Origin of the sequence: Streptomyces sp. NPDC005483 (genome assembly GCF_040606035.1) — a bacterium.
Classification (GTDB): Bacteria; Actinomycetota; Actinomycetes; order Streptomycetales; family Streptomycetaceae; genus Streptomyces.
The window spans coordinates 1-115343 of the sequence record NZ_JBEXEA010000002.1 but is presented as its reverse complement, the minus strand read 5'-3'; the positions used below and the strand labels follow the sequence as shown (position 1 = coordinate 115343).

General features: G+C 70.3%; 90 protein-coding genes, 1 tRNA gene, 1 rRNA gene and 1 pseudogene (1 of these 93 running past the window's edge). 33 read left to right on the top strand and 60 right to left on the bottom strand.

The features are described from left to right. Together ABZT06_RS03860 and ABZT06_RS03855 are read left to right on the top strand one after the other, a co-directional pair. Positions 1 to 203, top strand: the 3' end of a protein-coding gene (locus ABZT06_RS03860; RefSeq protein WP_355734341.1) for a sensor histidine kinase. The gene continues 1465 nt to the left of window position 1, outside the view; the window shows 203 of its 1668 coding nt (coding positions 1466–1668); the start codon falls outside the window, past its left edge; the stop codon is at positions 201 to 203. Next, positions 203 to 883 carry a response regulator gene (locus ABZT06_RS03855; protein WP_355735509.1) on the top strand — a complete coding sequence of 227 codons (681 nt, stop codon included), beginning with the start codon at positions 203 to 205 and terminating at the stop codon, positions 881 to 883. The genes ABZT06_RS03860 and ABZT06_RS03855 overlap by 1 nt, the downstream gene beginning before the upstream one ends. 6 nt (positions 884 to 889) lie before the next feature. Here ABZT06_RS03855 and ABZT06_RS03850 read toward each other — a convergent pair whose 3' ends face one another. From ABZT06_RS03850 to ABZT06_RS03840, 3 genes are all read right to left on the bottom strand, one after another. Then, a complete protein-coding gene (locus ABZT06_RS03850) occupies positions 890 to 1960 on the bottom strand; it encodes an ABC transporter substrate-binding protein (RefSeq protein ID WP_355734338.1) in 1071 nt (356 codons plus the stop codon). Between the two features lie 114 nt (positions 1961 to 2074). Continuing rightward, a complete protein-coding gene (locus ABZT06_RS03845) occupies positions 2075 to 2953 on the bottom strand; it encodes an ABC transporter permease (protein WP_355734335.1) in 879 nt (292 codons plus the stop codon). Next, the gene (locus ABZT06_RS03840; RefSeq protein WP_355734331.1) at positions 2943 to 3758 is read right to left on the bottom strand and encodes an ABC transporter ATP-binding protein; all 816 of its coding nucleotides are present in this window, start codon (positions 3756 to 3758) and stop codon (positions 2943 to 2945) included. Before ABZT06_RS03840 ends, ABZT06_RS03845 begins: the two co-directional genes overlap by 11 nt. 161 nt (positions 3759 to 3919) lie before the next feature. On the opposite strand from ABZT06_RS03840, the gene ABZT06_RS03835 reads away from it, so the two are divergent. Further along, positions 3920 to 4612: a response regulator gene (locus tag ABZT06_RS03835; protein WP_355734329.1), complete on the top strand. Its 693-nt coding sequence runs from the start codon at positions 3920 to 3922 to the stop codon at positions 4610 to 4612. Between the two features lie 116 nt (positions 4613 to 4728). Here the strand turns inward: ABZT06_RS03835 and ABZT06_RS03830 are convergent, their stop codons facing one another. From ABZT06_RS03830 to ABZT06_RS03805, 6 genes are all read right to left on the bottom strand, one after another. Next, a complete protein-coding gene (locus ABZT06_RS03830; RefSeq protein ID WP_355734326.1) occupies positions 4729 to 6321 on the bottom strand; it encodes a cation acetate symporter in 1593 nt (530 codons plus the stop codon). Continuing rightward, the gene (locus ABZT06_RS03825) at positions 6318 to 6881 is read right to left on the bottom strand and encodes a DUF485 domain-containing protein (protein ID WP_355734323.1); all 564 of its coding nucleotides are present in this window, start codon (positions 6879 to 6881) and stop codon (positions 6318 to 6320) included. The genes ABZT06_RS03830 and ABZT06_RS03825 overlap by 4 nt, the downstream gene beginning before the upstream one ends. A 60-nt stretch (positions 6882 to 6941) precedes the next feature. Then, complete coding sequence (locus ABZT06_RS03820) at positions 6942 to 7634, bottom strand: response regulator transcription factor (protein ID WP_355734320.1); 693 nt, start codon at positions 7632 to 7634, stop codon at positions 6942 to 6944. After that, positions 7631 to 8782: a histidine kinase gene (locus ABZT06_RS03815; protein WP_355734317.1), complete on the bottom strand. Its 1152-nt coding sequence runs from the start codon at positions 8780 to 8782 to the stop codon at positions 7631 to 7633. The genes ABZT06_RS03820 and ABZT06_RS03815 overlap by 4 nt, the downstream gene beginning before the upstream one ends. Beyond that, positions 8779 to 9303, bottom strand: a complete 525-nt coding sequence (locus tag ABZT06_RS03810) for a DUF1453 domain-containing protein (protein ID WP_355734315.1) — start codon at positions 9301 to 9303, stop codon at positions 8779 to 8781. Before ABZT06_RS03810 ends, ABZT06_RS03815 begins: the two co-directional genes overlap by 4 nt. A gap of 350 nt (positions 9304 to 9653) precedes the next feature. Next, positions 9654 to 11777: a DNA topoisomerase IV subunit B gene (locus tag ABZT06_RS03805; protein WP_355734312.1), complete on the bottom strand. Its 2124-nt coding sequence runs from the start codon at positions 11775 to 11777 to the stop codon at positions 9654 to 9656. Positions 11778 to 12219: 442 nt separating this feature from the next. Here ABZT06_RS03805 and ABZT06_RS03800 point away from each other — a divergent pair, with 442 nt between their 5' ends. Then, complete coding sequence (locus ABZT06_RS03800) at positions 12220 to 12444, top strand: hypothetical protein (protein WP_355734309.1); 225 nt, start codon at positions 12220 to 12222, stop codon at positions 12442 to 12444. Between the two features lie 123 nt (positions 12445 to 12567). On the opposite strand, the gene ABZT06_RS03795 is transcribed toward ABZT06_RS03800, so the two are convergent. The 8 genes and pseudogenes from ABZT06_RS03795 to ABZT06_RS03760 all read right to left on the bottom strand — a co-directional run bounded on the left by ABZT06_RS03795 (position 12568) and on the right by ABZT06_RS03760 (position 23793). Then, positions 12568 to 13431 carry a serine protease gene (locus tag ABZT06_RS03795; protein WP_355734306.1) on the bottom strand — a complete coding sequence of 288 codons (864 nt, stop codon included), beginning with the start codon at positions 13429 to 13431 and terminating at the stop codon, positions 12568 to 12570. A gap of 121 nt (positions 13432 to 13552) precedes the next feature. Further along, positions 13553 to 15091, bottom strand: coding sequence for an RNA polymerase sigma factor (locus ABZT06_RS03790; protein ID WP_355734303.1), 1539 nt, complete (start codon positions 15089 to 15091; stop codon positions 13553 to 13555). Positions 15092 to 15516: 425 nt separating this feature from the next. Next, on the bottom strand, positions 15517 to 16401 hold the full coding sequence (locus ABZT06_RS03785) for an FCD domain-containing protein (protein ID WP_355734301.1): 885 nt from the start codon (positions 16399 to 16401) through the stop codon (positions 15517 to 15519). A gap of 162 nt (positions 16402 to 16563) precedes the next feature. Beyond that, positions 16564 to 18564 carry an ABC transporter ATP-binding protein gene (locus ABZT06_RS03780; protein ID WP_355734298.1) on the bottom strand — a complete coding sequence of 667 codons (2001 nt, stop codon included), beginning with the start codon at positions 18562 to 18564 and terminating at the stop codon, positions 16564 to 16566. Positions 18565 to 18604: 40 nt separating this feature from the next. Further along, on the bottom strand, positions 18605 to 19363 hold the full coding sequence (locus tag ABZT06_RS03775) for an NUDIX hydrolase (RefSeq protein ID WP_355734295.1): 759 nt from the start codon (positions 19361 to 19363) through the stop codon (positions 18605 to 18607). Between the two features lie 130 nt (positions 19364 to 19493). Further along, positions 19494 to 21407: pseudogene (locus ABZT06_RS03770) on the bottom strand (glycogen debranching N-terminal domain-containing protein). A gap of 26 nt (positions 21408 to 21433) precedes the next feature. After that, positions 21434 to 21823 (bottom strand): hypothetical protein, encoded by a 390-nt coding sequence (locus ABZT06_RS03765; RefSeq protein ID WP_355734292.1) that lies wholly within the window; start codon positions 21821 to 21823, stop codon positions 21434 to 21436. 242 nt (positions 21824 to 22065) lie between these two features. Then, on the bottom strand, positions 22066 to 23793 hold the full coding sequence (locus tag ABZT06_RS03760; protein ID WP_355734289.1) for a DUF4192 domain-containing protein: 1728 nt from the start codon (positions 23791 to 23793) through the stop codon (positions 22066 to 22068). 141 nt (positions 23794 to 23934) lie between these two features. Here ABZT06_RS03760 and ABZT06_RS03755 point away from each other — a divergent pair, with 141 nt between their 5' ends. Next, entirely contained in the window at positions 23935 to 26106 is a 2172-nt protein-coding gene (locus ABZT06_RS03755) for a RecQ family ATP-dependent DNA helicase (RefSeq protein WP_355734287.1), read from the top strand. Between the two features lie 292 nt (positions 26107 to 26398). Then, positions 26399 to 27031: a hypothetical protein gene (locus tag ABZT06_RS03750; RefSeq protein ID WP_355734284.1), complete on the top strand. Its 633-nt coding sequence runs from the start codon at positions 26399 to 26401 to the stop codon at positions 27029 to 27031. A 214-nt stretch (positions 27032 to 27245) separates the two neighbouring features. Here the strand turns inward: ABZT06_RS03750 and ABZT06_RS03745 are convergent, their stop codons facing one another. The 3 genes from ABZT06_RS03745 to ABZT06_RS03735 form a co-directional block, all read right to left on the bottom strand. Beyond that, positions 27246 to 27905: a hypothetical protein gene (locus tag ABZT06_RS03745; RefSeq protein WP_355734281.1), complete on the bottom strand. Its 660-nt coding sequence runs from the start codon at positions 27903 to 27905 to the stop codon at positions 27246 to 27248. A 68-nt stretch (positions 27906 to 27973) separates the two neighbouring features. Continuing rightward, complete coding sequence (locus ABZT06_RS03740) at positions 27974 to 28675, bottom strand: ribonuclease HII (RefSeq protein WP_355734278.1); 702 nt, start codon at positions 28673 to 28675, stop codon at positions 27974 to 27976. 81 nt (positions 28676 to 28756) lie between these two features. Next, positions 28757 to 29380 carry a TetR/AcrR family transcriptional regulator gene (locus ABZT06_RS03735; protein WP_355734276.1) on the bottom strand — a complete coding sequence of 208 codons (624 nt, stop codon included), beginning with the start codon at positions 29378 to 29380 and terminating at the stop codon, positions 28757 to 28759. A 187-nt stretch (positions 29381 to 29567) separates the two neighbouring features. On the opposite strand from ABZT06_RS03735, the gene ABZT06_RS03730 reads away from it, so the two are divergent. After that, the gene (locus ABZT06_RS03730) at positions 29568 to 31115 is read left to right on the top strand and encodes an MFS transporter (RefSeq protein ID WP_355734273.1); all 1548 of its coding nucleotides are present in this window, start codon (positions 29568 to 29570) and stop codon (positions 31113 to 31115) included. A 277-nt stretch (positions 31116 to 31392) separates the two neighbouring features. On the opposite strand, the gene ABZT06_RS03725 is transcribed toward ABZT06_RS03730, so the two are convergent. The 3 genes from ABZT06_RS03725 to ABZT06_RS03715 all read right to left on the bottom strand — a co-directional run bounded on the left by ABZT06_RS03725 (position 31393) and on the right by ABZT06_RS03715 (position 33695). Then, positions 31393 to 32298 (bottom strand): ADP-ribosylglycohydrolase family protein, encoded by a 906-nt coding sequence (locus ABZT06_RS03725; protein ID WP_355734270.1) that lies wholly within the window; start codon positions 32296 to 32298, stop codon positions 31393 to 31395. Between the two features lie 12 nt (positions 32299 to 32310). Next, complete coding sequence (locus ABZT06_RS03720) at positions 32311 to 32970, bottom strand: histidine phosphatase family protein (protein WP_355734268.1); 660 nt, start codon at positions 32968 to 32970, stop codon at positions 32311 to 32313. A gap of 119 nt (positions 32971 to 33089) precedes the next feature. Continuing rightward, positions 33090 to 33695 carry a YdbC family protein gene (locus tag ABZT06_RS03715; RefSeq protein ID WP_355735506.1) on the bottom strand — a complete coding sequence of 202 codons (606 nt, stop codon included), beginning with the start codon at positions 33693 to 33695 and terminating at the stop codon, positions 33090 to 33092. 148 nt (positions 33696 to 33843) lie between these two features. Here ABZT06_RS03715 and ABZT06_RS03710 point away from each other — a divergent pair, with 148 nt between their 5' ends. Beyond that, positions 33844 to 34368 (top strand): TerD family protein, encoded by a 525-nt coding sequence (locus tag ABZT06_RS03710; protein WP_355734266.1) that lies wholly within the window; start codon positions 33844 to 33846, stop codon positions 34366 to 34368. A gap of 4 nt (positions 34369 to 34372) precedes the next feature. On the opposite strand, the gene ABZT06_RS03705 is transcribed toward ABZT06_RS03710, so the two are convergent. The 3 genes from ABZT06_RS03705 to nrdR all read right to left on the bottom strand — a co-directional run bounded on the left by ABZT06_RS03705 (position 34373) and on the right by nrdR (position 38865). After that, positions 34373 to 35080: a DUF6215 domain-containing protein gene (locus tag ABZT06_RS03705; RefSeq protein WP_355734263.1), complete on the bottom strand. Its 708-nt coding sequence runs from the start codon at positions 35078 to 35080 to the stop codon at positions 34373 to 34375. 144 nt (positions 35081 to 35224) lie between these two features. After that, positions 35225 to 38125, bottom strand: coding sequence for a vitamin B12-dependent ribonucleotide reductase (locus ABZT06_RS03700; RefSeq protein WP_355734261.1), 2901 nt, complete (start codon positions 38123 to 38125; stop codon positions 35225 to 35227). 161 nt (positions 38126 to 38286) lie between these two features. Further along, positions 38287 to 38865: a transcriptional regulator NrdR gene (nrdR, locus tag ABZT06_RS03695; RefSeq protein ID WP_355734258.1), complete on the bottom strand. Its 579-nt coding sequence runs from the start codon at positions 38863 to 38865 to the stop codon at positions 38287 to 38289. 562 nt (positions 38866 to 39427) lie between these two features. Between nrdR and lexA the strand changes: the two genes are divergently transcribed. After that, positions 39428 to 40207 carry a transcriptional repressor LexA gene (gene lexA, locus ABZT06_RS03690; RefSeq protein ID WP_355734255.1) on the top strand — a complete coding sequence of 260 codons (780 nt, stop codon included), beginning with the start codon at positions 39428 to 39430 and terminating at the stop codon, positions 40205 to 40207. A 141-nt stretch (positions 40208 to 40348) separates the two neighbouring features. On the opposite strand, the gene ABZT06_RS03685 is transcribed toward lexA, so the two are convergent. The 4 genes from ABZT06_RS03685 to ABZT06_RS03670 all read right to left on the bottom strand — a co-directional run bounded on the left by ABZT06_RS03685 (position 40349) and on the right by ABZT06_RS03670 (position 47716). Continuing rightward, positions 40349 to 42367: an ATP-dependent DNA helicase gene (locus ABZT06_RS03685; protein ID WP_355734252.1), complete on the bottom strand. Its 2019-nt coding sequence runs from the start codon at positions 42365 to 42367 to the stop codon at positions 40349 to 40351. Between the two features lie 312 nt (positions 42368 to 42679). Continuing rightward, on the bottom strand, positions 42680 to 43525 hold the full coding sequence (locus ABZT06_RS03680; RefSeq protein ID WP_355734249.1) for a GNAT family N-acetyltransferase: 846 nt from the start codon (positions 43523 to 43525) through the stop codon (positions 42680 to 42682). 39 nt (positions 43526 to 43564) lie between these two features. Next, positions 43565 to 45403 carry an IucA/IucC family protein gene (locus ABZT06_RS03675; RefSeq protein ID WP_355735503.1) on the bottom strand — a complete coding sequence of 613 codons (1839 nt, stop codon included), beginning with the start codon at positions 45401 to 45403 and terminating at the stop codon, positions 43565 to 43567. A gap of 768 nt (positions 45404 to 46171) precedes the next feature. Further along, the gene (locus ABZT06_RS03670) at positions 46172 to 47716 is read right to left on the bottom strand and encodes a diaminobutyrate--2-oxoglutarate transaminase family protein (protein WP_355735500.1); all 1545 of its coding nucleotides are present in this window, start codon (positions 47714 to 47716) and stop codon (positions 46172 to 46174) included. 424 nt (positions 47717 to 48140) lie between these two features. Between ABZT06_RS03670 and ABZT06_RS03665 the strand changes: the two genes are divergently transcribed. Beyond that, complete coding sequence (locus tag ABZT06_RS03665; RefSeq protein WP_355734246.1) at positions 48141 to 49370, top strand: hypothetical protein; 1230 nt, start codon at positions 48141 to 48143, stop codon at positions 49368 to 49370. Between the two features lie 171 nt (positions 49371 to 49541). Here the strand turns inward: ABZT06_RS03665 and hflX are convergent, their stop codons facing one another. From hflX to miaA, 6 genes are all read right to left on the bottom strand, one after another. Continuing rightward, positions 49542 to 51035, bottom strand: a complete 1494-nt coding sequence (hflX, locus tag ABZT06_RS03660) for a GTPase HflX (protein WP_355734243.1) — start codon at positions 51033 to 51035, stop codon at positions 49542 to 49544. Positions 51036 to 51169: 134 nt separating this feature from the next. Next, positions 51170 to 52723 (bottom strand): M1 family metallopeptidase, encoded by a 1554-nt coding sequence (locus tag ABZT06_RS03655; RefSeq protein WP_355734240.1) that lies wholly within the window; start codon positions 52721 to 52723, stop codon positions 51170 to 51172. A gap of 572 nt (positions 52724 to 53295) precedes the next feature. Next, on the bottom strand, positions 53296 to 55545 hold the full coding sequence (locus tag ABZT06_RS03650; RefSeq protein ID WP_355734238.1) for an HD domain-containing protein: 2250 nt from the start codon (positions 55543 to 55545) through the stop codon (positions 53296 to 53298). Between the two features lie 287 nt (positions 55546 to 55832). After that, complete coding sequence (gene dapF, locus ABZT06_RS03645) at positions 55833 to 56702, bottom strand: diaminopimelate epimerase (RefSeq protein ID WP_355734236.1); 870 nt, start codon at positions 56700 to 56702, stop codon at positions 55833 to 55835. 87 nt (positions 56703 to 56789) lie between these two features. Next, positions 56790 to 57293 carry a hypothetical protein gene (locus ABZT06_RS03640; RefSeq protein ID WP_355735497.1) on the bottom strand — a complete coding sequence of 168 codons (504 nt, stop codon included), beginning with the start codon at positions 57291 to 57293 and terminating at the stop codon, positions 56790 to 56792. 108 nt (positions 57294 to 57401) lie between these two features. After that, a complete protein-coding gene (miaA, locus tag ABZT06_RS03635) occupies positions 57402 to 58340 on the bottom strand; it encodes a tRNA (adenosine(37)-N6)-dimethylallyltransferase MiaA (protein WP_355734234.1) in 939 nt (312 codons plus the stop codon). A gap of 183 nt (positions 58341 to 58523) precedes the next feature. Here miaA and ABZT06_RS03630 point away from each other — a divergent pair, with 183 nt between their 5' ends. Together ABZT06_RS03630 and ABZT06_RS03625 are read left to right on the top strand one after the other, a co-directional pair. Further along, positions 58524 to 58889: a hypothetical protein gene (locus ABZT06_RS03630; protein WP_355734231.1), complete on the top strand. Its 366-nt coding sequence runs from the start codon at positions 58524 to 58526 to the stop codon at positions 58887 to 58889. Positions 58890 to 58913: 24 nt separating this feature from the next. Next, on the top strand, positions 58914 to 59183 hold the full coding sequence (locus tag ABZT06_RS03625; RefSeq protein ID WP_355734228.1) for an antitoxin: 270 nt from the start codon (positions 58914 to 58916) through the stop codon (positions 59181 to 59183). A gap of 163 nt (positions 59184 to 59346) precedes the next feature. On the opposite strand, the gene ABZT06_RS03620 is transcribed toward ABZT06_RS03625, so the two are convergent. The 3 genes from ABZT06_RS03620 to miaB are packed head-to-tail and all read right to left on the bottom strand — an operon-like array spanning position 59347 to position 61916. Then, entirely contained in the window at positions 59347 to 60054 is a 708-nt protein-coding gene (locus tag ABZT06_RS03620) for a class III extradiol dioxygenase subunit B-like domain-containing protein (protein WP_355734227.1), read from the bottom strand. A 10-nt stretch (positions 60055 to 60064) separates the two neighbouring features. Then, entirely contained in the window at positions 60065 to 60361 is a 297-nt protein-coding gene (locus ABZT06_RS03615) for a hypothetical protein (RefSeq protein WP_355734224.1), read from the bottom strand. 28 nt (positions 60362 to 60389) lie between these two features. Then, positions 60390 to 61916: a tRNA (N6-isopentenyl adenosine(37)-C2)-methylthiotransferase MiaB gene (gene miaB, locus ABZT06_RS03610; RefSeq protein ID WP_355734221.1), complete on the bottom strand. Its 1527-nt coding sequence runs from the start codon at positions 61914 to 61916 to the stop codon at positions 60390 to 60392. A gap of 557 nt (positions 61917 to 62473) precedes the next feature. On the opposite strand from miaB, the gene argG reads away from it, so the two are divergent. Further along, positions 62474 to 63928, top strand: coding sequence for an argininosuccinate synthase (argG, locus tag ABZT06_RS03605; RefSeq protein WP_355734217.1), 1455 nt, complete (start codon positions 62474 to 62476; stop codon positions 63926 to 63928). A 101-nt stretch (positions 63929 to 64029) separates the two neighbouring features. Here the strand turns inward: argG and rutA are convergent, their stop codons facing one another. Further along, positions 64030 to 65103, bottom strand: coding sequence for a pyrimidine utilization protein A (gene rutA, locus ABZT06_RS03600; protein WP_355735494.1), 1074 nt, complete (start codon positions 65101 to 65103; stop codon positions 64030 to 64032). Positions 65104 to 65272: 169 nt separating this feature from the next. Between rutA and ABZT06_RS03595 the strand changes: the two genes are divergently transcribed. Continuing rightward, a complete protein-coding gene (locus ABZT06_RS03595) occupies positions 65273 to 68161 on the top strand; it encodes a SpoIIE family protein phosphatase (protein ID WP_355734214.1) in 2889 nt (962 codons plus the stop codon). A gap of 100 nt (positions 68162 to 68261) precedes the next feature. After that, positions 68262 to 68729 carry a hypothetical protein gene (locus ABZT06_RS03590; RefSeq protein WP_355734211.1) on the top strand — a complete coding sequence of 156 codons (468 nt, stop codon included), beginning with the start codon at positions 68262 to 68264 and terminating at the stop codon, positions 68727 to 68729. Here the strand turns inward: ABZT06_RS03590 and ABZT06_RS03585 are convergent. Together ABZT06_RS03585 and ABZT06_RS03580 are read right to left on the bottom strand one after the other, a co-directional pair. Continuing rightward, complete coding sequence (locus tag ABZT06_RS03585; RefSeq protein WP_355734208.1) at positions 68716 to 69369, bottom strand: response regulator transcription factor; 654 nt, start codon at positions 69367 to 69369, stop codon at positions 68716 to 68718. The genes ABZT06_RS03590 and ABZT06_RS03585 overlap by 14 nt on opposite strands. Next, positions 69369 to 70403, bottom strand: a complete 1035-nt coding sequence (locus ABZT06_RS03580; protein WP_355734206.1) for a HAMP domain-containing sensor histidine kinase — start codon at positions 70401 to 70403, stop codon at positions 69369 to 69371. The genes ABZT06_RS03585 and ABZT06_RS03580 overlap by 1 nt, the downstream gene beginning before the upstream one ends. A 74-nt stretch (positions 70404 to 70477) precedes the next feature. Between ABZT06_RS03580 and ABZT06_RS03575 the strand changes: the two genes are divergently transcribed. The 3 genes from ABZT06_RS03575 to ABZT06_RS03565 all read left to right on the top strand — a co-directional run bounded on the left by ABZT06_RS03575 (position 70478) and on the right by ABZT06_RS03565 (position 73637). Next, positions 70478 to 70963, top strand: a complete 486-nt coding sequence (locus tag ABZT06_RS03575; protein WP_355734203.1) for a TrkA C-terminal domain-containing protein — start codon at positions 70478 to 70480, stop codon at positions 70961 to 70963. 4 nt (positions 70964 to 70967) lie between these two features. Further along, on the top strand, positions 70968 to 72182 hold the full coding sequence (locus ABZT06_RS03570; protein ID WP_355734201.1) for a cation:proton antiporter: 1215 nt from the start codon (positions 70968 to 70970) through the stop codon (positions 72180 to 72182). 459 nt (positions 72183 to 72641) lie between these two features. Then, a complete protein-coding gene (locus ABZT06_RS03565) occupies positions 72642 to 73637 on the top strand; it encodes a TAXI family TRAP transporter solute-binding subunit (RefSeq protein ID WP_355734198.1) in 996 nt (331 codons plus the stop codon). On the opposite strand, the gene ABZT06_RS03560 is transcribed toward ABZT06_RS03565, so the two are convergent. Beyond that, positions 73627 to 75009, bottom strand: a complete 1383-nt coding sequence (locus ABZT06_RS03560) for a HAMP domain-containing sensor histidine kinase (RefSeq protein WP_355734196.1) — start codon at positions 75007 to 75009, stop codon at positions 73627 to 73629. The genes ABZT06_RS03565 and ABZT06_RS03560 overlap by 11 nt on opposite strands. A gap of 858 nt (positions 75010 to 75867) precedes the next feature. Then, positions 75868 to 76554, bottom strand: coding sequence for a response regulator transcription factor (locus ABZT06_RS03555; RefSeq protein WP_355734194.1), 687 nt, complete (start codon positions 76552 to 76554; stop codon positions 75868 to 75870). Between the two features lie 302 nt (positions 76555 to 76856). On the opposite strand from ABZT06_RS03555, the gene ABZT06_RS03550 reads away from it, so the two are divergent. From ABZT06_RS03550 to ABZT06_RS03515, 8 genes are all read left to right on the top strand, one after another. Then, complete coding sequence (locus ABZT06_RS03550) at positions 76857 to 77633, top strand: amino acid ABC transporter ATP-binding protein (protein ID WP_355734191.1); 777 nt, start codon at positions 76857 to 76859, stop codon at positions 77631 to 77633. Between the two features lie 61 nt (positions 77634 to 77694). Beyond that, on the top strand, positions 77695 to 78537 hold the full coding sequence (locus ABZT06_RS03545; RefSeq protein WP_355734188.1) for a glutamate ABC transporter substrate-binding protein: 843 nt from the start codon (positions 77695 to 77697) through the stop codon (positions 78535 to 78537). A 184-nt stretch (positions 78538 to 78721) separates the two neighbouring features. Then, positions 78722 to 79390: an amino acid ABC transporter permease gene (locus ABZT06_RS03540; RefSeq protein ID WP_355734186.1), complete on the top strand. Its 669-nt coding sequence runs from the start codon at positions 78722 to 78724 to the stop codon at positions 79388 to 79390. Beyond that, positions 79387 to 80325: an amino acid ABC transporter permease gene (locus ABZT06_RS03535; RefSeq protein WP_355734184.1), complete on the top strand. Its 939-nt coding sequence runs from the start codon at positions 79387 to 79389 to the stop codon at positions 80323 to 80325. The genes ABZT06_RS03540 and ABZT06_RS03535 overlap by 4 nt, the downstream gene beginning before the upstream one ends. Before the next feature lie 182 nt (positions 80326 to 80507). Then, positions 80508 to 82112, top strand: a complete 1605-nt coding sequence (locus ABZT06_RS03530; RefSeq protein WP_355734181.1) for an FAD-dependent monooxygenase — start codon at positions 80508 to 80510, stop codon at positions 82110 to 82112. Positions 82113 to 82228: 116 nt separating this feature from the next. After that, the gene (locus tag ABZT06_RS03525) at positions 82229 to 82276 is read left to right on the top strand and encodes a hypothetical protein (protein ID WP_309506048.1); all 48 of its coding nucleotides are present in this window, start codon (positions 82229 to 82231) and stop codon (positions 82274 to 82276) included. A gap of 77 nt (positions 82277 to 82353) precedes the next feature. Beyond that, entirely contained in the window at positions 82354 to 82890 is a 537-nt protein-coding gene (locus ABZT06_RS03520) for a cysteine dioxygenase (protein WP_355734178.1), read from the top strand. After that, positions 82887 to 83327 (top strand): rhodanese-like domain-containing protein, encoded by a 441-nt coding sequence (locus ABZT06_RS03515; protein WP_355734175.1) that lies wholly within the window; start codon positions 82887 to 82889, stop codon positions 83325 to 83327. The genes ABZT06_RS03520 and ABZT06_RS03515 overlap by 4 nt, the downstream gene beginning before the upstream one ends. A 337-nt stretch (positions 83328 to 83664) precedes the next feature. Here ABZT06_RS03515 and recX read toward each other — a convergent pair whose 3' ends face one another. Both recX and recA read right to left on the bottom strand, forming a co-directional pair. Continuing rightward, entirely contained in the window at positions 83665 to 84597 is a 933-nt protein-coding gene (gene recX, locus ABZT06_RS03510; protein ID WP_355734172.1) for a recombination regulator RecX, read from the bottom strand. Between the two features lie 4 nt (positions 84598 to 84601). Further along, positions 84602 to 85726 carry a recombinase RecA gene (gene recA / locus ABZT06_RS03505; protein ID WP_355734169.1) on the bottom strand — a complete coding sequence of 375 codons (1125 nt, stop codon included), beginning with the start codon at positions 85724 to 85726 and terminating at the stop codon, positions 84602 to 84604. Positions 85727 to 86035: 309 nt separating this feature from the next. Between recA and ABZT06_RS03500 the strand changes: the two genes are divergently transcribed. Both ABZT06_RS03500 and ABZT06_RS03495 read left to right on the top strand, forming a co-directional pair. Next, the gene (locus ABZT06_RS03500) at positions 86036 to 86209 is read left to right on the top strand and encodes a hypothetical protein (protein WP_355734167.1); all 174 of its coding nucleotides are present in this window, start codon (positions 86036 to 86038) and stop codon (positions 86207 to 86209) included. After that, complete coding sequence (locus tag ABZT06_RS03495; RefSeq protein WP_355734164.1) at positions 86206 to 87009, top strand: hypothetical protein; 804 nt, start codon at positions 86206 to 86208, stop codon at positions 87007 to 87009. The genes ABZT06_RS03500 and ABZT06_RS03495 overlap by 4 nt, the downstream gene beginning before the upstream one ends. An 11-nt stretch (positions 87010 to 87020) precedes the next feature. Here the strand turns inward: ABZT06_RS03495 and ABZT06_RS03490 are convergent, their stop codons facing one another. Together ABZT06_RS03490 and ABZT06_RS03485 are read right to left on the bottom strand one after the other, a co-directional pair. Then, positions 87021 to 88280 carry an AI-2E family transporter gene (locus ABZT06_RS03490; protein WP_355734161.1) on the bottom strand — a complete coding sequence of 420 codons (1260 nt, stop codon included), beginning with the start codon at positions 88278 to 88280 and terminating at the stop codon, positions 87021 to 87023. A 125-nt stretch (positions 88281 to 88405) separates the two neighbouring features. Next, the gene (locus tag ABZT06_RS03485; RefSeq protein WP_355734159.1) at positions 88406 to 88600 is read right to left on the bottom strand and encodes a DUF3046 domain-containing protein; all 195 of its coding nucleotides are present in this window, start codon (positions 88598 to 88600) and stop codon (positions 88406 to 88408) included. Between the two features lie 80 nt (positions 88601 to 88680). Here ABZT06_RS03485 and ABZT06_RS03480 point away from each other — a divergent pair, with 80 nt between their 5' ends. The 4 genes from ABZT06_RS03480 (at position 88681) to ABZT06_RS03465 (ending at position 96657) form a co-directional block, all read left to right on the top strand. Next, complete coding sequence (locus tag ABZT06_RS03480) at positions 88681 to 89625, top strand: hypothetical protein (RefSeq protein ID WP_355734156.1); 945 nt, start codon at positions 88681 to 88683, stop codon at positions 89623 to 89625. Positions 89626 to 89802: 177 nt separating this feature from the next. Then, entirely contained in the window at positions 89803 to 94713 is a 4911-nt protein-coding gene (locus ABZT06_RS03475) for an ATP-dependent helicase (protein WP_355734154.1), read from the top strand. A 292-nt stretch (positions 94714 to 95005) separates the two neighbouring features. Beyond that, a complete protein-coding gene (locus ABZT06_RS03470) occupies positions 95006 to 95860 on the top strand; it encodes a DNA-formamidopyrimidine glycosylase family protein (protein WP_355734152.1) in 855 nt (284 codons plus the stop codon). A 32-nt stretch (positions 95861 to 95892) separates the two neighbouring features. Continuing rightward, a complete protein-coding gene (locus ABZT06_RS03465; protein WP_355734150.1) occupies positions 95893 to 96657 on the top strand; it encodes an SDR family NAD(P)-dependent oxidoreductase in 765 nt (254 codons plus the stop codon). On the opposite strand, the gene ABZT06_RS03460 is transcribed toward ABZT06_RS03465, so the two are convergent. The 9 genes from ABZT06_RS03460 to ABZT06_RS03420 all read right to left on the bottom strand — a co-directional run bounded on the left by ABZT06_RS03460 (position 96605) and on the right by ABZT06_RS03420 (position 110971). Next, a complete protein-coding gene (locus ABZT06_RS03460; RefSeq protein ID WP_355734148.1) occupies positions 96605 to 96928 on the bottom strand; it encodes a hypothetical protein in 324 nt (107 codons plus the stop codon). The two genes, ABZT06_RS03465 and ABZT06_RS03460, sit on opposite strands and share 53 nt — an antisense overlap. A 208-nt stretch (positions 96929 to 97136) precedes the next feature. Beyond that, entirely contained in the window at positions 97137 to 97517 is a 381-nt protein-coding gene (locus ABZT06_RS03455; RefSeq protein ID WP_007385114.1) for a helix-turn-helix transcriptional regulator, read from the bottom strand. Between the two features lie 109 nt (positions 97518 to 97626). Beyond that, positions 97627 to 98172 carry a CinA family protein gene (locus ABZT06_RS03450; protein ID WP_355734145.1) on the bottom strand — a complete coding sequence of 182 codons (546 nt, stop codon included), beginning with the start codon at positions 98170 to 98172 and terminating at the stop codon, positions 97627 to 97629. Then, positions 98169 to 99044, bottom strand: a complete 876-nt coding sequence (pgsA, locus tag ABZT06_RS03445; RefSeq protein ID WP_355734143.1) for a CDP-diacylglycerol--glycerol-3-phosphate 3-phosphatidyltransferase — start codon at positions 99042 to 99044, stop codon at positions 98169 to 98171. The genes ABZT06_RS03450 and pgsA overlap by 4 nt, the downstream gene beginning before the upstream one ends. After that, positions 99041 to 100534 (bottom strand): 30S ribosomal protein S12 methylthiotransferase RimO, encoded by a 1494-nt coding sequence (gene rimO / locus ABZT06_RS03440; RefSeq protein WP_355734140.1) that lies wholly within the window; start codon positions 100532 to 100534, stop codon positions 99041 to 99043. The genes pgsA and rimO overlap by 4 nt, the downstream gene beginning before the upstream one ends. A 93-nt stretch (positions 100535 to 100627) precedes the next feature. Further along, positions 100628 to 101464, bottom strand: a complete 837-nt coding sequence (locus tag ABZT06_RS03435; protein ID WP_355734137.1) for a helix-turn-helix domain-containing protein — start codon at positions 101462 to 101464, stop codon at positions 100628 to 100630. 244 nt (positions 101465 to 101708) lie between these two features. After that, the gene (locus ABZT06_RS03430) at positions 101709 to 104432 is read right to left on the bottom strand and encodes a DNA translocase FtsK (protein WP_355734134.1); all 2724 of its coding nucleotides are present in this window, start codon (positions 104430 to 104432) and stop codon (positions 101709 to 101711) included. A gap of 143 nt (positions 104433 to 104575) precedes the next feature. Continuing rightward, the gene (locus tag ABZT06_RS03425) at positions 104576 to 105256 is read right to left on the bottom strand and encodes a response regulator (protein WP_355734131.1); all 681 of its coding nucleotides are present in this window, start codon (positions 105254 to 105256) and stop codon (positions 104576 to 104578) included. Positions 105257 to 105499: 243 nt separating this feature from the next. Next, on the bottom strand, positions 105500 to 110971 hold the full coding sequence (locus ABZT06_RS03420) for a HAMP domain-containing protein (RefSeq protein ID WP_355734128.1): 5472 nt from the start codon (positions 110969 to 110971) through the stop codon (positions 105500 to 105502). A 396-nt stretch (positions 110972 to 111367) separates the two neighbouring features. Between ABZT06_RS03420 and ABZT06_RS03415 the strand changes: the two genes are divergently transcribed. After that, positions 111368 to 114121 carry a SpoIIE family protein phosphatase gene (locus ABZT06_RS03415; RefSeq protein ID WP_355734125.1) on the top strand — a complete coding sequence of 918 codons (2754 nt, stop codon included), beginning with the start codon at positions 111368 to 111370 and terminating at the stop codon, positions 114119 to 114121. A gap of 43 nt (positions 114122 to 114164) precedes the next feature. Here the strand turns inward: ABZT06_RS03415 and ABZT06_RS03410 are convergent. From ABZT06_RS03410 to rrf, 3 genes are all read right to left on the bottom strand, one after another. After that, positions 114165 to 114240 (bottom strand) — tRNA-Thr (locus ABZT06_RS03410). A 74-nt stretch (positions 114241 to 114314) separates the two neighbouring features. Further along, positions 114315 to 114977, bottom strand: a complete 663-nt coding sequence (locus ABZT06_RS03405) for a DegT/DnrJ/EryC1/StrS family aminotransferase (RefSeq protein WP_355735490.1) — start codon at positions 114975 to 114977, stop codon at positions 114315 to 114317. A 114-nt stretch (positions 114978 to 115091) separates the two neighbouring features. Further along, positions 115092 to 115208: ribosomal RNA gene (rrf, locus tag ABZT06_RS03400) — 5S ribosomal RNA — on the bottom strand. Positions 115209 to 115343 lie beyond the last annotated feature (135 nt).

The following is a 115343-nucleotide window of genomic DNA, read 5'->3' as shown; positions in this document are numbered from 1 at the left end:
AGCCCCCCGCGCACCGGGGACGCGGCCTCGGGCTCTCCCTCGTGCGCAAGCTGGCCGAACGTCAAGGGGGCAGCGCGACCGTCGGCGAGGCCGCTGGTGGAGGCGCGGAGTTCACCGTCGTACTGCCCGACGCACTGGCCGAACCGCAACCCGCTCTCACCGCGTCGGCCACCCAGCAGACGGCCACCGAGGAGGAGTCGTGATGATCGAGGTCCTGGTCGTGGACGACGACACCCGCGTGGCGCGCGTCAACGCCGCCTACGTCGAGAAGGTGCCCGGCTTCCACGTGGCCGGCGAGGCGCACAGCGCCGCGGACGCGCTGCGTCAGCTGGAGAGCCTCCCCCACGTCGACCTGGTCCTCATGGACCACTACCTGCCCGACGAGACGGGTCTGGCGGTCGTCCAGGAGATGCGCCGACGCGGCCACCAGACCGACGTGATCATGGTGACGGCGGCGCGCGACGTGACGACCGTGCAGGCGGCGATGCGTCATGGCGCGCTGCAGTACCTGGTCAAGCCGTTCGCCTTCGCGGGGCTCAGGGCAAGGCTGGAGGCGTACGCCCAACTGCGGCGCACCCTGGACGGCGGCGGCGAGGCGGAACAGGCGGAGGTCGACCGCATCTTCGGTGCCCTCTCCTCGCCCGCGGAGCCCGACCTGCCCAAGGGGCACTCCCCCACCACGGTGGAACTGGTCCGCAGGTCCCTGATGACCGCCGAGGGGCCTCTGTCGGCCCAGGAGATCGCCGACCGGACAGGGGTGAGCCGGCAGACCGCCCAGCGCTATCTGAAGCTCCTGGAGCGCACAGGGCGGGCCAGACTCACCCTCAAGTACGGCGACGCGGGCCGCCCGGAACACCGTTACGTGTGGGCGACCCGCGCGTGAGGTGGCTCAGCCGGCGTTCTGCGCGGCCTTCTCGACGAACTCCTTCGTGTACGTCTTGTCGAGGTCGACGTCCGCGTTCTGGATGTTGGGGTTGAACGCCTTCAGGACCTTCTCGACGGTCTCGGGGCCGTTCTCGGGCATCACGCCGTCCTTGGTGAACATCGGCAGCGTGTTCTTGATGGCCACCGCGTACAGCAGCTTGTTGCCCTGCGAGTAGTCGGCCGGCATCTTGTCGGCGATCTGGGTCGCGCTGTGGGTGGACATCCACTTGAGCGTCTTGACGAATGCATTGGCCAACTTCTGGACGGTGTCCTTGTGGCTGTTGACCCAATCCGTCTGCATGTACAGGCTTGACGACGGATACGGTCCGCCGAGTGCTTCGTCCGAGCCCTGCGGCGTGCGCATGTCCAGGAGGATCTTGCCGGCCTTCTTGTCCAGGATCGTCGCGACGGTCGGGTCGGTCGTCATGCCGCCGTCGATGGAGCCCTGCTGGAGCGCCGAGATGAAGGTCGGTCCGGCGCCGACGGCCACCGGGGTGAAATCGCTGACCTTCACGCCGTTCTTGACCGCGAGGTACTTGGTGAGGAAGTCGGTCGAGGAGCCGAGGCCCGTGACGCCGAGCTTCTTGCCCTTGAAGTCCTTGGCCGAGGTGATGTCACCCGCCGCCTTGTTGGAGACGATCTCCACCTCGCCGGGCGCGTGCGAGAACTGCACCACCGACTCCACGTCCTTGCCCTTGACCTGCAGGTCGAGCGTGTGGTCGTAGAAGCCGACGGCCCCCTGGACCTGGCCGGAGACGAGCGCGGTCTCGGCCTGGACGCCGGCGGGCTCGCTCAGCAGCTCCACGTCGAGCCCCTCGGAGTCGAAGTAGCCCAGCCGCTGGGTGAGCATCGCCGGCAGGTAGATGACCTTGTCGAGACCACCGACCATGATCTTGACCTTGGTCCCCTTGCCGTCCCCCTTGCTGCCGGCGTCGGCCGAGGTGGTGCTTGCGGCGTCGTTCGCGCAGGCGGTGAGCGAGGTGAGGGCGAGCAGGCCGGCGGCGGCCAGGGCGGTGTATCTGGCGGTCTTGCGCATGGGGTTCACGTCCTTGTGAGGGGGCGGTGCGGGAAGGGCTGGAGGCGGCGCGGGGCGACGGCCGTGGAAGTGCTGGAGGCGACGGGGCGGCCGCCGTGGAGACCTCAGCTGTCCTCAGCTGTCGGAACTCGTGGGCTTCCAGCGGAAGATGCGGCGCTCGGCGAAGGTGAGCAGCCCTTCGGCGAGGAGTGCGACGACGGCGAGGATGACCATCGCGGCGTACACACCTGCCGCGTTGAAGGTGCCCTGCGACTGCGCGACGAGCAGGCCGATGCCCTTGGTCGCGCCGATGTACTCACCGACGATCGCGCCGATGAGCGCGAAGCCGAAGCTGACGTGCAGGCTGGTGAAGATCCACGAGGTCGCGGAAGGGATGACGACCTGAAGCGTCACCCTGCGGTCGCTCGCGCCGAGGATGCGGGCGTTGGCGACGAGGTTGCGGTCCACCTCGCGGGCGCCCTGGAAGGCGTTGAAGAAGACCGGGAAGAAGACCAGGACGACGGCCGAGGCCACCTTGGAAGCCGGTCCGAGTCCGAACCAGATCACGAAGATGGGCGCAAGGACGATCCTCGGTATCGAGTTGAGCACCTTGATGTATGGACCAAGGACGTCGGCGAGCAAGGTGATCCGCCCGAGCGCGATACCGAAGACCACACCGGCCACCACGCCGACGACCCAGCCCAGCAGCGCCTCGTAGAGCGTGTACCAGATCTGTTCGCCCAACGACCCGAGTGCGGTCCCGTGCGTCACCCAGGTCCAGATCTGGTCCCAGATCTTCGACGGCATGGAGAAGTTGAAGGGGTCGATGACCTCGGCCCGGGAGAGCACTTCCCACAGACCGAGTACGGCCACCAGGAGCAGCACACGGGACGCCGCGACGACGATCCGGCGTCTGCGGGCGGCACGCGCGCGGGAGTGCGCGCGGTCCGTCTTGTTGCCGGGCTCGCTCATGACAGGCGCGATCCGGGCCTCGGGCAGGACGTCAGGCGACATGGGCGGCGCCCCTCTCGCGGGTGATGCGGACCTCTTCGCCGAGGGACTGCCAGATCTCGCGGTAGATGTCGATGAACCGCGGCTCCAGGCGTACCGACTCGACCTTGCGCGGCCGGGGCAGGTCGATCTCGAAGACCTGCTTGACGGTGGCGGGCCCGGCGGTCATCACGACGACCTTGTCCGCCAACGCGATGGACTCCTCCAGGTCGTGGGTGACGAAGACGACGGAGGCGCCCGTGCCCTCCCACAGTTCGAGGAGCTCGTCGGACATCAGGGCCCGGGTCTGCACGTCGAGCGCCGAGAACGGCTCGTCCATGAGCAGGATCTCCGGGTCGTTGACGAAGGTCGCGGCGAGCGCGACCCGCTTGCGCTGGCCTCCGGAGAGCTGGTGGGGGTAGCGGTCCTCGAAGGCCGTGAGCCCGACCCGGGCCAGCCACTCCCGCGCTTTCAGCCTGGCCTCCGCCTTGGGCACACCGCGGAAGCGGGGACCGGCCATCACATTGGACAGGACCGTGCGCCAGGGGAAGGTGGCGTCCTGCTGGAAGACGAAACCGACCTTGTCCCCGACACCGCGGACCGGCTCCCCGACGACCAGAACCTCGCCCTCGGATGGCTCTTCCAACCCGCTGACCAGCGTCAACGTCGTCGACTTGCCACACCCCGTGGGACCGACGACCGCCACGAACTCGCCACGCCCCACCGTGAGATCAAGTTCTCTGACGGCCGTGTGCAGACCCCCCGACGGGGTCCGGAATGTCTTGCTCGCGCCCCGCAGCTCGATGGCGGGGCTGGTGTCTGCGCTCATGCCCGGGGACGGTAGATGTGGCCCACGCCACGGCATCAGTCTTCTGGGCACATGCCGTTCTTTTGCTTGCAACGGCCTGTTGTGCTCGTTTTGCGCGCGCTACAACAGCGAAGCCGAAACACGGGCGTGACGCCCGCCAGGCCTTGAGGGAAAGAGGCCCGATGATTGACGTCCTGGTCGTGGACGACGACTTCCGTGTCGCCGAGATCAACGCCAAGTACGTGGGGAAGGTTCCCGGTTTCCGGGTGGCCGCCCGCGCCCACAGCGCCGCCCAGGCGCTGGCCAGCGTGCAGCGCGGGACCATCGACCTGGTCCTGCTCGACCACTACCTGCCCGACCAGACGGGCCTCGAACTCGTGCACCGCATGCGGGAACAGGGCCATGGCACCGACGTCATCATGATCACGGCAGCCCACGACGTGACGACCGTCCAGACCGCGATGCGCCTGGGCGCCCTCCACTACCTGGTCAAACCCTTCACCTTCGCGGCCTTGCGCACCCGCCTGGACTCCTACGCGGCCCTGCGCCGCACCGTCGACCGGGTGGGCGGGCGTGGCATCGCCGGTCAGGAACAGGTCGACAGGATCTTCAGCGCCCTGCGCACCACCCCGGCGCCGGCCTCCCCCGGCCTGCCCAGCGGCCACTCGGAGCCGACGACGGACCTCATCTGCCGCGTCCTGCACCACGCCGACCACCCCCTGTCGGCCCACGAGGTCGCCGCCGAGACCGGCCTGAGCCGCTCCACCGCCCAGCGCTACCTACGCCACCTCGAACAGGCCGGCCGCCTCCGCCTGTCCCTCAGATACGGCGACACAGGCCGACCGGAGCACCGGTACGCATGGGTGGCGCCGTAGCCGTACGCGGCGAGATGCCGAAGCCGTACGCGGCAGATGCCTGGGGGACTGATGTCGTACGACCATGACGGATGCCCTACGACGACGAGGGCACCGTCCGGTCGCGAGCGCCGCCCCTACACGGCCCCCGCCCCCGTGAGCGACCGCACTTCGGTCTCCGCGTGCTTGGCCTCGTCGGCGACCTCCGGCGAGGTGACCGTGCCGAGCCAGCCCGCGACGAAGCCCAGCGGGATGGAGACCAGACCGGGGTTCTGCAGCGGGAAGTACTGGAAGTCGACACCCGGGAAGAGGGACTCGGGGCTGCCGGACACCACGGGAGACAGCAGCACCAGGGCCATGGCCGGGATCAGTCCGCCGTAGACGGACCAGACGGCGCCCCGGGTGGTGAACCCTCGCCAGAACAGCGAGTAGAGCAGCACCGGGAGATTCGCGGACGCGGCGACGGCGAAGGCGAGGCCCACCAGGAAGGCGACGTTGAGGTCGCGGGCGAGCAGGCCGAGGGCGATCGCGATCACGCCGATCCCGACAGCGGCTGTCCTGGCCACCGCCACCTCACTGCGCGGCTTGGCCCGTCGGCGCCGCAGTGAGGCGTACAGGTCGTGGGCGACGGAGGCGGAGGAGGCGAGGGTGATGCCGGCGACCACGGCGAGGATCGTGGCGAAGGCGACGGCGGCGACGATCGCGAACAGAACTGTTCCTCCCGTGGACCCCGCGCCGCCGCCCAGGTCGAGGGCCAGGAGTGGAACCGCGGTGTTCCCCGCGGCGTTCGATCCCCGGACCGTCTCGGGCCCCACGATCGCCGCGGCACCGAACCCGAGGACGATCGTCATGAGGTAGAAGCCGCCGATGAGCCCGATCGACCAGACCACCGAACGCCGTGCGGCGCGGGCCGTGGGCACGGTGTAGAAGCGCGACAGGATGTGCGGCAGCCCTGCCGTGCCGAGCACGAGAGCGAGTCCCAGGCTGATGAAGTCGAGGCGGGCGGTCCAGTCCCCGCCGTACTTGAGACCGGGTGCCAGGAACGACCTGCCGTGGCCGCTGCGCTCCGCCGCCGTGAGCAGCAACTGGTCGATGTCGCCGTGGAACCGCATCAGCACGAGCACGGTCAGCACGACGGTCCCACCGAGCAGCAGAACCGCCTTCACGATCTGGATCCAGGTGGTCGCCCGCATCCCGCCCAGGGACACATAGATCACCATGAGCGCCCCGACAGCGATGACGGTCCAGGACTGGGCCGCCTCGCTGGTGCCTCCGAGGAGCAGCGCGACCAGGCTGCCCGCGCCCACCATCTGGGCCACCAGATACAGAACGGACACGGTGACCGAGGAAGTTCCCGCAGCGATCCGCACGGGCCGCTCACTCATCCGCGCGGCGACCACGTCGGCGAGCGTGAACCGCCCGCAGTTGCGCACCAGTTCGGCGACGAGGAACAGCACCACCAGCCAGGCCACGAGGAAGCCCACCGAATACAGCATCCCGTCGTACCCAAAGAGCGCGATGAGCCCGGAGATACCGAGGAAGGACGCGGCCGACATGTAGTCGCCCGCGATGGCAAAACCATTCTCCATCGGCGAGAACAGCCGCCCGCCCGCGTAGAACTCCTCCGCCGAACCGTGCCGGTGGCGGCTCACCCACGTCGTGATCCCCAGCGTGACCGCGACGAACGCGCTGAACAGCAGCAGCGCCAGAGTCTGGTGGTCCCCCGTCACGATGATGCACCGCCCCGGGCCGTGCGCGTCAGTTCCTGGGTGTCCCACCGCAGTTCGAGTGCGGCCCGGTCCCGGCGCAGCCTCGCGTGCCGGGCGTAGGCCCAGGTCAGCAGGAAGGTGGTGAGGAACTGCCCGAGTCCCGCGAGCATCGCCACGTTCACCGCGCCGGCCACCGGCCGTGCCATCAGTCCCGGCGCGGTCGTCGCCGTCACGACGTAGGCCACGTACCAGGCGAAGAACCCGATGCCCGCCGGCACCACGAACCTCCGGTACCTGCTGCGCACTTCCTGGAAGGCGGCGCTGCGCTGCACCTCCAGGTAGACGTCGGCCGCCGCGGCGGCCCGGTCCTCGCGCTCCGCGCGTGCCGTCGCGAGCGGGGCGACGGATGTGGCGTCACCGGCCGTCTCGCCCCAGCCGGAGGCGAGCTCGTCGTACCAGGGATCGTCGTACCGCACCCCGGCGGACGCTTCGGCGCGGGCCACATCATGGCCGTCGTGGTTCTCGGCCGAACTCTCGGCATCACCCCCGCTTCCGCGGGGACGAGCGTTGCTTGACTGCATGCCCAAGGATGGACAGAACGGGAAGATCCCTGACTCTTCTTCCCCACGCACTTCACCCCATCAGGTGACTCCTCCCATCGGTGGCCGTGCAAGCCCCTTCGCATAGGCGTAACGCACTGCCTGTGCTCGGTCCTTGATGCCCGTCTTGGCGAAGAGGTTGTTGATGTGGGTCTTCACCGTGGCCGTGGAGACATGCAGTTCGCGGGCGATCTCCTGGTTGGTCAGCCCTTCGGCGATCAGCGCCAGCACTTCGACCTCCCGCGCGGTGAGCCCGTCGGGCGCCTCCACGGGAACCGGCTGCGGCGGCTCAGGGTCCGACAGGCGCTCCAGCAGCCGCCGTTGGATGCTCGGCGACAGTCCGGCGTCCCCGGAGAGCACGCTGTGCACGGCCCGCACGATCTCGTCACCTCCCGCGTCCTTGGTGAGGTAACCGCGCGCCCCCGCCTTGAGCGCGGGAAACAGCGACTCGTCGTCCGCGAACGTCGTCAGCACCACGACCTGCGTCCCCGGGTACCCGGCCCGGATCCGCCGGGTCGCCTCCACCCCGTCGCAGCGGGGCATGCGCAGATCCATCAGCACCACGTCCGGGGCGAGTTCGGCGACGAGCCGCACCGCCTCCTCCCCGTCCCCGGCCGCGCCCACGACCTCGATACCAGGCAGCAGACCGAGCAGCATCACGATGCCCTCGCGCACCACGGTCTGGTCGTCCGCGACCACCACCCGCGCGGGCTTCGTCTCCGCCCCCTCCGTCATACCGGCACCTTCAACGTCACCACGAACCCTTCGTCGTCCGGCCCGGCGTCCAGCGAACCGCCCAGCAGCTCGGCGCGCTCCCGCATCCCCAGCAGACCGTACCCGCCTCCAGTGGTGGTGAGTTCACCCGGCGAACCGCCCGAGTCCCGCACGACCAGCGTCACCTGCCCCGCCCCGTACTCCAGCCGCATACGGATCCTGGCCCCCGGTGCGTGCTTGCGGACATTGGTCAGGGCCTCCTGCGCGACCCTGCGCACAGCCTGCGACGCCTCGGCCGGCAGTGGTCGGCGCTCACCCGAAATGATGGTCTCGGCTCCGTCGGCCGTCCCTACGAGCTGGCTCAGGAACTCCTCCAGCGGAGTCATCTCCCCACGCAGCGCCGACAACGCCTGCCGGGTCTCGGCGAGACCGTCGCGGGCCATGCCCCGGGCCGCCACCACCCTTTCGAGGATCTGGTCCCGGTCCGCACCCCCCTCGATCAGCAACCGGGCCGCCTCCAGGTGCACGAGCTGGGCCGAGAGGCTGTGGGCCAGCACGTCGTGGATCTCCCGAGCGATACGGGCCCGCTCCGCGAGCGCCGCCGACTCGGCTTCGGCCGCCCGCGCGGCCCGCTCCTGGTTGAGCAGGCGTTGCGCGTTGCCGCGGGCCTCGGCGTCCAGCCGCAGGACGTAACCGGCCAGAGCGAGCCCCGCCGTCGTGGCCAGGGTGGTCAGCCACACGTCGTCGTTGGCGGTGGCGTAGAGGGCGAGGGCTACCGCGGTCACGGGCAGGGCAGCGGCGATCGGCAGCCGTTCCAGGGCGATGATGGCGCAGCCGCACCACAGGACGAGGGCGACGACCCCGAAGCCGGCCGCCTGGGCGGCGACCGCGATCGCCAGGAGGACGCCGAACAGCGCCAGGGAGGGCCAGAGCCGGTGCGCCAGGGTGGTCCGGAAGAGTGCCCAGGCGACGACGGCGGACAGGAGGATTCCCGCCACTGCTCCGAACACGCCCCAGCCCTGTACACGGCTGCTGTTGAAGGCGCCCCAGAGGAGCATGCCCAGCACCAGCGACCGCGCGACCCGGCCGAGCAGTCGCCGAGGACGCGTGGTCGCTTCACGCCCCAGCGCCTCCCGGGAGGGCCAGCGGGTCCAGGCGTTGTCCGTCACACGCGTTCCTTCCCCGCTGACCGGACCACGGGCTCACCGTACGCCGGGGCGGGTGCGGCGGCGGGGCGCAGGAAGTGCGCTCGCCGGACGAGGAACCCGGAGCGCACGAACAGGGTGGCCGCCAGCCCGAGCAGCAGCGCGGAGGAGCTCTGGTGGACACCGATCGCAGCGCCGAGTGCGAAGAGGCCGAGGCGCAGTGCGATGCCGACGGCCCAGACAGCCCCGCTCGCCTTGGTGCTCCTGCTCCACACCGCCCCGTCCGGCTCCGTCCATATCCGGCTCGTCCAGGCCCAGCCGGCCCCGATGACGAGGCCGGTGAGCAGTTCGGCGGTGAGCAGGGTGACCGATGCCGTGCGGTGATGAGCGTCCACCAGCCCCGGTTCGCGAAGTGCGACGACAGCCAGGACGGCGGGCAGCAGCCACCAGCGCCGGTCGGGGTCGATCCGGCTCGCCCGGAACTGCCGGGCGAGCACCACGACCACCGCGACCACGATCAGCAACGCGTCGACGAGCCCGGACATCACAGCCTCCGTGAGCAAGAAAGGGTCTGTGGGCAGCGGACACTGCCGACGCCTTCGAAACTACGGAAATTCGCAGGTCGGGAGATCGGCGCCAAGGTGGATCACGGGTGGATTCTCGGGCGGGCGGATCCTCCACCCACGGGTGGAGGCCCCCCCCGGGCCTCTCGTACCCACAAGCTGCGGGCTCGGGTGCGGCAAGACCTCGAGGGCATCCTCGGCCGGCCGCGAAAGCCGCAGGGCTGTGTGGATGGGAAACCAGCCCGCCCGAAACGTGATGCCGGGGCCGGTCGCAGACCCGGCCCCGGCACAGCGCCAGGCGTCGATAGGAGCGTGCCAGCCCCGGCTCAGCGCTACGCGTCGATGCGCGACCGGTCCAGCGTCGCCGCCGAGCCCGAGATGAACTCCTTCCGCGGCGCCACGTCGTTGCCCATCAGCAGATCGAAGACCTGCTCGGCGGCCTCCAGATCGGCGAGTTTGATCCGCCGCAGGGTCCGGTGCCGCGGGTCCATCGTCGTCTCGGCCAGCTGGTCGGCGTCCATCTCGCCGAGACCCTTGTACCGCTGGATGGAGTCCTTGTACCGGACCCCCTTGCTCTGGAACTCCAGCAGCTTCTCGCGCAGCTCACGGTCCGAGTACGTGTAGACGTACTTGTCCTGCCCCTTCTTCGGCTGGACGAGCTCGATGCGGTGCAGCGGCGGTACCGCGGCGAAGACCCGGCCCGCCTCCACCATGGGCCGCATGTAGCGCTGGAACAGCGTCAGCAGCAGACACCGGATGTGAGAGCCGTCGACATCGGCGTCGGTCATCATGATGATCTTGCCGTAGCGGGCGGCGTCGATGTCGAAGGTCCGGCCGGACCCCGCCCCTATGACCTGGATGATCGCACCGCACTCGACGTTCTTGAGCATGTCGGTGACGGACGACTTCTGGACGTTGAGGATCTTGCCGCGGATGGGCAGCAACGCCTGGAACTCGGAGTTCCGGGCGAGCTTGGCGGTGCCGAGCGCGGAGTCTCCCTCGACGATGAACAGCTCACTGCGGTCGACGTCGTCGCTGCGGCAGTCGGCGAGCTTGGCGGGCAGCGAGGAGGACTCCAGTGCCGTCTTGCGGCGCTGTGCGTCCTTGTGCTGGCGGGCCGCGATGCGCGTGCGTGCGGCGGCGACCGCCTTCTCCATCACGACCCGGGCCTGGGCCGCGGCGTCCCGCTTGGTGGACGTCAGGAACGCCTTGAGTTCCTTGGAGATCACCGTGTTCACGATGCGGCGGGCCGCCGAGGTGCCGAGGACCTCCTTGGTCTGGCCCTCGAACTGCGGCTCGGCGAGGCGCACGGTGACGACCGCGGTCAGGCCCTCGAGAGCGTCGTCCTTGACGATGTCGTCCTCGGCGACGCGCAGCAGCTTCTTGGCACGCAGCACCTCGTTCATCGTCTTGGCGACGGCCTGCTCGAAGCCGGCGACGTGGGTGCCGCCCTTGGGCGTGGCGATGATGTTGACGAACGACCTCAGGGTCGTGTCGTAGCCGGTCCCCCAGCGCATCGCGACGTCCACGCCCAGTTCACGGGTGACCTCGGTGGGCGTCATCTGCCCGTGCTCGTCGAGGACCGGGACCGTCTCCTTGAAGGAGCCCTGACCGGAGAAGCGGAGGACGTCGTTGACGGGCTTGTCGGCCGCCAGGTACTCGCAGAACTCACTGATGCCGCCGTCGAAGCGGAACGACTCCTCACCCTTGCTGCCACCTTCGCCCAGGCCGTACTCGTCACGGACGACGATGGTCAGGCCGGGCACCAGGAACGCGGTCTGGCGAGCGCGCTGGTGGAGGTGCTCCAGGGAGAGCTTGGCGTCCTTGAGGAAGATCTGCCGGTCGGCCCAGTACCGCACGCGCGTGCCGGTGCGGGTCTTGGGGATCCTCTTGGTCTTGCGCAGGCCGCTCGCGGCCTCGAACTCGGCGTCGGGGCCGTTCGCCGCGAAAGCACCCGGCACGCCGCGCCGGAAGCTGATCGCGTGGGTGTTGCCGGCACGGTCCACCTCGACGTCCAGCCGCGCGGACAGGGCGTTCACCACGGAGGCGCCCACGCCGTGCAGGCCACCGGAGGCGGCGTACGAGCCACCGCCGAACTTGCCGCCGGCGTGCAGCTTGGTCATGACGACCTCGATGCCGGACAGTCCCGTCTTGGGCTCGACGTCGACCGGGATGCCCCGCCCGTTGTCCCGGACCTCCACCGAGGCGTCGTCGTGGAGGATCACCTCGATGTGGTCGCAGTACCCGCCCAGGGCCTCGTCGACCGAGTTGTCGATGATCTCCCACAGACAGTGCATCAAGCCACGGCTGTCGGTCGATCCGATGTACATACCCGGGCGCTTGCGTACGGCCTCGAGCCCCTCGAGGACGAGCAGGTGCCGCGCGGTGTAGTTGGAACCGTCCCGGTCTGCTCCTGCCAGCAGAGCTGTGGACGGCACGGACGTTTCGGCGGTCACGCGGTTCGCTCCTCGCTGAATTTCAAGTGGGGCCCTTGTGGGTAAGGGCGCGGCTTCGGTCACCGCCAAGAGGGTACCGAGGCCTGGTAGAGCCGTTGTAACGCCACCCTCGTGCGGAAACACAGAGTAGTCCAGGGTCGCATGCCTGTTCGATCCCTCGATGGGGTGAAGTACATATCACGTTCCCTTACAGGCATGAACCATTTAGGCTCCGGGCACGTCCTCATGAACAACCGGCAACCCAGCCGGCGGGACCGACCCTGACCGACAGCGCGAACCCGTAAGACACACAGACACGCAATACGGCACATTCGCCGCCAAACCGGCAGCAGCCAGCCGCTCGGAAAATTTCACTCTGGGTGAAGCCCCGAGCGGGAACGTTTTGGGGCTGGTTGGATGTTGACCCTGGTACGACAGCTCGTCGAGCTAGAGAAGAGGCGACGTGACTACTGTTCTGACCCCCGCGAGCCCGCTGACGGCCGCTGACCGCTGCGACCGCTGCGGCGCCCAGGCGTACGTACGCGTCGTCCTGCTCAGCGGCGGAGAGCTGCTCTTCTGCGCCCACCACGGTCGCAAGTTCGAGCCGGAACTCAAGAAGATCGCCGCTGAGATACAGGACGAGACGGAGCGGCTCACGGCCGTTCCCGCCGCAGAAGAAGAGCGCTGACACTTCGCGTCCACGACGAGCCAGCTCCGGCACAGGCCGGCATGAGGGCGGCTGCCCCTGCTCCCAGGGGCAGCCGCCCTTGCTCATGCTCCGCGAGAGGCCCTCAGTGCCCCAGCGGCTCTGTCACGCGGTCCCGTGGCGCCCGTCGGCCGCGTTGCGACCGCCCCAGTTCAGCGTGCGCATGACGTCGGACACACGGGCATAGACACCAGGTCGGCCCGGTCGCCCACAGCCGCTCCCCCAGGACACCAGCCCGATCAGCTTCCCCTTGGCGACCAGCGGCCCACCGCTGTCCCCCTGGCAGGCGTCCCGACCGCCCACGTCCTCACCGGCGCACAGCATGCTGTCGGCACGGTAGGTGCCGTCAGCGCCGCCCGGATACGCCTGCCCGCAGCCCGCGTCGGCCAGTACGTGCACGCGTGCCGCCCGCAGGTTGAGCGTGTAGTCGCCGCCGCCCGTGACGTCACCCCAGCCGTACACCGTGGCGCTGGTTCCCGGCGCGTACGCCGCGTCGCCGCCCGCCGCCATGGCGATGACCGCGCTCTGCGGCAGCGGCTCGGCGAGGGTGAGGACGGCGAAGTCCCCGGCGTTGGTCTGCGGGTCGTAGCCGGGATTCACCCAGGCTTCACGTAGGGCGATCTCCTCCCCCTGATCCGAGAGCAGATCCGTACGGCCCGCGATGACACGGAAGTCACTCACCTGCTCGGGCGGTGCCCCGAGGACGTCTTCGCCCATGCAGTGGGCCGCGGTGAGCACCAGGGTCCGGCTGACGGCGACACCGCCGCAGAACTGCCCGGCGCGCGTACCTCCGAACCGGTCACGGCTGGACAGGGCCACCGTCCAGGGAGCCGTGGACACATCGACCGGGAATCCCCCGACGACGACGCTGTCGGCGGCCACGGGGGCGGCCGACGCCAGCGGTATGGCCGCCGCCACGGCCGCCAGAATCAGCGGCCGGGCCAGCGCCCGGGCAATGGGGTGACGCATGCATGCTCCTCACTCCGGGGTGGTGATCGGAAACCCAGAGTCATGCAGGGCGCCTGTGCGCGCAGCACGAAGGCCCGGTCCCCGAAAAGGAACCGGGCCTTCGGTGTCGTACGACTACGGCCTAGTCGAGGTAGTCGCGCAGCACCTGCGAACGCGACGGGTGACGCAGCTTCGACATGGTCTTCGACTCGATCTGGCGGATGCGCTCGCGCGTGACGCCATAGACCTTGCCGATCTCGTCGAGGGTCTTCGGCTGACCGTCGGTGAGACCGAAGCGCATCGAGACGACACCCGCCTCGCGCTCGGACAAGGTGTCGAGAACCGAGTGCAGCTGCTCCTGCAGGAGGGTGAAGCTGACGGCGTCGGCCGGGACAACGGCCTCGGAGTCCTCGATGAGGTCTCCGAACTCGCTGTCGCCGTCCTCACCCAGCGGGGTGTGCAGCGAGATCGGCTCGCGGCCGTACTTCTGGACCTCGATGACCTTCTCCGGGGTCATGTCGAGTTCCTTGGCCAGCTCCTCGGGGGTGGGCTCGCGGCCCAGGTCCTGGAGCATCTGGCGCTGCACGCGCGCGAGCTTGTTGATGACCTCGACCATGTGCACCGGGATACGGATGGTGCGGGCCTGGTCGGCCATCGCGCGGGTGATCGCCTGACGGATCCACCAGGTGGCATACGTGGAGAACTTGTAGCCCTTGGTGTAGTCGAACTTCTCGACCGCGCGGATCAGACCGAGGTTGCCCTCCTGGATGAGGTCCAGGAAGAGCATGCCGCGGCCGGTGTAGCGCTTGGCCAGAGAGACCACCAGGCGGAGGTTGGCCTCCAGGAGGTGGTTCTTGGCACGGCGGCCGTCCTCGGCGATGATCTCCAGCTCGCGCTTGAGCTTGGGGGCGAGCTTGTCGGCGTTGGCCAGCTTGTCCTCGGCGAACAGACCGGCCTCGATGCGCTTGGCGAGCTCGACCTCCTGCTCGGCGTTGAGCAGGGGGACCTTGCCGATCTGCTTGAGGTAGTCCTTGACCGGGTCAGCAGTGGCACCGGCCACGGCGACCTGCTGGGCAGGCGCGTCGTCCTCGTCGTCGTCGGAGAGGACGAAACCCTTGTTCTCGGTCCCCTCCTCTTCCTCCTCGCCGGGCTTGATCTCCTCGAGGACCTCGTCCTCGACGGCCTCGGCGTCGTCCTTCTTCGCGGTGGTCTTCTTGGCCGCCGCCGTCTTCTTAGTGGCGACGGTCTTCTTCGCGGCCGCCTTCTTGGTGGCGACCGCCTTCTTCGCGGCGGGCTTCGCGGGCGCATCGCCCTCGACTACGGGCTCAGCGGCGGGAGCCGCCGGGGTGGCGGTGGCGGTGGCCTTCTTCGTGGTCACCGTCTTCGCCGCGACCGTCTTGGTGGCGGTGCGCTTGGCCGGACTCTTCGCTGCGACGCTCTTTCGGGTGCGCTTGGGCTCCGCGGCACTGACCATCAGCGTCACACCCTCTTCCTCGAGGATCTGGTTGAGGCTGCGCAGTACGTTCTTCCACTGAGTGGCCGGAATCTGGTCAGCTTCGAAGGCCCGACGCACGTCATCGCCGGCGATCTGCCCCTCAGCCTTTCCCCGCTCAATGAGAGCCATGACAGAGACGGACTCGGCGATCTCCGGCGGGAGCGTACGGGATGTGCTGGCCGACACGAACAACCTCTCGGAACGTTGGAAAACGGCTTCCGGCCCCGTCCACAGCGGACAGGAGCCGACCACCGGCCTGGGAGTGGCCGACGGCGCGGGCGGGGGCCGGGAAGATGCACAGCGCCTGAAACGGCGTCCGTATTCCTTCCGCGGCTGTCACCTCTTAGGTCATCGCGCTGCTCCCGCGAGCGTTACGCCCAATCTGCGTGGCCCGAGTCACACCCCGTAAGCAAAGAAAACGGTCAGACATGGACAGACAAGGTCACTCGCCTGTCCGGACCACGAGAGCCCGGGGCGCCGTCACCGCGCCGCACCGCCGGACCCCGCAGAATCCCTGGAGATCCTGCGGGGTCCGACAGAGGCGGATCGGCGGTCGAACGATGCCACGGGAGGGGAAGGACATCCGCGACCGCGTCGCCCGCGGAGCGTGATCAGTGCTCGCGCGGCGCCGGCACCACGCGCTCCACGTCGGGATGGACGGTGAGCAGTTGACGCATGGCCGCTTCGGCCGCCGCGGCGTCGCCGGTGGCGAGGGCGTCGACGATCCGGCCGTGGTGCGCCAAGGAGGACTCGTTCGGCCGGTCACAGCCGGTGACCGGGCTGCCGGAGACCTGGAGGGCAGCGGAGACGATCCCGGAAAGATGCTCCAGCATGCGGTTGCCCGCGAGCTGGATGAGCAGGGAGTGGAACTCGGCGTCGGCACGGGAGAAGGTGAGCGCGTCACCCTGGCTCATGGCGTGCCCCATGATCTCGACCATGTCACCGAGGCGCTGCTGGACGTCCTCGCGGCCATGCCCCGCGGCCAGGCGCGCGGCGAGCGGCTCGATCGTCCAGCGCAGCTCGCTCAGCTCCCGGCGCTGATTGTCACGCTGCGGTCCGAAAGCTCGCCATTCGATGATGTCCGGGTCCAGCAGGTTCCAGTCGCTGACGGGACGCACGCGCGTGCCGACGTTCGGGCGGGCACTGACCAGGCCCTTCGCCTCCAGCACGCGGAGTGACTCACGGACGACGGTACGGGAGACCTCGAAACGCTGGCCGATCTCCTCCGGGACCAGCGGCCGGTCGGCTCCCAGATCACCGGAGACGATCATCTGGCCTAGCTGCTGGACGAGTTGGCCGTGCAGTCCGCGCCCGCGGCTGCCCGCGGCCCGTCGGCCCACGCGGCCCAGCTCCGGGTCCGAGCCGTCCCAGACGGAGGCTCCGACGCGGCCTGCGGCCGCCTCGGCGTAGGGGTAGCGGTCGAGATCGCCCGGGCCGGCCAGACCGGAGTCGGCGGAGCGGGCGGCGGTCATCATGGTGTGCGCAAGGGTACTCACGGATCCTTTGTCGGCGCCGCCTCCAACTCCCTTGAGGTCTTTGGTGAAAAGCACACGAAAGGGTGATCGCTCACCCCGTCGCAATTGACGCCTTATCGGAAAGAAATGCGCTTTCATCGGGAAGTTGTGCGCAGGTGGAGACCGGAAGCGCACGGACGGCGCTCATCGGACCCTGCTACGCAGGGTCGTGAGCAGATATGCGCACAGCAGGGCGGTCAGCGACAACGTGAGCGCCCCGCCCACGGGTTGGGCGATCACACGCACGACTCCGGCGAGATAGCGCTCGCCGCCGAAGGGCCATTGCAGCAGCAGGACCTCGCGCAGCCGCGCGGGAAGCCCTGCCGCCGCTCGCACGGACGCACCCTCCAGGGCCCTTTGTACGAGGGGTACGACGAGAATGGGCACGGCCACCACCGCTGCGAGCCCGGCCGTGGTGGACCGGAAGATGCCGGCGGCCAGGACACCTGCCCAGGCGCACCCGCCCACGAGCCCGAACCAACTCGCGCTCAGCGACACCCAGTCCGCGGGAACTTCCGTGAGCTCCCGTCCGTAGACGAGATAGAGCACTTCGGCGTCGCAGCCCACCGCCAGAAAGGCCAGCACCAGCGCGGTGACGGTGGCGACCACGAGTTTCGCGGTGAGCAGACCCAGTCGTCGGGGGACTGTGCCGCGGTCCGCGGCCAGGGCGGGGTGGCGGAACTCGTCGCCGAACGCGAGTGCGCCGAGCAGTCCGGCCCCGAGCGCCGCCGGAGGCAGCGGCAGCTCCCTCGGCCACGCGGCCAGCAGACGCCCTTGCGGGGTGTGACCGACGCGCGCCAGGAGTACGGCGGTGAGGGCGGACGTGACGAGTACGGCGGCTCCGGTGAAAAACCCGGTGCCGATCCCTGCCGCGCGGCGCAGTTCGTAACGCAGGGGGCGCAAGGGGCTGGGCGCGGACCTGACGGAGATGGGGGGTGGGAGGGGCGGCAGGGGGGCGGGGGGCAGGGAGGGGGCGGCAGGGCTCAGTGCGGCGACATCGCTTCCCGCGGCCAGGCTGCTGTAGGTGTCTGGACTGCCGTGTGCCGCCTGGTCGCCGTGCGCTCGCCGGCCGGCTCGGACCACCGGGTCATCGTGCAGGTGCGAGCCGCTCCGCGCCGCGGGAGTGTCGTGCGCTTGGCCTCCTCGCGTCGCCGGCCCGGCCCCCCCGACAGCCTCATCACCGAGGAACTCACCGGAGTCCGGCCCCGTGACGCCCGCCCGTGCATCCTGCGCCGTTTCCGCGGCCTCTCCGGGAATCGCGCCGGCGCCGGGTCCCATGTCCCCGATCTCGTCGGCGAGTTGATGGACCAGGATGCCGTGACGGAAGGCCGCCTCGCCGACGTCGGCACATGTACTGCCGTACACGGAGAGGCGGTTGCCGCCTTCCCGGACGACTTCGACGGAGCGGTGAGCCGTGCGGGCCTCCTTGGCGAGCAGGGCGGCGAGGCGTACGGCGTGGGGGGTACGAACGGCGACACGGGGGCGGAGTCTGGTGCGGGCGAACTCCGCGGCTGCCTGGTCCGCGAGGAGTCTGCCCTGCTCGAGCGTGATGACATGATCTGCGGCGCGTGCGGCCTCCTTGGGCTCGGACGTGGTGAACAGGACTGTGCCGCCCTGAGCGGCGTGCGCCCGCAGCATGCCGTGCAGCCAGTGACTCTCACGAGTGGAGAGCCCGGCGGCGGGATCGTCCAGCACTAGTGTGTGTGGGTCCGGCAACAGGGCGCAGGCCAGGCCCAGGCGGCGGTCCATACCGCGTGACAGGGTGCCGAGCCGCTCGTCGCGCAGGCTGGCCAGTCCCACCACCTCGAGTACTTCGTCGGCGCGCCGGACCGGGACGCCGGCCGCGGCACACAGCATGCGCAGATGTCCGCGGACCGTGCGCACGGGATGGCCTGGCACCTCGCCCAGGAGCACACCGACTTCGCGCGACGGGTGCGCGATGCGATGCAACGGGCGGCCCCTGAAATAGGTGAGGCCACGGCCCCGTTGGAGCTCGAGCATCAGTCTGAGCGCCGTCGTCTTGCCCGCGCCCGTCGCCCCGAGAAGCGCGGTGACGCGGCCCGCCCGGGCTTCGAAGGACACGTCGTCGACCGCGGGCGGGAGGTCCTTGCGGGAAATGCTGGTCAGTCCGAAGGCCTGGATCACCTGTAGCAAGATAGCGCGTTATGTCTGGTTTTCGGGACCGTCACACTTCGGGGCGCAGCATCGGGGGGTTGAGGAGAGTGGCGCCGCCGGCCCGGAAGAGCTGGGCGGGGCGGCCGCCCTGTCGCGTGGTCGTGCCGCCGGTGGGCACTAGAAAGCCCGGCGTGCCCGTCACCTTGCGGTGGAAGTTGCGCGGATCCAGCGCCACGCCCCACACCGCCTCGTAGACCCGGCGCAGCTCGCCGACGGTGAACTCGGGCGGGCAGAACGCGGTGGCCAGCGACGAGTACTCGATCTTCGAGCGGGCGCGCTCCACTCCGTCCGAAAGGATCTGCGCATGGTCGAAGGCGAGCGGCGCGATCGGCTCCTCGTCCCGACCGTAACCGCTCTGCTGCAGCAGCTCTTCGACGGACGCCCAGCGCGCGTTGCTGGCGTCACCGCCTGCGCGGGGGGCGGGCAGGTCTGGGGCGAGGGCGAGGTGGGCGACGCTCACCACGCGCATCCGGGGATCACGCTTGGGGTCGCCGTAGGTCGCGAGCTGTTCCAGGTGCGCTCCGTTGTCCTGGACGGGGACGGACGGGTCGTGGGCGCGCAGCCCGGTCTCCTCGGCCAGCTCGCGGGCAGCGGCCTGCGCCAGATCCTCATCGGCCCGTACGAAACCGCCGGGAAGCGCCCAGCGTCCCTGGAACGGCGGCTCGCCCCTGCGTACCGCGAGCGCGCACAGGGCGTGACGGCGCACAGTCAGTACGACCAGGTCCACGGTGACGGCGAAGGGTGGAAAGGCTGACGGGTCGTAGGACATGCGGCGATCATAGTCGTCTGCCTGACGATAAACACTCCCTTCGTCGGTGGCATCGATGGCCGGTCCACTGCCGGCTGAAGAGGTCCTGTCCTCGCCTGTCTGTGTCTGCCGGAAGGGATGTCGTGCCAGGTCATTCCCCTAGTTGCAGCTCTTCGGCGGCCTCCTCCACCATGGCGAGCCCGAGTCTGCTGACCCGCACCGAGAACGGGGCCCCCGCGATCCGCAGTCCGGTCAGACCGATCTCACCGAGCGGCGCACTGCGCAGGGGACGAAGTGTGACCGCCTTCGCCGGGACATCGGGGCGGATACCCGCGAGGGCGCTCAGCAACAGGACTCCGGCGGCCGCTGCCGTGGCGGCCGGGCGGCAGGCCGCCGGGTGTGGGAGGGGAGCGCTCCCGTCGGTGCGCTGCTCGCCCGCGTACATCTCGGGGAGCCGGTGACCGAATGCCTCAGCCGCGGCCAGCAGACCCCGCAGGAGCGAGCCGGCCTGCTTCTCGTACCCGGCGGCAGCCAGGACCGCGACGGCGATCGCACTCTCGTGGACTGTCACGGCACCCGTGCGATGACCGAACGGGTTGTAGCCCGCCTCTTTCGTGCCCAGTCCGCGCAGCCCCCAGCCCGAGTCCATGGCGTGGCTTCCGAGCAGCCGGGCGAGCTGCCCGGTCTGCACCGTGTCGAGCAGACCGGGTGCCTGTTCGCCCCCGCCCGGCAGTCCGGTGTCCAGCAGGTGGACAGCCGTGGCGCCGAAGTGCGGCACGAGGCGTCCGTCGGGGGCCCGAGCAGCCGCCGGCCGGCCACCGCTGCGGTCTTCGACCCAGAAGTCCTCGCGGAATGCCGTGCGCGGTTCGCGGGCCCACTGCCGCAGCGCCGCACCGCCTGGTCTGCCGAACGCGTCGAGCAGGTCGGCGCCGAGGACGGCCGCGCGATGTGCGTGTGCCTGTGTTTCGCAGCGGACCGGGCCGCCGGGCTGCGGGTCGCAGAGATAGGGTCCCTCCCCCACGGCCGCCCGCAACCAGGCCAGACACCGCTCGGCTGTCGGGAGCAGCTTTCCGTCTCCTGGTGCGAAAGTCCCCACCTGAAGGCCTCCGCAAGGAGGGCGGGAAAGAGCAGGGTCGCCTCGGTGCCCGTACAACCGGCTGGAAGGTGGGCACCCGCGTCCCGCCGCGGCCCGGGGATCATGCCGGACTGCGGTGTCCGCCCGCGGAGTTGGGTGCGCGCCAGGGTGCGGAGCGTCCCCGCGGCGAGCCGGTTGCCGAGTGGCAGCGTCATACGGGCCGCCGCGAGCGCGTCGGCCGGGGCCAGACCGCAGCGCCAGGGGGCTCCGGCCGCGAGGTGGGTGTCGGTGGGGTGTGCCGGGACGCGCAGCAGCAAGGACTGGAGATCGTCGATGCTTGTGTGCAGGAGCGGCTGAATCGCGGGGTGGTCTCCCGTCGCGTCGGCGGAAGCCAGGGGGCTCGTCGCCGCGCGCCCCACAGCTCGGACGGGGCCCGCGCCCTCCAGACGCACGCGGAGTTCCAGACCGGCCGTGCCTCCTGGGGGCAGGTCGAACTCCCAGCGCAGCAGGCCTGCCGACGCGAGTGCGTCGGTGGGTGGTGGGTCGGACGTGACTGACGCCCCGCCGGCCGCGCAGGACCAGCGCAGGCCGAAGTCGTGGACCATTGCGGGCAGTTCTGGTCCCGCTCGACCCGATGCGATCGCGCCCAGGTCCGCCAGGTCCGTACCGAGTGCCACCTCCACCGGCAGTCGAGGGGGCGGGTGGCGGAACTGTGCAGCATGATGCGTTCCGTCCCATCCGCGTGGCGGATGCGCTCCACGACGACGTCAGGGTCCGGGCCTCCGCCCGGGAGATGCGCGAGGTGGCCACGAAGCGAGCGCGATCCGCCGCGGTCGTCCGGGCCTGTATCGCGAGCGGCTCACGGCCGGCGACACGGATCTGACACCGGGAGAGCACACGTCGGCCCGCGCGGTAGAAGCCCTCCAGCCCCTGACCGGTCAACTGCCCTTGCTGCGTGGAGATGGCGAGGCCGAGGAGCGCCACGCACATGATGACCGAGTGCGCCCGGGGGGAGATCAGCTGGGCCTCGGGGGCCCGAAAAGGAGTTCTGCGGCGACCTGGACGCCACGGGGGAAGGCGGGCGAGCAGGACGGGCCGTCGAAGGTGGAGTCCGGCCTTGCCACGTCGGTGTCGGCGGGCGTCGTACCCGGCCCCTCCGGCGGCGGGGGCGACGGCTGGCGGTCCCACGACAGCGAGGGAGTGGTGTCCTTCCGGTCTTGTTCCGGATTCGGGTTCCGGCGGTGTTCCGCCGCGGTCGAGGTGTGCTGGGTGCCGTTCGGGAACCTCGGCTCAGGCGTGCCGATGTCCGTGACGCGCGGCGAACCGGCGCTACCTTTCCACACCGTCGTCGGCGCGCCAAGGGTGGGGCGGCCGTCGTCGGTCGAGGGCGGAGTCGGCTGATGCATGGGGCGCTTCCTCTGCGCTCTGCGCGACTCGGGCGGGTTCGGCGCCCGGTGCGGGGCTCCTGAAGGGCATGGATGATGCGGCGGTACGGTCCGGTAGGGGGTTCCGCCACTCAGGTGAACGGGACGGGCCTGTTCAGGGTCACGCCCACGGGCCGGGAAGCCGACCGAATGGCGGCGGCCCGAAGCCGCCACCCGGCGGCACAGGTGTGACCACCCGCGCGCGACACGCTTCCAGCGGTCACTCATCCTTCCTCCTCGGCGGCATCGCCCCCGGGCCGTGTGCCCCCGGCTCGGCGCGCGTCGCTCTTGCCGCTGGTGCGGCGGACGGCACCGGGACGCGTGCCGCGGGCAGACCGGGAGCGTGGGCGGGATTCCTCGGCGCAGGGCTGTCGCCCCTCCGTCTCCGCGGGCTGGGGACGGACATCGGCACGAGCGCCGGGACGTACCCGCTTGCGTCGACGGGAGGCCGTGGTGGGCGGTGGCGTCGGCATAGGGCGGTCGGCGCCGGAAGGGCGCGGCGACAGGGCACTTTCGGCATGAGGCGGGCATACAGCCGGCGCCTCCCTGGGGTTGCCGGGCAGTTCCATGGTTCCGTCGCGACCGGGCGAGGAGGCCGTCCGACTTCCTCCAGGACCGGGTGACTTCGGGCCCGTCAGATCCTCGGCCGTCTCCACGACGGCGGGCTGGACGACCTCCGACCGCGCGCGTGCCTCGCGCCCCACGCGTTCCGCGCGCAGGCAGCGGCGGATGGACTCCGGGTCGAGTCCCTCGTTGCATGCCTGGTGCAGGAGGCGGGCGAAGAGATAGCTGGGATCTGCGCCCAGGGCCATGGCCAGCGCCTCCCTGGCCTCGATCTCGTCACCGGTGGACCAGGCGACCCATCCGGCGAGGGTGAGCGGTGCCGCCGCATGCTCGCCGTAGGGTCCGACGCACCGGCGGGCCAACGCACGCCACAGACGCAGGGCCGGTCCGGCCTCCTCGGCCTCCATCCACTCGGCCGCGCGGTCCCGGGTCGTACGGTCCTGCAGGCCGAGGATGAGGACCGCCGCGTCTTCGTGCCCCAGCAGTCCGTCGTCCCGAAGGTCGGCCTGGAGGGCCCTCGGCACGGGCGCTGCGTCGGCGAAGCGTGTCATGGTGCGCCTGGCCAGCCGCAGCGTCTCCTCGGCCACGTCCGCCCGGCTCGCCTGTTCGAGCATCCTGGGAACCAGGGCCATGCCGGCGGTGTCCAGCGCGACTTCCTGTTCCAGTGCGGCCGCGGTCTCCCAGGGCTGCAGCCTGGCCCGCAGCTCGCGCAGTGTGCCGCGCACCTGCAATCCGGCGTATGTGGCCGCGGCGGCGAGCACCGATGTGCCGGGCAGTCCCATCGGGAGTCCCTCCGCGGGGCAGCATTCCTCGCTCGGGCAGCAGTACGACCAGTAGCGGCCGTCAGAGATGCACACGGCCTCGATCACAGGAACGTCGAGGCGGCCGCACTCCGTGCGCAGCAGCCCGGCGAGCGGGGCGAGCCGCTCCGTGATCTGCCTGCCCGTCTCACCGGCCCCCGGTTCCTGGCAGAGGTAGGCGACCATCTGCTCGGGGCGGCCGCCCCTGCGCTCGCTGCCGGCGATCAGTCCGTGGGCCAACTGCCGGGCCACGGCCGGCCAGTCGTCCTTGTTCGCGGGAATGCCCAGCCGGGCCCGCCCTCCGAACCGACCGCGGCCGCCCCGGTCGTGCAGGGCGACCAAGACGATGCTGTCCTCGGGCCGGTACCCGAGCAGGTAGGGCAGGGCATCGGCCAGTTCACCCGGAGTACGCAGGGTGACCTGGTGTTCGGCGCCATGTGCGTCAAATCCGACCCGGTCGCCGATCCCCTGGCTGTCGTTGTCCCGCCCCTCGCCGCTCCGCCCGTCGCCACCGTTGCTTCCGCCACTGTTCCGTCCGCGGTTGTTGCCGTTTGCGGCGGGTCCCGTCGTTTCGCTGTGATTCGTCATGCGCAGACGATCTCGCGGATCCCGATGTTCCGTTTGAGCCTGTGGATAAGTCCGATCAGGGCCACGACAAACCCCGCCCCGTCGTCCACAGCCGGGCCGCCGCGACGCCCCGCTGTCGGAGGCGTCCTGTTGTATGGGGGCATGACGCACACGAGCAAGACGGAGCTGCGCGAGGCTGCCGACGGGATCCTCGTCCGACTCGTCGGGGACAACACCGGATCGGCGCGGCTGCGCGAGGACCAGTGGCGGGCCATCGAGGCGCTGGTCGCCGACAAGCGCCGGGCCCTGGTCGTCCAGCGCACGGGATGGGGCAAGTCCGCGGTGTACTTCGTGGCGACGGCCCTGCTGCGCGAGCGCGGTGCCGGGCCGACCGTGATCGTCTCTCCGCTGCTCGCGCTCATGCGCAACCAGGTCGAGGCCGCTGCCCGTGCCGGCATCCACGCCCGGACCATCAACTCCTCCAACCCAGAGGAGTGGGAGACCATCCGCGCCGAGGTCGCAGCGGGCACCGTGGACGTGCTGCTCGTGAGCCCCGAGCGGCTCAACAACCCGGACTTCCGTGACAACGTTCTGCCCGAGCTGTCTGCCACCACCGGCCTTCTCGTCGTCGACGAGGCGCACTGCATCTCCGACTGGGGCCACGACTTCCGCCCCGACTACCGTCGGCTGCGCACCATGCTGACCGACCTCCCGTCCGGGGTGCCGGTGCTGGCCACCACCGCCACGGCCAATGCCCGGGTCACCGCGGACGTGGCGGAGCAGCTGGGCACCGGCAGCAGCTCGGACGCGCTGGTCCTGCGCGGTCCGCTCGACCGCGAGAGCCTGAGCCTCGGTGTGCTCCGACTGCCCGACGCGGCCCACCGGCTGGCCTGGCTCGCCGATCACCTCGACGACCTGCCGGGCTCCGGCATCATCTACACGCTGACGGTGGCCGCCGCCGAGGAGATCACCGCCTTCCTGCGGCAGTGCGGGCACACCGTCGCCTCGTACACGGGAAAGACGGAGAACGCCGAACGCCAGCAGGCCGAGGAAGCCCTCCTCGCGAACAAGGTCAAGGCGCTGGTGGCCACGTCCGCGCTGGGCATGGGGTTCGACAAGCCCGACCTCGGCTTCGTCGTCCATGTCGGCTCGCCCTCCTCGCCCATCGCCTACTACCAGCAGGTCGGCCGCGCCGGACGCGGTGTCGAGCATGCCGAGGTCCTGCTCCTGCCCGGCCGTGAGGACGAGGCGATCTGGTCCTACTTCGCCTCCGTGGCGTTTCCGCCCGAGGAAGCCGTACGACGCACTCTGGACGCCCTCGCCCAGGCGGACCGGCCGCTGTCGCTGCCCGCACTCGAACCGCTGGTGGAACTCAACCGCACCCGCTTGGAGATCATGCTCAAGGTGCTGGACGTCGACGGCGCGGTCCACCGGGTCAAGGGCGGCTGGATCGCCACCGGAGCACCCTGGTCGTACGACAGCGAGCGTTACGCCTGGGTCGCCAAGCAGCGCGCCACGGAACAGCAGGCCATGCGCGACTACGCCACCACCACGGGCTGCCGTATGGAGTTCCTGAGGCGGCAGTTGGACGACGAGCAGGCGGCTCCCTGCGGCCGCTGCGACAACTGCGCCGGACCCCGATTCACCGCCGACATCTCCGCTGCCGCCCTGGACACGGCAGGTGGCTCGCTCTCCCGCGCCGGCGTCGTGGTGGAGCCCCGCCGCATGTGGCCGACCGGCCTCCCGGCCATCGGCGTCGACCTGAAGGGCCGTATTCCGCCGGGCGAGCAGGCTTTGCCGGGCCGGGCGCTGGGCCGGATGTCGGACATCGGCTGGGGCAACCGCCTCAGGCCGCTGCTCGCACCCCAGACTCCGGACGCGCCCGCCCCCGACGACGTGGCGAACGCCGTCGTGACCGTGCTGGCCGACTGGGCCAAGTCGCCCGACGGCTGGGCCTCCGGCGCCCCGGACGCGCCGGCTCGCCCTGTCGGGGTCGTCACCGTTCCCTCGCGCAGCCGGCCCCAGTTGGTCCACTCGCTGGGGAGTCGGATCTCCGCCGTCGGCCGCCTCCCGTTCCTGGGGTCACTCGCGTACACGGACCACTCAGACGACCTCTCCCTGCCCCGCTCCAACAGCGCTCAGCGTCTGCGGGCCCTGCATGGGGCGCTCATCGTGCCTCCGCCCCTGCGGGAGGCGCTGCAGGCGGCCGCAGGTCCCGTACTGCTCGTCGACGACATCACCGAGACCGGCTGGACCCTCGCGGTCGCCGCCCGACTGCTGTCGCGGTCAGGTGCCCAGGGGGTCTTGCCTCTGGTGCTGGCCGTACGCGGTTGAGCAGGCGCCGGAGGTGACAACGCGCCACGCGCGTACCGGTTCGGGCCTGAAACCGGTGGGCTCGGAGGTCCCGGGCGTCGCCCGGTAAAACACTGGGTAGGGATATAAGCCACCAACCGCCTGATTGGGGTCGGCGGACCCAATTGCTCGTTGCCGCAACCAAGTTCGACAGGAAGAATTGAGGTCCGCTCCCCGCACGGCTTGTCCGTAGTCCGGTAGGGCTCTGCTGCGGTGCGCGCTCCCCCGAATCCGACCCCGCCCGCCGTATGGGCGCGTAGCCGAAGGGAGGACCGTGACCTTCGGATTCGCTCCGTCCTCCGCGGCGTCCACGTCGTCAGCCGACCTGTCCGCCGCACCCGCCAACCCTCTGGCCCGTCTGCTCGAACCCGCCGAGTGGGCCGAGGCCGGCATCCCGCTGCTGCGCAACCCGCGCGAGGTCGTCAGCGGGCTCCACTCACGACACCGCCCCAAACCGGCGACCGCGATCGTAGCGGTCCTCGACCCGGACGAACGGCTGCGGGCGAGCGCCTCGTTCACGCGCCGCCCGGCACCGGCCGACGGCTGGATGTTCCGGAACACGCTGCTGGCCCAGCTGCGCCGGGTGATCCCGCACGACCTCCGGCGCCGCACCCCGGTGCGCACCGCCGTGCTGCTCTACTGCCGTGAGGGCGACGCGCGTTGGACGGAGGAGGACGGCGCGTGGATGTGGGGTCTGCGTGACGCCTGCACCCTGCACGGGCTGCGCTGCGGGGCGTACATCACGCTGACGCGCGACGGATGGCAGGTGCTCGGCGAGGGACGCGGCGGACGCCGGCCGAACGCGGACTCGGCGCCGGAGCCCTTCGCCACGTCCGAACTACCGCCTCTGCTGCCGCGCACCGGCGGCGCCGCCTCGGAGGTCCTGCGCCGCGCGGCGGCTCGCTGAAGCCGAGTCCGTTCCGATCACCGTTCTCGGCCGTACGTCCGTGACGTACGGCCTACGACGTCGTGGCGCATCGGGCGCACATGTTCCTGGACCCGGCATGGCGTAAGCCCGAGCCGGGACGCCCGCTCGGACGCGGGCACACCGAAGCACTCGCCGTGCAGGTGCCGCGCAGGCGGCACCTGTCCACACCCCCGGTATTGCTACCGAAACCGGATCAGACGCCGACGCCCAGTACCGAGTTGATCTGCTGCGGGTCGCCGCAGACGATCAGCAGGGCACCGGCCCGGGTGTGGGCCAGCGGCAGGCCCTCGGCGACAGCCGCGGCGGAACCGCCGTTGACGGCGACCACGACCACCGGACGGGACGCGGCACGGGAGGCCGCGGTGGCGTCCGCGTAGAACACGTCGTCACCGGCGTCGTGCTGGGCCCAGTAGGCGGCTTCACCGAAGGACAGCTCATGAGCGGCCCACGGATGCTGTTCGCCGGTGGTGATCACCAGCACCTCACCAGGAGCACGGCCCGACTCCAACAGGAGGTCTACAGCTTCCTCGGCAGCGTCGAGCGCACCGGCGGCCGAGGCCGGGATGAGCTGGATCTGCGGGGCCGCCGAAACCGAAGCCGAGACCGGAGTCGGGGCGACGGTGGCAGGGGCGGCAGGGCCCGGCACTGCGGGCTTGGCCACGGCCACGTCGTGCGGTGTCCGCTGCACCGGCGGCGCGGGCCGCAGGGGGCCGGGACGACCGGGGCGAGGCGGAGCCACGGGGTGTGGACCGGGTACGGGACGAGGGGTCGGCGCGATGCGGCCGCTGGCCGGAGTAGCGCGGGGACCCTGGGCGCTCTCGTGAATCTGAGGCTCCTCGGGAATGAGAGGCATGGGCTGATGTTTATCAAACGTTGGTGCGGCTCGCGTCAGCGGGTGGCACATCAGTGCGAGCAGAATCGTCAGAAATCGAAGCCGAGCTGGCCCTCGATCTTCGGAACGCTTCCGTCCGCCCAGCTGCGGGCCTTCTTGAGGTGCCGCCACTGGGGCAGCGCATCAAGATACGCCCACGACAACCGGTGGTACGGGGTGGGGCCCCGAACCTCCAGCGCGGCCTTGTGCACGGGCGAGGGATACCCGGCGTTGGCCGCGAAACCGAAGTCTGCATGGTCGATACCCAGTTCGGCCATCATTTTGTCGCGCTGAACCTTGGCGATCACCGATGCCGCAGCGACCGCCACGCAGGATTGGTCGCCCTTGATCACGGTCCGGACCTTCCAGGGCGTTCCGAGATAGTCGTGCTTCCCGTCGAGGATCACCGCGTCCGGACGGACCGGGAGCGCCTCCAGGGCGCGCACGGCGGCGATCCGCAGGGCAGCCGTCATCCCCAGCTCGTCGATCTCTTCGTGACTCGCGTGCCCCAGGGCGTACGACGTCACCCAGGTCCGCAGTTCCTCTGCGAGTTCGGTACGGCGTTTGACGCTGAGCAGTTTGGAGTCGGTGAGGCCTTGGGGCGGTCGGCGCAGTCCGGTGACCGCCGCGCAGACGGTGACAGGGCCGGCCCAGGCACCTCGCCCCACCTCGTCGACACCGGCAATAATCTTCGCTCCGGTCGTGGCACGAAGAGAGCGCTCGACAGTGTGAGTAGGCGGTTCGTACGGCATGGCGCCCTTAGCCTACGCCGCTCGGATCACCCTGCGACACCCGGTTTCCCCGGACGGTGCCGAGAGGTCCACGAAGAGCACTCACGGTCCGCTCGACCGCAGCAGGGGCAGCATGAACTGGTCGATCATCTCTTCGATGTCGCGGTCACCCCATTCGCTACCGCGCATCTTGGAGCGATACATCATCATGGCGGGGATGGCATCGAAGACATAGTCGTTCGCCGCGTCAGGACGCACCTCACCGCGCTCTATTCCACGGGTGATGATCTCGCGAAGCAGCTTGACGCTCGGCTCGACGACCCCCTGGAAGATCACGGCGTGAAAGCGCTCCGCCTGAGCTTGGTCGCATTCGTGAATGACAGAACGCAGCGCGAAGCCGGGGCGCGAGAACATCGCCTCGCGCGCCTGACGGCACAGTTCGAGCAGGTCCTCGCGCACGCCACCAAGGTCGGGGGCCTCCTCGAAACGCGGCAGCCCGGCCCGAAGGGCGTCCGCGACGAGATCCTCCTTGGACGGCCAGCGGCGATAGACCGCGGCCTTGCCGGTCTGCGCTCCGGCGGCGACACCCTCCATCGTGAGGCTGTTCCAGCCGACCGTACTGAGCTGCTCCAGCGCGGCGTCGAGGATCGCACGCTCCAGCACGGCGCCGCGCCGACGGAGGGAGGCCGTCTGAGCGGGGGCGGCCGTCCAGCGCGAGGTAACCATCTGAGTGTCTCCAGCGAACAGGGAAGCGGGGATTTCGGGGAGGGACGGGACACCGTGCGGCGACAAAGGGGGATACGCCGCGCGCCGACAAACTTAAGTGAACGCTTGCGTTCACTACCGGGGACTCACTACCGTTGACGCAACAGTGAACGCGTCCGTTCACTAACGCGCTTGTGGGGGACCCATAGTGACAACCTCTCAGTTGATCAAGGATCAGAAACCGGGTGCGGCCCGCCGGGAGGGGCGACCTGGCATCGCCCTCGCCGTCATCGCCGCCTGCCAACTCATGGTGGTACTCGACGCGACGATTGTGAACATCGCGCTGCCGCACATTCAAGACGCTCTCAAGTTCAGCACCACCGACCTCACATGGGTCGTCAGCGCCTACACGCTCACCTTCGGCGGCCTGCTGCTTCTGGGGGGCCGCGCGGGTGACATCCTCGGGCGCCGCCGGGTCTTCATGACCGGCATCCTGCTGTTCACCTTCGCCTCCCTGCTCGGCGGTCTCGCCCAGGAGCCCTGGCAGTTGCTGGCCGCTCGTGTCCTGCAAGGGGTGGGGGGCGCGATCGCGTCGCCGACCTCGCTGGCACTGATCACCACCACGTTCCCCGAGGGACCGGAGCGGAACCGGGCCTTCGGTGTCTTCGCCGCCGTCTCCGCGGGCGGTGGTGCCATAGGCCTGCTGGCCGGAGGCATGCTCACCGAATGGCTCGACTGGCGATGGGTGCTCTTCGTCAACGTGCCGATCGGCGTGCTGATCGCCGTCCTCACCCCGCTGTACATCAGCGAGTCCGAACGACACAGCGGCCGCTTCGACATCGCGGGCGCCCTGACCTCCACGGGAGGCATGGCCCTGCTGGTCTACGGCTTCATCCGCGCCGCGGACGAGGGCTGGCGGGACAACCTGACCATCGGGTCCTTCGTCATCGCCGTGGTGCTCCTGCTCGCCTTCGCCTTCATCGAGTCGCGCGCCAAGGAGCCGATCACTCCCCTGCGGATGTTCGCCGACCGCAACCGTTCGGGCACGTACGTGATCATGTTGAGTCTCGCTGCCGCGATGTTCGGCATGTTCTTCTACATCGTTCTCTTCGTCCAGAACGTACTGGACTACAGCCCGATCCAGGCCGGTCTCGCCTTCCTGCCCGTGACCGTCGTCATCGCGCTGGGCGCGGGCCTGTCGCAGCGGTTCCTGCCGGTGCTCGGCCCCAAGCCGTTCATGCTCACGGGTTCGGCCCTCGCGGTGACCGGGCTCGCCTGGCAGGCCCTCATCAGCTCCGACAGCTCCTACGTCGGCGGGGTTCTCGGCCCCATGCTGATCTTCGGTTTCGGCATGGGCCTGAACTTCGTGACGCTGACGATCACCGCCGTCTCCGGAGTCGCCCAGCACGAGGCCGGCGCGGCCTCCGGGTTGCTCAACGCCACGCAGCAGGTCGGCGGTTCGCTCGGCCTGTCCATCCTGACGACGGTGTTCGGCTCGGCCAGCAAGGACGAGGCGGAGAAGCAGCTGCCGCATTTCATGGCCGACGGTTCGGCGGAGCAGAAGGCCGAGTTCGCCAAGACGCACCAGCTGCCCGCCCCATGGGGACACGAGGTCCTCGCCCAGGGCATCTCGTCGGGCTTCGTCGCGGCCGCCTCGATGGCCGTACTCGCCCTGGTGAGCGCCTGGTTGGTCATCAAGGTCCGCAAGAGCGACCTGGAGGCCCTCGCCGGCACGTCGGGTCCGGGTCTCGGTTGACGCAGCCGGGCTCACGGTGAGCCGCGGATGGCCGGACCGAGTCCGGTGGATCGACGGCGAGGACGACAGTCCGGCCATCCGCACCAGGAGAACCGCACACAAAAAGGCGGACAGAGGCAACCACCCCACGGCCACACCACGCCCCTCTCACGTGCCCCCTGCGAGCACCGGCCCATTCATCACACGGCAACTGCTACACCAACGAGCATCCGGTTACGCAGAGTTCCCCACATGTACGGAGAGTTTCGACATCGTGGAGGACGGCCCGCACGGGCTCCTACTGCGGCACCTGCAGCCACTCCGGAAACGTCTCGGTCCGTTCCACCCACGCGGCGGGCGGCGCTCCGGCCTTCCCCCCGGCGATCACACCGCCGACGATGGCGCAGGTCGTGTCGACGTCGCCGCCGACCTGGGCGGTCGTCCAGAACGCCTCTTCGTAGTCACCCAGGGACCGTGCGGCCGACCAGATCGCGAACGGCACGGTGTCGTGGGCCGTCGTACGGCGTCCGCAGCCCAGCACGGCCGCGACGGTGGAGGCGTCGCCGTAGTCGAGCATGTCGCGGGCCCGGCGCAGCCCCGCTCCGACGGCACTCTTCGGGACGAGCGCGATGACACCGTCCAGAAGCGCACCAGGACTGGGCGGACCGCCGGGAGCGGCGGCCAGCGCGGCGGCCGCGGCGACGGCCATGGCGCCGACGACGGCCTCACGGTGCTGATGCGTCGGGTACGCCGAGATCTCCGCCTGGTGCGTGGCCTGCTCCGGGTCGTCCGCGTAGAAGGCGCCGAGGGGCGGGATGCGCATCGCGGCGCCGTTGCCCCAGGAACCCTGCCCGTTGAAGAGGGCCGCGGCGAGCTCACGCCAGTCACCGCCCTCGCGGACCAGCCGCAGCAGTCGGTTGACGGCCGGACCGTAGCCCCGGTCGAAATCGTGGTGTTCGGCGAATGAGCGGGCCAGGGCGTCCTGGTCGATGCGGTGGTGGCCGGCCAGGACGGCCACCACGGAGCAGGCCATCTCGGTGTCGTCCGTCCACTGCCAGTGGCCGGACGGCAGCTCGCGGTTCTTGAGCAGGGGGTAGTTCACCGGTACGAAGAACTGCGAGCCCAGCGCGTCCCCCACGGCAAGGCCACGCAGACTGGCGAGGGCACGGCTCAGGCGCCCGTCGAATGAGGAGTCAGCGGTCATCGGTCTGCCACTCTAATCGGTAATCCCGTACGGTTCCGGCTCTCGCCAGCGCTGGAAGGGCCGGTCAAGGGCGTACTTGCCGTCGTCCCCGAGAACGAGCATCCGCATCTCCGCGTTCCCCGGATTCGACAGCGACTCGAATTCGGCGACCGTCCAGTGGAACCACCGCATGCAGAACAGCCGCATGGCCAGGCCGTGCGTCACGATCAGGACGTTCGGCGGATGGTCGGGCGCCTCGAAACTGCGGAACAGGCTCTCCAAGAAGCCGCCGACCCGGTCGTACACGTCGGCCCCGGACTCGCCCTGGGCGAACCGGTAGAAGAAGTGCCCATAGGCGTCGCGGTACGCCTTCTGGAGACGTACGTCGTCGCGGTCCTGCCAGTTTCCCCAGTCCTGCTCCCGGAGCCGGGGTTCCTCGCGCACCCGTATGAGCTCGGGGTCCAGATGGAAGGCGCGAAGGGTCTCGTGCGTGCGGCGGTACGGAGAGACGTACACGCTGACCTGTTCGCGGCCCAGCACCTCTCGCAGCCGTTTTCCGGTCTCCTCCGCCTGCCGCCAACCCCGTTCCGTCAGGGCGAGGGCATGGTCGGGCTCGCGTTCATACACGGTGTCATCAACATTGCCCGTTGACTCCCCGTGCCGGACAAGGACGATTCGCCGTGGTCGTGCCATGCCAAGACCCTAGATCGGGTGAGGCCGTATCGAGCACTCGTCCGGGCTCCATACGGCGTAGGTCACACATTTCCCGCACCATCGGCCACTCAGAGGCGCACGGATGGTGAGTTCGGATGTCAAACCGTCCAGGCCGGTTCGAGGTCCAGGATGTCGCCCGTGAGCGCGGCGACATCGGCCTCGGTCTGGGCTCGCAGGGTGAGCCGTTCCACGCGTTCCGTGCGGTACTTGCCGTGCTCGGCGGCCGACCGCCACATCGACAGCACCAGGAACTCGTTCCCCGGGGCCTCGCCGAAGAGGCCGCGGATCATGCCGGGCGAGCCGGCCATCGCCGGATTCCAGACCTTCTCCTGCATGAGGGTGAAGTGCTCCGCGCGCTCCTCATGGACACGGCAGTGGGCAAACCGCACCAGGTCGGCGTCGGTGAAGCGGGGCTCGAAGCCCGTCTTCACATCGAAGCGGTGGTCGAACAGTTTGACCTGGATATCCTTGAACGTGCCTGACTGGGCCGCCGCGAGCCGGTCGTGGGAACGCGCCATGAAGGAGTCGTAGAAGGAACGGCTCTCCCAGAAGGAAAAGATGTGCGCCACACCCTGCCGCCCCCGGCTCCAGCCTCCGCCCTGTCCCCGAAACCCCGGCTCCCCCAGAAGCCCCGCCCACTTTCGCTGCCCCCGCTCGAAGCCGCGGCGGTCCACCACGGTGCAGCGAATCCACTTGACCAGCACCGCGCCATGGTAAGGCCACGGAGCGTGGCGCCGGTCACTCTCGGCGGCAGAGGTGACCCACGAGTGACACACTCGCGTGGCAGGATGGACAACCTGGCTTGCCTGACCGGCAGTTCGGGTCGTGGACACAGGGGGAAGGGGAAATCCGGTGAGCGGCATCAACAAGGGGATCCGCAAGGTCGAGGTCGCGCTCAAGTGGGATCCGAGTCCGGCGGGGCAGCCGCCCACCGACCTGGACATCGTCGCCGCGACGTATGTGTCGGGCGATCCGTACGGCGACCCCGCCTATGTGGTGCACTTCGACAGCCGTTCCCCCGACGGCACCATCTACCTCAACCGGGACAGCAAGGACGGCAAGGGCTTCGGCTGGGACGAGGTCATGACCCTCGAACTCGACCGGCTGGACGCCCGGTACACGCGCGTGGTCGTCGGCGCCGTCATCCAGCAGCGTTCCGCGCACCGGACCTTCGTCGGCGTGATCAACCCGGCGCTGCGGATACGCGAGGGCTACACGGTCCTGGCCGAGGACGACTTCGGCGGCGTCCTCGGGGCCACGGCCGCGAGGATCGGGGAGTTCGTACGTCAGGAATCCGGCAGCTGGGACTTCCACCCGGGGATCAGCGGCTTCGAGGACGACCCCGCGACGTTCACCCGGAGCATGGGCCGGGCGTGACGTGTCAGCCGGCGGTCCAGCCCGGGACCGTCGGCAGCACCGTCTCGGCGACACGGAACAACGCGAGGTCATCGGGCACCACGTCGTCCTGGCGCCAGATGGCGACCTCGTAGAAGCCGCCGCCGTCCTTGGTGTCCTTGGCGACCAGCAGGGTCGGGGCGATGCCGCCGGGACCGGTGTCGACCTTGCCGCCACCGAGGTTGAAGTTCAGGGCGATGGTCCGGTCCGAGTAGAGGACCGCCGGATGCCCGCCCACCGTCCTGTTCTGTGCCGACTTCCCCAGGAATTCGGCCATCTCGGCCACCGGGATGTCGTCGTCGGACGTCGAGAGCTTCACGGAGTAGGTGGCCAGCTGGATCTCCGCCTCGGGTGTGACGGTCTTGGTGCCGTCGGCCCAGGTGCTCATGCTCTCCTTGCCGCTGGCGTTCATCGCGTACTCGGTGGGTGTGCCGAGCAGCGTGGGTAGGTCCGCGCGGTTGAGAGCTGTGCACAGTTGCATCCCGGAGACGGGCTTCGAGGGACGGGCGTCGTCCGATGCGTCACACACGGCCGGGTCGGGGTCACCGGACTTTTGCTGAAAGGTCCCTGACAATAGAAGAGCAAAAAGCCCCCCGACCACCACCAGTGCAGCTATGGCCTGACCCCACTCGTTCGAGCCCTTCTCGGGCTGCCTCCCGCTCTCCGCGACATCGGCGATCTGCTGCTCGGTCATGTTCCCCGCGTCCCCCACCCTGCCGTTCGCGCCGGTCGTGCGCTGGGGGAGCCTAACGTGTGATCGTCCCGTGGAGAAACGGAAAAAAGCCAAAGGCGGTGCAGTCGATGTCCGACCGCACCGCCTTGGACCGCCTAACTCAGATCAGCTGCAACCACTGGTCGAGCCGCAGCCCTCGCAGATGTAGCAGGAACCGGCCCGCTGCATCTTCGTACCGCAGGAGAAGCACAGCGGGGCGTCGGCCTGGATGCCCAGCTGCATCTCCACCAGCTCGGCGCTGGTGTGGGCCTGCTGCGGGGCGGGCTTGGCCGCCTCGACCTCGGCCTTCGGCGTGACGACCGCCTTCAGCTCCTGGGTGCGCGGCGCCGACTGGGCCAGACCCTCGACGTCGACCTCCTCCTCGGTCGGCTCGTAGGAGCCGGTCTCGAGGTGGCGCTGACGTTCCTCGGCGGAGTGGATGCCGAGCGCGGAGCGGGTCTCGAAGGGCAGGAAGTCCAGCGCCAGGCGGCGGAAGATGTAGTCGACGATCGACTGCGCCATCCGCACGTCCGGGTCGTCCGTCATACCGGCCGGCTCGAAGCGCATGTTGGTGAACTTCGAGACGTACGTCTCCAGCGGCACGCCGTACTGGAGGCCGACGGAGACCGCGATGGAGAAGGCGTCCATCATGCCCGCGAGCGTGGAGCCCTGCTTGGACATCTTCAGGAAGACCTCGCCGAGACCGTCGTCCGGGTAGGAGTTGGCGGTCATGTAACCCTCGGCGCCGCCGACCGTGAAGGACGTCGTGATGCCGGGACGGCCCTTGGGGAGGCGCTTGCGGACCGGGCGGTACTCGATGACCTTCTCGACCGTCTCGCGGATGGTCGCCTCGGCCTTCTCCGTGACCTCGGCCTTTTCCTTCTCCTTGGTCTTCGCGGAGAGGGGCTGGCCGACCTTGCAGTTGTCGCGGTAGATGGCGAGCGCCTTGACGCCCATCTTCCAGGCCTCGAAGTAAACCTCTTCGACGTCCTCGACGGTCGCCGTCTCCGGCAGGTTGACCGTCTTGGAGAGCGCACCGGAGATCCAGGGCTGGATCGCGGCCATCATGCGGACGTGGCCCATCGCGGAGATGGAGCGCTCGCCCATGGCGCAGTCGAACACCTCGTAGTGCTCGTGCTTGAGGCCGGGGGCGTCGACGACATTGCCGTTCTCGGCGATGTGGGCGACGATCGCCTCGATCTGCTCCTCCTGGTAGCCCAGACGGCGCAGGGCCTGCGGGACGGTGCCGTTGACGATCTGCATCGAGCCGCCGCCGACCAGCTTCTTGAACTTGACCAGCGCGAGGTCGGGCTCGAGGCCGGTGGTGTCGCAGGACATCGCGAGACCGATGGTGCCGGTCGGAGCGATCACGGACGCCTGGGCGTTGCGGAAACCGTTCTTCTCACCGAGGCGCAGTACGTCCTGCCAGGCCTCCGTGGCGGCGGCCCAGATCGGCGTGTCCAGGTCGTCCATGCGGACGGCCTTGGTGTTCTCGTCGGCGTGCTGCTTCATGACGCGCAGGTGCGGCTGCGCGTTGCGGGCATAGCCGTCGTACGGGCCGACGACTGCGGCGAGTTCGGCGGAGCGCCGGTACGAGGTGCCGGTCATCAGGGAGGTGATGGAGCCGGCGAGGGCACGGCCGCCGTCGGAGTCGTAGGCGTGGCCGGTCGCCATCAGCAGGGCGCCGAGGTTGGCGTAGCCGATGCCGAGCTGGCGGAACGCACGCGTGTTCTCGCCGATCTTCTGGGTCGGGAAGTCCGCGAAGCAGATGGAGATGTCCATCGCGGTGATGACGAGCTCGACGACCTTGGCGAAACGCTCGACCTCGAAGGACTGGTTGCCCTTGCTGTCGTCCTTGAGGAACTTCATGAGGTTCAGCGAGGCGAGGTTGCAGGACGTGTTGTCCAGGTGCATGTACTCGCTGCAGGGGTTCGAGCCGTTGATACGGCCGGACTCCGGGCAGGTGTGCCAGTTGTTGATGGTGTCGTCGTACTGGATGCCCGGGTCGGCACAGGCCCACGCGGCCTCGGCCATCTTGCGGAACAGGCTCTTGGCGTCGACCTCCTCGATGACCTCACCGGTCATACGGGACGTCAGGCCGAACTTGCCGCCCGTCTCCACGGCCTTCATGAACGTGTCGTTCACACGGACCGAGTTGTTGGCGTTCTGGTACTGGACCGACGTGATGTCGTCGCCGCCCAGGTCCATGTCGAAGCCCGCGTCGCGCAGGGCGCGGATCTTCTCCTCCTCCTTCACCTTGGTCTCGATGAAGTCCTCGATGTCGGGGTGGTCGACGTCGAGGATGACCATCTTGGCGGCGCGACGCGTGGCGCCACCCGACTTGATCGTTCCCGCGGAGGCGTCGGCACCGCGCATGAAGGAGACGGGGCCCGAGGCGTTGCCGCCCGAGGACAGCAGTTCCTTTGAGGAGCGGATGCGGGAGAGGTTCAGGCCGGCACCGGAGCCGCCCTTGAAGATCATGCCCTCTTCCTTGTACCAGTCGAGGATCGACTCCATGGAGTCGTCGACGGACAGGATGAAGCAGGCGGAGACCTGCTGCGGCTGGGGCGTGCCGACGTTGAACCAGACGGGGCTGTTGAAGCTGAAGATCTGGTGCAGGAGGGCGTACGCCAGCTCGTGCTCGAAGATCTCCGCGTCGGCGGGCGAGGCGAAGTACTTGTAGTCCTCGCCGGCCTTCCGGTACGTCTTCACGATGCGGTCGATGAGCTGCTTGAGGCTCACCTCGCGCTGGGGGGTGCCGACGGCACCGCGGAAGTACTTGCTAGTGACGATGTTGACCGCGTTCACCGACCAGAAGTCGGGGAACTCGACGCCACGCTGCTCGAAGTTGACCGAGCCGTCGCGCCAGTTGGTCATGACGACGTCACGATGCGCCCATTCCACCTCGTCGTACGGGTGCACGCCGGGGGTGGTGTGGATGCGCTCGATGCGCAGGCCCTTGTTCGCAGCCGCCTTGGTGCCCTTGGCGCGGGAACTCCGTGCCGGACCGCTCGCCGTCTCTGTCATGCCGCCTCCCTGTACGGGCGAAAACGCCCTGAAGTGCCCCGTTGTTCCCGTGGCACGGTGTTCTGTCTGGTATTGCGGGCACCCACTCACTACCGCCCGCAACAGGTCTTGGTCCGCCGCCGTCCGGCCGGCCCGGGTCCTGGTCCGGTCCGGCCCGCCAATCAGTCGGCGGCGCGGGCGGGCTCGGGGACTTGAGCAGTCCCTCCGGACCCGCGGTCGTCTTCCTGGCCCCCCGCGACGGCCTCGTCGCCGCCCACAGCCTCTCCGCGGTCCTCGTCGTCCGCGGCGGGGGGTCCCGTGTCTTCCCTCAGTTCCGCGATCGCGGCCTCGAAGTCATCGAGCGAGTCGAACGCCCGGTAGACGGAGGCGAATCGCAGGTATGCGACGAGATCGAGCTCCTGCAACGGGCCGAGTATGGCCAGCCCCACGTCATGGGTCGTCAGCTCGGCGCTTCCGGTGGCCCGCACCGCCTCCTCGACCCGCTGGCCGAGCTGGGCGAGCGCGTCCTCGGTGACAGGCCGCCCCTGGCATGCCTTGCGCACACCGTTGATGACCTTGGTACGACTGAAGGGCTCGGTGACTCCGGACCGCTTGACCACCATCAACGAGCATGTCTCCACGGTCGTGAAACGACGGGAGCAGTCCGGACACTGGCGGCGCCTGCGGATCGACGTGCCGTCGTCGGTCGTACGACTGTCGACGACGCGGCTGTCGGGGTGCCTGCAGAAGGGGCAGTGCATGAACTCCCAACCCTCCTCACAGCAGACTCAATAGGCTCGCTGAGCCCCATGGGCCCCTCGAAGCAGCCCCCAGCATAGGCGATCTCAGTGGGCCTGGAGACCCGGGGGACCACAACTTCTGGGCTGCTGTAGCAATCCAAGCACTACATGTAGGGATTGGCACGGCATACACGCCGTACACGTGTGTCGCGCCCGTATTGGCATGTGCCATACGACCGTCCCGGCGCCAGGCGAACACGGCGCACAGCCGTATCGCTGCGACGCATGCGGAGATACCGTGGGCGCCACAAGGAGGGGACGTGGGATTCCCGCACATATGGGAGCCGGTACCCGGCCGACAGGGCACTGGATGGCAGACTGGGGCGACAACCCGCGAGGTCGCCGTCCGGCGGTGAAGAGTACAGCAATGGGCCCTTTTGTTCGGCAGGCGGCGCGTCAGCCATACACCCAGACACATGATCGCGTCAGACACTTCGCGATTTTTCACTCGAACGTGTGTTTGGCGCAACCTTTCGAAAGCAACTACCGTTGTCCAGCAGGGAGACCATCGAGAGGGGCCGACGTGACCACGACCGCAGACAGTGCCACCATCACTGCCCAGGACCGTTCCCAGGGCCGACTCGAGCCGGTGCATGCGATGAACGAAGCCGTGAATCCCGAGGGGCCCAAGCGCTCCCTACCGGGCCGACCTCCGGGCATCCGCGCGGACAGCTCAGGGCTCACCGACCGGCAGCGCCGGGTGATCGAGGTCATCAGGGACTCCGTCCAGCGGCGCGGCTACCCGCCGTCGATGCGGGAGATCGGCCAGGCGGTCGGCCTGTCCAGCACCTCGTCCGTCGCACATCAGTTGATGGCACTGGAGCGCAAGGGCTTCCTGCGCCGTGACCCGCACCGCCCGCGCGCCTACGAGGTGCGCGGCTCGGACCAGGGCGCCTCGGTGCAGCCCACGGACACCGCGGGCAAGCCGGCCGCGTCGTACGTCCCGCTGGTAGGCCGGATCGCCGCCGGTGGGCCGATCCTCGCCGAGGAATCCGTCGAGGACGTGTTCCCCCTCCCCCGCCAGCTCGTCGGCGACGGTGAGCTGTTCGTGCTGAAGGTCGTCGGCGACTCGATGATCGAGGCCGCGATCTGCGACGGCGACTGGGTCACCGTGCGCCGCCAGCCCGTCGCCGAGAACGGCGACATCGTCGCCGCGATGCTCGACGGCGAGGCCACCGTCAAGCGCTTCAAGCGTGAGGACGGCCATGTCTGGCTCCTCCCCCACAACTCCGCGTACGAGCCGATCCCGGGCGACGACGCGACCATCCTCGGCAAGGTAGTTGCGGTTCTGCGGCGCGTCTGAGCACCGCGGCCGGCCTCGCCGACCCGACCGGGCCCCGGAACCCCTGCGCCGGTTCCGGGGCCCTGCGCTGTCCGGAGCCGGTGACGGGTCGCTGCGCATGGCCGGGTGGCCCGGCCCTCTGCGGGTCGGGCCACCCGGCCATCAGTCGAGTTCCGCCCGGGCCCTCTCGGCCTCTGCGGCGAGCTCTGCCGCTTCCGTGGCCTTCGCCGCGGCGTCGATGGCCGTCAGCGACCTACGCACCTGATTACGGTCCGTGGTGTACCAGAAGTCGGGCAGTGACGCCTTGAGATAGCTGCCGTACCGTGCCGTGGCCAGCCGCTGATCCAGTACGGCGACCACGCCACGGTCCCCGGAGGCCCGTACGAGGCGGCCGGCGCCCTGGGCCATGAGCAGGGCGGCGTGCGTGGCCGCGACCGCCATGAAGCCGTTGCCGCCGGCGTCCTCCACCGCCTTCTGGCGGGCGCTCATCAACGGGTCGTCGGGGCGCGGGAACGGGATCTTGTCCATGACGACCAGCTGGCAGCTGGGACCGGGCACATCGACGCCCTGCCAGAGCGACAGCGTGCCGAAGAGACAGGTCTTCGGGTCGGCTGCGAAGTTCTTGATCAGTTCACCGAGGGTCTCCTCGCCTTGGAGGAGGATCGGGAACTCGGGGATACGGGAGCGCAGTTCCTCGGCGGCCAGCTGGGCCGCTCTCATGGAGGAGAAGAGCCCCAGGGTGCGGCCGCCGGCCGCCTGGATGAGCTCCGTCAGTTCGTCGAGCATGTCCACTCGGTCGCCGTCGCGCGCGGGGCGCGAGAGATGCTTGGCGACGTAGAGGATGCCTTGCCTGGGGTAGTCGAAGGGCGAACCCACGTCGAGGCCCTTCCACTTCGGCAGGTCTTCGCCCTCGGTTCCTTCCGGGGCGAGTCCCAGCGACGCTCCTACGCCGTTGAAGTCGCCGCCCAGTTTCAGGGTCGCCGAGGTCAGGACCACGGATCGGTCCGCGAACAGCTTCTCCCTCAGCAGGCCCGACACCGACATGGGGGCCACGCGCAGGGATGCGCCGAAGCGATCGTGACGCTCGTACCAGACGACGTCCCACTCCGAACCGTTCGTGATCCGCTCCGCCACGTCGTGCACCGACTCCACGGAAGCCAGCGCCTGTTTGCGGACCGCGTCCTCGTCCTGGACCGACTTGTCACGCGTCGCTCCGATCGCGGAGATGACCGTACGGGCGGCGTCGCGCAGGGCCATCAGCGCGTAGCCGAGGTCTTCCGGGATCTCTTCCAACCTGCCGGGCAGGGCGAGCTCCATCAGCCGCTCGAAGCCCTCGGCGGCGGTCTGGAGCTGGTCGGCGGCCTTTTCGTTGACGAGCCTCGCGGCTCGGCGCACCGCACGGTTGACCTGGCCGGGGGTGAGCTCGCCGGTGGCGACGCCGGTGACCCGGGAGACCAGCTCGTGCGCCTCGTCGACGATCAGGACTTCGTGCGGGGGGAGGACGGGGGCGCCTTCGATGGCGTCGATCGCGAGCAGCGCGTGGTTGGTGACGACGACATCGGCGAGCTTGGCGCGCTCGCGGGCCATCTCGGCGAAGCACTCGGCGCCGTACGCGCACTTCGTCGCTCCCAGACACTCGCGGGAGGATACAGAGATCTGCGCCCAGGCGCGGTCTGAGACACCCGGCGTGAGGTCGTCGCGGTCACCGTTCTCGGTGTCCTGCGACCAGTCCCGCAGCCGCAGCAGGTCCTGGCCCAGCTTGCTGGTGGGCGCGGCGGCCTCGAACTGGTCGAAGAGGCCCTCTTCCTCGTCCTGCGGAACGCCTTCGTGGAGGCGGTGCAGACACAGATAGTTGGACCGGCCCTTGAGCATGGCGAACTCCGGGCGGCGGCGCAGCAGCGGCTGCAGTGCCTCGACCGTGCGCGGCAGGTCTCGCTCGACGAGCTGTCTCTGCAGGGCCAGGGTGGCCGTCGCGACGACGACACGCTCCCCGTGCGCGAGCGCGGGCACGAGATAGCCCAGCGATTTTCCGGTACCGGTGCCGGCCTGCACCAGCAGGTGGGACCCGTCGTCGATCGCGTCCGCGACGGATTCGGCCATGGTCACCTGGCCGGGGCGCTCCGTACCGCCCACGGCAGTGACGGCAGCATGCAGGAGTTCGGGGAGTGAGGGCTTCGTCATAGCGCGACCACCCTACGGCCCGGCACTGACAAAGGGGTGATCAAGGCGGGGACGAAGGGCTGGATCAAGACCGGGAGCTCCTCGGAGACGGGGCGGGAGGGGGTCGGACCCGCCCGATTCGGTTCGGCTTCGGCCGAGTCTGGTCCGGTCAGGCGCGGCTTTGGTCCGAGGGCGACGGAAATTGATCGATGCCCCGTGGGGGCGGTGGAGCGGACGGCGTGTGGTCCGAGGCCGTCGGAAAAAGTTTTGCGACGGGTGGGAACCGACTCGGCGCGAGCGGTGTACCAAAAGTGATTGCGCAATGACGCGGTGCTACAGCAGATCGCGCAGGGACCGGTCTCGGATCATGAGGGCTGCCCGCTTGGCGGGCAGGTCCACCTCGGCGGAGAAGCGGAATCCTGCGCTCAGAAAGGCGGTGACGGACGGGATGTTGCGAAGGTCGGGTTCCGCGACGACGCGGGCACAGGCGGGTCGCTTGTCGAGGGCGAGATCGGCGATGCTTCTGAGCAGGGTGCTGCCCAGACCTCGTCCCCGATCGGCGACAGCGCCGATGAGGACATGGATACCGGTGTCGTGCGGTCTGGCCGGATAGTGGCGGGCCAGCGGATCCAGGTCGGCCCGATAGATCTCCCAGTAGCTCATCGGGGTGCCGTCCAGCACCCCTAGGCAGGGAACGCTGCGTCCATCGCCGGCCGGCTGGGACCGCAGGTGGTCCTCCGTCACGTTCTGGGGCCCGGCCAGCTCCCAGAACGCGGCCACCGCCGGGTCGTTCATCCAACGGCATACGAGGGGAAGGTCCCTCTCGACGCGTACGGGCACGAGCTGGAACACGCCCGCCGGGGTCGTGATCGGTCCCCAGTCGGCGACGCCGTCGAGCAGGTCGTCTCCGGCCGGTGTGAGCGAGGGGGGCGGTGCGGTGCTCTCGCCCCGGCTCTGTTGCCCCTGCCCGTCTTGGGCGTCGGTGCCTGCGCCGAGCTGCCCCGTCTCGAAGAGTGCGACGAGTTCGTCCGGCAGGCGCAGGTCCAGTGTGTCCTCGTGTTCGGTGCTCCGGTCGGCGCACCGGGCGGTGCCGTCCTCGCCCGGGGTGGGGCAGGTGCCGGTGCCGACGTGGGGCAAGGGGGCGGAAGCGGCGTCGGCAGTCGCGTCGGTGGGAGACACGCAGGCGCTCCTCTCAGAAGGCGGCGTGGGTCATGTTCCTCAGGAGTGAAGGGGGTTGGCGATGGTGACGTAGACGGACTGGGTGTCGACCGGGCCGACGAGTTCGTCCAGGCCGTGCACGCGGGTGAGCAGATTGGCCTTGCAGCGCAGGACGGGTGAGTCGAGCAGGCGTCCAGGAAGGGTGGAGCGCAGTCGGGTGGGTCCGGAGGCCACGTCGGCGAGGAGGCGGCGGAAGGCGGCGAGCAACAGCCGTTCGTCGGCCAGGCGCTGGGAGCCGAACGCACCGATGAGTCCTAGGACGTTGTTGATCGCGAGGTAGTAGGCGAAACGCTCGTCAGTGACTTCGTCGGAGACGAAGGTGTCGCTGTGTGCGCCGATGCCGGGCAGCCGGGCGTCGAGTTCGGCCCGCCGGGACTCACGGAAGTAGTAGCCCTGGTTGTCGCGGTAGCGGCCGCCGGCGGGCCAGCCGTTGCCGTCCAGCAGGACCAGGGTGTTCTGCTGGTGTGCCTCCAGCGCGATCCCGGCCTCGCCGTCGAGCCACAGGACCGGGCGGACGACGTGTTCCAGGTAGCGCAGGAACCACTCTGCGGCGACGGCTCCTCGGGGGCGGCCGGTGCGGGCGGCGAGGTGGGTGACGATCCCGGCCAGCCGGGACCGCCAGGCCGGGTGATCCGTCTCCGGGCGGTCAGTCGCCGGGCTGTGGCCCTCGTCCAGGCCGTCCTTGTCCGGAAGGTCCTCGGTGGTCTCGACCCGGGCGTGGGGGCGCGGTGAGACGAGGCCGGCGATACAGGAAACGTCGTCCGAGGTGCTGAAGGGGTTGTGCCGGATCACCACATCGATTCCAGAGACGGCATCGCCGTCGGGCCCGTCGATGGCGAGCCAGGCGGGGTCGCGGACGATGTCGAACGTCGGGTGGGCCGCCTGCCACGCCTTGGACAGACCGCTGCGCAGAAGCCGGTGCACCTCGACACCGCGGTGGAGTTCCTTGCGGAGGTTCTCGCGGCGGGAGTTGGTGATGCGCAGGCCCAGGGAGAGCTTGAGCATGGCGGAGGCACCGGAGCGATGAACGGTGCGTACGGAGGAGGTGGGGTACCAAGGGGAGCCGTGAGCGCCCAGATCCTGGAGCAGTCCGGTTTCGAAGAGAAGGGCGGTCTCGGGGCGGTGCCGGACCTCGCGGAGTTGCCACGGGTGCAGCGGCAGGGCCGTGCGTCCGTCGGGGAGCGGCAGGTCGGTGCCGGCCAGGCGCTGAGTGAGCTGGGCAGCACCGACCGGACGGCCGCGTTCGGTCCAGGCCGAGTCGGTGGCGAGGAGGGAGGGGTCGACGGCGAGCCAGTGCAGGGAGAAGGAGCCGCGCAATTCGGGTGAGTACAGGACCGCTTCGGCTTCGGTGAGACCTTCGCGGCTCTTCGGGGCCGGGTGCAGAGGGTGGCCGAGGACGAGCGACTGTTCGGCGGTGAGGAAGAGGTCGGGACCGTCGTCGGGGTCCTTGCGGCGCTCGCGGACGAAGGTGGCGGTGCGGCGGACGGAGTCGGCCACGCGGGCCACCAGTTCGGCACCGCCTGCGGAGGGGGTTTCTGTGGCCAGTGACTCACGGGTGAGCAGTGCCGCGACGGTGACTGCGTCGACCGGCGGAGCTTGTCCGGGGGCGGTGGCGAGACGGGGGCGGCCGAAGCGGTGCCATCCCGTAGGGGACCAGTAGTGGACGGGGACGAGAAGGGAGGTGCCACTGGCGGTGAGGGGGACGTGGAGGGTGCCGCCCGTGGGGGCGGGCAGGTCGGTCTCGCGGACCCAGCAACGCAGCAGGTTCTCCACGGCCGCGGCTTCGGCCGCAGTGTGCGGGTCGGGATGGTTCAGGGGGTCGGCAGTGGCGCCCCGCAGGAGTTCCCATTCGGGCGGCCCGCCCTGCGACGGGGTGTGGGCGGGGCGGGAGCGGCGCTGCGGGGAGGGGGTGGTGTCGGAGTAGTTGCGCGGATGCGTGGAGGCGTGGGGAGTGGGGGTTGCGTTCAAGTCCGGTGTTCCTCGGGGTGGTGCTGCCTTGGAAAGGCTGCTGTCTCGTGGGCGGTGGATCGAAGTTGTTGTGCCGGTCCGGGGCCGGCACCGGGATGAGCTGGGGGCTTGGTGAGAGATGAGCGGTGGAGTCGCGTGGAGGTGAGTGGTCCACCGAGAGGGAGGGGAGCAGTGAGCAATCGACGTGACGACTGGGGCAGTTCGGAGGTGTCGGTGAGCGGGACGCGGTTTGGTCTTTGGCGCGAGGAGTGGCGGCGGCTGCGGGGCCGGGCCGGACTCCGACTTCTGACCTGGCCGCGGTGCCGACCTCGGCCTCGACGTCGGCTCCAGCCCCGACCTCAGCCCGGTCCCGGCTTCCGACCCCGACTTCAGCTCCGACTCCGGCCCCGGCCCCGAGTGCCGCTGTCACAGCGGCTTCGGCAGGGCCGGTCACAGCGGCCGAGGGCGTGGTGGCTGCGACCATTGGCCCCTGTGCCGCTCCAGTCGAAACACCGGGTCCTGGCGCTCTATCGACTACAGCCAGCACAGCAGTTGTCGCCCGCTCAGCCCCGACCACCACACCAGTTGCTGGCGCCCGATCAGCGCCACCCAACCCGCCAACTTCTGCCGCTTCACCGGCTCCCACCATCACCTCAGCGGCTACCCCGCCGCCTCGCCCCCGTCCCGGGCTCGCCGTCGGTGCAGCTGGTGGCTCCTGCCGTCGGGGCCATGACTGCGGGCCACCGCTGCCACGGCATCGGCGAGTCGATCGAGGACGGCGGTCGCCTGTTCGTCGGTGATCGTCAGGGGCGGGAGCAGGCGGACGACGCTCGCGTGACGACCACCGAGCTCGACGATCAGGCCGCGGCGGAGGCACTCCCGCTGGACGGCGGCGGCAAGCTCCGGAGAGGCAGGGCGAGGAGACGGGACGGCACCAGGCATCATCTCGGCGCTCGCACCGCCCGCACTGTCCGGCCCGACCGTACCCAACAACCCAGCGGCCCCTTCGACCTCACCGGACCCAACAGACAAACCGGCGACGCCCCACCCCTCCCCCGTCCTCTCAACCTCCCCCTCCACCATCTCAACCCCGATCATCAACCCCCGCCCTCGCACATCGCCGATCACAGGAAACTCCGCGGCCAGCGACCGGAGTTGAACCAGCATCCGTGCCCCCAGTGTTGCCGCGCGGGTGGTGAGGTCGTTCTCTCGGACGTAGGCCATCGTGGCCGTGCCTGCGGCCATGGCGAGTTGGTTGCCGCGGAAGGTGCCGGCGTGGGCGCCGGGTTCCCAGACGTCTAGGTCGTCGCGGTAGACGACGACAGCAAGAGGCAGGCTGCCGCCGATGGCTTTGGAGAGGACCATCACGTCGGGGGTGATGCCGCTGTGCTCCACGGCCCAGAAGGCGCCGGTGCGGCCGACCCCTGTCTGGACCTCATCGGCGATGAGCGGGATCGAGCGGTCCGCCGTGATCTGGCGCATGCGCCGCATCCACTCGTCCGGGGCCGGAAGCACCCCGCCCTCGCCCTGGACGGGTTCGAGGATCATCCCGGCGGACAGCGGCACCCCGGATTTGGGGTCGTCGAGGACGGATTGCGTCCAGCGGGCGGCGAGTTCCGCGCCGTGCGAGCCACCGGTCCCGAAGGGGCAGCGGTAGTCCTGCGGATAGGGCAGCCGGGCGACCCGTACGTCGGAGGCGTCGCCGGACGCTTCGAGCGCGCCGGTGGTCATGCCGTGGTAGGCGCCGGCGAAGGCGAGTATCCCGTTGCGGCCGGTCGCGGCGCGTACGAGCTTGAAGGCGGCCTCCACCGCGTCGGTGCCGGCCGGGCCGCAGAACTGCACGCGTGCGTGGTCGGCGAGCCCAGGCGGAAGGGTGCGGAACAGTTCGGTGGTGAAAGCGTCCTTGACGGGGGTGGCGAGGTCGAGGACGTGAAGGGGCGCCTCCGAGTCGAGGACCTTGCGGATGGCTTCCAGGACGACGGGGTGGTTGTGTCCGAGGGCCAGAGTGCCGGCGCCCGAGAGACAGTCGAGGTAGCGGCGGCCGTCGGCGCCCTCGATGGTCAGGCCACGCGCGCGTACAGGGACGATCGGAAGGGCACGCGCGTAGGTGCGCGCCGCGGACTCGCGGGCCGACTGGCGTCGCAAGATGCCCTCGTGTGCGGAGCGGGCCGCCGACGATTCCTCGACGGGGGTGTGCCCCGCCATGGCCTCCCCGGGTGCGGTCTCGGTCACGGCCATGGTTCTCCCGTCGTCGCACTGTGCAAGGGCACGCGGTTCGCTCGCGGACTCGCCCGCCCCGACATACGGAGCCCCGGGATCCTTTGCTCGACATCTCCGCACATAGCTGCCCCGACTGTCGGAAAAACTGCGGGGGTTGGGCCGCGGGGACCGAACCGTCCGCCGGCAGCAGGCCCCACCGCTACCAACCCCGGGCTGTTCGGCGGGTTACGGGTTGTCTGAAGATCTTTGGCGTGACGAAACTGTTGCGGTTCCGTCGGAAGTCACCCATAGCGGGCGCATAGTGTGTGATGCCTTTCCAAGGCGCGGTGCCGGAAGGTGAACCCGCGGGGTGTCTGCGGGAAGTACCCGGATCCGGCGCCGGGTTCGTCCACACAGGGGGAGGCAGAGCATGCGATCCGAACCGCTGTCGTCGACCGCTCGCGGTGAAGGCGGAAAAGGCGCCCGCCGTAGAACCTCGCCCGTGCTGGCCGCCCTGGCCCTCGCCTCGGTGCTGGCGCTGACCGCCACCGGCTGCGGCTCGGGGGAGCCGGGCGCGAACGCGCAGGCCTCCGCCTCCACCGCGTCCGGGGGTGACGGCAAGATCACGATCCCGGACGACATCAGGGACAGGCTCAAGGAACACGGGATCGACGTAGACAAGTGGAGGAACGGCGCCTGGAAGGACTGGGACAGGGACGACTGGCTGCGCGAGGCCCAGGACTACATCAACCCCATCATCGAGGGCCTGTGGGACCCTGACCGGATGCGGGAGGCCGAGGATCCCGACCGAGGTGTCCAGGAGAGCGACCTCTCGGGTGACCAGGGTGTGACCGACCCGGAGCCCGCGCCGGTGGACGCGAAAGCCGTATCGCCTACGTATCACGACAACGTTCCCGAGGCGGGCAAGGTGTTCTTCGACTCCCCCGAAGGCACGATGGTCTGCTCGGCGACGGTCGTGGCGGACCCGGCCCACCCGGGCAAGTCCGACTTGGTATGGACGGCGGGGCATTGTGTGCACGCGGGCAGGAGTGGCGGTTGGTACCGCAACATCGCGTTCGTGCCGTCGTACAACGACCAGGCTCTCTCGGCAGAGCAGTTGACCGGTGCGACCCAGGACGCGCTCGCTCCGTACGGCGTCTGGTGGGCCGACTGGGCGGGGACCTCGGACCAGTGGATCGCGCGGGGCGGTCCGACCGGCGGGGACGGTGCCCCGTACGACTTCGCGGTCATTCACGTGACGCCGGAGGAGGGAGGTACCGGCAAGTCGTTGGAGGAGACGGTCGGTTCGGCCCTGCCGGTGAACTTCGCCGCGCCGGCGGTACCGCGGATGGAGAGCATCACGGCCGCGGGGTATCCGGCGGCGGCGCCCTTCGACGGGGAGACGCTGTACCAGTGCCAGGACAGGCCGGGGCGGCTGTCGATCAGCGCCTCGGAGCCGACGATGTACCGGATCGGCTGCACGATGACCGGTGGTTCGTCCGGCGGCGGCTGGGTCGCGACCGCTGCGGACGGCGAGCCTGCGCTGGTGTCGAACACCTCGATCGGCCCCGTGACCGCGGGCTGGCTTGCCGGGCCCCGGCTGGGCGAGGTGGCCGAGGGGGTGTACGACGCGGTCAGTCGGAAGTTCGCGGGGCAGTGACGGCCCGGGCGGCCTCAAGCACGCCGCCCGTTCACGTCCGCCCGTGACCTGCACGCCGCCTGTGGCCTGCACGCCCGCCTGTGACTGACACACGGCCACTGATGACCTGGGCGCGACTGAGGCCCGCCCCTCGCAAAAGGGACGGGCCTCAAGACTGCTGGGCTATGGCCCTCAGGCCACCGGCATCGGCACGTACGGCGCCAGGTCCGCGGCCAGCTCCTCGTGCACCCGGACCTTGAGCAGGGTGCCCTCCGCCGTGTGCTCCTCGGAGATCACCTCGCCCTCGTCGTGGGCCCGGGCGACCAGCTTGCCGTGGGTGTACGGCACCAACGCCTCGATCTCGACGGACGGCCTGGGCAGTTCGTTGTCGATCAGGGCGAGCAGCTCGGTGATGCCCTGGCCGGTACGGGCCGAGACCGCGATGGAGCGCTTCTCGATCCGCATCAGCCGCTGGAGCGTCAGCGGGTCGGCCGCGTCGGCCTTGTTGATCACGACGATCTCGGGCACGCCGGTGGCGCCGACGTCCCTGATGACCTCGCGTACGGCGGCCAGCTGCTCCTCCGGGTTCGGGTGCGAGCCGTCCACCACGTGCAGGATCAGGTCGGACTCGCCGACCTCCTCCATGGTGGAGCGGAACGCCTCGACCAGGTGGTGCGGCAGGTGCCGTACAAAACCGACGGTGTCGGCCAGCGTGTACAGGCGGCCGCTCGGGGTCTCAGCGCGGCGGACGGTGGGGTCCAGAGTGGCGAACAGGGCGTTCTCGACCAGGACGCCCGCGCCCGTGAGGCGGTTGAGCAGGGACGACTTGCCGGCGTTGGTGTAACCCGCGATGGCGACCGAGGGCACCTTGTGGCGCTTGCGTTCCTGGCGCTTGATCTCACGGCCGGTCTTCATGTCCGCGATCTCCCGGCGCATCTTCGCCATCTTCTCGCGGATCCGACGCCGGTCCGTCTCGATCTTGGTCTCACCGGGACCACGGGTGGCGAGGCCGCCGCCCTTGCCGCCGCCCATCTGACGGGACAGCGACTGACCCCAACCGCGCAGTCGCGGCAGCATGTACTGCATCTGCGCGAGCGCGACCTGCGCCTTGCCCTCACGGGACTTGGCGTGCTGGGCGAAGATGTCGAGGATCAGGGCCGTACGGTCGATGACCTTGACCTTGACGACGTCTTCCAGGGCGATGAGCTGGCCGGGGCTGAGCTCGCCGTCGCAGATGACAGTGTCCGCGCCCGACTCGACGACGATGTCACGCAGTTCCAGGGCCTTGCCGGAACCGATGAAGGTGGCCGCGTCGGGCTTGTCGCGACGCTGGATGACGCCGTCGAGCACGAGTGCGCCCGCGGTCTCCGCCAGGGCGGCGAGCTCCGCGAGGGAGTTGTCCGCATCCTGCACGGTCCCCGTGGTCCAGACGCCGACGAGGACCACCCGCTCCAGACGGAGCTGGCGGTACTCGACCTCGGTGACGTCCTCGAGCTCGGTGGAGAGGCCGGCGACGCGACGCAGGGCCGCGCGCTCGGAGCGGTCGAACTGCTCGCCGTCCCGCTCTCCGTCGATCTCGTGGCTCCAGGCGACGTCCTCTTCCATCAGGGCATCGGCCCGAAGACCTTCGGCGTAGGTGTGCGCGAAGCGCTGCGTGTCCTGGGAAGAAGATGAAGAGGAGGTCATTGGATCCTTACGTCGATGGGGATTCAGAGTCGGCGGTCATGTCTCTCAACGCACGAGAACCCCGGGAGATTCCCGTGTCCCGCGCCGCGCCGACCTGAAGATGGTCGCACGGCACGGGGCGTCTCGTCACTGACTTATTTCACCGGTGCGGCGGCGGGTGCCGCGGCCTTCCAGTCCGGGTGGCCGGGCATCGGCGGGGTCTTCTCGCCGTAGAGCCAGTCATGGAGGAAGCCGCCGAGGTCGCGTCCGGAGATCTCGGAGGCGAGGTGCACGAAGTCGGTGGTCGACGCCGTGCCGTCCCGGTGTTCCTGCACCCAGGCCCGTTCCAGGCCCTCGAAGACCCTGCGGCCGATCTCCTGGCGCAGGGCGTACAGGACCAGGGCGGCGCCGTCGTAGACGTTCGCCCGGAAGATGCCGATCTTCTGGCCGGGCTTGGGCGGCTTGGGTGCGGCCGGCGGACCACCGGCATCCCGCCAGCGGTCGGAGGCGCCGTACGCGGCCTTCATGCGGGCCTCCAGGGTGCGGCCCGCCTTCTCCTCCGCGTACTGGGCCTCGTACCAGGTGGCGTGTCCTTCGTTGAGCCAGAGGTCGGACCACGCGCGGGGGCTGACGCTGTCGCCGAACCACTGGTGGGAGAGCTCATGGATCATGATCGACTCGACGTACCACTTGGGGTAGGCGGGCTCGGTGAAGAGATCCTTCTCGAAGAGAGAGAGGGTTTGAGTTTCCAACTCGAAACCTGTGTCGGCGGCGGCCATGAGGATGCCGTACGTCTCGAAGGGGTACGGCCCGACCTTGTTCTCCATCCAGGCGAGCTGGCCGGGGGTCTTCTTGAGCCACGGTTCGAGCTCGGCGCGGTCCTCTGCGGGCACGACGTCCCGGACGGGCAGTCCGTGCGGTCCGCTGCGGTGCAGCACGGTGGAGCGGCCGATGGACACCTGTGCGAGCTCGGTGGCCATGGGGTGCTGGGTGCGGTACGTCCAGGTGGTCGTCCTGCCGACGCGGTCCACCTCCGTCGGCAGTCCGTTCGCGACGGCCGTGTAACCGTCGGGCGCGGTGACCCGGATGGTGAACATCGCCTTGTCGGAGGGGTGGTCGTTGCACGGGAACACCAGGTGGGCGACGTCGGCCTGGTTGGCCATGGCGAGCCCGTCCGAGGTGCGGATCCAACCGCCGTCCCGGTCCGCGGCGGAGACGGGGTCGCTCGTGTGCCGGACGGTGATCCGCATCCAGCTGCCGCCGGGCAGTGGTTCGTCGGGCGTGACGACGAGGTCCTCACCGGCACCGGTGAAGGCCGCGGGCCGTCCGTCGACCTCCACGGACCGGACCTCGCCGTGCGCGAAGTCGAGGTTGATGCGGTCGAGTTCGGTCGTCGTCCAGGCATCGATGGTGGTGACGGCCGTGAGCGGTTTGCTGTTGCTGCCGGGATAGGTGAAGGAGAGGTTGTACGACGCCACGTCGTAGCCGGGGTTGCCGAGGTTCGGGAAGAGGCGGTCGCCGAGGCCGAGCGGCGTGGCCGGGGCACTCGCGGCGAGCAGACAGACGCAGACGGCGGAGGCGAGCAGCGCGGCCGCCTTGCGCCGCGGGGAGTTTCCGGTACGGCGACGGGGGGCGAGGGGGCCGGGCCGGTGGGCGTGGGCGGGATGTACGGGCGCGGGGACGGTGTGCGTGCGGGGGGTGAGCGGCATGCATCACCGCTACCAGCGCGCGCGTGCGCCACGGCGGCGACGCGCGACCGGCCCACTCGAACGGGGTCCTCCGGTCCGTTGAGGAGACGCGTGCCGCCCTGTGGCACGCCACGCGCGCGGGCGGACGTACGGTCATGGCGTACGGCACATACGAGTTCGCGCCGGCACGCCCACGCGCGCGCGTGGGGGTGCCGAGTGCTCCTCGCGCGGACGAAGGAACTGCGCGCCGGTTCCCCACGCGCGTGGTGGGGTCCGGCGGGCTCCCTTCGCATCGGGCCAGGCCCCGTGAGGTGTCGGCGCCATCGCGGACCTGGCCCCTGCGGCACCGTCCCCCGGCGGGCGCGGCCCCCTGAGACGTCATTCCCGGCGGGGCCCAGCGGGCTCCATTCAGGTCGGGCCCGGCTCCGTGAGGTGTCCACACCATCGCGGCGTGGCCGCCCGTGGCACCGCCCCGGCAGGTACGGCCCCCCCTGAGACGTCACTCCCGGGTCGGACGGTCCCTGAGGCGCCGATGCCGACCGGCGCGCCTCCTGAGGCGTCCATTCCGGTCGGGGCAGCCTGCGAGGACTCCGTCAGGCCCCAGGCGGTGTCTGCGCCCTGCTCACGTCGTACACGCCCGCCACGTTCCGCATCGCCCTCATCAGCGCGGGCAGCAGGGCCGCGTCCGGCAGTTGGACCGTGTACGTGTGGCGAACCCGCTGCTCGCTGGGGGGCTCGACGGTCGCGGAGACGATCTCGGCGCCCTCGCCGGCCATGGCCTCGGTGAGGTCGGCGAGCAGGTGTGGGCGACCGAAGGACTCCGCGAACAGCGTGACCCGGCACTCGGCGGTGTCGCCCCAGCGCACGCCGACCTCCCTGCGCCCCTTCATGCGTGCCACCGCGGCACACTCGACGCGGTGCACGGTGACCACTCCCCCGCGCACGGCGAATCCGATGATCTCGTCGGGCGGTACGGGCGTGCAGCAGCCGGCCAGCCGTACGGTCGCGTCGGGCTCGTCGACGAGGGCGACGGCGGCGCCAGGGCGGTCGGCGACCTGGTCGTCGGAGGTCTGCGACTCGGCGGTGATCCGGCCCGCGCTGTCGGGCGTGTCGGCAGTCGGTGACTCTGCGACGGGGGCCCGGAAGGGGTTCGCGTCCCTCCGCGCGGCCTGCGCGTCCCCCGGCGTCAGGCCTGCCGGCCCGCCCGCCGACACGCCTCGCTCCTCGGCCTCGTCCGGCGCCTCGTGCGAGGGATGTGTGGCGATCCACCGCTGGATGGCGATCCGAGCCGCGGGGGTGTGCGCGTGCTCCAGCCACTCCTTGGAGGGTTCGGCGGCCGGGTCCTGCCCCATGAGGAGCTGGACGGTGTCGCCGTCCTTCAGGACGGTGCTCAGGGGCGCCAGCCGGCCGTTGACCCGCGCGCCCAGGCACGCGTGCGCGTCCTCGCCGTACTGCGCGTAAGCGGCGTCCACACAGGTCGCGCCCTCGGGCAGGCCAAGGGTGCCGCCGTCCGGCCGGAAGACGGTGATCTCGCGGTCCTGGGCGAGGTCCTCGCGCAGGGTGGACCAGAAGGTGTCCGCGTCGGGCGCGGCCGCCTGCCAGTCGAGGAGGCGGGAGAGCCAGCCGGGCCGGGTGGGGTCCACCCGCTCCTCGTCGGTACCCGCGCTCTGCTCCTCCGAGAGGTCCGAAGGGGACGCGTACGGATTGCCGAGCGCGACCACGCCGGCCTCGGCGACCTTGTGCATCTGGTGGGTGCGGATGAGGACCTCGACGACCTGGCCGTCGCCGCGGGCCACAGCGGTGTGCAGCGACTGGTACAGGTTGAACTTCGGTACGGCGATGAAGTCCTTGAACTCCGAGACGACCGGTGTCATACAGGTGTGCAGTTCGCCCAGGACGGCGTAGCAGTCCGCGTCCTCGCCGACCAGGACCAGCAGGCGGCCGAAGTCCGCGCCGCGCAGTCTGCCGCGCTTGCGGGCCGTGCGGTGCACGGAGACGAAGTGCCGTGGCCTGATGACGACTTCGGCCGGGATGCCGGCCTCGCGCAGCACTCCCCGCACCTCGTCGGCGATCTCGGCGAGCGGATCGTCCGCGCGGGAGGCGTTGTCGACGATCAGTTCGCGTGTGTGCTTGTACTCCTCGGGGTGGAGGATCGCGAAGACCAGGTCTTCCAGTTCGGTCTTGAGGGCCTGGACGCCGAGGCGTTCGGCGAGCGGGATGAGGACGTCGCGGGTGACTTTGGCGATGCGGGCCTGTTTCTCGGGGCGCATCACGCCGAGGGTGCGCATGTTGTGCAGCCGGTCGGCGAGTTTGATCGACATCACGCGGACGTCGTTGCCGGTGGCGACGAGCATCTTGCGGAAGGTCTCGGGCTCGGCGGCGGCGCCGTAGTCGACCTTCTCCAGCTTGGTGACACCGTCGACGAGGAAGCGGACCTCCGCGCCGAACTCCTCGCCGACCTGATCGAGCGTCACGTCGGTGTCCTCGACGGTGTCGTGGAGCAGTGAGGCCGTCAAGGTCGTGGTCTCGGCGCCGAGTTCGGCGAGGATCAGGGTCACGGCGAGCGGGTGTGTGATGTACGGCTCACCGCTCTTGCGCATCTGGCCGCGGTGCGAGGACTCGGCCAGGACCCAGGCGCGGCGCAGGGGCTCGAGGTCGGCGTCGGGGTGGTGGGCGCGGTGGGCCTCGGCTACGTGGCCGATGGCGTCGGGCAGCCGGTCCCGGGCGGCAGGGCCGAGCAGCGCGGCACGGCCCAGGCGGCGCAGGTCGATCCGCGCCCGCCAGCGGGCGGCCGGGCCTGCTACCGGACCTGGGGTCGCGGGGTTCGTCGCCTCCGCACTCATGGGCACCTCCGGCTGCGTGGACCGGCGGACGGGGTGCCCCATGGCGGACACGGCTCAGGGGATGGCATCTGTCCCCCGTCCGGGCCGGTGCTTGATGCTACCGAGCCCATCACGCCCGGCTGACCGTCTCTCGGCGAGCGTGAAACGGATCACCCATTCGAGCGAAGGTTTGCAGGTTTACGATTTCACGCCACCTGACCTGCGACTGGCTGTGGTTCCGCATCGCGCAAGGGGACGGAGACTGCGGTTCCACGTCTCCAGGACCCTGATCATTACGATTCATATGGTCAACCAACCGTGTTTTCAAGCCAGTCGGCGTCGATCTGGCCCTCGGCGACGATCACCGCGGGGCCGGTCATCTCGATCTCGCCATCGGCCCGTTCGGTGATCACGAGGGTGCCGCCGGGCACGTCGACGGTGTACGTGGCCGGGCTGCCGGTGGCCGCCGGGTCGGCGCCGTCCCTGCGGGCCGTGGCCACGGCGACGGCGCACGCGCCCGTGCCGCAGGACCGGGTCTCGCCCGCTCCCCGCTCGTGCACGCGCATGGCGACGTGGCGGGGGCCGCGGTCGACCACGAACTCGACGTTGACCCCGCTCGGGTAGGCGGCGGCCGGGCTGAAGGGCGGCGGGGAGTACAGGTCGCCCGCGTGCGCGAGGTCGTCCACGAAGGCGACGGCGTGCGGGTTGCCCATGTTCACGTTCCGCGCGGGCCAGCTGCGGTCGCCGACGCTCACCGTGACGTCCCCTTCGGGCAGCTGCGCCTTGCCCATGCCGACGGTGACGTCACCGTCCTTCGCGATGTGCACGGTCTTCACGCCACCGCGGGTGGCCACCGCGAGGTCGCCCTCGGTGACGTGACCGGCGTGCTGGAGGTAGCGGGCGAAGACGCGTACGCCGTTGCCGCACATCTCGGCGATGGAGCCGTCGCCGTTGCGGTAGTCCATGAACCACTCGGCCTCCCCGGCCAGGTGCGCGGCCTCGGGGTGCGCGGCGGACCGTACGACGTGGAGCAGGCCGTCACCGCCGATGCCGGCCCGGCGGTCGCACAGGGCGGCGACCGCGGCGGGGGGCAGGTCGAGGGCGTTCTCGGGGTCCGGGACGATCACGAAGTCGTTCTCGGTGCCGTGGCCCTTGAGGAAGGCGATCCTGGTGCTCATTCTTCGATCGTAAGGGAGGCGCGGTTTTCGGCCGCGGTCCCGGTGAGCACTGGGCCGCGCAGGTCCCCGCGTCCCCGAAGGGGCGCTTCAGCGCAGTCTGGCCACACGCCAGACCGCCAGAACCACCACCACGGCCACCAGCAGCACGTATCCGATCGCGACCCGCCAGTCCGCGCGCCGACCGGAGCCCCGCGGCGGCAGACCCGGCCACGTGTAACCAACGCGGCGCGCGGCCATCATGCCCCAGCCGGCCGCGCAGGAGCAGATCAGCAGCCCCAGCATCGCGATCACCGCTCCGCTGTCGCCGAAGTCGAAGGCCAGCGGGAAGGCGAACATCAGGGAGCCCACCGCGGCCAGCGAGACGATGGGCGCGAGCTGCCAGATCCGCAGGCGGCGCTGCGGGCGCAGCTCGACCTCGACCTCTTCCCCGCCCGGGAACATCTCCTCGGGTTCGGGGCCGTCGGCGGTCACACCGCCCTGGGTGTCGTCGGGCCCGTCGGGGCTCAGACGCTCCGCGTCCTGCTCCGGTTCACCGCTGTCGACGGTGAGGGGCTCGGTGCCTTGTGCGGTGTCGCGAGGGCCGGCCTCCATCGCCACGCGCCCTCCCAACTCGGACTCCACTTGGTCGATCGAAGCTCGATGATGGCACGGCGCCGGAGGCCGGGATGACGGCCGGAGCGTCCCGATGCCAGGACGTGATCAGGCTGTGACCGGTCGTTCGACCAACGCCAGCGCGAGCTGCGGAAGTTCTGTGAGATGCGCCGCAGCCCCACTCAACCAATGCACCCGCGGATCGCGCCTGAACCATGAATCCTGACGGCGCGCGAAGCGTTTCGTGGCCCGGACGGTCTCAGCCCGCGCGTCCTCCATCGTGCACTCCCCGGAGAGCGCCGCGAGCACCTGTTGGTACCCGAGCGCGCGCGAGGCTGTGCGCCCCTCGCGCAACCCCTGCCCCTCCAGCTTTCGCACCTCCTCCACGAGGCCCGCCTCCCACATCCGGTCGACGCGGCGCGCGATGCGCTCGTCGAGCTCGGGCCGGGCGACATCGACGCCGATCTGGACGGTGTCGTAGACGGAGTCGTGGCCGGGGAGGTTGGCGGTGAAGGGTTTGCCGGTGATCTCGATCACTTCGAGGGCCCGGACGATACGGCGGCCGTTGCTGGGCAGGATCGCCTGCGCGGCGCCGGGGTCGGCGGCGGAGAGGCGGGCGTGCAGCGCGCCCGAGCCGCGCAGCACGAGCTCCTCCTCCAGGCGGGCCCTGACCTCGGGATCGGTACCGGGGAACTCCAGGTTGTCGACGGCCCCGCGGACGTACAGTCCGGAACCGCCGACGAGGATCGGCCAGCGGCCGTCGGCGAGCAGTGCGTCGATCCTGGCGCGGGCCAGCCGCTGGTACTCGGCGACGGACGCGGTGACGGTCACGTCCCAGATGTCCAGGAGGTGGTGCGGGACGCCGTCGCGTTCGGCGGGCGTCAGCTTGGCGGTGCCGATGTCCATCCCTCGGTACAGCTGCATGGAGTCGGCGTTGACGACCTCGCCTCCCAGTCGCTGGGCCAGGAAGACGCCCAGATCGGACTTTCCGGCCGCGGTGGGTCCGACGACGGCGATGACGCGGGGTGCGGGGGGTGCGCTGCTCACCGCCCCAGTCTCGCAAACCTGGGGGCACCACCTCGAACGAGTTACGTGACGGCCCGGGTCCGGCGTCGTTGCCAGTTGCGTGGTTTCCGCCGCCCTGTTCACGGAGGCGGCGATCCGGGTGGCGCAAACGGGCGCACCGGACGACGCGGGATTTCCCTCGCACGAGTAGCGTATGGAGCGGATATGGGCGTTTTTGCACGACTTCTCCGAAGGTCCAAGGTCACGGAGGAGGTGTCAACCGCTGAGACTCAGGCCGACATCCCGACGGCCGGGTCCGCGGCGGAGGAGGCGGCAGAAGCGAAGGGATCGACGGACGCCGAGGCTGAGGCCGAGGCCGAGGCCGAGGCCAAAGCCGGGACCGAGACCGGGACCGAGACCGAGGGCGAGACCCAGGTCGAGGACACCGCGGCCGTCGAGGCCGAGGACACGGACGGGTCGACGGCGACGGAGGCCGTCGAGGACGCTGCCGCCGAGGGCGTCGAGATCCCCAAGCAGCAGTCCGCCGAAGAGGCGGCCGACCATGAGGCCGGCGAAGGCGCCCGTACGTAACTGTCCCGCGTGGGAAGGTGAACGATGGGTCTCATGAACAGCCTGAAGGCCAAGCTCAGCCCGGCCAAGGACAAGGTCTCCGGCCTCGCGCAGCAGCACGGGGACAGGATCCAGCACGGTCTCGACAAGGCCGCGAAGGTCGTGGACGAGAAGACCAAGGGCAAGTACAGCGGCAGGATCCAGAAGGGCACCGGCAAGGCCAAGGACGCCATGGACCGACTCGCGCACAACGACGGCACGCAGGGACCGGGGGGCGGCAGCGCGCCGCCGACCTCACCGCCGCCGGCTTCCTGAACGGCAGCACGGCACACCGACGGACGGCCACGGGGCAGGACGCCCCGGGCCGTCCGCCGTTTGACGGCCGGAGCCCAGGGCCCCGCCCAGGGCTCCGCCACGGCCTCTGCGGCCCTCGCGGCTCTTGCACGGCCGTCAGGAACAAGACTTCAGGAACAAGGCTTCAGGACCAGGTCGCGACCAGGTACCCCACGCCGTACGGCGCGCCCTCGTACAACAACGAGCCGCCCAGGTTCGCGCCCTCGGCCGCGCCCGCGAGGACCTGCCAGCAGGCCCGGCCGGAGGCCTTCAGTTCGTACGCCAGCTCGGCGTCCAGTGCTCGCAGGGCCGCCACGTCGGCCGCGGCCAGCGCACGCGCGACCTCCGCGTCGAAGGGGGCCGCGCGCTCGTCGAGGTAACCGGGTGCCTTGAGTGTGCGGCAGGCGCTGGCGTCGCCCATCACCAGCAGCGCCACCCGCTCGGCCCGGGCGGCGATGTCCCTTCCGCTCTGGATACACCGCTCGGGCTCCAGAGGTTCCCCGACGCCGAGTCCCTCGATCGGGGCGGCGGACCAGCCGGTGCGCTCCAGCAGCCAGGCGGCGACGGCGAGGGAGGGCGGGAGTTCACGCCCGGAGTCTTCGTCCCTGCCGAGCCGCACGTCGAGGTCCACGCCGAAGCCACGGAAGGACCCGTGGCTGCCCTCCGGAAGCACGCCGCGCCCACTCCGCTCCGCGGGCCCGACGACCACGAGCAGTTCGGGCCGGGCGGCCGCGAGCACTCCTAGCGCGTCCGTGCAGGCGGCTCGCGCCGCGTCCAGCTCGGGCGCGGCGCCCGCGGCGACCGTGGGGACGAGAAGAGGCGGGCAGGGGCAGGCAGCAGCGGCGACAAGCATGGTCGGGAGCCTACTTCCACGCCCAGGGCCAGGACTCCGGATGGGTGCTCCACGCCAGCTCGGCGAGCCTGTACATCACGCGGTGCGTGGACATCGCGCCCTCGACGTTCACGTAGTAGGCGTCGCCGTCGCCGATCCGGTAGACCTGTCGGCGCTTCTGGCGCAGGCCGACGCCCGGGCGGTGCGTGCAGGCGATCTCGTACAGGCGGGCCCGGGCCTCGTCCTGGGTGCCCTCGAAATGCGCCACCTCGTCGACGTCGTTCTGATTGCCGATGCTGCGGTCGACGACCACCACCCAGCGCCCCATGCCCCGCCCCTCGAGTCCCCGGCGACGCTCAGTGCGCCGCGCAACCGCCCGTCGCCGCCGGCAGCGGCTCGGGAACCCCGATCTTCGGGAGGCCCAGCATGACACCCGCGGGCTTGGCGGCCTCGGCCGCGTTCCGCTTCTCCCACGCGTCACCCGCGCGCGTGCGGCGCACGTCGAGGACGGCGCCCTCGGCGAGGAGGTGGTGCGGGGCGGCGTAGGTGATCTCGACCGTGACCACGTCGCCGGGACGGACCTCTTGGTCGGGCTTGGTGAAGTGGACCAGGCGGTTGTCCGGGGCACGGCCGGAGAGGCGGTGGGTGGCGCCGTCCTTGCGGCCCTCGCCCTCGGCGACCATCAGCTCCAGGGTGCGGCCGACCTGCTTCTTGTTCTCCTCCCAGGAGATCTCCTCCTGGAGGGCGACGAGACGCTCGTAACGCGACTGCACGACCTCCTTGGGGATCTGCCCGTCCATGGTCGCCGCGGGGGTTCCGGGGCGCTTGGAGTACTGGAAGGTGAAGGCGTTCGTGAAGCGGGCCTCGCGGACGACGTGCATGGTCTGCTCGAAGTCCTCCTCGGTCTCGCCGGGGAAGCCCACGATGATGTCGGTCGAGATCGCGGCGTCCGGCATGGCGGCGCGGACCTTCTCGATGATCCCGAGGTAGCGGTCCTGGCGGTAGGAGCGGCGCATCGCCTTGAGGACCGTGTCCGAGCCGGACTGCAGGGGCATGTGCAGCTGCGGCATGACGTTCGGGGTCTCCGCCATCGCCGCGATCACGTCGTCCGTGAAGTCGCGGGGGTGGGGAGACGTGAACCGGACGCGCTCCAGGCCCTCGATGGAGCCACACGCGCGCAGCAGCTTGCTGAAGGCCTCACGGTCGCCGATGTCGGAGCCGTACGCGTTGACGTTCTGGCCGAGCAGGGTGATCTCGGAGACGCCCTCGCCGACCAGCGCCTCGATCTCGGCGAGGATGTCGCCGGTGCGGCGGTCCTTCTCCTTGCCGCGCAGTGCCGGGACGATGCAGAAGGTGCAGGTGTTGTTGCAGCCGACGGAGATCGACACCCAGGCCGCGTAGGCGCTCTCGCGCCGGGTCGGCAGCGTGGACGGGAACGCTTCCAGTGACTCGGCGATCTCGACCTGCGCCTCTTCCTGCACGCGCGCGCGTTCCAGCAGGACGGGCAGTTTGCCGATGTTGTGCGTGCCGAAGACGACGTCGACCCAGGGCGCCTTCTGCACGATGGTGTCCCGGTCCTTCTGCGCGAGACAGCCGCCGACCGCGATCTGCATACCGGGCCGCGAGACCTTGCGGGGCGCGAGTCGGCCGAGGTTGCCGTAGAGCCGGTTGTCGGCGTTCTCCCGCACCGCGCAGGTGTTGAAGACAACGACGTCCGCGTCCCCGTCCGAACCCTCGGGGGCGGGCACGTATCCCGCCTCCTCCAGCAGCCCTGACAATCGCTCGGAGTCGTGGACGTTCATCTGGCACCCGTAGGTGCGCACTTCGTACGTTTTCGGAGATGAAACGTCCACTGCCGGGCTCCGGTCGCTGCTGATGGTCATGGGTCAAGGGTAGGTGCTCCACGAAGACCGTCGGCCCGGCGCCCGGTCGAGGACGGGCTCAGCCGGGCCGCTCCGGTCGGCGGACGGTCGAGGGCCGGTCGACGAAGACCACGGAGCGGGGGCCCGGTGCCCCTGGTGACGACAGCTGAGCAGCGGGGCAGGACCAGGGTGCCGACGTAGGCGGCGGACAGCTGGTGCCGTTGGGGTCCGTGTCGGCGGACGGCAGCAGACAGGCGCGGGGGGTCTCGTCGAGGGTCAGGAGCCACAGGTGCCATAGCGATCGTCGTGACGGTGCCGAGAAGGGCCGACAGCCGGGACCTGGAGAGATGGGGGCGATCCTCAGAGCCGGCAGTCTGCCGGCACCCTCCGCGCGGCACCAAGACCGCCCGGGACTCCCGTGCACCCGGAGACCGACGGCGGCGCGGTCGACCTGGCGGTGCCGTTCGAGCTGTACGCACTCCTGATCTTCGAGACGGCGAGCGCCGATGACGTGCGTCCCGCAGGCGGCCAGCACCAGGGGCTTTGCATGACCATACGTGGTGATGCATAATCTTCCTATGTCCAAGGTCCTCACGTCCCTCCCCGCCGGCGAACGCGTCGGCATCGCCTTCTCCGGCGGTCTCGACACCTCCGTCGCGGTCGCGTGGATGCGCGACAAGGGCGCCATCCCCTGCACCTACACCGCGCACATCGGCCAGTACGACGAGCCCGACATCGACTCGGTGCCCGACCGCGCGAAGACCTACGGTGCCGAGATCGCGCGCCTGGTCGACTGCCGGGCCGCGCTGGTCGAGGAGGGACTGGCCGCGCTCACCTGCGGGGCGTTCCACATCCGCTCGGGCGGGCGGGCGTACTTCAACACCACGCCGCTGGGCCGTGCCGTCACCGGCACGCTGCTGGTGCGGGCGATGATGGAGGACAACGTCCAGATCTGGGGCGACGGTTCGACCTTCAAGGGCAACGACATCGAGCGGTTCTACCGCTACGGCCTCCTCGCCAACCCGAACCTGAGGATCTACAAGCCCTGGCTGGACGCGGACTTCGTGACCGAGCTCGGCGGCCGCAAGGAGATGTCGGAGTGGCTGGTCGCGCATCAGCTGCCGTACCGGGACTCGACGGAGAAGGCGTACTCCACCGACGCCAACATCTGGGGTGCCACGCACGAGGCCAAGACCCTGGAGCACCTCAACACCGGCATCGAGACGGTCGACCCGATCATGGGCGTCAGGTTCTGGGACCCGTCGGTCGAGATCGCGCCCGAGGACGTGACGATCGGCTTCGACCAGGGCCGCCCGGTGACCATCAACGGCAAGGAGTTCGGCTCCGCCGTCGACCTGGTCATGGAGGCCAACGCCATCGGCGGCCGGCACGGCCTGGGCATGTCCGACCAGATCGAGAACCGGATCATCGAGGCGAAGAGCCGCGGCATCTACGAAGCGCCCGGCATGGCCCTGCTGCACGCGGCCTACGAGCGTCTCGTCAACGCGATCCACAATGAGGACACCGTCGCCCAGTACCACAACGAGGGCCGGCGCCTGGGCCGTCTCATGTACGAGGGCCGCTGGCTGGACCCGCAGGCCCTGATGATCCGCGAGTCACTCCAGCGCTGGGTCGGCGCCGCCGTCACCGGCGAGGTCACCCTGCGGCTGCGGCGCGGCGAGGACTACTCGATCCTCGACACCACGGGCCCGGCGTTCTCGTACCACCCGGACAAGCTGTCGATGGAGCGCACCGAGGACTCCGCCTTCGGTCCCGTGGACCGGATCGGCCAGCTCACCATGCGCAACCTCGACATCGCCGACTCCCGCGCCAAGCTGGAGCAGTACGCCGGTCTCGGCCTGATCGGCACCGGCAGCCCCACGATCGGCGCCTCCCAGGCGGCGGCCACGGGTCTCATCGGCACCATGCCGGAACTCCCCGAGGGCGGAGCCGAGGCGATCGCGTCCCGCGGCGAGGTCTCGGAGGACGAGGCCCTGCTGGACCGGGCGGCGATGGAGTTCGGCACGGACTGACACACGTCCCGACAGTGAGCGAGGCCGGTGCTACCCCGCACCGGCCTCTTCTCATGCCCGACTCCGCCGACACCTCCGCGGGCAAGCACGCCGCCGCCTTCTCAGGCCCGCCCCTCCCGCGACCGCATCAACGGCTGGATCCGCGTCCCGAACTTCTCGATCCCGTCGAGGAAGTCGTCGAAGACCAGCATGATCCCCTTGGTCCCCTCGACCCCGGCGATCTCGTCGAGCATGCGCGCGACACTCTCGTACGACCCGACGAGCGTCCCCATGTTGAAGTTCACGGCGCCCTCGGGCAGCACGATGGTGCGGGCCGTGGAGGAGTCGTCGGCGGTGGTGTCCGTGGCCGACTCCCCCGCCATGTAGGCCAGCGCCGCACGGTCCGCGTTGTCGTGATAGTCCTGCCACTTCGCGCGGGCGGCCTCGTCGGTCTCGTCGGCGATGACCATGAAGAGGGACAGCGCGCCGACGTCCCGGCCGGTCTCCCGCGCCGCGTCGACCAGCGTGGCCGCGCTCTCCGCGAAGGCGAGCGGGGTGTTCACGCCGCTGCCCAGGATGAAGTTGTAGTCGGCGTGCCCGGCGGCGAACCGCATGCCCGTGCCGCTCTGCCCGGCGGCCACGATGTCGATGTGCCCGCCCGCCGGCCGCGGCGAGAGCACGCAGTCGTCCATCTCGTAGAACTCGCCCTTGAAGTTGCTGACGCCCTCGCTCCACAGCTCCTTCATCACCGTCACGTACTCGACGGCACGCGCGTACCGGTTGCCGAAGTGCTCGTCGCCGGGCCACACGCCCATCTGCGTGTACTCGCCGGGCGCCCAGCCGGTGACGATGTTGACGCCGAACCGTCCAGGGGCGATGGAGTCGACGGTGACCGCCATGCGCGCGACGATCGCCGGCGGAAGGGCGAGGATCGGCGTGGAGGCGTACAGCCTGATCCGCTCGGTGACCGCGGCCAGCCCCGCCATCAGCGTGAACGACTCCAGGCAGTGGTCCCAGAACTCGGTGTCGCCGCCGAAACCCTTGAGTTTGATCATCGAGAGGGCGAAGTCGAGCCCGTGCTCCTCGGCCTTCTGCACGACCGCCTTGTTGAGCTCGAAGGTCGGCATGTACTGCGGGGAACTCTTCGAGATGAGCCAGCCGTTGTTGCCGATGGGGATGAAGACACCGATGTCCACGCCGCTCCTCATGATCGAAGACTGCCCGGTCGGACGGGACGGTACACGACCGAGGTTTTGGCAACTTCCCGTGAAGCATGGGTAGTTGAGGTAAGGGAATGCCGGGAATCAGCTCGTCGGAAACGGTGAAGCAGGTTTCGAAGACAAACGGGAACGATAAGTTCCCTCCATGAACGCGCGGCTCGCTCTTCTCGGCACGGTCACCCCTGGTGCGACCGAGAGCGAGGTCTTCCGGCTGGCGCTCGGGCACGCGGTCGGTGAGCTGAGCGCGCTCGGCGGGACCATGCACCTGCGCGGCCCGATGTCGGCCCTGCGTCTGGTCTCGTCCCTGGGTCTGCCGCCCGCCCTCACCCGCTCCTGGGAGATCGTCGACCAGGAGGGCCCGCTGGCCCCGGCCCGGGCGCTCCAGCAGGGCAGGGGCGTCTGGGTGCCGCTGTCCCAGGACGCACCGGAGCAGGACCGCTGGCCCGGCACCGGCCTCGCCGCCCTGCCCGTGTTCAGCGGCCGGCGCAGCATCGGCGCGCTGACGGTCCTGGCCGGTGAGCGGGGCGAACCCACCCCGGAGCACTGGGCCTTCCTGCGGGACGTGGTCGCCTGGACCGAGGACCGCATGGCCCAGGCACCACCGCCGGCCGGGCCCTCCCAGGCGGAGCTGGGCGGCGAGCGGCTCCGGCAGGCCCTCAAGGAGGTCCAGGTCGGCTCGTGGGACTGGGACATCCGCAACGGCGACCTGATCTGGGACGAGGCCGCCCTGGCGCTGTACGGCACCCGCCCGGCCGACTTCACCGGCCGGATCGACAACTGGATGCGGATCGTCCACCCCGACGACCTGGCACCCACGCTGGCGGCGGCGCAGCAGGCCATCCTCGACCACTCCGTCTACGAGGCCGAGTACCGCGTACGACGCCTGGACGGCACCTGGGGCTGGACGCAGGCCCGCGGCCGGGCGACCTACGACGAGCGTGGCGAGCCGCTGCGGATGATCGGGGTGGGCTGGGAGAGCAACGAGTCGCGCACCGCGCGGGACGCCCTCGGCAGGGCCCTGAGACACATGAGCGACGGCTTCCTCGCGGTGGACGACGAGTGGCGGATCACCTTCGCCAACCTGGAGGCGGAACGCTTCCTCGGCTTCTCCGAGGAGGAGTTGTTCGGACGCCTGCTGTGGGACCTGCCCGCCACCCGGCAGGTGCCGGGTCTGAAGGAGAGCTGCCTGGCGGCCGGGGCCGAGGAGAAGCCCGCCGGGTTCGACGTGTACATCGCGGACTGCCGGCGGCGGCTGCATGTGCGGCTGGTGCCGGGGCCCGACGGCCGCACCCTCTACTTCCAGGACGTCACGGAGAAGCGCCGGCTGGCCCAGGAGCGGCAGGCGGCGGAGCGGGCCGCGGCCGAACGGGCGGTGCGGATCGCCGAGCTGACCACGGAACTCGCCAAGGCGACGACCTCCCGGGACGTGGTGGACGCGGTCGCCCGCCGGGTGCTGCCGCCGTTCGCCGCCTCCGGGCTGATGGTCCAGGTCAGCGAGGGCGACCGGCTCCACCACGTCGGAGCGGTCGGTTACCCCCGGGACTTCGTGGCCCTCCTCGACAGCCGCCGCAGGGCGACGACCGGGGACCCCGCCTGGGACACGATCGCGTCCGGCCTCCCGCTGTTCATGTCCTCGGCCCACGAGTACGCCGCCCGCTATCCCGAACTGGCCGACTTCCCCGCCCGCGGCGACAAGAAGTCCTGGGCGTTCCTGCCGCTGACGGCGTCCGGGCACACCTTCGGCGTCTGCGTGGTCTCCTTCGACCGGCCGCGGCTGCTCGACGACGAGGAACGCGCCCTGCTCACCACGATCACCGCCCTCGTCGCCCAGTCCCTGGAGCGGGCCCGCCTCTACGACGCCGAGCACACCCGGTCCCGGGAACTCCAGCGCAGCCTGCTCCCCCAGGCGCTGCCCGACCTGCCCGCGTGCACGGCGGCCGCGCGCTATCTGCCGGCCGGGCCCGGAGCGGACGTGGGCGGCGACTGGTACGACATCATCCCCCTGTCCGGCGGACAGGTCGCGCTGGTCGTCGGCGACGTGATGGGCCACGGTCTGCCGGAGGCGGCCACCATGGGACGGCTGCGTACGGCGGTGCACACCCTGGCCGACCTGGAGCTGCCGCCCGACGAGATCCTCGGCCACCTCAACGACATCGTCGGCGGCATGAGCGAGGCGTCGTACGCCACCTGTCTGTACGCGCTCTACGACCCGACGACGCGGGTCTGCTCCATCGCCCGGGCCGGCCATCCACCGCCCGCTCTGGTACGTCCCGACGGAACCGTGCACTTCCCCGAACCGGACGCCGATCCCCCGCTGGGCGCGGCCAAGCCGCCGTTCGAGACGGCCGAACTGGAGGTGCCCGAGGGCAGTCTGCTGGTGCTGTACACCGACGGACTGGTCGAATCGGCGAGGCGGGAGATCGACGAGGGCATGGCCGAGCTGGCGCGGCTGCTGGGCGCCGCCCACGCCGACGGGACCGCCGTAGACCTTGAACGGCTGTGCGACAGGCTGACGGCCGGTCTGCTGCCGGCGGACCAGCAGGCGGCCGACGACGCGGCGTTCCTGGTGGCCCGCCTGCACGCGCTGCCTGCCGACCGGATGGCCGCCTGGTCGCTGCCCGAGGACCCGAAGGCGGCGAGCCAGGCCCGCGGGCACGTCCGAGAACAGCTCGCGGCCTGGGACCTCGACGACCTGTCCTCCACCACGGAGCTCTTGGTCAGCGAGCTGGTGGGCAATGTCGTCCGGCACGCCCGCGGCCCGGTCCGGCTGCGCCTGCTGCACACCACCGTGCTGATCTGCGAGGTCTACGACGGCAGCCAGACCATGCCCCGTATCCGCCACGCCACGGAGACCGACGAGGGCGGCCGGGGCCTCCAGCTCATCTCGGCGCTCTCCAGCCGCTGGGGCGCCCGCTACACCCCCACGGGCAAGTGCATCTGGACGGAACAGTCCCTGCGGGGTCCGGACCAGCCCCCGGAGGAGCTCTTCCTGAACCCCGCCGACCTCGACGAGGACTGGGACGCACTCCTGTGATCACGCGTGCCCGTTCGGCCCCGCACAACGGGCCGGACGCCGGGCACGTTCCTAGGGTCGAGGTGACGGCTGTTCAGGCCCCGCCCGAAAGGCACGACCCATGGCAATACGCATCACGCTCACCGGCGCAGTACTGGCCGTTCTGGCCACCGCAGGACCGCTGACCGGCGTCGCACACGCTCAAGGCGACCTGGACTGCGCGGACTTCGCCTACCAGGAGGACGCGCAGGCAGAGTTCGATCTCGACCGCACCGACCCCGACCGGCTCGATGAGGACCAGGGTCCGGACGACGGCATCGCCTGCGAGGCGCTGCCGCGAAGGGACACCGCCGCCGTGAGTGTCGCCACCCCACTCACCACGCCACCCGCCACACTGCTTCCCACGCCAGTCGCCACGCCGCTTCCCACGCTCGGTGTCCAGGGCGGGTCCGGAGGCAGTGTGGGCCCGGCCGGCTTCGAGCGGGCGATCGGGGTGGCACTCGCGCTCGGCGGGGTCGGCCTCGCGGGCGCGTACGTGGTGCGGCGGCGTCGTGCCACGCAGCCGCACGCCCGCCTCAGGGATCGATGAGCCCTGCCCGTATGGCGTACCGGGTCAGCTCCAGGCGGTCCCGCATCCCCAGCTTGGCCAGCAGGTTCGCGCGGTGCCGCTCGACCGTCTTCGCGCTGATGAACAGCAGCTCGCCGATCTCCTTCGTGGTGTGTCCCTCGGCGACGAGCTTGAGGATCTCCTCCTCGCGTTCGGTGACGGCCCGCGCGGGCAGGTCGTCACCGCGGTGCAGCCGGTCGAGGTAGGAGCGGACGAGGGCCCGCTCGGCGCCGGGGTAGACGAAGGACTCGTCGCGTACGGCGGCCCGGCACGCCTCGACGAGGTCGCGGTCGGCGACGGACTTGAGGACGTATCCGCTGGCTCCTGCCTTGAGGGCCTCGAAGAAGTACTGCTCGTTGTCGTACATCGTCAGGATCAGGATCCGCAGGTCCGGCAGCCGCCGGGACAGCTCGCGAGCCGCCTGGAGCCCGGTCATCCGCGGCATGGCGATGTCCAGTACGGCGAGATCGACCTCACGCGCGCGTGCCAGCTCGACCGCCTCGGCACCGTCGCCCGCCTCGGCCACGACCGTGAGGTCCGGCTCCCCCTCGAGAATCAGCCGCACCCCCCGCCGTACGAGAGTGTGGTCGTCGGCGAGCAGCACCCGGGTCGGCTCCGCCATCAGCTCACCCCCGCCGCGACCGGTATCCGCAACCGCACGTCCGTCCCCGGCCCGGCGCCGGCCTCCACCGAGAACACCGCCCCGACCAGCAGCGCCCGCTCCCGCATCCCCTGGATCCCGGCCCCCTCGGCCGCCCCGCCCAGCCCCTTGCCGTTGTCCCGCACGAGGAGCTCGACTCCGCCCGCGACCGACTGGAGCCTGACCTCGGCGCGGTCGGCGGCGGAGTGCCGCGCGGTGTTGGTCAGACCCTCCTGGGCCACCCGGTAGAGCACCAGTTCCGACTCCTCGGTCAGCCGGGGCAGATCGCCGCCGATGTGATGGCGCACGGTCAGCCCGTGCGTGGTGAACTCGGCCGCGAGAGACCGCAGAGCGCTCGACAGCCCGAGCTCCTCGAGCACACCGGGCCGCAGCCGCCGCGCTATCCGACGGATCTCGTCGAGCCCGGCCCGGGTCGCCTCCTGCGCCTGCCCCACTTCCTCCCGCAGTTCCTCCGGCGCCCGGTCGGCGACCCTCTTGAGCTGCAACAGCACGGCCGTCAGCGTCTGCCCGACCTCGTCGTGCAGCTCACGCGCGACGCGGTGCCGCTCCCTCTCCTGCGCGGAGAGCGCGTGGGCCGCACCGGTCGCCCGCTCGGCCTCCAGCCGGTCGAGCATGGTGTTGTACGTCGTGATCAGCGCGGCCGTCTCGGAAGGACCGGAGACGGGGGCACGCACCCCGGGGCGCAGCAGATCGGCGGCGGCCATCGCCCGCCCCAGCCGCTGGAGCGGGGTGAGCCCGACGCGCAGCACCGCCGCATTGGCGGCCAGCAACAGGGCGAGCCCTCCGAGGACGATCACGGCCTCACCCTGTCGGACGGGCGTGGACACGGTGACCGGGCCCAGCAGCAGCGCGGCGGCGACGACGAGGCCCGCGGCGTTGAGCGAGAACATCCGCCAGAACAGCGACACGGCCGTGCCCTCGCCCCCCTCGTACGACGTTCGGGAGACCAGCGTCGCCGGGCCCCGCCGGTCGCGTATATCCGTCACGTCACCCATATCGCCACCGTACGGGGGCCTGGCAGCATGCGAACCCGGCACCCGTGATCACACGAACCACAAGGGGAAGAAACGTGTCTGCTCCACGCCTGAGGGCGACGCCGCTGCCGGGGATCGGGGTCCGGTACGACCTCATGACCCGCGAGGACCGCCAACTCTCCGTGGTGGCGCACCGCGACGGTGCCCGCACGGTGAGCGTGTACCGGGCCGACGACCCCGACTCCTGCGCCCAGTCGCTGCGCCTGACGGGCTCCGAGGCGGGCGCCCTGATCGACGCGCTGAAGCCCTCCCACCACAGCCCGAGCCTCCTCTACACCTCCGACCTGGGCCTGGTGGCCGAGCGCATCGAGGTGGCGGCCGGCTCCCGCTGGAACGGCCGGGTCCTGGGCGACACGAAGATGCGCACGGACACTGGCGCGTCCGTCGTGGCGGCCCTGCGCCGGGCCGAGGCGATCCCGTCGCCGGCACCGGACTTCCGCCTGGCGGGCGGCGACATCCTCATCGTCGTGGGCACCCGCGAGGGCGTGGACGCCGCCGCGGCCGTCCTCGGGCGGGAGTGAGCGCGTGCACTCCGCGGTCCTGCTGATCGAGTTCGGCTCGATCATTCTCGGCCTGGGACTCCTCGGCCGTTTCGCCGCCCGTTTCCGACTCTCCCCCATCCCCCTCTACCTGCTGGCCGGCCTGGCCTTCGGCGAGGGCGGCCTGCTCCCGCTGGGCGCCAGCGAGGAGTTCGTGTCGATAGGCGCCGAGATCGGCGTCATCCTCCTGCTCCTGATGCTGGGCCTGGAGTACTCGGCCGGGGACCTGGTCACCAATCTCAAGGCCCACTACCCCTCGGGCCTGGTCGACGGCGCCCTCAACGCGCTCCCGGGAGCGGCGGCCGCCCTGTTCCTGGGCTGGGGCCCGGTGGCAGCGGTGGTACTGGCCGGCGTCACCTGGATCTCCTCCTCGGGCGTCATAGCGAAGGTCCTGGGCGACCTGGGCAGAGTCGGCAACAGGGAGACCCCGGTCATCCTGAGCGTCCTGGTCCTGGAGGACCTGGCGATGGCGGTGTACCTGCCCATCGTCACCGCCCTGGTGGCCGGAGCGGGCCTACTGGCCGGAAGCCTGACCCTGGCGATCGCCCTGGGCGCGGCGGGCCTGGTGCTCTTCGTCGCGGTCCGCTACGGCCGCCTGATCTCCCGCTTCGTCTCCAGCGACGACCCGGAGAAACTCCTCCTGGTGGTCCTGGGCTTGACGATCCTGGTGGCGGGAGTGGCACAGCAACTCCAGGTCTCAGCGGCCGTGGGCGCGTTCCTCGTGGGCATAGCCCTCTCGGGAGAGGTGGCAGAGGGCGCCCACACCCTCCTGAGCCCCCTGCGCGACCTCTTCGCCGCGGTCTTCTTCGTCTTCTTCGGCCTCCACACGGACCCGGCGAGCATCCCACCGGTCCTGCTCCCCGCCCTCGCCCTGGCCCTCGTCACGGCAGCCACGAAGATCGCCACCGGTTACTGGGCGGCCCGCCGGGCCGGAATCTCCCCCAAGGGCCGCTGGCGCACGGGCGGCGCGCTGGTGGCCCGCGGCGAGTTCTCGATCGTCATAGCGGGCCTGGCGGTCTCGGCCGGCATCGAATCCTCCCTCGGCCCCCTGGCCACGGCCTACGTCCTCATCCTGGTCATCCTCGGCCCCCTCACGGCCCGCTACACCGAGCCCCTGGCCACGAGACTGACGGCCCGCCGCGAGTCCCCGAAGACACCGGAGAGCGCGTCACGGGTGACGGTCGGTGGGGACGGCGTCTGAGGGGGTGCCGGTCGGGTTGTCGGGCGGGTGCGGGCCGGTGGGGGCTGATCGCGCAGTTCCCCGCGCCCCTAGGCGGGGACGGTGCACGCACGTGCGGTCGCGGCCCCCACCCACCCACCGAACCGCACGCGCTATTCGGGCCGCCGCAGGCATTCAGGGGCGGGGGGAACTGCGCAACACGCCCGCCCCCACTTACGCGCAGACGCACGACAACCAAACCCGCCCAGCCCGCCGCAGGCATCAGGGGCGCGGGGAACTGCGCAAAGCGCCCACCCCCACCGACGCGCAGACGCACGACAACCAAACCCGCCCAGCCCGCCGCAGGCATCAGGGGCGCGGGGAACTGCGCAAAGCGCCCACCCCCACCAAGCCGCACCCGAACAACCACCGCACGCACCCAAACCGGCCCACCGCCGGAGGCACTGGTCAGCGCGCCTCACCCCCTGGCAGGATCACCGCATGCCCAAGCCGTTCCCCCGCCTCAGCCGCCGCCAGGCGCTCCAGACCGCGGCCGCCGCCCTCGTGGCGCTCGGCCTGCTCCTGTGGTGGCTGCTCCCGCTGGGGGAGACTCCCCCGACCGGCACGATCACCTTCAGCACGGGTACCAAGGCGGGCGTCTACCAGAAGTACGGCGGGCTCCTCCGCGACGAGATCCACAAGGACATGCCGGACCTGAAGGTGGAACTGGAGACCAGCGCGGGCTCCCAGGAGAACGTCAGACTCGTGGCGACCGGAAAGTCCGACTTCGCGATCGCCGCGGCCGACGCGGTGGAGACCTACCAGCAGAACGGCGAACCCGGCGCCGACCAGCTCCGCGGCGTGGCCCGCCTCTACGACGACTACGTACAGCTCGTCGTCCCCGCCGACTCCGACATCCACTCCGTGGCCGACCTGAAGGGGAAGCGTGTCTCCATCGGCGTCGCCAACTCCGGCGTACGCCTGATAGCGGACCGCGTGCTCCGCGCCGTCGGCATCGACCCGGACAAGGACATCCAACCGAGGTCCGAGGGCATCGACACCGGCCCCAAGCTACTCGGCCACGGCCTGGACGCGTTCTTCTGGTCCGGCGGCCTGCCCACCGACGGACTGAAGCAGCTGGCCGAGCGCTCGGCGTTCCGTTTCGTCCCGATCGAACCCTCCCTCGTGGCGAAGCTGCACGCCGAGGGCGAGCCCACCCGCTACTACCGCGCCACCAACATGCCGGCGTCGGCGTACCCGTCCGTCCAGAACGGCAGGACCGTCCCCACCATGGCCGTCTCCAACCTGCTGATCACGCGCAAGGACACGGACGTCAAGCTCACCGAGTGGCTCACCCGGACCGTGATCAAGAGCCGGGACGGCATCGGCCGGGACGTCCATTCCGCCCAGCTGGTGGACGTGCGCACAGCGATCTACACCGACCCGGTCCCCCTCCACGAGGGCGCCCGCCGCTACTACCGCTCCGTCAAGCCGTAGGACGGCTGCGGGGCACGGAGACCGTCACCACCAGGCCGTGCGGCTCGTGGCGGCCGTACGAGATCGCGCCGCCCCCCGCGGCCAGCAGTGCCCGTGAGATGGACAGCCCGAGACCGGACCCCTTGATGTTCTGATGCCGCCCGCTGCGCCAGAACCGGTCGCCGACCCGCGCGAGTTCCTCGTCGGTGAGCCCGGGTCCGCGGTCGGCGACGACGACCGTCGACGTTTCCCCGTCCGCGGCGACCGTGACCTCGACAGTCTCGTCCTCCGGCGTGAACTTCAGCGCGTTGTCGATGACCGCGTCGAGGGCGCTGGAGAGGGTGACGGGGTCGGCCCAGGCGGTGGTGGGCGGACAACTCCCCACCAGTCGCACGCCCTTGGCCTCGGCGGTGGGTGTCCAGGCGGCCACCCGTTCGGCGGTGAGTTCGCCGATGTCGGTGACGCTCAGATCCGCCTCGGTGTGCTCGGCGAGCGCGAGGTCGAGGAGGTCGTCGAGGACCTGGGCCAGTCGTTTGCCCTCCGCCTGCACGGAGGCGATCTCGGCGTTCCCCTCGGGGAGTTCGAAGGCGAGCAGTTCGATACGCAGCAGCAGTGCGGCGAGCGGATTCCGCAACTGGTGCGAGGCGTCGGCGACGAAGGCCCGCTGCTGTTCCAGCACGTCCTCGACGTTGTCCGCCATCTCGTTGAACGAGCGGGCCAGGCGCCTGAGTTCGGGAGGTCCGCCGGCCACCGCGACCCGGGACTTCAGGGCCCCGCTCGCGATCGAGTGGGTGGTGGCGTCCAGGACCCGCACAGGTCTCAGCACCCACCCGGTCAACCGCAGCGCGGCGCCGACGGCCAGCAGCATGGCGGCGAGTTCGCCCGCGAAGATGACGAGCCAGTCCTGGAGGATCCGTGAACGCATGGGTCCGGTGGGCGAGTCGGTGACGACGACCGCGACGACGTCACCGTCCCGGATCACCGGTGAGGCGACGACCAGCCGGCCCCGCTGCCAGGGCCACACCTGCTTGGGGTCCTGACTGCGGCGGCTGAGCAGGGCCTCGCCGAACGCGTCGCGCACCTCGCCCTCCCGGGGAAGGAACCAGCCGCGGGGCGCTGTGGCCATGGGTACGTCACCGTCGTAGAAGACACCGACGCGGATGCCGTAGACCTGGTAGTAGCTGGCGAGTTCGCTCTCCAGGGTCTCCAGGCGCTCGTCGGAGGCGTCGGTGACGAACTGGGCGAGCGCGGCGAAGTGCGCGGTGTCGTCGATGCGGTCGACGACGACCTTCTGCTGCTGCGCGGAGGCCACACCGATGGCGAGCGGCACGCCCAAGGCCAGCAGGACGGCGGCCATGAGGACGATGAGCAGCGGAAGAAGACGTGTACGCACGACACCTACGCTCCGGACCGAAGCCGCGGGCCTCGGCACACCCGGGCACGACGGGGCGGCGCCACCATGGCCACGCAGTGGACGCCGCCCGGCCCAAGCCGTTCCGTCCCCCGCCACGACCGGCAACCGTCACCCGGCACACCCCGGCTCCCCGCGCCGAACGGCCCCGCGCCGGCACCGCACCCGCGGGCACCCTCGCCGCCCCACTCACCCGCGCCCACAGCCACCGTCCCTCACCCGACCCGTTTTCCTCCCCCGAGCCTCGCACAGCTCCTGGTCCCGCTCCTCCACCCGGGGCCTCACCGCAGCCGCTGAGCCCTTGCCCCTCGCCTCAGGACATCAACCCCGCTCCGCCCCGGCTCTTCCCCGAGCCCGCCCCCCAGCGCATCAGCCCGAACCGCGCCCCCAGCCCCTCGGCCCAGCCGACGCCCCTGCCCCTCGATCCAAGACCTGCCCCGCCCTCTCAGGACATCACCCCCGATCCCCCACCGCCTCTTCCCCGGGCCCGCCCCCCAGCGCATCAGCCCGAACCGTGGTCCGAGCCCCTCGGCCCAGCCCACACCCCCGCCCCTCGATCCAAGACCTGCCCCGCCCCCTCGCCCCTCGGTCCAAGACACCGGCCAACGCCTGACCCCAGCCCCTCGACCCAGCCGACGCCCCTGCCCCTCGGTCCAAGACGCCGCTCCGACCTCCACCCGTCGCCCCCTCAGCCCAGGACGCCGCCGATCCCCGACTCCCGCCCCCTCGGCCCGCGATGCCGCCGATCCCCGACTGCCGCCCCCTCGGCCCGCAACGCCGCCCGACCCCCGACCCCCGCCCCCTCGACTCAAGGCGCCGCCACCTCACCGGACGGTCCCCTCACACCCCCGGCGCCACCAACCGGTACCCGACCCCCCGGACCGTCTCGATCAGCGCCGGCATCCGCAGCTTCGCGCGCAGGGACGCCACATGTACCTCCAGCGTGCGGCCGGTGCCCTCCCAACTGGTGCGCCAGACCTCGCTGATGATCTGCTCGCGGCGGAAGACCACACCGGGCCGCTGGGCGAGCAGTGCGAGGAGGTCGAACTCCTTGCGGGTGAGCTGGACGACCGTGCCGTCCACGGTGACCTGACGGGTCGGCAGTTCGATCCGTACGGCGCCGAGGACCAGCGCGGGATCCCCGCCACCGGGCACGTCCTCGTGAGCGGTGCGCCGGCTGACGGCATGGATGCGGGCGAGGAGTTCCCCCGTGTCGTACGGCTTGACCACGTAGTCGTCGGCGCCGAGGTTCAGCCCGTGGATGCGGGAGCGGACGTCGGAGCGCGCGGTGACCATGATCACCGGCGTGCTGGTGCGCTTGCGGATCTTGCCGCACACCTCGTAGCCGTCCTGGTCCGGCAGGCCGAGGTCGAGAAGGACGACCCCGAAGCCGTCGACCTCCGGGACGAGCGCCTGAAGTGCCTCCTCGCCGCTGCGGGCGTGCGTGACGTCGAAACCGTGCCGGGCGAGCACCGCGGACAGCGCAGCGGCCACGTGGTTGTCGTCCTCGACGAGGAGAAGTCTCACCCCGGCCCCCTTTTTATCCATCGGACGTACTATCCGAATATGTAATGAACAGGTACAACTGTGCGTACGCACGCGCGCGTGCGCACCGTGCAGTCATGCTGATGGATGAGGACGGCGTCAAGAGGGTTCCGGTTGCGCCGCGGTTCCGTTACCCGGCCGATATGCCGACTGGTCGCAAGTGCTACGACACGTGTCCGATTGCTATCGGATCGTGATGCTCAGATTCCCCTCAAGACTAATGACGCTGGTCGCATGGGGTTACTACTGTCCTCCGAAACCGAGGAGGACGGAGCCAGAGAGCGATGACCGAAGTATCGGTGGCCAAGGAAGATGCGGTCCCCACCGGCGAGCTGGTCGTCCTGAAGAGCGTCAACAAGCACTTCGGCGCGTTGCACGTACTCCAGGACATCGACCTGACGATCGCCCGCGGCGAGGTCGTCGTGGTCATCGGACCCTCAGGGTCCGGGAAGTCCACCCTGTGCCGCACCATCAACCGCCTGGAGACGATCGACACGGGTTCGATCGCCATCGACGGCAAGCCGCTGCCCCAGGAGGGCAAGGAACTGGCCCGGCTGCGCGCCGACGTCGGCATGGTCTTCCAGTCCTTCAACCTCTTCGCGCACAAGACCGTGCTCGAGAACGTGATGCTGGGCCAGATCAAGGTCCGCAAGGCCGACAAGAAGAAGGCCGAGGAGAAGGCGCGCGCCCTGCTCGACCGCGTCGGCGTCGCCACGCAGGCGGACAAGTACCCCGCCCAGCTGTCCGGCGGCCAGCAGCAGCGGGTCGCCATCGCCCGCGCCCTGGCGATGGACCCCAAGGTCATGCTCTTCGACGAGCCCACGTCGGCGCTCGACCCCGAGATGATCAACGAGGTGCTGGAGGTCATGCAGCAGCTGGCCCGCGACGGCATGACAATGATCGTCGTCACGCACGAGATGGGTTTCGCACGATCGGCTGCAAACCGCGTGGTGTTCATGGCGGACGGACGGATCGTCGAGGAGGCTGCGCCCGACCAGTTCTTCAGCAACCCGCGCAGCGACCGCGCCAAGGACTTCCTGTCGAAGATCCTGCACCACTGACGTGCCACCCGGATCGACCACCGACGGCTTTCCTCTCTTCACCACCCAAAGGATGTTCATCATGAAGCTCCGCAAGGTCACCGCCGCCTCGGCCGCCGTTCTCGCCCTCGCGCTGTCCGCGACCGCCTGCGGCGGCGACAACAAGGACAGCTCCGGTTCGGGCTCCAGCGGCGGTGGCAAGATCAAGATCGGCATCAAGTACGACCAGCCCGGCCTCGGTCTGAAGAAGCCCGACGGGTCCTTCTCCGGCTTCGACGTCGATGTGGCGACATACGTGGCCAAGCAGCTCGGTTACGAGCCCAACCAGATCGAGTGGGTCGAGACCAAGAGCGCCGACCGTGAGAACGCGCTCGCCCGTGACGACGTGAAGCTCATCGCGGCCACCTACTCGATCACCGACGAGCGCAAGCAGAAGGTCGCCTTCGCCGGTCCGTACCTGCTGGCCCACCAGGACCTGCTGGTCAAGAAGGACTCCAAGATCAGCGAGGCCACGGACCTCAACGGCGAGAAGCTGTGCTCCGTGACCGGCTCGACCTCGGCGCAGAACGTCAAGGACGACTTCGCCCCGAAGGCCCAGCTGAAGCAGCAGGCCGGTTACTCGGAGTGCATCGCCGGCCTGCAGAGCGGCGCCGTCGACGCCGTGACCACGGACGACTCGATCCTCGCGGGCTTCGCCGCCCAGGACAAGTACAAGGGCCAGTTCAAGCTCGCCGGCCTCAAGCTGAGCAACGAGAACTACGGCATCGGCGTGAAGAAGGGCGACACCGCGACCGTGAACAAGGTCAACGCCGCCCTCGAGAAGATGGTCAGTGACGGCTCCTGGCAGAAGGCCGTCGACAAGAACTTCGGTCCGGCCGGCTACAAGAACGAGCCCGCCCCCAAGGTCGGCGTGATCGTCAAGTAGTACCGAGGGCAAAGCGGCTGTGGCCGGCCGCTCAGCCGCGCCCCGGAAGGGGCGCGGGGAACTGCGCGACCGGCCACGGCGAACCCGCAGATCCCAGCGGCGAGGTGCGGCGGCGTAAGCAGCGGAGCGCCCCCGCGCCCGTCCACGTACGCCACACGCCACACACCCGGAAGCGCGGGAGATCGTGTTCGACTTTCTAGAAGGTTATGACGTCCTCGGGGCGTTCTGGATGACGGTGAAACTCACCGCCCTGTCCGCCGTCGGCTCCCTGATCTGGGGCACCCTGCTGGCCGCGATGCGGGTCAGCCCGGTGCCGTTGATGCGCGGCTTCGGCACCGCCTACGTCAACATCGTCCGGAACATCCCCCTGACGGTCATCATCGTCTTCAACTCGCTCGGTCTCGCCGACATCTTCGGTGTGACGATGGGCGCGGCGGACAACTTCGACGTCCAGGGCTTCCGGCTGGCGGTGCTCGGTTTCATCGCCTACACCGCGGCGTTCGTCTGCGAGGCGATCCGCTCCGGCATCAACACGGTGCCGCTCGGCCAGGCCGAGGCGGCCCGCGCGATCGGGCTGAACTTCAGCCAGACCCTGCGTCTCATCGTGCTTCCGCAGGCCTTTCGCTCGGTCATCGGGCCCCTGGCCAACGTGCTGATCGCGCTGACCAAGAACACCACCGTGGCAGCCGCGATCGGCGTGGCCGAGGCGGCGACCCTGATGAAGACGATGATCGAGAACGAAGCCCAGACCCTCGCCATCGGCGCGGTCTTCGCGTTCGGCTTCGTGGTACTGACCCTGCCGACCGGCCTCATCCTCGGCTGGCTCGCCAAGCGACTGGCGGTGAAGCGATGAGTTCGGTCCTCTACGACACTCCGGGCCCCCGCGCCAAACGGCGCAACGTCCTCCTGTCGATCGTCTTCACCGTGCTGCTCCTCCTCCTGCTGTGGTGGGTGTGGCAGAAGATGGACGACAAGAACCAGCTGGAGTGGAACCTCTGGGAGCCCTTCACCACCAGTGAGGCCTGGACGACATACCTGCTGCCCGGTCTCGGGGACACCCTCAAGGCGGCGGCGATCTCCATGGTGATCGCCCTTCCGCTGGGCGCGGTCTTCGGCATCGCCCGCATGTCCGACCACGCCTGGGTACGCGGTGCGGCCGGCACGGTGGTCGAGTTCTTCCGGGCGATCCCGGTGCTGCTGCTGATGCTGTTCGCCAACGAGTTCTACGTCCGCTCCACGGACATCTCCAGCGAACAGCGGCCCCTGTACGCCGTCGTCACCGGCCTGGTCCTCTACAACGCCTCGGTGCTCGCCGAGGTCGTCCGCGCCGGCATCCTCTCCCTGCCCAGGGGGCAGACGGAGGCCGCCTACGCGGTCGGCCTGCGCAAGGGCCAGACGATGACCAGCATCCTGCTCCCGCAGGCGGTCACCGCGATGCTGCCGGCCATCGTCAGCCAGCTTGTCGTCATCGTGAAGGACACCGCGCTGGGCGGCGTGATGCTGGGCTTCACCGAGCTGCTCAACGCGCGCAGCACACTGGCGGCCAACTACGCCAACGTCATCCCCAGCTTCATCGTCGTCGGCATCATCTACATCATCGTGAACTTCCTCCTCACCAGCTTCGCGAGCTGGCTGGAGCAGAGGCTGCGGCGGAGCAAGAAGAGCACGGGCGCGGTGCTCGGCGAGGACACGGAGATCAACCCGGCCGCGGTGGGCGGTACCTTCGGGACCGGCGGAGAGGGCGGCGGTCCGAGCGGGTTCACCTTCAACGACAAACCGCCCCGGTGACCTGATGCACAGTCAAGCGGCGTGAAGGGCACGGAGGGCAGTGGCATGATCGCCACTGCCCTCCGTCACTTGACGCAAGCACCGGCAATGGGTTGCATACGTTCTGTGATCGTGCACCCTGCCCCGACCTCCTGTTCACATACGTCTCCCGGCATTCCGCAGCAGGCGGGGGGCGCCGCGCCGTGGACCCGGTGATCATCGTCGGAGCGGGGCCCGTCGGGCTCACGCTCGCCCTGGCGCTGGCGCGTCAGGAGGTCCCCTCCGTGGTCCTCGACGAGGGCCCGGGCAAGGACGAACCCCGCCTGGCCCGCACCGCCGTACTGCACGAGGACACCGCCGCCCTCATGTCGCGGCTGACCGGAGTGCCGGTCACCGAGCTGGGTGTGCACTGGGCCGGATGGCGGTCGATGCGCCGCAAGCAGGTGATGCGCGAGGTCGACTTCGAGGAGGCCGGGGAGGCACCCCTGCACCTGGCCCAGCACGTCCTGACCGGCGCCCTGCGCGCCGCGGCCACCGAGGAGCGGCTGGTCAAGCTCGCCTCGGACAGCCGTCTCGACTCCATCGAGCAGGAGCCCTCTGGCGTCACCGCCCACACCCGCGGCCCCAAGGGCACCTGGTGGCGCGGGAGTTACCTGGTGGGCTGCGACGGCACCCGCTCCACTGTGCGCAAGCTCGAGGACATCCGCTTCCCGGGCCGTACGGCCGTGGAGCGCCACGCGGTCGCCGCCCTGCGCGCGGAACTCCCTTGGGAGGACCGGGCGTTGCTGCACCGGATGCCACCGTGGCGGACGTCCGGACCGTCGGCCGGGGAGATCGCCGCCCGCCCGCTGCCCGAGGGTGTGTGGCGCCTGGACTGGCTGCTGCCGCCGGGCAAGGACCTGGTCACGCCGGAGCTCCTGGTGACCCGCGTCCGGGAGACCCTCGCGGGCTGGACGGGCGGCTCGACACCGCCGTACGAACTCCTCGACACCGGCGTCCACACCGTCCACCACCGGCTGGCCCGCCGCTGGCGCGCCGACCGGGTCTTCCTCGCCGGGGACGCGGCGCACTGCCTCGGGGCGCTCGGCACACAGGGACTCGACGAGGGCCTGCGGGACGCCGACAACCTCGCCTGGAAACTGGCCCTGGCCTGGCACCACGGCCCGCACGAGGCGCTGCTCGACAGCTACCAGACCGAGCGGCGCGCGGTCGTCGCCGGCCGGCTGCGCGCCGCCGACCAGGCACTGCCGCTGCTGCGCGGCGGCGGGGGGCTGCGCTCGGTGGTCCCCGGCTCGGCCCGCGGCCACGACGCGTTGCTCACCGACGGTCACTTGGGGCGCGGCCCACTCGGCGCGCCGGGGACGTACGCCGACTCGCCCCTCGCACCCGGGCACCTCGAAGGAGAGGTGCCCGTCGACACGCTCCCGGGGGAGTCGGTCACGGATGTGCGGGTCACCGCCGAGGACGGCTCGTTCGTACGACTGCGCGAGCGTCTCGGCCGGGGCGCGCTGCTCGTCCTACTGGTCGCGCCGGGCACCGGGGTGTGGGAGCGCAAGCACTGGGTGACCGCCGGAATCATGCCCCGCCTGGCCGCGGCGGTGACCGCGCTGCCGCACTCCGCCGAGCTCCTGGTCGCCGAGGAGTACCCGGGTGCGGCCCCGCACACGGTCCTTCTCCTCCGCCCCGACGGTCACCTCGTCACGGCGCTGAGCGGGGTCCGCCCGGCCGACCTGTACTCGGCCGCCGAGACGGCGCTCGGCGGCCCTCCGGCGAAGACCGAGGCCAACGCGGGGGCCGGATCGCATTGACGTGCTCACTGTCACTGTGCGTCCACATAGTGACAGTGAGTTGAAACGACCGTCGGCGTCATGGTGTACTCCGGATCGTGACCGACACCTGTGTGCGCCTGTGGCGGAGGGTCCATATGGACCTCGTCCGCTATGCGGGCTGCGTGTGTCGCCCGTCCTGCTGAATTCGCCTTCTTCTCTCCCCCGCGTGCCGCGCCTGTGCGATGGCACGCTGTCGCGAACTCTTCTCAGGACGGTACCCGTGTCTGTCTCCCCCGCCCTCCCCTCGGTCACCTCCGCCGTCGCGCCGCCCACCCAGGCCGAACTCCTCGACTTCGTACGGCGCACCGCCGCCGACACCGAGCTGATCGACTCGCTCCCGCTCGATCCCGAGGGCCGCACCTGGGTGCGCCTGGAGGGGCCCGGCGGCAGCGAGGCCTGGCTGATCGGCTGGCCGCCCGGCACCGGCACCGGCTGGCACGACCACGCCGAGTCGGTGGGCGCCTTCACCACCGCCGCCGGCGAGCTCAAGGAGAACTCCCTCGCCGCCCGGCTGCCTGCCGACGGCTGGAAGACCCTCGAACTCTCCGACGACGTGGACCGCGAGCGACGGCTGCCGGCCGGCAAGGGCCGCTCCTTCGGTCAGCACCACGTCCACGAGGTCCTCAACGAGTCCACCGAGGTCCACGCGATCTCCGTGCACGCCTACTACCCGCCCCTCCCGCAGATCCGCCGCTACAGCCGCACCGGCCAGATCCTGCGCCTGGAGCACGTCGAGCGGCCGGAGGACTGGCAGTGAGCGCCCCCTCCGGCAGTCGTACGGCCGAACAGGCGCCCGGCATCGACGAGTTGCTGGAGCGGGTGCGCGCGGGCTACGAGCGGATCGGGGCCCGGGAGGCCCACGACGCCGTCCGGGCCGGTGGAGCGCTGCTGGTGGATATCCGGTACGCGGCCCTGCGCGAGCGGGACGGCCTGATCCCCGGTGCCCTGGTCGTCGAGCGCAACGAACTGGAGTGGCGTCTCGACCCGAAGGGCAGCCACCGCCTGCCCGAGGCCACGGGCCACGATCTGCGGGTCGTGGTGGTGTGCGACGAGGGCTACGCCTCCAGTCTCGCGGCGGAGTCCCTGCACCGGCTCGGCCTGCGCCGGGCCACGGACCTGGTCGGCGGTTTCCAGGCCTGGCGGGCTGCGGGGCTACCGGTCACCGGCGGGCACGGCGACGGCAGCAGACGGTAGAAACGGGCGGTGGGACGCGCGCACGAGAGCCTGCCGGTCATCGCGAGTGCGCCTGGCTCGAGCGTCCTGCACGAGGCAGGTCGAGAGGGGGAGGGGCCTGGTGGGCCGGCGGGCCTGTGGGCCTGTGGGCCTGTGACGGGGCGTTTCCCCGTCAGGCACGCACCTGGCCCCGCTCAGGGCACGTTGCCAGGGACCCTGCCCGCTGCCCGCTGCCCGCTGCCCGCCGGGGATACCTGGTCGTAGCGGTGAAGCGTTCACCCGCGCCGAACACCGCCCCCCTCTTCCGCCCCGACCCCCTCCGCTCAGGCCAGGCCCGGCTCGCGAAGACTCCCCCGTGTCAGAACCCCTCGTCGCCGAGGAACTCCGTCTCCTCCCCCTCCTCCTCCAGCGCCTGCCGGACCACCCGCAGAGCCATCCCCTCGGAGTAGCCCTTGCGGGCGAGCATCCCCGCGAGGCGGCGCAGTCTCTTGTCGCGGTCGAGGCCACGCGTCGCGCGCAGCTTGCGGTCGACGAGCTCGCGGGCCGTCTCCTCCTCCTGCTCGGAGTCGAGCTGCGAGACGGCCGCGTCGATCAGCGTGGAGTCGACGCCCTTGGTGCGCAGCTCCTGGGCGAGCGCCCGCCGGGCGAGTCCCCGGCCGTGGTGCCGGGACTCCACCCAGGCGTCCGCGAACGCGCTGTCGTTGATCAGCCCGACCTCCTCGAACCGCGACAGCACCTCCTCGGCGGCGTCGTCCGGGATCTCCCGCTTGCGCAGGGCGTCGGCGAGTTGCTTGCGCGTGCGCGGAGTCCCGGTGAGCAGGCGCAGACAGATCGCCCGCGCCCGCTCCACCGGGTCCGCCGGAGGTTCCCCCGCCTCGGCCCTCGACAAGGAGGGGCCGCCTCCGTCCTCACCGGGCGATTCCCCGAAGCCGCGTCGGCGCTGCCGACGCCCACGGGAACCACCCGCGCCAGGTGCTCCGCCGCCTCGACGCGAGCTCCGGCCGAACGTCCCGGAACCACGTGCCGCCCCGTCACCGGACTCGTCGCCGCTCGGCCCACCGTCGCGGTACGTCCCCCCGTCGCTGTGGGGACGACCGCCGCGGTAGGACGCCGAGCCGTCGCCGGACTCCCTGTCGCCGTATGACACCGAACGGCCGTGTCCCCCGTCCGCTCCATGCCCCGCGCAGTCCCCGTACCCGCCGCCGCCCGGCCCGGCAGAACCCCCGTCGCCCTTTCCGCCCCACTCTCGCGGAGCGCCCTCGTACTCGGCCCAGTCGGTTCGCCGTGTCACAGGATCAGCTCTTGGCGGCCGGAGCCTTGGCCTTCGTCACCTTCGCGGCCGCCGGAGCCGGCACCTTCGCGGCGTCTTCCGAGGCAGCGGAGACCGCGGCGTCCGCACCCGGCTCCGCGGCAGGCTCCACGGGCCGCACGCCGACGCCCAGCTTCTCCTTGATCTTCTTCTCGATCTCGTTGGCCAGGTCGGGGTTGTCCTTCAGGAAGTTGCGCGCGTTCTCCTTGCCCTGGCCGAGCTGGTCGCCCTCGTACGTGTACCAGGCGCCGGCCTTGCGGACGAAGCCGTGCTCCACGCCCATGTCGATCAGACCGCCCTCACGGCTGATGCCCTGGCCGTAGAGGATGTCGAACTCGGCCTGCTTGAAGGGCGGTGCGACCTTGTTCTTGACGACCTTGACGCGGGTGCGGTTGCCGACCGCGTCCGTGCCGTCCTTCAGGGTCTCGATGCGGCGGATGTCCATGCGCACCGAGGCGTAGAACTTCAGCGCCCGGCCACCGGTCGTGGTCTCCGGGGAGCCGAACATCACGCCGATCTTCTCTCGGAGCTGGTTGATGAAGATCGCGGTGGTCTTGGACTGGTTGAGCGCGCTGGTGATCTTCCGCAGGGCCTGGCTCATCAGACGGGCCTGCAGACCGACGTGGCTGTCGCCCATCTCGCCCTCGATCTCCGCGCGCGGAACGAGCGCGGCGACGGAGTCGATGACGATGAGGTCGAGGGCACCGGAGCGGACCAGCATGTCCACGATCTCCAGGGCCTGCTCGCCGTTGTCGGGCTGGGACAGGATCAGGTTGTCGATGTCGACGCCGAGCTTCTTCGCGTACTCGGGGTCGAGCGCGTGCTCCGCGTCGATGAAGGCGACCTGACCACCGGCCTTCTGCGCGTTCGCCACCGCGTGCAGGGTCAGGGTCGTCTTGCCGGAGGACTCCGGCCCGTACACCTCCACCACACGGCCACGCGGGATGCCGCCGACGCCGAGCGCGACGTCGAGTGCGGTCGACCCGGTGGGGATGACCTCGATGGGCTCGTTCGGCCGCTCGCCCATGCGCATGACCGCGCCCTTGCCGAACTGCCGTTCAATCTGTGCGAGCGCGGCGTCCAACGCCTTCTCGCGGTCGGTTCCTGCCATGGGTTCCACCCGATTTGCTTGAGTCGATCGCTTCACGTCAAAGACGCTAACGCCTGCCACTGACAATGGGCCCCGACGCCCGCCCAGCCTGTGGATAACCCGGGTACTTCTCCATGCAAACCATGTCGAAACGCCCGCCGTCGGCTTCGCCGGAGCTTCCATATGAATGGATGTTCGATTTTCGTGTCAAGCGCACCACGCGACACCCGGGACACTGCCCGCGGCCCGCTCCGCCTACTTCCCGCGGCGTACTTGAGGTGTCTTCGGCGGTACGACGACCGGACGGCCCGTTCTCGCGAGCCTTGTGCCATGGAGACCACGCCGAGCACCGGAGAGATGACCTCGACCACCCACCGACGCGACAGCGGGACGGCACGTCATCCCACTGTGCCGCCCGGTGTCGTCATCCCGCTCGGCGCCGGCCCGTTCATCGGGGTGGGCGCGATCCTGACCCCGACCACCGGCGGAGGAGAGCGGCAATGACGGACCCGGCCCTCACGGAAGCGCCCGCGGAGCCGACACGGAGGTCGGCGCCGCGAACCCGCGATGCACGCCGCGTGGAGCGTCTCTGCCACTCCACCGGTCTCCTCCTGGTCCTCTCCGGGCTCGCGCACCTGGTGGTGTTCGCCGTGGACGGCGGCCCCTGGGACGGACCGGTCTCGTGGCGCAAGCCGGTCACGTTCGGGGTGTCCTTCGGAGTGACCCTGATCGCGGTCACCTGGGTCACCTCCTATCTGCACGTCGGCCCCCGGCTGCGCACCCTGCTGCTCGCGGTCCTCGCGGCCGACTGTGTGGTGGAGGTCGGCGGCATCACTCTCCAGGCGTGGCGCGGGGTGCCCTCGCACCTCGACATGGAGACACCCTTCGACACGGCGGTGTCCATGACGCTCGCGGTGGGCGGCGGCGTCCTGGTGGTGCTGCTGTCGGTGTTCGCGGTCGCCTCGTTCCGCCACCGGCCCTCGGGTCCGGCGGGGATGGACCTCGCGGTGCGGTCGGGGTTCGCGATCCTGCTGGTCGCGCTCGCCTCGGGCGCCGCCATGATCGCGCGCGGTGTCGTCCTCACCCGCACCGGCCACCAGGAAGCGGCCTACCGCTCGACCGCTCCGCTCAAACCGCTGCACGGCGTGAGCCTGCACGCGGTCCTGGTCCTGCCCGCACTGACTTGGCTGCTGTCGCGCACGCCCTGGAGCGAGCCGCTACGGCGACGCATCCTGTACGCGGCGATCGGCTCCTACGTCACGGCCGTCATCGGCGCCGCCATATGGGCCGCCCTCACCTACTGAGCCCGGCGCCCTCAGGACGAGCCGTCGCCGTCGGTGGAGTCCTGCGTCCCCGGCCGCCGCCGCTCCCACAGGGCACGCACGCGCGTGGCCGGCGAGGGCTCCTCGCCCCGCTTCCGGTGCCCGTGGACCCGCGGATCGTCGGTGACGGCGTACCGCTTCACGTAGGCCCCCAGGAACGCCTGCAGCGTGGCGACCGCCGGGATGGCGATCAGGGCACCGACCGCGCCGAGCAGGGCGGTGCCCGCGATGACCGAGCCGAAGGCGACCGCGGGGTGGATGTCGACGGTCTTCGAGGTCAGCTTGGGCTGCAGCACGTAGTTCTCGAACTGCTGGTAGATCACCACGAAGACCAGCACCCACAGCGCGTACCAGGGATCGACCGTGAAGGCGATCAGCATGGGCAGGGCGCCCGCGAGATACGTGCCGATGGTCGGGATGAACTGCGAGACCAGGCCGACCCACACGGCGAGCACGGGCGCGTACGGCACGTCCAGGGCCTGGAGGAGGACGAAGTGCGCGACTCCGGAGACGAGCGCCATCAGGCCGCGCGAGTAGAGGTAGCCGCCGGTCTTGTCGACGGCGATCTCCCACGCGCGCAGCACCTCGGCCTGGCGGGCGGGCGGCAGGACGGAGCAGATCGCGCGGCGCAGCCGTGGGCCGTCCGCGGCGAAGTAGAACGAGAACAGCGCGATCGTCAGCAGCTGGAAGAGGCCGCCCAGAACCTGGGCGGAGACGTCCAGGACGCCGGTGGCGCTGTTCTGCACGTAGTTGCGCAGCCAGTCGGAGCGCAGCAGCCCCTCCTGGACGTCCACCCGCTTCAGCTCGGTGTGGAAGTGCCCGTTGATCCAGGCGATGACGGAGTCGAGGTAGTCCGGGAAGTCCTCGACGATCTTGATGATCTGGCCCGCGAGCATCGAACCGAGCAGTGTGACGAAGCCCGCGGTGACGATCAGCACCCCGAAGAAGACGAGGAAGGTGGCGAGCCCCCTGCGCATGCCCCGCGCCGCCATCTTGCTCACCGCGGGTTCGATGGCCAGGGCCAGGAAGAACGCGATGAGGATGTTGGTCAGGAGGCCTATCAGCTGGTGGAAGGCCCAACTGCCGAACTGGAACACGGCGATGAGGGCGAGCGCGAGCACCATGGCGCGCGGCAGCCAGCGCGGCATGCGGGCGTTCGGCCCGGCGCCGTCGGCCGGGGGCCGGGTGGGCGGCGTCGTGCCGAGCGGAGATGCGTGCTGGGCTGCCTGCCCGGACTCGTCAGTGGGTGCCACGGTGCAAGTCTGGCCCACGTGACTGACAATCGGCCCCGGTCCTGCGATCTTCGTGACCGCTCAGTGCCTCTTTCGTGAGATGTTCACGCCCACGCGGCACTTCTCCCCGGAACGTCCACGCCGGCTCAGTGCCGCTCGCCCGGAACGTTCATCACGGTGCAGACCACGCGCCACACGTCCTTGGCGTCCCAGCCGGCGTCCAGCGCCTCGTGCACCGTGCGCCCGCCGAGCTCCGTCATCACGTGATCGCGCGCGAAGGTGTCGGCGTACCCCGGACCGAAGTGTTCCGCCATCCGCTGCCAGAAGACCGTCAACCGCATGACTCGATTATCCCGCCCCTGAGGGTGGGCCTGGGCCGGGACCGCCTGCCGAGACCGCTTTCCGCTCTACGGTCTGACGCATGCCCGAAACAGGAGCTTCCCCACTCCCCCAGACGCCACCGGCGCACTCCCCGCTCTTCCGCGCCGAACACTTCGTCTGGCTCACCGCGCGTGTGCTGGAACAGCGTCTGTTCGCGTACCGCTTCCTGAACGGCGGCCCCGACCCGGTGGAGACGGCCCTGGACGCCTACCGCAACGCGGACGGCGGCTACGGCCACGCCCTGGAGCCCGATCTGCGCGGCCCCGTCAGCCAGCCCCTGCACACCGCTCACGCCCTGCGGGTCCTGGACGCGGTAGGCCGCTGCGGCGGACAGCGCGTGGAACGCGTGTGCCGCTACCTCACCTCCGTGTCCACCCCGGACGGCGCCCTCCCGGCGGTCACTCCCGCCCAGCGCGGCTACCCGACGGCCCCCTTCCTGCCGGTCGTGGACGCCCCGCCGAGCGAACTGCTCACCACCGGACCCGTGGTCGGTCTGCTGCACCGCAACGAGGTGTGGCACGCCTGGCTGTTCCGGGCCACGGACTTCTGCTGGCAGGCCGTGGAGTCCCTCAAGGTGTCCCACCCGGACGAGATCCAGGCCGCCCTGACCTTCCTGGACTCCGCCCCCGACCGCCGGCGCGCGGAGGCGACCGCCGACCGCCTGGGCCGCCTGGTGCGCGAGCAGCGGCTGGCCGCGCTCGACCCCTCGGACCTCGGCGCGTTCCCCGCGGCCCCCGGCTACGCCCCGGGCGAGCACCACTTCCCGCACGACTACGCGAAGACGCCGGGCTCCCTCGCGCGCGCGTGGTTCACGGACGACGAGATGTCCCGTTCGCTGGACTTCCTCGCGGCCGAACAGCAGGAGGACGGCGGCTGGCCGGTCCGCCGACGCCAGTGGGCACCCACCACCACCCTCGAAGCACGCCCCATGGCGACCATTGAGGCTCTGCAAACCCTGCGCGCGTACGGCCGCGAGGTGGGCTGAGCCACCAGCCACACGCGCCACACACCCCCACCGAGCCGAAACAGGCCGCCGCAGGCACCAGGGGCGCGGGGAACTGCGCAAACAACGCCCACCCCCACCGACCCCGCAGCCAAACGCACAAACCCCACCCGCCCAACCGCCGGAGGCATTGTCAGTGCCGGGGTGCAGGATGGACGCATGGTCAGCCCAGCACACCGAGCCCTGAACGGCTTCTCCCCCGCCACCCGCGGCTGGTTCACGGGCGCGTTCGACGCGCCCACCACCGCCCAGGCCGGCGCGTGGCAGGCCATCGCGGAGGGCTCGGACGTACTCGTCGTCGCCCCCACCGGCTCCGGCAAGACCCTGGCCGCCTTCCTGGCCGCCCTCGACCAGCTGGCCTCCACACCCCCGCCCGCGGACCCCAAGAAGCGCTGCCGCGTCCTGTACGTCTCGCCCCTCAAGGCCCTCGCCGTCGACGTGGAGCGCAACCTCCGCAGCCCCCTCACCGGCATCCGTCAGGAATCCGTCCGCCTGGGCCTCCCCGAGCCCGAGGTGAAGGTCGGCATCCGCTCCGGCGACACCCCGCCGGCCGAGCGCCGGGCCCTGTCCACCCGCCCCCCGGACATCCTGATCACCACCCCGGAATCCCTGTTCCTGATGCTGACGTCAGCGACCCGGGACGCACTCGCCGGCATCGAGACGGTGATCCTCGACGAGGTCCATGCCGTGGCCGGCACCAAGCGCGGCGCCCACCTGGCCCTCTCCCTGGAGCGCCTGGACGAGCTCCTCCCGAAGCCGGCCCGCCGCATCGGCCTCTCCGCCACGGTCCGCCCGGTCGACGAGATCGCCCGCTATCTCTCCCCCCAGCGCAAGGTGGAGATCGTTCAGCCGAAGTCCGGCAAGGAGTTCGACCTCTCGGTCGTGGTCCCAGTTGAGGACCTGGGTGAACTCGGCGGCTCCCCGGTCGCCGAGGGCAACGAAGGCGCGGAACGCCCCTCCATCTGGCCCCACGTGGAGGAGCGCATCACCGACCTCGTCCAGTCCCACCGTTCCACGATCGTCTTCGCGAACTCCCGCCGCCTCGCGGAACGCCTCTGCAACCGTCTCAACGAGATCGCCTACGAGCGCGCCACCGGCGAGCCCCTGGACGAACACCACGCCCCGGCCGAACTCATGGGCGGCTCCGGCGCGGCCCAGGGCGCGCCCCAGGTCATCGCCCGCGCCCACCACGGCTCGGTCTCCAAGGAACAGCGCGCCCTGGTCGAGGAGGACCTCAAAGCGGGCCGCCTCCCGGCGGTAGTGGCCACGTCCAGCCTCGAACTCGGCATCGACATGGGCGCGGTGGACCTGGTGATCCAGGTCGAGTCGCCCCCCTCCGTCGCCTCCGGTCTGCAACGCGTCGGCCGCGCGGGCCACCAGGTCGGCGCGGTCTCCACCGGCGTGGTCTTCCCGAAGTACCGAGGAGACCTCGTCCAGGCGGCGGTCGTCACGGAACGCATGCGGACCGGTTCCATCGAGTCCCTCAAGGTCCCCGCGAACCCCTTGGACGTCCTCGCCCAGCAGCTCGTCGCGATGACCGCGATGGACACCTGGCAGCTCGACGACCTCCTGGCCACGGTCCGCAGGGCGGCCCCCTTCGCCTCCCTCCCCGAGTCCGCCTTCACCGCGGTCCTCGACATGCTCGCCGGCCGCTACCCCTCCGACGCCTTCGCAGAACTGCGCCCGCGCGTGGTCTGGGACCGCATCGCCGGCACGATCACCGGCCGCCCCGGCGCCCAGCGCCTGGCCGTCACCTCCGGCGGCACCATCCCCGACCGCGGCCTCTTCGGCGTCTTCCTGGCCGGCTCCGACCCCAAGAAGGGCGGCGGAAGGGTCGGCGAGCTCGACGAGGAGATGGTCTACGAGTCACGCGTGGGGGATGTCTTCACGCTCGGCACCAGCTCCTGGCGCATCGAGGACATCACCCGCGACCGCGTCCTCGTCTCCCCCGCCCCCGGCGTCCCCGGCAGGCTCCCCTTCTGGAAGGGCGACCAGCTGGGCCGCCCCCTCGAACTGGGCCGCGCGGTGGGCGCGTTCCTCCGCGAGGTCGGCTCCCTGTCCAAGGAGGACGCCCGCCTGCGTCTGCTCACCGCGGGCCTGGACGCGTGGGCGGCGGACAACGTCCTGTCGTACCTGGACGAGCAGCGCGAGGCCTGCGGCCATGTCCCGGACGACCGCACCATCGTCGTGGAGCGCTTCCGCGACGAACTCGGCGACTGGCGGGTCGTCGTCCACTCCCCGTTCGGCGCCCAGGTCCACGCCCCCTGGGCCCTCGCCCTCGGTGCCAAGCTCTCTGAGCGCTACGGCATGGACGCCCAGGTCATGCACGCCGACGACGGCATCGTCCTGCGGCTGCCGGACGCCGACATGATGAGCCTGGACCTCCTCGACCGGGAACCGACCAGGATCGGCACGGAGTACGACGCCGAACAGGCCCCGGTGGGCGCCGCGGACGTCGTCTTCGACAAGGGCGAGGTCGACCAGGTCGTCACCGACCAGGTCGGCGGCTCGGCCCTGTTCGCCTCCCGCTTCCGCGAATGCGCCGCCCGGGCGCTGCTGCTGCCGCGCCGTAACCCCGGCAAGCGCACCCCGTTGTGGCAGCAGCGCCAGCGTGCCTCCCAACTGCTCCAGGTGGCGAGCGAGTTCGGTTCGTTCCCGATCGTCCTGGAGGCGGTCCGCGAGTGCCTCCAGGACGTCTTCGACGTCCCCGGCCTCGTCGAGCTGATGGGCGACCTGGAGTCCCGCAGGGTCCGCCTGGTCGAGGTCACCACCCCCGAGCCGTCCCCCTTCGCCCGTTCCCTGCTCTTCGGCTACGTCGCCCAGTTCCTGTACGAGGGAGACTCGCCCCTCGCCGAGCGCCGGGCGGCGGCCCTCTCCCTGGACTCCCGTCTGCTGGCCGAGCTGCTGGGCCAGGCGGAGCTGCGCGAACTGCTCGACGCCGAGGTTCTGACCGAGCTGGAGCGCGAGCTCCAGTGGCTCACCGAGGACCGCCGGGTCAAGGACGCCGAAGGGGTCGCGGACATCCTCCGCGTCCTCGGCCCGCTCACGGACGCCGAGCTGGCCGAGCGCGGCGCCGAGCCACAGTGGGCGCGAGATCTCGCCGGAGCCCGCCGCGCGATCAAGGTCCGGGTCGCCGGAGCCGACCACTGGGCGGCGATCGAGGACGCGGGCCGTCTGCGCGACGCCCTCGGCACAGCGCTGCCGGTAGGCGTCCCGGAGGCCTTCACCGAACCGGTCAAGGACCCTCTCGGTGACCTCCTCGCGCGCTTCGCCCGCACCCACGGCCCCTTCACCTCGGCCGCGGCCGCCGCCCGCTTCGGCCTGGGCACGGCGGTCACCGAGGGCGCGTTGCAGCGCCTGGCCGCGAGCGGACGAGTCGTACAGGGAGAGTTCCACCCGGCGGGCATCGGCCAGGAATGGTGCGACGCGACCGTGCTCCGCCGCCTGCGCCGGCGCTCCCTGGCGGCGCTGCGCCACGAACTCGAACCGGTGCCGCCGCCGGCCCTCGCCCAGTTCCTGCCGCAGTGGCAGCACATCGGCAAGGGCCACTCCCTGCGCGGCATCGACGGACTGGTGCGCGCCGTAGAGCAGTTGCAGGGCGCCTCCGTGCCCGCCTCCGCCCTGGAGAAGCTCGTGCTGCCGTCCCGCGTCACGAACTACACCCCGGCGATCCTCGACGAACTCACCGCCGCCGGAGAGATCGTGTGGGCCGGAGCGGGCGCGCTCCCGGGCAAGGACGGCTGGGTCTCCCTGTACCTGGCGGACGCGGCCCCCCTCCTCCTGCCACCGCCCCACCCCCTGGAGCTGACCGCCCTCCACCAGTCCGTCCTGGACGCCCTCACGGGCGGCTACGGCCTGTTCTTCCGCCAGATCGCCGACCAGGTCCGCGCCACCACGCACCCCGACGCCACCGACCCCCAACTGGCCGATGCCGTATGGGATCTGGCCTGGTCGGGGCGGCTCACCAACGACACCCTCACCCCCATGCGCTCCCTGCTGGGCTCCGGCCGCACCGCCGGTTCCACCGCCCACCGCGCCAAACGCACGATCCCCCGCGGCCGCTACGGCTCACTCACCGCCGCGGCACGCACCGCATCGCGCACCGGCCCGCCGACCGTCGCCGGCCGCTGGTCCCTGCTCCCCCAGCGCGAGCCCGACCCCACCGTGCGCGCCCACGCTCTGGCCCGCACCCTCCTCGACCGCCACGGAGTGGTGACCCGTGGAGCGGTCGCGGCGGAGGGCGTGGAGGGCGGCTTCTCGGCGACGTACCGCATCCTCTCCGCCTTCGAGGACAGCGGACAGGCCCGCCGCGGTTATGTCGTGGAGGGCCTCGGCGCCGCCCAGTTCGCGATGGACGGCGCGGTCGACCGCCTCCGCGCGGTGTCCAACGCCCGCGACCGCGGCGAGCCGCTGCCGGAGGCCGGCGGCCCCGACATCTGGAGTGCGGACGCAACACAGGGCGACCCCGCGGCCGAGGACTGGGACTGGACCCGCGCCTTCGACAACCAAGGCAGCCTCGAAGCCGGCACAGACGGTCCCCCGGCCCCCGTGTCCCCCGCCTCCCGCGACGAGTACATCTCACCGCGCGACTACCCGCCCCAGCCCACCCCGCGGCACTGGCAAGGCACCCCCGCGTACGATTCCGGCTTCGGCAACCGCAGGCACAACACCTCCGACGCCTCCCGGGCCGTGGTCCTCGCCGCGGCCGACCCCGCCAACGCCTACGGCGCCGCCCTCCCCTGGCCCGACCCCCCGACCGAGGCAGGCCACAAGCCGGGCCGCAAGGCGGGCTCCCTCGTGGTCCTCGTGGACGGCGAGCTCACGCTCTACATGGAGCGGGGCGGCAAGACCCTCCTGGCCTGGCCCACCGCCCCCGACACCACGCCCACCGACGACCCCCGCCTCCGCACAGCGTCCGAAGCCCTCGCCGCAGCCGCCAAGGCCGGTTCCCTGGGCACGGTCACGGTGGAACGCATCAACGGCACCTCCGCCCTGACCTCCCCCCTGGGCACCCTCCTGGAGACAGCAGGCTTCATCGCCACCCCCCGGGGCCTGCGCCTACGCGCGTGACCCGACGCACCGCACCTCAGTGCTTCCCTCTGCTCGCCGACGGTGCCACGGGCCGGTCCGACCACCGCACACACCCACCCTGGCCGCCACACGCACGTCACCCGCCACCCACGCCCCCGCAGCCGCCGACAGTGAGCACGCCCCACAGGGGCCACTCGCACCCGACCACGAAACCCGCACGGGTGGTGCGGGTGGGACCAGACCGGCCGAAGGCGAAGCCGAGGCCGAACCCACCACCACTCCCCCCACGACCCCGCACCCTCACCGCCCTCCCCCGTGCCACCCTTGACCCATGCCCGAAGGAGACACCGTCTGGCAAGCCGCGAAGCGCCTGCACACCGCCCTCGCGGACAAGGTGCTGACCCGCAGCGACCTGAGGGTGCCGAAGTACGCCACAGCCGACCTCACGGGCCGCAGAGTCCTCGACGTCACCCCCCGCGGCAAACACCTCCTCACCCGCATCGAAGGCGGCCTGACCCTCCACTCCCACCTCCGCATGGACGGCTCCTGGAAGGTGTACGCGGAAGACCAGCGCTGGACAGGCGGCCCCACCCACCAGATCCGCGCGATCCTGGCCAACAAGGACCACACGGCCGTCGGCTACCGCCTCCCCGTCCTCGAACTGCTCCGCACCGCGGACGAGCACAGGTCCGTCGGCCACCTCGGCCCCGACCTCCTCGGCCCGGACTGGGACCCCGAGCGCGCTCTCGCGAACCTCCTCCAGGACCCCGCCCGCCCGCTCGGCGAGGCCCTGCTCGACCAGCGCAATCTCGCCGGTATCGGCAACGTCTACAAGAGCGAGCTCTGCTTCCTGCTCGGCGCCACCCCCTGGCTCCCCGTCGGCGCCCTCCCCGCGGACCGCGCCGCGCAGCTCCCCGCGCTCGCCAAGAAGCTCCTGGAGACCAACCGCGACCGCCCGGTCCGCACGACGACCGGCCGCCGCGGCCAGGACCTGTTCGTCTACGGCCGCGCACCCCGCCCCTGCCTCCGCTGCCACACCTCGATCCGCATCGCCGACCAGGGCGACGGCTCCCGAGAGCGCCCCACCTACTGGTGCCCGACCTGCCAGATCGGCCCAGCCCCGAGCCCGCTCCGCAGGGCACCGGCGGGAACACACCCCAGAACCTCACGCCGTACGACCAATTGACGACCCGTCAGAAACGCTCGTACCGTCGCTCCATGGCCGTCAGCGCGTACGACCTCACCGGACGCAGCGCGTTCGTCACCGGCGCCGCCGGCGGCATCGGCCGCGCGACCGCCGTGCTGCTCGCCGAGGCGGGCGCCACCGTCCACTGCGCCGACCTCGACGCGTCGGGGCTGCACGAGACGGCGACCCTGATCAAGGACGCCGGCGGCAGCGCGCACAGCCATCCCCTCGACGTCACCGACCGCGAGCAGCTCCAGCAGGCCATCACCTCCTGCGAGCGCCTGGACGTACTGGCCGCGATCGCCGGGATCATGCACAGCAGCCCGGTCCTGGAGACCCGGGACGAGGACCTCGACCGCGTCCTGAACGTCAACCTCAAGGGTGTGCTCCACGCCTGCCAAGTGGCGGCCCGCCTGATGCTCGACCGGAGGACGAGGGGCAGCATCGTCACGATGGCCTCCGGCGCCGTGGACACCGGCGGCCCCGGCCTGCTCTGCTACGGCGCGGCCAAGGCGGCCGTGGTCCAACTCACCAAGACCCTGGCCACCGAGGTCGGCGGATACGGCATCCGGGTCAACGCCGTAGCTCCCGGCTGGATCCGCACCCCCATGACCGACCGCCACGACGAGGAGGCCCAGGCCCGTACCGAGGCGCTCATGTCCCGTATGTCACCGCTCAAGCGAGTGGGCGAACCGGAGGACGTCGCCCACGCCGTGCTGTACCTGGCCTCCGACGCCTCGTCCTTCATGACGGGCCAGATCCTCCGCCCGAACGGCGGGGTGGCGATGCCGTGGTAGGCGCTCCCGTCGGCCCGACCTCCCCGGCCGGCCCGGGCTCCGCAGGCCTCCCCGCCCGCCACGCCTGACGCCACCGCCCAGCGGCTACGGCCCCCGTGGCCCGCGTCTTCGGCACACAGTGCACCGGCAGCAGGCTCAGCCCCCACCCACCCGCCGCGACCGCACCTTCGAGCACACCGGCGTCCGGCGCCAGCAGCAGCCGCGCCGCGGCCCACCACCACAGTGCCCCGAACCCGAGAGCCACCCCCCGGCGTACTGCCGGCCCCGCCATGCAGCCACCTCCAGCCCGGACGCTAGACCGCCGCCGCACCCACGGGGAGGGCGCACCAAGGGCACACGGACGCATCGACGCGGCCGTCGCTCCAAGATGCACGAAAACCCCGACCGGCGCCTCTCCAGACCAGCTGGAGAAACCCGTCCGGGGCCTCGCAGACTTCATCTCGGCGAGCCATCAGCTCATGGCTGACCGAGCGCGAGTGTCACGCCGCTACGACGTCCACAGCTTCGCTCGGTGCCTTGATGGTCACCCGTTCCGGTGGCACACCCTTCACCGACACGGAACCCAGCATCGGGCGCACGGGCGCCGGCACGGGCTCGCTGGGGGTGGCCGCAGCAGACTGGGCCAGCTCGGCGAGGGCGAGTTCGTCGCTCACTTCCCGCATGAGCTCGGACATCCGTACGTCCAACGCGTCGCAGATCGCGGAGAGCAGTTCGGAGGAAGCCTCCTTCTGCCCCCGCTCCACCTCGGAGAGATAGCCGAGTGAGACTCGGGCGGAGGAGGAGACTTCGCGCAGAGTACGGCCCTGGCGCTGGCGCTGCCGACGCAGCACGTCACCCAGCAGGCGACGGAGCAGAATCATCGGTGGCTCCCTCCTCGGACCGCGTAGCCGCATCCTTCACGCCCCACCGTACCGCCTTGCGCCGCGGCCGTGCGGGGAGCGATGTCGTGTTCACTCAGGGCTGCAAACATCAAAACCCCCCGTTCCGTTCCGTATCCTGTGCCCGCTCATTCCCGGTCTGCTCGCTCGCAAGCTCTTCAAGAAGCAGTGCGAGCACGCTCCGTACACTCTCCATACGAATTTCCGCCCGGTCGCCGTTCAACCGCAGCGCGGCCACTTTCCCGCCACCCGCTGCCTCGGAAGCGCCCGCGGAGGGCCCGTCGACAGCCACGAAAACCGTTCCGACGGGCTTGCCGTCCTGTGGCTCGGGGCCCGCGACTCCGGTGGTCGCGATGCCCCAGTCGGCACCGAGTGCCTTGCGCACTCCGGCCGCCATCTGGGCCGCGACCTGCGGATCCACCGCACCTCGCTGGTCCAGCAGGGTGGCGTCGACACCCAGCAGCTGACGCTTCAGTCCGGTGGCGTAGGCAGTCACCGAACCCCGGAACGCCTGGGACGCCCCGGGAACCGCTGTGATTTCCGCCGCGACCAGTCCGCCGGTGAGCGACTCGGCGACCGCGAGCGTCTGACCCTTCACGGTGAGTAGTTGCACCACTTGGACGGCCGGGGAACTCACGCTTCCGTCTCCTCCAACGCCGCCCTGCGCTCGGCGATTCCCTGCCTGCGCAGCACAATGGCCTGTCTCACATAGTCGAGCCCGGTCACGACGGTCAGCACGACCGCCACAGCCATCACCCAGAACCGCGCGGTGGCCAGCCACCCCGTCAGCGCCAGGATGTACATCCCCACGGCGATGCCCTGGCTGAGGGTCTTGAGCTTGCCGCCCCGGCTCGCCGGGATCACGCCGTACCGGATGACGAGAAAACGCAGCAGGGTGATTCCGAGTTCCCTGCCGAGGATGACGATGGTCACCCACCAGGGCAGGTCGCCGAGCCCGGAGAGACAGATCAGCGCCGCCCCCATGATCGCCTTGTCGGCGATGGGGTCGGCGATCTTCCCGAAGTCGGTGACGAGGTCGTAGGCGCGCGCCAGGTGCCCGTCGAACAGGTCGGTGATCATGGCGATGGCGAAGGCCGCCCAGGCGAACGAGCGCCACGCGGGGTCGTGCCCGCCGTCGGCCAGCATCAGGGCGACGAAGCCGGGCACGAGGACCAGCCGGAGCATGGTCAGCAGATTGGCGATGTTCCAGACGCTGGCCTGGTTGACGGCGGCGGCAGCGATCTTCTTGCCCCGCGCGGGCTTCCCGTCCGAGTCGGCGCCGTCGTCCGAAGCCGTCCCGGTGACGACACCCACGCCGGGGACCACACCCGCCCGCGCCTCGACGGCCGTAGCCGGAACGGCACTGACCGGTGCTTCGGCAGCCGTATCGGAGACCGTGTCCGCAGGAGCGCTCGGTGCCACGCCGGACGCGGCGCCCGGGACCGCGCCCGCCGGTCCGCCCTTCGCGGCGGAGGGGCCACCCGCGGCGGACGCCGGAACTCCGGTCATCTGCCCGCCTCCTCACTACACGCGAGCGAGCCGTCGAGCGACTCGGCCACCAAATCGACACCTTCCGTACCGACCACCTTCGCCTCGACCATACGACCGACACTCAGACCTTCGCCGCTCGTGAGCAGCACCTGGCCGTCGGTCTCCGGCGCCTGGTGCGCGCCACGGCCGTACACGCCCTCCTCGTCCACGGACTCGACGAGCACGTGCACGGTCTCGCCGACGCGCTCCTCGGCGCGCTGCGAGACGAGTTCCTCGGCAAGCCGGGAGACACGTGCCAGCCGCTCGGCGACGACGTCCTCGTCCAGCTTGTTGTCGTACGTCGCCGCTTCGGTGCCCTCCTCGTCGGAGTACCCGAAGACGCCGATGGCGTCCAGTCGCGCGCCGGTCAGGAACCGCTCCAGCTCGGCGAGGTCGGCCTCGGTCTCGCCGGGGAAACCCACGATGAAGTTGGAGCGCACGCCGGCCTCGGGGGCCTTGCCGCGGATGGTGTCGAGGAGTTCCAGGAAGCGGTCGGTGTCGCCGAAGCGGCGCATCGCGCGCAGCACGCCGGGGGCGGAGTGCTGGAAGGACAGGTCGAAGTAGGGCACGACCTTGGGTGTGGAGGTGAGCACGTCGATGAGGCCGGGCCGCATCTCGGCGGGCTGGAGGTAGCTGACGCGCACGCGTTCGAGGCCGGCCACCTCGGCGAGTTCGGGCAGGAGGGACTCCAGCAGGCGGATGTCGCCGAGGTCCTTGCCGTACGACGTGTTGTTCTCGGAGACCAGCATGATCTCCTTGACGCCCTGCTCGGCCAGCCAGCGCGTCTCGTTGAGGACGTCCGAGGGGCGGCGGGAGATGAAGGAGCCGCGGAAGGACGGGATGGCGCAGAAGGAGCAGCGCCGGTCGCAGCCGGAGGCGAGCTTCACCGAGGCGACCGGGGAGCCGTCCAGACGGCGCCGCAGGGGCGCACGGGGGCCCGAGGCAGGGGCGAGGCCGTCCGGGAGGTCGGCGGGGGCGGGCACGGCCTCCTCGGCCGGACCGTGGCCCGGCAGCGCGACGGACGCCGCCGACTCCTGTCGCTGGGCGGGGCTGATCGGCAGCAGCTTGCGCCGGTCGCGCGGGGTGTGCGCGGCGTGGATGCCACCGCTGAGGATCGTCTGCAGGCGGTCGGAGATGTCGGCGTAGTCGTCGAAGCCGAGCACCCCGTCCGCTTCCGGCAGGGCTTCGGCGAGGTCCTTGCCGTAGCGCTCGGCCATGCAGCCCACCGCCACGACGGCCTGGGTTCTGCCGTGCCCCTTGAGGTCGTTGGCCTCCAGGAGGGCGTCGACGGAGTCCTTCTTGGCGGCCTCGACGAAGCCACAGGTGTTGACGACGGCGACGTCCGCGTCGGCGGCGTCCTCCACGAGATCCCAGCCGTCCGCCTCCAAACGGCCTGCGAGCTCCTCCGAGTCCACCTCGTTGCGGGCGCAGCCAAGAGTGACGAGTGCGACGGTACGGCGTTCAGGCATGGGCTCAAGACTACTTCGTCCCACTGACACCCCACGTCGAAGGGGTTGGCCGATCCCGGCCAACCCCTTCACAGCGAGAACACGAACCGCGAGCTATCCGACCTGGGGGTCGCCCTTGGTGTACGTCAGGCGCTCCACGGCTCCGGGCTGCCAGTCGTCGTCGATCTTCTTGCCGTTCACGTACAGCTGGATCGCCCCGGCGTCACCGAGGACGAGATTGACCTTGTCGCTGTCCTGGAAGGTCTTGGAGTCGCCCTGCTTGAGCAGTCCGTCGAAGAGGGTCCGGCCGTTGTGGTCCTTGGCGAGGATCCAGCTCTTTCCGTCGGCGGCGCTGACCTGCACGGTCACCTTGTCCTGGGGCGCCGCCGCGATGGCGCTGTCGGACGGCGTGGGCTTCGGGTCCTTGGTGGTCTTGTCGGACTTGGGTGTCGGGGACTTGGTGGTGGCGGGCGTGGTGCCGTCGGCGACCTGTGCCGTCCCGCCGTCGTCGCCGCCCTTGAAGGCGGTGAACCCGACGAAGCCGACGACGGCGACGATCGCGGCGACCATGGCCGCGGTCCAGTTCGGCCCGCGCCGCTCGGGACGGATGCGTTCCGCCTCGAACAGCGGGGCCGCCGGGGTCGGGGCCGGACGTCCGCCACCGTGATCGGCGGCGAACCGGTCCAGAAGGGGGGCCGGATCCAGATGGACGGCCTTGGCCAGGGTCCGGATGTGGCCCCGGGCGTACACATCGCCGCCGCAGGGGGCGAAGTCGTCCGCCTCGATGGCATGCACGATGGCGATGCGGACCCTGGTGGCGTTGCTGACGTCGTCGACGGTCAGCCCGGCCGCGATCCGCGCCTGTTTCAGGGCGTGGCCGACGGAGAGGTGGGCTTCCTGCGGGTCGTCTTCGAACGGACGCTCGTCTTCAGGGGAGTTGCCGATGGACACGGGGGCGCCTTTCGAGCGTTTAGCCACCTGTGCTGGAGGTTCAGTCTAGGGGGGGTGCGAAAGGGTGGGGCAACCGGGCGGTGGGACTTTGTACGCCATCGGAATGGCCGAACACGCCGATGGTGGGGCAGCAGCTTTTCGCTTCCCTCAACTTGACGTACGTCGAAGGGAAACGGTTGCTCGATGATTTCTTACGGGTGAGTCACGATCGAACATCGGTGGCCACACCCGCTCCGGGCTCTTCTCAAGCCTCCCCGCGGATGACCGCGAGCACGCCGTCCAGCTCGTCAGCCTTCACAAGAACGTCACGTGCCTTGGATCCCTCGCTGGGTCCGACGATGCCCCGGGACTCCATCAGGTCCATCAGCCGACCCGCCTTCGCGAACCCGACCCGCAGCTTGCGCTGGAGCATGGAGGTCGACCCGAACTGCGTGGAGACGACCAGCTCGGCCGCCTGGCACAGCAGGTCGAGGTCGTCGCCGATCTCCTCGTCGATCTCCTTCTTCTGCTTGGTGCCCACGACGACGTCGTCCCGGAAGACCGGGGCCATCTGGTCCTTGCAGTGCTGGACGATCGCCGCGACCTCTTCCTCGGTCACGAAGGCGCCCTGCATACGGGTGGGCTTGTTGGCGCCCATCGGCAGGAACAGCCCGTCGCCCTTGCCGATCAGCTTCTCGGCACCCGGCTGGTCGAGGATGACCCGGGAGTCGGCGAGCGAGGAGGTGGCGAAGGCGAGCCGCGAGGGCACGTTCGCCTTGATCAGACCGGTGACGACGTCCACCGACGGCCGCTGGGTGGCGAGCACCAGGTGGATGCCGGCCGCGCGCGCGAGCTGCGTGATCCGCACGATCGCGTCCTCGACGTCCCGCGGGGCGACCATCATCAGGTCGGCGAGCTCGTCGACGATCACCAGCAGATAGGGGTACGGCTGGAGCTCCCGCTCACTGCCCTCGGGCAGTTTGACCTTGCCGTTCCTGATGGCCTCGTTGAAGTCGTCGATGTGCCGGAAGCCGTAGGCCGCCAGGTCGTCGTAGCGAAGGTCCATCTCCCGTACGACCCACTGGAGCGCCTCGGCGGCCCGCTTCGGGTTGGTGATGATCGGCGTGATCAGGTGCGGGATGCCCTCATAGGCCGTCAGCTCCACGCGCTTGGGGTCGACGAGGACCATGCGCACGTCCTCGGGGGTCGCGCGGACCATGATGGAAGTGATCAAGCAGTTAATGCACGACGACTTACCGGAACCGGTGGCTCCGGCGACGAGCACGTGCGGCATCTTCGCCAGGTTGGCCATCACATAGCCGCCCTCGACGTCCTTGCCGAGCGCGACCAGCATGGGGTGCTCGTCCTCGGCGGCCGCCGCGAGCCGCAGCACGTCCCCGAGGTTGACCATCTCCCGGTCGGTGTTGGGGATCTCGATGCCGACCGCGGACTTTCCGGGGATCGGGCTGATGATCCGCACGTCCGGGCTGGCGACGGCGTACGCGATGTTCTTGGCCAGCGCGGTGATCCGCTCGACCTTCACGGCGGGCCCGAGCTCGACCTCGTAGCGGGTGACCGTCGGCCCGCGCGTGAAGCCGGTGACGGCGGCGTCGACCTTGAACTCGGTGAAGACGGTCGTCAGCGAGGCGACGATGGCGTCGTTGGCCGCGCTGCGCGCCTTGCCCGGGCCACCGCGCTCCAGGAGGTCGAGGGAGGGCAGGGCGTAGGTGATGTCGCCGGAGAGCTGGAGCTGCTCCGCGCGCGCGGGCATGGCGCTCGGAGCCTCAGGAGCTGGCTTGGTGAGGTCGGCGACCTCGACCTTGAGCTTGTCCTGCTTCGGACGTGCCTCCTGCTTGGGCCGCGCGGCCGGGACCGGTGTGGGTACGGGGGTCGTCTCCACCCGGTCGCCCACGCTGACGCCCTGGGTGAGGTCGGCGACCAGCGGCGAGGGCGGCAGGCCGTGCATGACGACGCCGTCCAGATCCGCGGCGGCGGCCGCGGCGATGTCCACGGCGTCCATCCGCCGGTCCATCGCGGGCTGCGGCACCGCGGACCGTCGGGGGCGCCCCCGACGCTGCGAGAGGGCCTCCTGCTCCGCTCCGTCGGGGTCGTACGACTCGGGCGCGGGGCCACGCCTTCGCCCGCGCGCGGGCAGCGCCTCGCGCCACTGCTCGTCGTAGCGCTCGTCGTCCTCGCCGAACTCGTCCACGACCGGGTCCGGGAGGATGCCGAGCCGTACCCCGAGCTCCCGCAGCCGCCGCGGAATGGCGTTGACCGGGGTGGCCGTGACGACGAGCAGCCCGAAGATCGTCAGCAGTACGAGCAGCGGTACGGCGAGGACCTCACCCATGGTGTACGTCAGCGGGGTCGCCGCTCCCCAGCCGATGAGGCCGCCCGCGTCCCTTATCGCCTGCATGCCGTCGCTGCGGGCGGGTGAGCCGCAGGCGATGTGGACCTGCCCGAGCACGCCGATCACGAGCGCGGACAGGCCGATCACGATCCGGCCGTTGGCCTCGGGCTTCTCAGGGTGCCGGATGAACCGTACGGCGATGACCGCGAGCAGTATCGGCACGAGCAGGTCGAGCCTGCCGAAGGCGCCGGTCACGATGATCTCGACGAGGTCGCCGACGGGACCGCGCAGGTTCGACCAGGTACCGGCGGCCACGATCAGGCCGAGGGCCAGCAGCAGGAGTGCCACGCCGTCCTTCCGGTGCGCGGGGTCGAGGTTCTTCGCGCCCTGCCCTATCCCGCGGAACACCGCGCCGACGGCATGGGCGATACCGAGCCACACGGCGCGGATGAGCCGGAGGACGCCTCCGGTCGGGCTGGGCGCCGGCCTCGGCGGCACGGCCTTCTTCGCCGCGGCCTTCCTGGCGGGCGCCTTCTTCGCCGGTGCTTTCTTCGCGGGTGCCTTCCTCGCCGGACCCTTCGCGGGAGCGGCAGCCTTCTTGGCGGGCTGCTTCTTGGCTGCGGAGGGTCGTGAGGCCATAGGTGTGAGATTACCGGTGGAGACGCCCGCGGACACGTGTGCCCACTGCTTCACCCGTTCGTGTCGCTACCGGGGAGGTGCCGAGCTGACGCGGGCTCACCCGCGTGAGACGCGGGAACACTTGCGCCTCACGTCGGCTCCCCTCAGTTCTGCGAGGACACCGAGGGCGAACTCCCGGTGCCCGGCTCCAGCGCGTCCAGCGCCCGCCGCAACCCCGTGAGTTTGCGTTCGAGATGGGCCGCGGTGGCCACCGCGGCCGCGTCCGCGGACTCGTCGTCCAGTTGTTTGGAGAGCGCCTCGGCCTGTTCCTCGACCGCCGCGAGCCGCGCGGACAACTCAGCGAGCAGACCCGCCGGCTCCTTCGCGTCCCCGGCCGCCGCCTTGCCGCCGCCCTCCAACTGGAGCCGCAGCAGCGCCGCCTGCTCCCGCAGCTGGCAGTTCTTCATGTAGAGCTCGACGAACACCGAGACCTTCGCGCGCAGCACCCACGGGTCGAAGGGCTTGGAGATGTAGTCCACCGCACCCGCCGCATACCCCCGGAAGGTGTGATGCGGACCGTGGTTGATGGCGGTGAGGAAGATGATCGGGATGTCCCGGGTCCGCTCCCGCCGTTTGATGTGCGCCGCGGTCTCGAAGCCGTCCATGCCCGGCATCTGGACGTCCAGCAGAATCACCGCGAAGTCGTCCGTGAGCAGTGCCTTGAGCGCTTCCTCCCCGGACGATGCCCGCACCAGTGTCTGATCGAGCGCGGAGAGGATGGCCTCCAGCGCCAGCAGATTCTCCGGCCGGTCATCGACCAGGAGGATCTTGGCCTTCTGCACCATGGCCCGCCCTCCTCGCCCCGGATGTGCACCGGGTGCCGCCCCTGGGGACGACTCCCTTTCGCCGCCCGTCCTTGTGCCGGTCATCGTAGCCGCACCCTGTCTGTCGCCACACCCTGTCACCGTGATGTCACTGTGCACGTAGAGAAACGTAGCGGGAGACCAGAAGGTTCCCCGAATCCCGTACTTCTACACGGCGTCGGGCACACCGAGTCAGCAACTCCGCGTGAACTTCGCTGATTCCCTTCATTCCCCTCGCATCCACTGGTCCATCACCGACAGCAGATGATCGGGATCGACCGGCTTGGTCACGTAGTCGGAGGCACCCGACTCGATCGCCTTCTCCCGGTCGCCCTTCATCGCCTTGGCGGTCAGCGCGATGATCGGGAGCCCGGCGAACTGCGGCATCCTGCGGATCGCGGTGGTCGTCGCGTACCCGTCCATCTCGGGCATCATGATGTCCATCAGGACGACCGCCACGTCCTCGTGCTGTTCCAGCACCTCGATGCCCTCCCGGCCGTTCTCCGCGTAGAGCACCGACAGTCCGTGCTGTTCGAGGACGCTGGTGAGCGCGAAGACGTTGCGGATGTCGTCGTCGACGATCAGCACCTTCTCCCCGCCGAACCGGATGCCCCGGCGCGGCTGCGGCGCGGCCTGGTGCTCCACCGCCGACCACTGGTCCGGCTGACCAATCCGCTGCTCGAGGGCCGGTGCGGTCCTGCGACGGCGCCGGAAGAGCGCCGCGGCACCGTTCTGCGTCTCCTGGTACGACTTCACCTCGGCCGGCGTCTCGACCTCGACCCCGGACAGCCCGTTCTCCGCCCTGGACGCCACCAGGTCGCCGGCCTCCAGAGCCGGCATGGACTGCTGGTAACCCTGCGGCGGCAGTTCGCTGGGGTGCAACGGCAAATACAGCGTGAACGTCGATCCGCGTCCCGGCTCGCTCTGCGCGTAAATCTCTCCGCCGAGCAATTGCGCGATCTCCCGCGAGATCGACAGCCCGAGTCCCGTGCCGCCGTACTTGCGACTGGTCGTGCCGTCGGCCTGCTTGAACGCCTCGAAGATCACCCGCATCTTGCTGGCCGCGATACCGATACCAGTGTCGGTCACCGAGAACGCGATCAGGTCGGCGTCCGGGTCGCGCAGCGAACCGGCCTCCAGCAACTGCTCCCGGATCGCCACCGGCACATCCCGCCCGGCGGGCCGGATCACCAGCTCGACGGCCCCGGAGTCAGTGAACTTCACCGCGTTGGACAGCAGGTTGCGCAGTACCTGGAGCAGCCGCTGCTCGTCGGTGTGCAGCGTGGCGGGCAGCTCGGGCGAGACCCGTACGGACAGATCCAGGCCCTTCTCCGCCGTCAGCGGCCGGAAGGTGGCCTCCACGTAGTCCACGAGCTGCACCAGCGCGATGCGCGTCGGGGACACGTCCATCTTGCCCGCCTCGACCTTCGACAGGTCGAGGATGTCGTTGATGAGCTGGAGCAGGTCGGAGCCCGCGCCGTGGATGGTCTCGGCGAACTCGACCTGCTTCGGCGTGAGGTTGGAGTCCGCGTTGTCGGCGAGCAGCTTGGCGAGGATCAGCAGCGAGTTCAGCGGCGTACGCAGCTCGTGCGACATGTTGGCCAGGAACTCGCTCTTGTACCGCATGGACACGGCGAGCTGTTCGGCGCGCTCCTCCAGTACCTGCCGCGCCTCCTCGATCTCGGTGTTCTTGACCTCGATGTCGCGGTTCTGCTGGGCCAGCAGCTCGGCCTTCTCCTCCAGCTCGGCGTTGGACGCCTGGAGGGCCTTCTGCCGGTTCTCCAACTCGGCGGACCGCTCACGGAGTTGCTCGGTGAGTTCCTGCGACTGCTTCAGCAGCACCTCCGTCTTGGTGTTGACGGAGATGGTGTTGACGCTGGTCGCGATCATCTCGGCGATCTGGTTGAGGAAGTCCTTCTGGATCTGCGTGAAGGGGGTGAAGGACGCGAGTTCGATGACACCGAGCACCTTGCCCTCGAACAGCACCGGGAGGACGATCACCTGCGCGGGCGGCGCCTCTCCGAGACCGGAGGAGATCTTCAGGTAGCCGCTGGGCGCGTTCTCCACCAGGATCGTGCGCTTCTCCTCGGCGGCCGTCCCGATGAGCGCCTCCCCCGGCCGGAACGACGTCGGCATGGAGCCCATCGAGTAGCCGTACGACCCGAGCATCCGCAACTCGTACTGGTCCTCCGCCTCCGCGCTCAGGTCCTTGCCGTCCAGGAGCGGCATCGCGACGAAGAACGCGCCGTGCTGCGCGGTCACCACCGGCGTCAGCTCGCTCATGATCAGCGAGGCCACGTCCTCCAGGTCCCGGCGGCCCTGCATGAGCGCCGAGATACGGGCCAGGTTGCCCTTGAGCCAGTCCTGCTCCTTGTTGGCGATCGTGGTGTCGCGCAGGTTGGCGATCATCTTGTTGATGTAGTCCTGGAGCTCCTGGATCTCGCCGGACGCGTCCACGTCGATCTTCAGGTTCAGGTCGCCCCTGGTCACCGCGGTCGCCACGCGCGCGATGGCGCGCACCTGACGGGTGAGGTTTCCTGCCATCTCGTTCACGGACTCGGTCAGGTCGCGCCAGGTGCCATCGACGTCACGCACGCGTGCCTGGCCGCCGAGCTGTCCTTCGGTACCCACCTCGCGGGCCACCCGGGTGACCTCCTCGGCGAAGGACGACAGCTGGTCGACCATCGTGTTGATGGTCGTCTTCAGCTCCAGAATCTCGCCGCGGGCGTCGATGTCGATCTTCTTCGTCAGGTCACCCTTGGCGATGGCCGTGGTCACCATGGCGATGTTCCGCACCTGACCCGTCAGGTTGGACGCCATCTGGTTCACGGACTCGGTGAGGTCCTTCCAGGTGCCGGCCACACCGGGCACCCGCGCCTGGCCACCCAGGATGCCGTCCGTGCCCACCTCACGGGCCACCTTGGTGACCTGGTCGGCGAACGAACTGAGCGTCTTCACCATGGTGTTGAAGGTGTCCGCGAGCTGCGCGACCTCACCGCGCGCCTCGATCGTCACCGTCCGGGTCAGGTCGCCGTTGGCGACCGCGTTAGCGACCTGGGAGATGTTGCGCACCTGCATGGTCAGGTTGTTGGCCATCAGGTTCACGTTGTCGCTGAGGTCCTTCCAGATGCCCGTGACACCCGGCACCCGCGCCTGACCACCCAGCTGACCCTCGGTACCCACCTCACGGGCCACCCGGGTCACCTGCTCGGCGAAGGACGACAGCTGGTCGACCATCGTGTTGACGGTGGTGACGAGCTCGAGGATCTCGCCCTTGGCGTCGACGGTGATCTTCTTCGAGAGATCGCCCTTGGCGACCGCGGTGGTGACCTCGGCGATGTTGCGCACCTGAATGGTCAGGTTGTTCGCCATGAAGTTCACCGACTGCGTGAGGTCCTTCCAGGTGCCGGAGACACCCTGCACCTCGGCCTGGCCCCCCAGGATGCCCTCGGTGCCCACCTCCCGGGCCACCCGCGTCACCTGGTCGGCGAAGCTGGAGAGCTGGTCGACCATCGTGTTGAGGGTGTTCTTCAGCTCCAGGATCTCGCCGCGCGCGTCCACGTCGATCTTCTGGGAGAGGTCACCCCGGGCCACCGCGGTGGCCACCTGGGCGATGTTGCGCACCTGGGCGGTAAGGTTTCCTGCCATTCCGTTCACGGAGTCGGTCAGGTCGCGCCACACACCGGCGACGCCGGGCACCTGCGCCTGTCCGCCGAGGCGTCCCTCGGTGCCCACCTCGCGGGCCACCCTGGTCACCTGGTCGGCGAAGGCGGACAGCTGGTCGACCATCGTGTTGATGGTGTTCTTCAGCTCCAGGATCTCGCCGCGCGCGTCCACGTCGATCTTCTGGGAGAGGTCACCCCGGGCCACCGCCGTCGTCACCTGGGCGATCTGCCGCACCTGAGAGGTGAGGTTGCCACCCATGAAGTTGACGGAGTCCGTGAGCTCCTTCCACGTCCCGGACACGCCGGGTACGACCGCCTGACCGCCCAGCCGGCCCTCGGTGCCCACGTCCCGGGCCATCCGCGTCACCTGGTCGGCGAAGGCCGACAGCTGGTCCACCATGGTGTTCACGGTGTTCTTCAGCTGCAGCATCTCGCCAGAGACGTCCACGGTGACCTTCTGCGACAGGTCACCGTTGGCCACCGCCGTCGTCACCTGGGCGATGTTCCTCACCTGTCCGGTGAGATTCCGGAACGCGGTGTTGACGGAATCGGTGAGGTCCTTCCAGGTACCGGCGGCCCCGGGCACCTGCGCCTGCCCACCCAGCTCACCCTCGACACCGATCTCGCGCGCCACGCGGGTGACCTCGGCACCGAACGCGGACAGCTGGTCCACCATCCCGTTGACGGTGTTCTTCAGCTCCAGCATCTCGCCGGCCACGTCCACGGTGACCTTCTGCGACAGGTCACCGTTGGCCACCGCCGTCGTCACGGCGGCGATGTCCCGCACCTGCGTGGTGAGGTTCCGGAAGACCGTGTTCACCGAATCGGTGAGGTCCTTCCACGTCCCCGCCGCACCCGGCACGTTCGCCTGTCCGCCGAGCTGTCCCTCCGCACCGACCTCGTTGGCCACGCGGGTGACCTCGTCCGCGAAGATCCGCAGCGTCTCGGTCATCTGGTTGATCGTGTCGGCGAGCTGCGCGACCTCGCCGCGTGCGGAGACCGTCACCTTCTGCGACAGGTCACCACTGGCGACCGCCGTCGTCACCTGGGCGATCCCGCGCACCTGGGCCGTCAGGTTGCCGGCCATGAGGTTCACCGAATCGGTGAGGTCCTTCCACACCCCGGCCACACCCGGCACCTGCGCCTGGCCGCCGAGCTCGCCCTCGACACCCACCTCGCGCGCGACGCGGGTCACCTCGGAGGAGAAGGACGAGAGCTGGTCCACCATCGTGTTGACGGTGTTCTTCAGCTCCAGCATCTCGCCGGCCACGTGAACCGTGACCTTCCGCGAGAGATCACCCTTGGCGACGGCCGTGGTCACCAGCGCGATGTCCCGCACCTGGGCCGTCAGCCGGTACGCCATCGTGTTGACGGACTCGGTCAGGTCCTTCCAGGAACCCGACATGCCACGCACGCGTGCCTGCCCGCCGAGCTTGCCCTCGGTCCCGACCTCACTGGCCACTCGCGTGACCTCGTCGGTGAACGTCGACAACTGATCGACAAGGTTGTTCACCGTCCGTCCGACCTTCAGGAACTCCCCGCGCAGGGGATGCCCCGTCCCGTCCGGCGCCTGGGTCCTGAGCTCCATGCGAGGCGACAGATCGCCCTCCGCGACCGCGGACAGCACCCGGCCGACCTCGGAGACGGGCCGTACGAGATCGTCCACGAGTGCGTTGGAGGCATCGATGGCGGACGCCCAGGAGCCCTCACAGGCGCCTGTTTCCAGCCTTTCCGTGAGCTTTCCCTCACGGCCCACCATGCGCCGCACCCGCGACAGCTCACCCGTCAGATGCAGGTTGCGGTCGGCCACCTCGTTGAACACGGCCGCGATCTCCGACATCACGCCGTCGCCGGACACCGTGAGCCGCTTGCGGAAGTTCCCGTCACGCATCGAGACCAGCGCCGCCATCAGCCGGTCCAGGGCAGCCGTGTCCACCGCGGTGGTCCCACCCCGCGGTTTGCGCTGGCCGCTCGCGGACTGTCCGCCCTTCGCGCGCGTTTTAGTGCCCCGCGTCGCTGCGCCAGACTCCACTGTGTCCCTCCCGCAGGGGTCGACCGTTACTGCTGTGCTCAGGTGGTACCGCGCGGCATACCGGTTGCTGCCGCGTGCTTCTGCTTACTACAGCGATATTTCAACCAGGCATGCGAAGCCGCACCACGGGCTGCTGCCCGCCGTACGCTCAAGCCACTCGGCCTGCCCGAACCTTCTTCAAGAGCCTGCCCAGTGTTTCACCCTGGTTGAACCCGGCCATAACAGTTCGGCAGCTTCGCACATCGTCCGCACACCCTCCGGACGGAAACACTGCAGACCGGCATCCGCATGGCCGTCGAAGGTAAGTAACCTTGCATGCGGCTGTCCAGCCGAGCCGGTCCGTCCGGCCTGGGCGGTGGCACGAGCACGAGCGGGCATCGGAGGGCGGCCGCACACATGACCACCGGACTGGTCCCCGGGGGACAGAACCCGGATCCCCGGCCGACGGGCGGCCTGCCGCAGCAGCGGCACGAGCCGGTCGGCCAGGCAGCCCTGCACGTCGACAACCGGTCGAGGAGTTCTGTGATCACCGCGCGCGCGGCCGCCAGCTTCGAGCCTCTCGGGCGATCGGTAGCGACCGCCCGCTCCTTCGTCCGCGACACCCTCCAGGGCTGGGGCTTCGCCGACATCGTCGACGACGCCGTGGTCCTCACCAGCGAACTCGTCACCAACGCCGTGGTCCACGCCGGCACCTCCGCCGATGTTCTGTGCCTGCGCAGTGACGACGGTGTGCGGATCGAGGTGGCCGACCGCTACCCCGAGCGGGAGATCCCCCTCCAGGGTCAGGCCGTCAACATGGGCAACCTCGACCGAGAGGGCGGCCGCGGCCTCCAGCTCTGCGCCGCGCTCGCCGGCCGCTGGGGCGTCGAGTACACCCCCACCCAGAAGCAGGTCTGGTTCCAACTCGACCTCCCCGAACGCCGGGTGGGCATCCGCACGGCAGGACCGTCCCTGCCTGCGGACCTCCTCCCGCTGGCCGACGGCCGCGTCCGCGTCGCCGTCGTACAGATCGACCGTACGTGCGCCATCACCTCGTGGAACGAGGACGCCGAGGAACTCTTCGGCTACGCCGCCGAACAGGTCATCGGCAAGCCCCTGACCGACCTCGCGGCCTGGCCGCACACCCCGGGCACCAGCACCGGAATCGCCGAGGCGCTCCAGCTCTCGCGCTGGGAGGGCAGTTACGGCATAAGGGCAGCCAACGGCCGCGTCACCTCCGTCTACGCCTCCCACCTGCGCGTCCGTGACACCGGCGGCGAGCCCTCCACGGTCTGCCTCCTGGTGCGCGACCACGAACGGGCCGTGCTCCAGACGCCGTTGCGCATGTCCGCCTCCGACACCGGCGCCTCCTCCGACGGCCAGAGCAGCGACCCCTTCGAGGTGTTCATCGGCTCGCCCGCCCCGGACGATCTCGACGGCCTCCTCCAGCGCACGGTCGAACGCGCGCGCGACATGCTCGACGGCGATTCCGCCTTCCTGCTCCTCGCGACCGACGACGAGACGGAACTGGAGGTCCGCGCCTCCACGGGCCTTCCGTCCGCCCGCCAGCGCTTCGCGCGCGTGCCCGTCGAGGCCGGCCCCGGCCGTTACAGCTCCGCCCGTATGCCCGCCGTCCACGACGACCTCGCGGCCGTACCGGGCGCCGTACCGCTCCTGAACGGCACCGGCATGCGCTCGGTCGTCACCGTCCCGCTGAAGGTGGAGGGCCGCCTGACCGGCTCCCTGGGCGTGGCCGCGGAGGGCCCCGGCAAATACTCGAACGAAGAAGCCCTGCGCCTCCAGTTCGCCGCCGACCGCATCGCGTTGGCGGTCGAATCAGCTCGTCTGGGTGAACTGGAGAAGTTGCGCCGAGGCTCACTGAGCTTCCTCGTCGAGGCCTCCGACCTCCTGGCCGGCACGCTGGACCGCGATCAGACCCTGGCGCTCATGGCCCAGATGACCGTCCCGACACTGGCCACCTGGTGTGCCGTCTACACGATTGCCGACCAGGCCTCCGATCCCTACCTGTCGTACGTCCTGCACGAGGACGAGGAACTCATCGACGGCATCAAGTCGTTGCTCTCCAAGATCCAGCCCCCGGACCCGGTCCCCACCCCCGGCGCCCGCGTCTGGTCGGCTCCCGGCGAGGCGGCCCACCAGGCGGCCCTGCGCAGCTCCATGCGCAGCCTCGGCCTCAGCGGCGGCCCCACCCGCCAGATCGCCTCCGGAATCGGCCCCACACTCGCCACGGCCTCGGCGGTGGGCGGCGAGACCGTCGTCCTCCCCCTGGTCGCCCGCAACCGCGTCATCGGCATGCTGACCCTCGGCAAGCCCGCCGACGAACACTTCCGCCAGGAAATCCTGGAACTGGCCGAGGACTTGTCCCGCCGGGCCGCCCTCGCCCTCGACAACGCCCGCCTCTACTCCGAGCGCACGGCCATCAGCCAGTCCCTCCAGCGCAGCCTCCTGCCGCCCGAGCTGCCCGAGATCGAGGGCGTCGAGGTCGAGGTCATCTACCGCGCGGCCGGCGAGGGCAACGAGGTCGGCGGCGACTTCTACGACGTCTTCCCCATCAGCGACGGCGCGTACGGCTTCGCCATCGGCGACGTCTGCGGTACGGGACCGAACGCGGCGGCAGTGACCGGCCTCGCCCGGCACGCCCTCCGTCTGCTGGCCAGAGAGGGCCTGAGCGGCCCGGCGGTCCTGGAGCGCCTGAACTCCGCCATCCTCGACGAGGGCGCCCGCAGCCGCTTCCTGACCCTCCTCTACGGCGAGCTGTGGCCGCAGGAGGACGGCAGCGCCCGCCTGAAGGTCGTCTGCGCCGGCCACCCGCTCCCGCTCCGCCTGCGCCAGGACGGCACCGTGGAACCGGCCGCCGAACCCCAGCCGCTGCTCGGCGTCATGGACGATCTGGAGCTCTACGAACAGACGGTCACCCTCGACCCGGGCGACGTCCTCCTGTGCGTCACGGACGGCGTCACCGAACGCCGCGAAGGCACCCGCATGCTGGGCGACGACGGTCTCGCCGACGTCCTCACCACCTGCACGGGCCTGACGGCCGGCGCGGTCGCGGCCCGCATCATGCGGGCGGTCGAGCGCTTCGCCTCCGACGCCCCGTCCGACGACATGGCGATCCTGGCCATGCGCGTCCCGGGCCTCCACCAGGACTGAGAGCACGAAAAAGGCCCCGCCCGAATGGGCGGGGCCTTTTGGCTGGAGCCCCCTAACGGAATCGAACCGTTGACCTTCTCCTTACCATGGAGACGCTCTGCCGACTGAGCTAAGGGGGCCTGTCACTTTTCGAGGTTTCCCTCGCGGCAACGGAATAGATCATACCCCGAACAGACCCGTGCTCCCAACTCGCTCAGAAAGCAGGCTGAAGCAGTCCCCCGAGCGCATTGCACGCGGCTACGACCCGCTGCATGTCCCGCTTGGTCAGCGAGGCATCCACCGGCAGCGCAAGCGTCTCGTCGGCGGCCCGCTCCGTTTCCGGCAGCGACACACAACGCCGGAACTCGGGCAACCGGTGCACGGGCGTCTTCACCGGCACCCGGCAGTCAACTCCCTTGCTCCGCAGAGCCCGGGCGAATGCGTCCCGGTCCGGCCGGCCATTACCCGGGACGCGCACGACGTACTGCTGATAGGTGTGCCCGTCCCCGCCGTCGGGCGTGCGCACCCCGCGCAACTTCCCATCGAGATAGCAGGCCCGCTCCCGACGCTGGGCGACCTCGTCGTACGGCGCCTCGGACTCGCCCTCCTGCAGCACCAGCAACCCGTGCCGCCGCCCGACCCCGAGCAGCCGCGCCATGTCGGCGGGTCGCCCGAATCGGTGTACGGCAACGACCGCCGCGGTCCGCGGAGTTACGGCCGCCTCCACAGCGGACGCGTCAAGGCAGTAGCTGACCGGATGTATGTCCGCGAACACCGGAAGCGCACCCGCGAGTGTCACCGCCTCGGCGACCTCCACGTTTCCGAAGGCCGGTACGACGACCTCGTCACCGACTCCGACGCCGGCGGCCCTGAGCATTGCAGCAGTACCCATGCTGCGGATGGTGGTTGCGCAACGTGAACTTCAAGTGACGCCCAACAAAAAAGGGTTGGACCCTGAACCGAAGTTCAGGATCCAACCCTTTGAATGATTGTTCGGCGGTGTCCTACTCTCCCACAGGGTCCCCCCTGCAGTACCATCGGCGCTGTGAGGCTTAGCTTCCGGGTTCGAAATGTAACCGGGCGTTTCCCTCACGCTATGACCACCGAAACACTATGAAGTTTCGACCGGAAAAAGACACAGTCGTTGCCTCAGAACTAACACAGTGGACGCGAGCAACTGAGGACAAGCCCTCGGCCTATTAGTACCGGTCACCTCCACCCATTACTGGGCTTCCAGATCCGG

What these genes read in the sequence shown, in the direction of transcription:
- ABZT06_RS03855 (WP_355735509.1), top strand. Translation starts at nt 203, where the DNA reads ATGATCGAGGTCCTGGTCGTGGACGACGACACCCGCGTGGCGCGCGTC.
- ABZT06_RS03850 (WP_355734338.1), bottom strand. Translation starts at nt 1,960, where the DNA reads ATGCGCAAGACCGCCAGATACACCGCCCTGGCCGCCGCCGGCCTGCTC.
- ABZT06_RS03845 (WP_355734335.1), bottom strand. Translation starts at nt 2,953, where the DNA reads ATGTCGCCTGACGTCCTGCCCGAGGCCCGGATCGCGCCTGTCATGAGC.
- ABZT06_RS03840 (WP_355734331.1), bottom strand. Translation starts at nt 3,758, where the DNA reads ATGAGCGCAGACACCAGCCCCGCCATCGAGCTGCGGGGCGCGAGCAAG.
- ABZT06_RS03835 (WP_355734329.1), top strand. Translation starts at nt 3,920, where the DNA reads ATGATTGACGTCCTGGTCGTGGACGACGACTTCCGTGTCGCCGAGATC.
- ABZT06_RS03825 (WP_355734323.1), bottom strand. Translation starts at nt 6,881, where the DNA reads ATGCAGTCAAGCAACGCTCGTCCCCGCGGAAGCGGGGGTGATGCCGAG.
- ABZT06_RS03820 (WP_355734320.1), bottom strand. Translation starts at nt 7,634, where the DNA reads ATGACGGAGGGGGCGGAGACGAAGCCCGCGCGGGTGGTGGTCGCGGAC.
- ABZT06_RS03810 (WP_355734315.1), bottom strand. Translation starts at nt 9,303, where the DNA reads ATGTCCGGGCTCGTCGACGCGTTGCTGATCGTGGTCGCGGTGGTCGTG.
- ABZT06_RS03795 (WP_355734306.1), bottom strand. Translation starts at nt 13,431, where the DNA reads ATGCGTCACCCCATTGCCCGGGCGCTGGCCCGGCCGCTGATTCTGGCG.
- ABZT06_RS03775 (WP_355734295.1), bottom strand. Translation starts at nt 19,363, where the DNA reads ATGTCCTACGACCCGTCAGCCTTTCCACCCTTCGCCGTCACCGTGGAC.
- ABZT06_RS03765 (WP_355734292.1), bottom strand. Translation starts at nt 21,823, where the DNA reads ATGCATCAGCCGACTCCGCCCTCGACCGACGACGGCCGCCCCACCCTT.
- ABZT06_RS03760 (WP_355734289.1), bottom strand. Translation starts at nt 23,793, where the DNA reads ATGACGAATCACAGCGAAACGACGGGACCCGCCGCAAACGGCAACAAC.
- ABZT06_RS03755 (WP_355734287.1), top strand. Translation starts at nt 23,935, where the DNA reads ATGACGCACACGAGCAAGACGGAGCTGCGCGAGGCTGCCGACGGGATC.
- ABZT06_RS03745 (WP_355734281.1), bottom strand. Translation starts at nt 27,905, where the DNA reads ATGCCTCTCATTCCCGAGGAGCCTCAGATTCACGAGAGCGCCCAGGGT.
- ABZT06_RS03740 (WP_355734278.1), bottom strand. Translation starts at nt 28,675, where the DNA reads ATGCCGTACGAACCGCCTACTCACACTGTCGAGCGCTCTCTTCGTGCC.
- ABZT06_RS03735 (WP_355734276.1), bottom strand. Translation starts at nt 29,380, where the DNA reads ATGGTTACCTCGCGCTGGACGGCCGCCCCCGCTCAGACGGCCTCCCTC.
- ABZT06_RS03725 (WP_355734270.1), bottom strand. Translation starts at nt 32,298, where the DNA reads ATGACCGCTGACTCCTCATTCGACGGGCGCCTGAGCCGTGCCCTCGCC.
- ABZT06_RS03720 (WP_355734268.1), bottom strand. Translation starts at nt 32,970, where the DNA reads ATGGCACGACCACGGCGAATCGTCCTTGTCCGGCACGGGGAGTCAACG.
- ABZT06_RS03705 (WP_355734263.1), bottom strand. Translation starts at nt 35,080, where the DNA reads ATGACCGAGCAGCAGATCGCCGATGTCGCGGAGAGCGGGAGGCAGCCC.
- ABZT06_RS03700 (WP_355734261.1), bottom strand. Translation starts at nt 38,125, where the DNA reads ATGACAGAGACGGCGAGCGGTCCGGCACGGAGTTCCCGCGCCAAGGGC.
- nrdR (WP_355734258.1), bottom strand. Translation starts at nt 38,865, where the DNA reads ATGCACTGCCCCTTCTGCAGGCACCCCGACAGCCGCGTCGTCGACAGT.
- ABZT06_RS03685 (WP_355734252.1), bottom strand. Translation starts at nt 42,367, where the DNA reads ATGACGAAGCCCTCACTCCCCGAACTCCTGCATGCTGCCGTCACTGCC.
- ABZT06_RS03670 (WP_355735500.1), bottom strand. Translation starts at nt 47,716, where the DNA reads ATGGCGGGGCACACCCCCGTCGAGGAATCGTCGGCGGCCCGCTCCGCA.
- ABZT06_RS03665 (WP_355734246.1), top strand. Translation starts at nt 48,141, where the DNA reads ATGCGATCCGAACCGCTGTCGTCGACCGCTCGCGGTGAAGGCGGAAAA.
- hflX (WP_355734243.1), bottom strand. Translation starts at nt 51,035, where the DNA reads ATGACCTCCTCTTCATCTTCTTCCCAGGACACGCAGCGCTTCGCGCAC.
- ABZT06_RS03655 (WP_355734240.1), bottom strand. Translation starts at nt 52,723, where the DNA reads ATGCCGCTCACCCCCCGCACGCACACCGTCCCCGCGCCCGTACATCCC.
- ABZT06_RS03650 (WP_355734238.1), bottom strand. Translation starts at nt 55,545, where the DNA reads ATGAGTGCGGAGGCGACGAACCCCGCGACCCCAGGTCCGGTAGCAGGC.
- dapF (WP_355734236.1), bottom strand. Translation starts at nt 56,702, where the DNA reads ATGAGCACCAGGATCGCCTTCCTCAAGGGCCACGGCACCGAGAACGAC.
- ABZT06_RS03640 (WP_355735497.1), bottom strand. Translation starts at nt 57,293, where the DNA reads ATGGAGGCCGGCCCTCGCGACACCGCACAAGGCACCGAGCCCCTCACC.
- ABZT06_RS03630 (WP_355734231.1), top strand. Translation starts at nt 58,524, where the DNA reads ATGGGCGTTTTTGCACGACTTCTCCGAAGGTCCAAGGTCACGGAGGAG.
- ABZT06_RS03625 (WP_355734228.1), top strand. Translation starts at nt 58,914, where the DNA reads ATGGGTCTCATGAACAGCCTGAAGGCCAAGCTCAGCCCGGCCAAGGAC.
- ABZT06_RS03620 (WP_355734227.1), bottom strand. Translation starts at nt 60,054, where the DNA reads ATGCTTGTCGCCGCTGCTGCCTGCCCCTGCCCGCCTCTTCTCGTCCCC.
- ABZT06_RS03615 (WP_355734224.1), bottom strand. Translation starts at nt 60,361, where the DNA reads ATGGGGCGCTGGGTGGTGGTCGTCGACCGCAGCATCGGCAATCAGAAC.
- miaB (WP_355734221.1), bottom strand. Translation starts at nt 61,916, where the DNA reads ATGACCATCAGCAGCGACCGGAGCCCGGCAGTGGACGTTTCATCTCCG.
- argG (WP_355734217.1), top strand. Translation starts at nt 62,474, where the DNA reads ATGTCCAAGGTCCTCACGTCCCTCCCCGCCGGCGAACGCGTCGGCATC.
- ABZT06_RS03595 (WP_355734214.1), top strand. Translation starts at nt 65,273, where the DNA reads ATGAACGCGCGGCTCGCTCTTCTCGGCACGGTCACCCCTGGTGCGACC.
- ABZT06_RS03590 (WP_355734211.1), top strand. Translation starts at nt 68,262, where the DNA reads ATGGCAATACGCATCACGCTCACCGGCGCAGTACTGGCCGTTCTGGCC.
- ABZT06_RS03585 (WP_355734208.1), bottom strand. Translation starts at nt 69,369, where the DNA reads ATGGCGGAGCCGACCCGGGTGCTGCTCGCCGACGACCACACTCTCGTA.
- ABZT06_RS03580 (WP_355734206.1), bottom strand. Translation starts at nt 70,403, where the DNA reads ATGGGTGACGTGACGGATATACGCGACCGGCGGGGCCCGGCGACGCTG.
- ABZT06_RS03565 (WP_355734198.1), top strand. Translation starts at nt 72,642, where the DNA reads ATGCCCAAGCCGTTCCCCCGCCTCAGCCGCCGCCAGGCGCTCCAGACC.
- ABZT06_RS03550 (WP_355734191.1), top strand. Translation starts at nt 76,857, where the DNA reads ATGACCGAAGTATCGGTGGCCAAGGAAGATGCGGTCCCCACCGGCGAG.
- ABZT06_RS03545 (WP_355734188.1), top strand. Translation starts at nt 77,695, where the DNA reads ATGAAGCTCCGCAAGGTCACCGCCGCCTCGGCCGCCGTTCTCGCCCTC.
- ABZT06_RS03535 (WP_355734184.1), top strand. Translation starts at nt 79,387, where the DNA reads ATGAGTTCGGTCCTCTACGACACTCCGGGCCCCCGCGCCAAACGGCGC.
- recA (WP_355734169.1), bottom strand. Translation starts at nt 85,726, where the DNA reads ATGGCAGGAACCGACCGCGAGAAGGCGTTGGACGCCGCGCTCGCACAG.
- ABZT06_RS03500 (WP_355734167.1), top strand. Translation starts at nt 86,036, where the DNA reads ATGGAGACCACGCCGAGCACCGGAGAGATGACCTCGACCACCCACCGA.
- ABZT06_RS03495 (WP_355734164.1), top strand. Translation starts at nt 86,206, where the DNA reads ATGACGGACCCGGCCCTCACGGAAGCGCCCGCGGAGCCGACACGGAGG.
- ABZT06_RS03485 (WP_355734159.1), bottom strand. Translation starts at nt 88,600, where the DNA reads ATGCGGTTGACGGTCTTCTGGCAGCGGATGGCGGAACACTTCGGTCCG.
- ABZT06_RS03480 (WP_355734156.1), top strand. Translation starts at nt 88,681, where the DNA reads ATGCCCGAAACAGGAGCTTCCCCACTCCCCCAGACGCCACCGGCGCAC.
- ABZT06_RS03475 (WP_355734154.1), top strand. Translation starts at nt 89,803, where the DNA reads ATGGTCAGCCCAGCACACCGAGCCCTGAACGGCTTCTCCCCCGCCACC.
- ABZT06_RS03470 (WP_355734152.1), top strand. Translation starts at nt 95,006, where the DNA reads ATGCCCGAAGGAGACACCGTCTGGCAAGCCGCGAAGCGCCTGCACACC.
- ABZT06_RS03465 (WP_355734150.1), top strand. Translation starts at nt 95,893, where the DNA reads ATGGCCGTCAGCGCGTACGACCTCACCGGACGCAGCGCGTTCGTCACC.
- ABZT06_RS03460 (WP_355734148.1), bottom strand. Translation starts at nt 96,928, where the DNA reads ATGGCGGGGCCGGCAGTACGCCGGGGGGTGGCTCTCGGGTTCGGGGCA.
- ABZT06_RS03455 (WP_007385114.1), bottom strand. Translation starts at nt 97,517, where the DNA reads ATGATTCTGCTCCGTCGCCTGCTGGGTGACGTGCTGCGTCGGCAGCGC.
- pgsA (WP_355734143.1), bottom strand. Translation starts at nt 99,044, where the DNA reads ATGACCGGAGTTCCGGCGTCCGCCGCGGGTGGCCCCTCCGCCGCGAAG.
- rimO (WP_355734140.1), bottom strand. Translation starts at nt 100,534, where the DNA reads ATGCCTGAACGCCGTACCGTCGCACTCGTCACTCTTGGCTGCGCCCGC.
- ABZT06_RS03430 (WP_355734134.1), bottom strand. Translation starts at nt 104,432, where the DNA reads ATGGCCTCACGACCCTCCGCAGCCAAGAAGCAGCCCGCCAAGAAGGCT.
- ABZT06_RS03425 (WP_355734131.1), bottom strand. Translation starts at nt 105,256, where the DNA reads ATGGTGCAGAAGGCCAAGATCCTCCTGGTCGATGACCGGCCGGAGAAT.
- ABZT06_RS03415 (WP_355734125.1), top strand. Translation starts at nt 111,368, where the DNA reads ATGACCACCGGACTGGTCCCCGGGGGACAGAACCCGGATCCCCGGCCG.
- ABZT06_RS03405 (WP_355735490.1), bottom strand. Translation starts at nt 114,977, where the DNA reads ATGCTCAGGGCCGCCGGCGTCGGAGTCGGTGACGAGGTCGTCGTACCG.